Below are 115343 nucleotides of genomic sequence, written 5' to 3' on the forward strand. Positions count from 1 at the left end.
GGTAACACTTTGTGAAGCTTGTTGACGAACATCGTTTTGGGAGCGATTTGCCAATAATAAATCACGATTAAAAATACTTTGTGTCAAACTAAACTGGGCTGCTGAGGTATTATCTACGCCTAGTTTTACAGGATTTCCTCCAATAATATTTGTTTGAACAATAAAGTTGTGTTGTAAATTGTAGTTAAAATTAATCTGAGGATACCAATCTGCGAGTTTACTCTTGATGGTATTTTCAACAACGCGCTGGTCTATAACCGATTGTTGGATTAAGGGTTGATGTTTTAGTGCATATTGAATCACATTATCGAGTGTGGCTTTGTCCAAAGTTGGGGATTCTGCCGCAAGATTCTCTGCACTAGTACCCTGAATAGCAGTGGTATTCTGCGTGGTTTGGGAAAATGTTTTGCCTGACCAACCGAGTAAACTCAGTGCTGTAAGAAACAGCGTCGGCAACATTTTTCCTTTGTGAAGCCTAGTACTCATGAATTTAAGTTTTAGTAATTGATTATTTGTATTGCTGAGGTACAACGTATTTGAACAACGCCCATCGTTTGGCTTTCGTTCCGATTTTAAAATCGTTTTCGATAAAAAGGTCAATATTGTTGACTATTGTGCTAAAATACCCGATGAACAACCTGAAAGGGTATGATAAATAAATGATAGTTGAGTTTAATCATTGCCTAATACATTTTGTAATAAAAAAGGAAGAGTATCAAATACTCTTCCTACTAAAATCAGGCCAAATGTTATTATTCGAAGGTTTTGAAGGGTAAATCCAAGATTTCGAAATTTGTACTACTTTTATAATTAAAATGCCACCATTCCATAGGATCTACCACAAATCCATGCCTTTTCATAACATCTTTTAGTAGCTCTCTATTTTGTTTGGCTTCGTCCGAAACCAAAGGAAATTCAGGATGTGAGGCGTATACCAAGGCATCGAAAGGGGTTGGCATCTTGAGTTCTTTTCCCGTTTTTAAACTTACTAAAGTCAAATCTAGGGCAATACCTTTATTGTGCTTACTACCCGTCCAAGGCAAACCCATATATAAGGTATCGGGGAGCATTTCAAACATTTGAACGGTAACCGAATACGGACGATAAGCATCATAGATTTTGAGGGATAGGCCTTTCGATTTTAGTTCTTCCTGAACTTTTGCTAGCGCTTTGGCTACTGGCAGTCGAACATAAGCAACGGCTTTAGGATAAAGTTTTTGATAAAATATATTCTGTGAAGTAGCATATTTGATGTCCAGTTTGATACTTGGAACATATTTTTTTATCAATACTAAAGCCTTATCTCCATCTTCTTGTACTGTTTTGAGATAGGCTTCTTTGGTCGTAATTATGAGAAGTTTGTTGGTACTTTGGGCATTGATAGCACCGATAATATTGAGAAATAAGCTACTATAAATGATTGTTTTAATGAATTTTATCATGAAAATTGAGCGTAAAAGTAGGTCAAGATAAATATGTTTATCCTGACCTTTTCTTAAAATCTATACTGTTTGCAGATACAATTGTTCCAATTCGTTGGCCGATATAGAAGAAGCGTCAATGATAGACACTAAGTTCCCTTCTTTCATAATACCAATGCGGTGTGCCACTTCTTTCGCTCTAAAAATATCGTGTGTTGCCATTAAGATAGCGGTACCGTTTTTTGAGAGTTCTTTGAGTATTTCCGAAAATTCATTGGATGCCTTTGGGTCAAGTCCACTAGTAGGTTCGTCGAGCAAAAGTACTTTAGCTTTTTTGGCAATAGCAATAGCTATTCCCACTTTTTGTCGCATTCCTTTTGAGTAGCCTCCTACACGATTATGATGTGCAATGGCTTGTAAACCAGCTTTTTCTAACAAATTTTCTAATTCTTTTTCTGAATAGTTAAATCCTGCTAGTGAGGAGAAAAAGGCAAGGTTTTCGACACCCGAAAGGTTAGGATACAGCATAACTGTTTCGGGAATATAAGCAAGGTGCTTCTTGGTTTCTGTGGGGTTTTGTGCGACCACAGTGCCATCAATTATGGCATCGCCTGCGCTTGGTTGGATAAAGCCTAAAAAACAATTGATAGTAGTTGTTTTTCCTGCGCCATTTTGTCCAAGTAAGGCAAAAATTTCTCCTGCTTGAATCGTTAAATTGAGTTTATTGAGAGCGGTGTAATCACCGTATTGTTTCGTTAAATTATGAGCTGTAAGCATGATCAAAGGAGTTGAGTATTAGAAAATTAGATTTTTCATGGCTTTCCAGAAACAAAGCAATGAAATCAATAACATCGGAAAAATTGTTGTAAGCCAAGAAATAAGAACTGTGTCCTGAAAAGATACTAGCTTGAATTGTTGCCAGTTTTCTTGATTGACAGGCATTTCTGCAAATATTTTTGGGTAAAAATATAAGCGCTTTTGCTCATGAAATTTTTCTAAAGCTCCCCAAAAATTCAAATTGTTTTGAATGTCTGTGAGGCTTAATTGATTGAAAGACAGTTGAGTATTGATACTCGGAACTGCCCATCCAATGATTTGAACAAGGCGTTCTCTCTGCTGAAGTTTTTCTTTGAGTTGCTGAGATGATACTAATGATTCATCATCTGCCATTTGCTGGGCTGCATAATACCATAGCCAGCTGTAGTCATACCCCTGTGGATGTTTGTATTTTCGGAACTGAGGATAATGCTGGTAAAATTTTTCAATCGTAGGCTCTTTGGCTTTATCCCATTTTGAATGATAGGCCTCACGACTATCCAAGGTAGTTTTGAATGCTTCGGGTACAGGATAAATAGCTGCTACGGTAGCATTTACACTGGCAGGAATAATTATGGTCAACATTACCCAAGTGATTAACAAAATTAGAGCATTTTGACTTGAACCCTTTTGCCAAGAAACTACTAACCAAGCTATGCTAAACCAAAAAGTTATATACAGAATAGCTACCAAACAAAAGGCTATGAAAGTGATGTCGAAAGCAATTGAAAGATAAAATTTGGCAATGATTAACAGGGTAAAAAGTACTGTCAAAATACTGAAATAGCGGATAGCAAGTTTCCAGAGTAATACATTTTTAGGGTTTTGGGCTTGTGTTAAAAGCAAACTCCAAGTGCCTTCTTCTTTTTCCTCTGAGATAATATTGAAACAAAAAGCGATAATAATCAGTGGAAAGAAATAGAGTAATACAAAGCTAAAATCCAAGTTCCCCAGCAACTGATACATGGGGTTCATGAGGTCGGTTGTGTATTTTTGCTCCTCTAGATTTCGAATCGTAACGCTGATAATTGAGGGATTTATATCTCTTTGACCAATAGACAGTCCAGCCAAATTAGGCGTGTGGTTGACCATTCCGAAACGGAGATAGTACAACAGCAATCCCATTTCTTTATTGACATTTTGTACATATCTATCAATATTTTCTTGTTGATAATGCGCTGTTTTTTCTATTATTTGGGCGTTTTTTTCTAAAAATTGTTTGCCAATCTTGAGACTTATTAGCCCTGAAATAAATAATAGTAAAAGCCCCAACATTAAGCCTTTCGAACGCACAAAGTTCTTGAATAATAGAGTTTTCATAAGTTGCTTGCAGTTTTTGTGATACTTTTAGGCTTTAAATTTTCGCTCTTGATTTTTTATCAAAAATCCTAATCCTAAAAGCCATATTACCATTGACAAAAATGAATATAGTTCAGCGCTCAAGACTTTTTTAAGATCTAAAAAGCGATATTCAAAATCTGGAAAAGAAGCCCAGTATTTTTGACTAATGCTATAATTTTTTTCGGTTGGTTTGCGCTTTTGATTACTGATTAGCTTGATTTGAAGCTGATTCATGTGTTGTGCAAGCTTGTAGCGATAGGCTTCTGTTTGCTTCTGAAAATCTTGATAATTGGCATAATCGGTGCCAGACAAACCCATTGATATATTTTTGATAGCCATGAAAGGATTGATAATCGCCGTTTTTCTGACAATATCTTGTTGTTGTTCGTAGGACTGAACTAGTTGCTTTTGATGACGATTAAATACTTCAGCACTCAAGCGTTCGCCTTCTTGCATAACTACACCACCATAATTGAAAGGTAATTTGTGGGTAGAATCTACACCGTAAGCTTTGAGCAAGGAGTCTTTCAGAGCCGAAAAGTGGGGGTCGTTGGGATTATGGCTATCGCCAAGTTTAATTAAGTCGGCTTCGACGGCGGTATCGAATTCTATTTTTGAGGGAGAATGATACATGTTTTGTCCAACCACCTGTGATATTTTGGGTAAAACCAACGTAAAAACCAACCAGAAACCAATCAATTGGGTAAGGGCAGCTTTGGAGGATTGACTTTTTGCTGAAATAAAAATGGTTAATAGGCACACGATTCCGACAAAAATAAGATAGCTGAGTATCATTAAACCCCATCTTACGATTGGTTCTAATCCTGTGTGGCTATCTAACCCCATGACTAGAAGTATCGAGCTAATCAGAATGATGGGAAGTAAAATGGTGAGTGATAGGATAAATAATCCCAAGGTTTTGCCCCAAATAAGTTCTTGCCAACTAATGGCTTGCGTCAAAAGAATCTTGAGTGTTCCATTTTCTCGCTCTTTGGCAATCAAATCAAAACCCCAAAAAATGAGTAATAGGGGAATTAATAATTGGAGAATCAAGGCACAGGAAAGTTCTCCAAAACGTAATAATCCACCCGAAAAACTTGCTTCTGAAAAATTCACGGTATTTTGTCGGTGTGCTTCTAGAAATACAGCATTTCCCAAATAGCTGTCCATCCCAAAGTCAAAAAAACTTAAAGGGTAATTTTCTCGAAAAGCTACATACCCATAATGCGCCATTCGGTGTGGGTGTTTGTCTGGGCTTTTTTCCCAACCCTCACGAACTTTAGTGTGGTAATGCTCCGTGTTTTCATGATGGTTTTCCATGGTAAAATATCCCGTAAAAACTGAAAATAGGAGCAGAGCATTAAATAATACCATCAAAACTTTTGTACTTCGAGACTTGATGGTATGTTGCCAGACCTGTTTGGCTAGAATTTTTAAAATCCAAAATCTCATATCATTATGTGGTTTATAGAAAATAGAGACGTTGCCAGCAACGTCTCTGTGAAAATTAGAATTTATACGTCATCGTTAGCATCAAATTACGAGGAGCTCCTGGAAACAGGCGAGTGTAGTTTTGAGCGCCCAACCAATAAGTGGTATCAAAAAGATTATTGATATTGAGTGCCACTTGAACATTACTTTTGCTTGGTGTGTAATACAAAGCTGCATCAAAAGTGGTAAAAGCTGGTACCTCAAATCCACGGGTAAACCACGGAATTTTACTTCCTTGATACTGTACACCAAAGCCAATTCCTATATCAGTTAGACTCGATTGAGCATCAAAATTGTAGCGAGTCCATAAGTTTGCACTATTTTTGGGCGTGTTTTCCTTTCGTTGACCAATCAAATTAGCATCTCTGTCCATAACGATGACGGCATCGATATAACTGTAAGAAGCATTTACCTGCCAATTCGATAAAATGAAACCTGCGATATCTACTTCAAAACCTCTACTTCGGTCTGCACCACGTTGTACCAACAAATCTGGATTGCTGGGATCATTTGCATTCATCAGAATATTTTTCTGATTGATTTCGTAAATCGCAGAGTTTACTGTAAATCTTCCTCCTAAAATGGTAGCCTTTGCTCCAACTTCTTTCAAATCACTTTCCAATGGCTTAAACATCGCCGCTGATTGAGCTGTCCAAACATAGTTGCCTGTACTTGGCATCAACGTGACGGTATTGGATTGTGGCTGATAACCTTTCAGATATGTTCCATAAACATTAATAGCCTTGTTTACTTCGTAAGTCAAGCCAATACGAGGAATAAGTGCTGTGTTTTTGAAAGAAGCTTCATTAGGCGCTTTGTAATTGGTAATATCTTCAAACCATTCATTTCTAAGGCTCAACAAGGCTGACCATTTTCCCAATTTGATTTGTTCCTGAATATAAATCGCCTCTGTTGTCGTCATCGCCGAAGGAATGGCCGTGCGCACATTGAGGGTGTAATCATTAAGATTTCTGACAGTGTAGCTTGGGTTGTTGAGGTCAAAATAACTTACATTTGGGCGAGGTAAGGTTTTGCCATTGTAGGTAATCGTTTGATAATTAGCTGCATTAGCTGCTGAAAAACTACCCGCAACACTGCCATCTTTCAACAAAAATCCTCTTGCTGCATTTTGTCCGCTACCTTTAATTTTGTGCCAAAACTGCCCATCGTAGCCCACCAACAGTTTATGACTGGTTTTTCCTATATCAAAGTTGGCATTGAAATACAAATTGATATTATCGGTACTCCATGTTTGTTTACGTTGGATAAACTGCATTCCGACCAAGCTATTTACCTGTGCACCAGTAATATCTGTCGCAAAGGCATTGGTGGTGCGGTGTTCTTGCAAATCTTCCAACCAGTTTTGCTTCATATAGGACGCATTGAAAATCAAATTCTTCGTGAATTTATGCGAAAGATTTCCCATCAAAATCAGATCCTTTGACGAAAAGAAATCACCCGAAGCACTCAAACTTGTATTAATAGGAGTACTGTTCAAATTGGTTACGCCTGCTACTGCTCCAAAAATCGGTTGACCTCGGTCGAGCGTTCCGTTGAGGTTACTATAAATCAATTCGGCATTAATAGCAGTTTTGTCACTTGGCAAATATGTAAAAGAAGGAGAAATCAAAACAGCGTTGTTGTTGACCAAATCACGATAAGATTTGGCGTCTTGATAAGCACCATTTAGTCGATATAGAAGTGTTTTTGACTCATTGAGTGGTCCTGTAAAATCGAAAGTTCCGCGAACGGTACTAAAACTTCCTGCACTCAAACTGACCTCATGGCGTTCTTGTGCCAAGGGTTTTTTAGTCACCATATTGATACTTCCTCCTGGGTCAACACTAGAAAATGTAACCGAAGCAGGTCCTTTCAGTACTTCTACACGCTCGATGTTGGTGGTAAGAGGTTGCAAAAAATAATACTGACGAGTACGCATGCCATTGATGATTTGTCCTTCCTCGTTTTGACTAATTCCACGAATGCTATATTGATTGTAAAAACTTGAAGGAATTACGCCACTGGCAATTTTGACCGCATCTGCCAACTGAAATGCCTGACGATCAGCAATTAACTCTTTGGTAACGGTACTCATAGTTTGTGGCAATTCTTTGTTTTTAATCGCAATTTTGGTCGCCGAAAAACTATACTCACTGTTGTAATCTTTTTGTGTACGACCTACAATTTCAACCGCCTGAAGCTCTGTATTATCATTGAGCAACACAAATATTAGTGGTGTTGAAGAGGTGTTAAGTTCAATTTTTTGGCTTAAAGGTTTGTAACCAATTGAGCTGATGCTGATTTGTGCTGTACTAAAACCGAGTTGTTCGATTGTAAAAGTGCCATCATTGTTGGTAATAGTAGATTTAGTTTGTTTAGCTGATTTGAGCTTTATGCTCGCATGTGGAATAGCTTGTTGATTTTCGTCGATTACTTTTCCTTTTATCAAATTTTGGGTAAAAGCAGTCAAGCTCAATAGCAGTGCAACTGCCACCGAGAGTATTTTTTTAAGTACATGGAAAAAAGTATAAAGTTTAAGTTGAGAAAATGGAAAGTTTTACTCAAATGCAAAAATCGTATTTGCAATGTTGTTGCAAATATAGGACAAGAAATTATTTTCCTAAAACGATTTGGCTTGAAATCTGTAAAATACCCAATAGCTAGCCACTATTGCGGTAAATATTCCCCATATTCATTGCAAAATATGCAGTGAATATTGCTAATGCGGTAAATAATGGATATATTCACAGTATAAAATGCGGTGAATATGTATATCTATCAACTCTTAAAATGGCCAAATTTTACGTGGGATACTGAGGTAATCACGCCTTTATTGGCATCAGTGCGCTACAAACAGGGTAAACTAACAGGTAGAATGATGGGCTTAGGTTTTTCTTTGCAAGAAGAAGCCGAGCTTAAAACGCTCACCGAAGACGTACTCAAGACCAGTGAAATTGAAGGGGAGTTTTTGAATCCAGAACAAGTTCGCTCTTCGGTAGCTCGTAAATTAGGGATGGATATTGGAAGCTCAGTACCTTCCGATCGCCATGTGGATGGAGTGGTCGAAATGCTCTTGGATGCGACTAAACATTTTTCACAATCCCTGAGTGATGAACGATTATTTGGCTGGCATGCTGCTTTATTTCCAACAGGTAGAAGCGGGATGTTCAAAATCACCGTGGGCGATTGGCGTACCGCTCAAGAAGGTCCTATGCAGGTGGTGTCAGGCGCTATGGGAAGAGAAATCGTACATTTTGAAGCACCCATTGCCGAAAAAGTGGCTGACGAAATGCAAGCATTCTTGGCATGGTTCAATGAAAGTCAATCTTATGATTTAATCTTAAAGGCAGGAATAGCCCATCTTTGGTTTGTAACGATTCACCCTTTTGATGATGGCAACGGTCGAATCGCTCGTGCCTTGACAGATTTATTGTTAGCTCGCTCAGACGAGAGTTCACAGCGTTTTTATAGTATGTCTGCTCAAATTCAAAAAGAGCGAAAGACGTATTATACCATGCTTGAAAGAACTCAAAAGGGCGATTTAGATATTACAGATTGGCTATTTTGGTTTTTGTCTTGTTTAGAAAGGGCTCTTACCGAAGCCGAGCAAACCTTAGATTCTGTATTAAAAAAAGCCCGCTACTGGAGCTATTTTTCTACCAAAATACTCAATGAACGCCAGCATTTTATGTTAAACAAATTGATGGATGGTTTTGAAGGAAAACTAAATACGTCAAAATGGGCAAAAATGACCAAAGTTTCGAATGACACGGCGTTGAGGGATATTCAAAATCTGGAAAGTCAGCAGGTATTGGTGAGAGAAAACGCAGGCGGACGAAGTACGCATTATCAATTGATTGATTTGGGAAAAATAGATTTCTAGAAATAATTACTATTTTTTAACCAAACATAATTCATTTTAAATTGAGTGATTATGTTAAAATTAGCAATAGAGAGGCAATGTTTTACCTATCAAGTCGAGTCAGAGATAGTATGAAGAAATTTAGAAAGTGGTCAAAAATTGTTTTTTGACCACTTTCTAAACAGATTTCAACTGTTTAAAAAAGTAAGTTCAAGACTTAGTCTTGAACTAGGAACTTAAAACGCGTTCAATAAAAACACTAGCCCCAAATAGGTAAAATGAGATATTGGAAAAATTAGGTTTTGTTAAAAAAGACCTAACTCTTCATGCAAAACTCAGCATTCCTATCAATGGGCTAGCAGGTATTTATATGTGTGTTAGTAATTTACTAGTTTCCGATTAAGCTTTTTAGCTCTGATACGGCAAGTGTGTAGGCCAATTGGGCAGTGTACACATCCGCATTGGCTTTGGCTACTTGTGCTTTGGTACTGAGTATGTCCGTTTTAAGGTTTAACCCAGCTGCTTGTTTATCTTCCTGAATTTTCAATTCCTTGGTACGATAATCCAAAACACGTCGTGCCACCGCAATCAAAGACTTGCTTTGGTTGACCTTGCGATACGCTTTTTCAATATCGCTAGTTACTTGTTGTTGGAGATTCAAGATGTTTTCTTCAGCTTGCTTGACTTGCGCTTCACGCTGTTTGAGTAAGTGTTTGTTTGAAAACAAATCTTGAACATTCCATTTTAAGTTAAGTCCTACAAAAGGATTATGATTCGGTAAAATAGGATTACCAGACTGATACGTATATCCAGTAACGAACCCAAAATCAGGCAAGGTACTTTGTTGGGCAGCCTTGATACCAAGGTTGGCTTTTTCCTTGGTTAGACTCGCAATTTGAATATCAGGGTTTGAAGAACTAGCATTTTTGAAATTCTCAATACCAGTAACTTGTTCCATGACAAAAGGTGATTCTTGGAGGTTGAAATCTTCGTCTGAAATACCTGTCAGCTTGATTAAATCAGATTTATAATTTTGCGCCTGAATACTCAATTTCAATATATTTTGTTCTTCATCGGCGATATTGGCTAATAAACCTGCTTGGTTTACATCAATGGTTTTACCCGCTGTAATAGCTGTTTCGACATCCCCTAATTTGGCTTTAGCTACTGCTAATTTTGCTTCGGCTTCTTCTAATTGCTTTTGAGCAATGAGTGCTCCGTAATACAATTGCTCAACACCTTGACTGATTTGTAGCGCAATTTTTTGCTTTTCTTTTTCCGTAATAGCCACATCCATACGATTCACCTCCAAACCAGTCTTGATTTTAATCTGCTGACTGATAGGCTGATAGGCCGTTACACCAAGATTATACAAATTTTTGTTCCCAATCTGAATATTTTTATCTTCGTTGGGCAGTGGAACTTGTACGGTAGAGCTTACTGGCAAAACCCCAATAGACCCCGCAGGAATCGTGATATTGGCCAAATTGAAATTATATTGGTAATTCCCATTGACCGTAGCCGTAGGATAACGCTTGGTTTCGTCCTCTTTAATTTTGGCTTCACGTTCAACTATTTGCCACTGTTTTACTGATAAAATATGATTGCTTTTAAGAGCGGTTTCTTTCAGCTGTTGCAACGAATAGGTCGGTGTTTGAGCCGTGGCATATTGCTCTCCCAAAGAAAGAGCAATTGCCATAAGAGTGATATTTTTAATGAAAGACTTCATACCAATTCTATGCGTTTTGTTGTGTTAAAATGTCTTTTTTATCCTTCGGTTTTATCCAACCTATGTATAGCACTGGCACTGACAACAAGGCCATGAGCATACTCCAAACTACCCCAAAGGCCAATACACTTGCCAATGGCGCCCACATAGGCGAGTGCGACACAATCATAGGAACCACACCAATAGCAGCAGCCATAGCTGTTAGGAAAATCGGACGTAAACGGCGCTTACCACTTTCGATTGCGGCAGTACGAATATCCATACCATGTTTCATAAGTTCATTGGTATGATCAACAAGGATGATGGCATTTCTTACCACAATACCCGACAAGGAAATCAGACCAATGAAAGCCGTAAAACTAAAGTTATTGCCAGTAACATATAGTCCTAAAATAGCTCCAAACAAACTCAGAGGTATAGTTAGCATCACAATAGCCGATTCTTTGAGATTACGGAACTGGAACAATAGGATAAAGAAAATCAATACCAAACTCACCATCAATACGGTAACTAACTGAGAAAAAGTCTCTTTCTTATTAGCATCTTCGCCACCATATTCAATTCGATAGCCACTTGGTAGCTGTAACTTATTGATTTCTGGTTGAATAGCTTTGACTAATTCTGCAGGTAAAACACCTTCGGCCAATTCACTTTGCACGGTCAAGGTTCTTACGCCATTGCGGTGCATGATTTTACCCGCTTGCCATTCTGGAATAATATCTGCTATTTGGCGCAAAGGCACATTGGCGCCCGTTACAGGCGATTTCATGTAAGTATTTGCCAAATCGTCGGTATTTCTACGACTATTTTCATCTAATCTCAGTACAATATCAACAGCATTGTTGCCCTCATACATAGTCGAGATAGCGGCGCCACTAAAACCTGTATATACAGTTTGAGAAATACTAGTAGTAGTAAAACCTAGTCGATTGGCTTCTTCTTTGAGTTTTATCCCAAAACCATAATAGTCCTCTCCGAAATCACTTCTGACAAATTTGCTTCCTGAGGCGTTTTTGAGAATGGTTGACACTTGGGTTGATAATTCCTTTAAATGCTTAATGTCATCACCAATAATCCGAACCTCAACTGGCGCTTTTAATGGCGAACCTTGTTGCATGAGTTTTACAAACGTTGTTCCTTCAGGGATAGCCATTTCCACTTTATTGCTCAACTCTTCTGCTAACTCTTCTGCCGTTTTGTCGGTAGTGGTATTAATCAAAATCTGCGCATAGTTGGTTGTTGGGAACTCAGGCGAGAAGTTATAGTAAAATCTTGGTGCGGCTGTTCCTGTAAAGGTAGCATAAGAAAGCACTCTTTTATCGCCTTTAATTAATGCTTCTGCTTTGAGAATCGCCTGATTGGTTTTTTCTAGCTTGGTTCCCGTTGGCATCCACAATTCTACTACAAATTGGTTACGTTCGGCGGCTGGGAAAAATAGTTGTCTTACGCCTGCTTTGAACAATAAACCCGCCAAAAGAATCGGAATGATACTGCTTACAATCGTGGCAATAGGATGTTTTACACACCATTCCAACAGATTATTATAGCCGATTTGCATATAGTCGAGCAAGCTTTTTCTGCTTTTCTTCTCATTTTCACCATGTTGATGTAAACCTTTTTTGATAAACATAAAACATAACATTGGCGTAAGTAACATGGCTACGATGAACGATGACGCCAACGCAACAGCAACGGTAATTGGCAAAGCGAAGATAAACTCACCCACCGAGCCATTTAGTAAAATCATTGGCATAAAGGAGGCAATAATGGTAATAGTAGCTGCCAAAACAGGAATCACCAAGTCGCTTGCACTACGCCATGCAGCTGTCCAACGTTCTATGCCTTCGTCCAATAATTCTACGTAGTTGTCTGCAATCACAATGGCATCGTCTACCACCATACCAAGCACCAAAATCAAAGCTGCCAATGATACCTGATGCAGTTCAATTCCTAGGGCATGCATAATCGCAAACGTCACTGCCACCGTCATTGGAATTGCCGTAGCGGCTACCGCTGCAATACGCAAGGGCAATAGCAATACGACTACCACAATAACTGAAATAATAGCAAGAAAAAACTCATGAATAAAATGCGATACGTTTTCATCTACCAAATGAGGCTGGTTGACAATAGTCGTAATTTTTACTTCAGAAGGTAATACTTGTTTTACGGCTTCTATCTTTTTGTTGACTTCATCTCCAAACTGTACAATATTATTGCCTTCGTGCATTTGGATGGATAACAAAATTGCTTTGTTTCCATTTACCGTAATAATACTTTGTGGTTCGGCATAGTCACGTTTGAGACTTGCCACATCGCTTACTTTTACCGTCGAGCCACTTTGTGAAGCACCCACTATTTGATTTGCTAAATCATTTTCGGTATTATAAAAACCATTGGTATAAAGCGGGGTTTTACTTTGCTCAGTTTTGACAGACCCCGTTGCATTGATGCTGTTTTGGGATTGTAAAACCTTTACGATTTGTTGCAAACTAACACCATATTGTGAAAGCTTTTCAGAGCTTGATGATACGACTATTTGCTCTTTTTGTTCTCCAACACGCTTAATCTTTGACGCCGCAGGAATCGTTCTTAAATAATCTTCCAACTTTTGAGCATACGTTTTCAGTTCGGCATAGCTAGCTTTATTGCTTTCTAAGGCAATAACCATAGCCTCGGTATCTCCAAAATCTGAGTTGACGATTGGCCCTCTTACGCCTTCTGGTAAATCCAATTGCTTGGATACCAGTAATTGATGGCGAAGTTTACTCCAAAATACATCTGGTAATTTTACTTTTTCTGTTAATTCTACATTGACTACTACGATACCATCTTTGGTTGTAGAATAGGTTTTTGCTTTGTTAACTTCCTCATATTGAAATAAATACTGTTCGAGCTTTTTAGTTACTTGGTCTTCTACCTGCGCTGAGTTTGCCCCGGGAAAGTAAGCAATAACCAAGCCCTGACGAATTGTAATTTTGGGGTCTTCACGACGAGGCATATTCATCAAAGAATTGACCCCAATCGCAAATAGCAGTAACAATACCGATAAGGTTACGTGCTTATATTTGAGTGATGCTTGTATAATATTCATGACGCAACTATTTAATTGTGATTAGAGAACCATCCGAAAGTTTGTTTTGACCTGCTGATACCACAACCTCGCCAACATTCAGTCCCGAAACTACCTCTACTTGATTATCTGCTACTTTTCCGATACTGATTTTGCGTTTGAATGCTTTGTTTTGGGCTTGGTCAACCACATAAACAAACTCTTGATTATCCAAATCGTGATTGATGATCTCTAATGGCAATAATACTCTTTGTGCAGATACATTTGTCTTGATACGTGCTTCGGCAATCATTCCCGGACGAATCAAAAGACCTGGATTGTCTACTTCTATTTTGATGGTAAAAGCTCTGGAAGTAGCATCAGCCGCCGAACCTACCTCGGTTACTCGTCCTTTGAAAGTTTTGTCCAAAGCCGAAATCGTGACATCAGCAACTTGTCCTAATTTGATCAAATGAAGTTCACCTTCAGGTATATACGCAAGTACTTTAACCTTTCGAATATCTGAAATCACCAATAGCGGATTTCCAGTACCAATGATTTCTCCAACCTCTCCTAATTTTTTAATTAATACTCCGCTGATAGGTGAATACAATTTAGTGTCAGTTAGATTTTTCTGATGTAGTTGTTGCTGTAATTTGGCTTGTTGTAAAGTAAAATTTACTTTTGAAAAATCACTTTCAGAGATACTATTTCGGTCCCGCATTAGCTTAAGTCGATTGTACTCATCTGATACTTGGTTGACTTGTACATCTGATAAGTCCTTCGCTATCTTATAGTTGGTGGGCTCAATAGTTGCGACTAATTGACCTTTTCCAATATTTTGCCCTTCACGACTAGAGATGAAATTGATACGACCTGCCACCAAAAAACCTAATCTAACCGTAGTGCTACCGTCGACGTTCCCACTAACCGAAACCTCTTTGTTGGCTTGCGATGATTCAACTTTAGTAACATTTACAGCAATAGCCTGAGCTCTATTTTCTGTAGTTTTTGTTTCATTGTGTTTGCAACTTGCCAATAACAAAGTTGTAAGCACACCTAGATAAATATTAGCGTACTTCATGGTTTGGGGATGTTTAAATGAATAAAGATTTTTGTATGGTTATTTCTTGAATGTCTAAAAAGCGTAACAGCGCTGCTGATTTTTCACAAAACTCTTCGTTGCCACATATCATAAATTCCATCTGACTCATGGTATTGGCATTGATAATAGATTCTAATTCAGGGTGTTCTTGAAAAAAGTTATCAAAAACTTCCGTGGAAATCAAATAGGTAAATAGTACCGTTGGATAATGTCTAACCAAAATATCAAGCTCTCGGCGAAAATTAAAAATTTGGTTTGGTGAATAGTACACTACTGAAACATGATGCATTCCTGAGGTGGTAAGTTTTGCTTTTACCTGAGGAAAAATGGTTGCCATTCCCGACTCGTCGGTGATGAAAACCCAATGAATACTATTGTCAAAATCTGCCTCCATCGTTTTGGCGTTTAAATTTGATGTGACAAAGTTGGGGCTAAGAAAAATGGAAATTTTTAATCTATATTAAAAAATGAAGCCCTATCAATATTTTTTTAGGCACAAGGCAACAGGCACAAGGCAAAGAGTGTTAAAATGTTTTTAACGACCACAGATATGCATTTTTCCATAGCCCACCGCCAAAAGCCGTTACCTGAAAGCTTCAGGTGCAATCTTAAATCTAATTTTTCTGATTTAGGCACAAGGCAACAGGCACAAGGCAAGGACAATTCACAACTCACAACTCATAATTCAGCACTAATACTTAAGGCTGTCTAAAATCTTTAAGTTTAGAGAAAAATCTCTATTTCGTCTTCGAGCGAATTACACTCAAGGTCTGTTGCGTAATACCCAAATACGACGCAATATGCCCTAGCGGCGCACGCATCAGAATAGAAGGATGATCGTTAAGCAATGTCGTATATCGTTCTTGAGCGGTATGAAATTGCAGTGAGTAAAGCCTATCCGAAAATAATTTTACCATCTGTATAGAAGTCAAAAAAACATAATCTTTCAAGGCAGGGATTTCTTCAGCCAAAGTCATAAAGTCTCGGTACTGAATGGTTCTTAAGGTCACATCCTCCAAAGCTTCGGTACCATAAGGAGTGGGCTGATTAAAAAATACGCTATCGATATTCATAGAAACAAAGCCCTCTTCGAAGAAAAAGTGTGTAATATCTTTGTCATTGTGGCTGTAGTAATTTCGCAGTAATCCTTTTTCCACAAATGTTGCCTTTTGAGAGTTAGCCCCTGGCATAATCAAAATAGTATTTTTGGCATGACGCTCAGTCTTGAAGGCTTTATTAATCCGTTCTTGTTGGGCTTCTGTCAAAGATATTTTGCTGCTGATATGTTGTAAAAAATCCATAGGAGAAAGGATAAGTTTTGGCGGCGCTTAGGCCTATGGCATTGATTGAGATATAAAGATGAACAAAGCAACAAAATTCAACAGCAAATTCCAATAAGGAATGCAAGCTTCTACCAAATGCTTTTTTCCTAGAAAATAGTTTTATGTCATGTAGCCGACTTTTTATCAAGTAGGTAACACCGAAGTTTGTGAAGAAAATTTTTAATCACAAAACAATGAAAACCAACCTATTTGTATTGCTTTTATTTTTGGTGTCAACAAGCGTACAGCTTTTGGCGCAAGAAACCGACGTTTTCCAGAAAGATGGAATCGCTATTCGTGGATACGATCCTGTGGCTTATTTCAAACAAAGTAAGCCAGTGAAAGGACAAGAAACAATTTCCCATGACTGGAATGGCGTAAAATGGTTGTTTAGTTCAGAAGAAAACAAGGAAGATTTCAAGGCAAATCCTGAAAAGTTTGCACCTCAATTTGGAGGATACTGTGCTTATGGTTTGAGCGAAAACCACAAATCGCCAACAGAACCAGAGGCCTTCACGATTGTGGATGACAAATTGTATTTGAACTATAACCTAAAAGTGAAGGAATTATGGAAAAAAGATATTCCGGGGAGAATCAAGAAAGCAAATGATTTTTGGCCTGCTTTAATGTCAAAAACTGCCAAACAATAGCAGAACTATCTATTTAGGCAAAAACTGAATATCCATGTTGTTAATATCATGAAGGCGGAGAGGTAAAAAACTTCTCCGCTTTTTTGTTGCTAAATGATGAAAGTCAAAAAAGCTGACAGCCTTTTATTTATCCTCTTCAATTGCATGTGAATACAGTATTTTTAAAGAATTATATCCTTTAACAAGTAGCCGAATTTTTCAGTTATATTGTTATTCTTAGATATTTTTGATTATTTCGTACAGCTTTCTAATATAACCTCAATCATGCGTATCAAGGAAATACCATCTCCTCAAGAGCAAACTCTCTGGAATAACTTCAGAGCTGGTGATGAAGTGGCCTTTACGCAGTTGTCGACACGGTTGTTTGGCGCGATTTAAACAAAGATGGTTGGGTTGATTTGGTTGTAGCAGGCGAATTTATGCCTGTCACTGTTTTCGAAAACCATAAAGGACAATTGCAGAATGTTACAGCACAATATGGATTAGAGAACTCTCAAGGTATGTGGCAAAAAATTGTGCTGGATGATATCGATAATGATGGAGATATAGATATTCTGGCAGGAAATCTGGGGCTTAATACACAGTTGAGAGCTTCTCAAAAAGAGCCTATGACCTTAATCTATGGAGATTTTGACCAAAACGGAACGATTGACCCTGTTATCAACTATTTTATTCAAGGTAAAAGCTATCCTCTGGCGACTTTGGATGAATTTTCGTACCAGATGCCAAGTATCAAAAAGAAATTCTTGAAGTATAAAGATTATTCGGAGGCAACACTCAAGGAAATACTGACTGACGAACAACGAAAAAATAGCAAAGAGCTTAAGGTTCAAGAGTTAAAGACAACACTATTTGTCAATAATCAAGGAAAATTTACGGCGAATAGTCTTCCAATGGCTGCTCAAAACTCTTGGATATCAGGTATTATAGTGCAAGATTTTAATAAAGACGGAAAGAAAGATTTGCTTCTGGCAGGAAACTTTTATCCTTGGAAAATCCAACTAGGAAAGAGCGATGCCAATAAAGGCCTCATTTTAATAGGAAATGGAAAAGGGACTTTTATCACCCTACCTAATAGCCAATCAAAACTTTTGTTAGAGGGAGATATTCGTGGGATTTATCCGATTAAAGTTGGTGCATCTTCAGTTTTTGTATTGCCTAGAAATGCGGATAGATTAAGTGTTTTAAAGTATTGATAAATAAATTATTAGAGCTTTGCCTGTTTTTTGTAGCCTCATTAAAAAGCAGGTAAAGCAACTTTATGTTGATAGCATTTTGTGAAAATTAGAGGGAGAAAGATAAACTCAAATGTTATTTTCAAGCTTCTACGACGGGATACGAATTCCTGCACTCTTCTCGATTACACTCGCCATATAACGTAAGCGAATGCCCTGTGACGGTTGCACCAAAATGCTCTTCGACAGTAGTTTGAATATGATGAATACGTGGATCACAAAACTCAAAAATTTGATTACACCTAATACAAATCAAATGACAATGCTGTTTTCGACCTAAGGCTCTTTCATAACGAGCTGCTTGTCCTTTGCCAAACTGGTGTTTGAGTACCAAGCCAACTTCTTCAAAAAATACCAAGTTGTTATAAACGGTTGCCATACTCACTTGGAAATTGTTTTGAATGAGATGTAAATAAAATTCTTCTGCCATAAAATGGTCATGGAATTTGTATAACTCTTCCAATAACTTATATCGTTCGGTTGATTTCCGAAAATTTCTTCTTACAACTTCTGTGTCTAGATGCCTTTTTGCTTTTATAAATTCCTCTCTGGTCGTCGAATCCATCTTGTTTTAGTCAACAAAGTCTAAACGGTCTCAAAAAATACTAGAGCTATTAGAGCAATATCTATAGCTCTAGATTTCTGAATTCACCGATTAATTATACTCTCAGTGAGATACCTCTCTGCGTATCATCTGAGAGCCTATCCTGTAATGTTCATGAGTAATTACTGAACAAATATAAGCCCTTATTTTTAATTAATCTAAATAAAATTTACAAAAATATGAATTTTATTTATTGCAACAATGTTGCAATAGTAGAATTAATAATAAACAAATAGAAAAATGGTAAATCAATACGAGGTAATAATAATAGGAGGGAGTTATTCAGGATTATCGTCAGCAATGGCATTGGGACGTGCTTTACGAAAGGTTTTAGTATTAGATACAGGTAAACCTTGCAATAGATACACGCCTCATTCTCATAATTTTATCACGCAAGACGGCGAAACACCTTTTGAAATTTTCCAAAAAGCAAAATCACAAGTACTGGCATATCCAACTGTAGATTTTCGAGAAAATAAGGTATTGACAGTATTAAAAACAGAAGAAGGATTTGAAGTCAAAACGTCAGATGATTCTTTTTTTACGAAGAAAATCATTCTTGCTACAGGCATTAAAGACATTTTTCCTGACATCAAGGGTTTTGAAGATTGTTGGGGAAAAAGCATTTTGCATTGCCCATATTGTCACGGGTACGAAGTGAGGAACCAACAAATCGCAGTCGTTGGAAATGGCGAGATAGGATATGATTTTGCTAAATTGATTTATCAGTGGTCGACCAATATTGTTTTGTTGACTGATGGGAAAAGTACACTTTCTCAAGAGCAAACAAACAAGTTGATTTCTAAGGGTATTCGTGTAATTGAAAACACAATAGAAGAGTACTGTCATGCAGAAGGACAAGTAACGTATATTAAGTTGGGTGAGGACATGGAGTTGTCAGTTGATGCCGTGTTTGCTCGAATACCTTTCCAACAGTCCACTAGTTTTGCAGAGGATTTAGGTTGTACCATGCTTCCATCGGGTTATGTTCAAGTAGATGAAATGCAAAGAACCTCGGTTCGAGGTGTTTATGCTGTAGGAGACAGTACTAGTATGATGCGCTCAGTTTCGGTAGCTGTAGCAACAGGGACAAAAGCAGGAGCCATGATAAACAAAGAACTGATAGAAGAAGAATTCTAGAAATAGACTTCTTGATTTACTAGTTTGAAACCTATATAGTGATAAGCTAGGTATATGCAGGATATTAGGCATTTACCTAGCTTTTTCTATGATTTTTCCTTATTTTAGAAAAAACTAAATATATCTTAACTATGCGAAACTACATTCTATTTTCATTTCTTTTTTGTTGCTACTCATTCGCTTACGCACAGACATCAGTTATTATTGCCAAAAACAATTCTATCTATAGCTTCAATTACTTTGATGATTTGAATGAACTAACATCATCTGTTTTTTCGGGCTTGTTAGAAGATAAGCAAGGAAAAAAATATGACATCTATCATAATTACCCAACCTTGATTTATCCGAGGTATACATCTTTGGGTAGACCGATACTCATATTTCCAAATGATAGCATAGTACTGGATGTAAAAGATGATAAGGTCGTATGTATTTACCCTAATGATTCCTTAAGAAATGTGCTTGCAGTCTTGGACAGACAATATGGTAATGAAATTCAGGTTTCGGGATATTCTATCAAAGACATGCAAAAAAGCGAGCATATCATGATTATCAATGGTATTAAGAGTAAAATGCGTCGTCAAGTTGATACAGTTCGGAAATATCAATCATCTTTGGATACAGTACTTTATAAGAGTACTATTCAAGAAATCAAGAGTTTAGCGCTTTCCTCTATCCTTGTTCCTTTTGTCGATGGAGATACTGATTGGAAGAAGTTTCCTGAATGGTACATTGATTCTGTGAGACTTTTTAAAGAAGAAATTTATGGTACAGATACACTCATCAAAGGTGCTCAGTACAGGCAAGCGTTATATTCCTACAATCAGTTTCTCTGTAGGGATTCTCTCACAGATGCCAATAAGTTTTATGTGCAGTTTAATTCCGCGCTGAGCAATTTCAAAGGACAACACCGAGATTTTCTGATGGCATATTTACTCAGAAAATTCAAGATAGAAAATGTACCCAATTACTACGATTATGTTGGGATTTTTTATGCAGTATGTCAGGACGAAGTCTTTCTAAAATATGTAAAACAGAAATTGGATGATACTGATTTTAGCTTTCCCGAATATGTGCTAAATCAAAAGTTGAAGCATGAAAATGGTCAAAGTGTTACTTGGAGAGACTTATTAGAGCAACACAAAGGCAAGATGATTTATCTGGAGTTCTCGGCTAGCTGGTGCCCTCCATGTATTTACATGGTTCCTTTTGTCAAAGATCATGCAAAAGCTTTGAAAGATAAACCTATTGTTTTTATTACGATTAGTGTTGATAAATCGGAGAAGGCTTGGAAAAAGGCTGTTAATAAGTACCATATTTCTGGAGATGGTGTGACAACCTATTGGTTGGGCGAAAAACAAAAATTTACTAGTTTTCTCTTTACAAGAAGGGAAAAGGAGAAGAGTACCTTAGAAATTCCAAGATTTATGTATTTTGACCATAGAGGGCACTTTATTACTTCAAAAGCCATGCAACCACTTAATAAACCCTCGAGAAAACAGATAGAACTATTTTTGAAAGATGTGCCATTAAGTAATTAAAAGCTAGGACTTTACGAAGGATTTCAGACTATTGCAGATGTGGGATTGCTGAATTCGGAAATAAAGTAAAGCACTTTTATTTTTTACAAAATATAAAAGATTACGCTTCCGAAATCCAACATCCGATATCTGAAGTAAACAGTTGTTTAAAATCCTTCGTACAGTACTAATGCATCACCTCTTTTACTTACCAGAAGCCTTCAATTGCTTGTATCTCAAAAGTGCTTCCAAATAATAGTAATCTGCATATACCAATGGAACATCCACTTCCGAATTACCTGGTTTGTGACCAGTGCTATGCATCAAAATAAAGTGATTGTTTTCTCCAATTTTTGCTTTAAATGCTGGAGAAGATAAGGTTTCAAGCATTTTGATGGCATTGCTCAAATATTCTGCTTTTTGTTTTCCTTTAGAGTATTGCGCTAGCTCAAATAGGGCAGAAGAAGCAATAGCACCTGCTGAAGCATCACGTTCTTCACCCGGCTTGCTATAATCCCAATATGGAATTTTGTCGGCTGGTAAATTTGGATTATGAAGAATAAACGCCGCAATTTTATGCGCTTGCTCTAAATATTTGGGGTCTTTTGTTTCACGATACATTACGGTGTAGCCATACAAACCCCATGCTTGTCCACGCGCCCACGCTGATTCATCGGCGGCACCTTGGTGTGTTTTTTTGGCTTGTACTTCTCCGTTCGGACCGTAGCATATTACATGATAACTACTATTATCAGCTCTGAAATGGTTTTTCAACGTATTGTCAGCGTGGATGGTGCTGATGTTGTAAAAGGATTTATCGCCCGAAACCTTGGATGCCCAGAATAAAAACTCCAAGTTCATCATATTGTCGATGATAACTGGGTATTCATATTTTCCTTGAAATTTGTTCCAAGATTTGATTAAGCCAACTTTAGGGTCAAATCGTGTTGAAAGTGATTTTGCACCCGTAAGCATAATGTTTTTATATTCCTCATTTTTGGTAAGACGATATCCATTTCCAAAAGGACAATATAGCATAAAACCCAAGTCGTGCGTACCCGTATTGTATTGTTCTTTGGCTACTGCCATTGTCCATTTTTCGGCAGCATCTTTCCATTTTGGGTCATGGGTATATTCGTATAGATACCAGAGTGAGCCTCCAAAGAAACCGCTACACCACCATTCTGACTTCATATCACGAGGCGAACCGTCGGGATTAGTAGATTGAGGAAACTTCGTCAAATCGGGATGTGATGCCAACATTCCTTCATATTGTTTGGCAGCATAATCAAATTCTTTTTTGACATTGATTTGACTCATCGCTAAATGTGTACAAGTAAGAAGAATAAACGTTTTTACAAATTTCATAGTTTACAAAGATTTATTGATTCAGTTATAGGAATACGTAAGGTTGAGGTTTTTAAGTTAGTGCTATGTAAAAGGATGTTATTCGTTAACAGTATATTAGTTGTTGGAATAATCTCATAATCAGAAGGATACACTTTAGGCTTTCAGGTATCAGCTTTCAGCGGTGGGCTTTGGAAAAAAGCATGCCTGTGGGCAATAAAAAACATTTTAACACTCTGTGCCTTGTGCCTGTTGCCTTATCCCTAAAACACAAAACTTAAATTTAATTCTACACAATTACTTACTTTCCTTCAAATTTCAACTGATATTTTCCTTTAGTACTTGGTTTTTTGTGTGTTAGTATAATTCTTGTAACGAATTTCTTTCCCCATTTTGTTTTAAAACTATCATATTCCATCCCTTCGGTAGATGGCATATCGGTGCTAACGCTGAAGAGATTTGGGTCGTATGTTGCCACTAATTGTGTATCGTCGTTGGTAAAAATAATTTGTCCCGCTTTACTTGTATCTACCTGACAGATAGTCATCAAGACTTGTTGTAATGACTGAGGGTTTTGAGATAAGACAAAGTCGTCATTTATTTCAATTTGATGCTTTTGTTTTAAAAGTTTTACACCTCTTTTCCATGTTTGAATACCTGCTTCTTGTGGGTAAGCCCCAGCAATATTCATAGTCAAACCTACTTCTTTTTCATTACTCAAAAAGGCTACATCATGTGCCTCAAAACTTCGTCCATCTTTTTGTCCGATTCCATTAATCATCGGTAAATTATGGTGCTGAGACTGTGTAAACCAAAGTTCATAGCGTTGTTTAGAGAACGTTCTGGCGGTGTAATTCCCACGACCAGCATCAATAATCATAGGTTTTCCTTTGTAGTAAATAATGAAATCGCCTACGTCATTATGATTGTGGCTCTCGTCGTTGTGCCCACCGTGAGTTGCCAAAAACAAGCCTGTGTTATCTCTTGCTGTCATCACCTGAATATCACTAATCCAAGCCTCGTTGACAGGCTGATATGCGGTATCATTTGCTTTGATTGAACCAACTGTCAAAAGATTTTGGATTCTGCGCATGCGCTGGTATCCTTCGGTTTTGACTTGTGGATATTTTGCAAAAGCCCATTCTCCAAAATGTTGTAATTGAGGTTCTTGTATGGCTTTGCCGAAACGATACAACATCAAACCATCTGGTCGGAGAGTTGGATCAGCATCGGCAAAATTGACAAAATATTCACCACTAATATGTGTTTTGTACACATAGTTTGCCATTTTTTTAATAAGCTCATTTTGATAAATATTTACTCGATTATTGGTGGCATTTTGTAGAAGTTCTAGGCAGTCAAAAACACTGCCACCTGCTGCAAACCAGTAACTTGGTCCTTCGTCGCAACCACCATCTTCACCTAAGCTATTCAAATAGGAATCTAGCCCAATCATTGCGCCATACAACATTTTGGCACGGCGATTTTCATCTTTTTCCAAGAGCAAATTACTCATAATCCAGTTGGACATAATCCAAGGATTCCAGTTGTTGACAGGTTTAGTTTTGCTCATCCAACCAAATCTTTCTGGATTATTGAGCATAGGATTGAAAATGCGCACATTAGTTTCGTGGTAAATCCTTTTACGAATCAATGGATTAATCTTATCCAATTTTTTACCAACCCAATAATCAGCAATAGCAAGAACAGAAGCCGTTTCGGCAGAAAACAAATCAACTACAGGATTTGTCACATCGGGAAGCCCCGTATGGCCAATATGCGCAGGAACGCCCCAATAACTTTCTTCGCAAATTGACCAGATACCGTTGAGGATTGCCTCCATAAATCGACCCTTATCTTCGATACTTTCTGCTAGTAGCAATTGGAAAAGGTTATTTCTTTTTCCATAAGAAATATTTCCATGACGATTACGGTCGCCAGAGCGAACATAATCGAGTGAAATGGTTGCTGAGATAGGCTCAAATTTATAATTGAGAGCTTTTTCTCCGTCTTTAATAACTTTTTGTAATACCGAATCGGGCACTTGGGCTTTCCATTCGGTAGGATTTTGAGGATAGGGATGCCACTGATTTAGCGGAATCAGACTTTGTTGGACAGCCCCTAATGAATAGTCTTTTCCAAAAATATTTCGAGGCGTAATTTGTGCTTTGGTACTAACCACAAAACACAATAAAAAATAAGTATTCGAGGTATGGACATCATAGTGTGCGTTAAAATTTAATCGCCTTTAGCCAAGAGGTATGAGCTTTCAGCTTTTGATTATTTTAAAAAATTAAGTTAATCAAAAGGGCCGAAAGCTCATAGCCGATGACTGAAAGCTGTTGTACCTTACCAATTAGGATTTTGCTTAAGATTAGGATTGAGCGCTAATTCATTAATAGGAATAGGCCATAAATAATCTTTGGTAGGGTCAAAACGACGGAAAGTAGCATCTTGTACCAAAATATAATTATCAGCTGTGAGTTTTACTGCTGTTGCTGTGCCAAATTCACTTTTGAAAAAGAAATTTCCTATGATTGGTTTTACTAATTCAACTTCAGCCGTTTTCCAACGAATTAAATCCCAATAGCGGAAACCTTCCACTGCTAATTCTACATGGCGCTCACGACGAATTTCGTTTCGCATCGAAAGCCCATTGGCGGTTGCAAAGGCGTTGGATAATTTTGCGACTTTACCTCTAGCTCTTAATTTATTGATTGTCAGTTCCAAATCTGCATCAGAAATAGATTCGTTGAGTTCATAAGTAGCTTCTGCATAATTTAATAAAACTTCTGCATAACGAATCACAACTCCGTCGATGTTAGAGCGTTGTAAAGTCCAGTCTTCGGTATTAAAGTACTTTCTTGACAAAAATCCAGTCAATTGGAAGGCTAAAACTGAGACAGAGAAAATAGGATTTGTTCCAATATATGAGTCGCCAGACTTCATGATAGTAGCGCCTAAACGTTCGTCACGATTGCTAAATACTTCTGTTGAGACAGTGGGTTTTTTGTACAAAGGCGACTTTTCAATTGGCAATCCGTCGGTCATCAAGTACGAATCTACAAGGTTGCGCGTTGGACTAGCCGAGCCATTTTCTAAGTTACGAGCCGCAGTATGAGTAAGAACGATTTCGGAGGTACTTACACCGTACTGTTTAACCAAAATATTTTCACGATTTTGACGACCTTCTCCTGCCAATTGAAATAGGTTGTAATAGCTTGCAAACAAATCATGCTCTTTGCTATCAATAATGGCTTTTGAAGCCGCCAACGAAATCATTAAATGTGCCTTGTAATCGCCATATCCATGAAACTTAGCACGTGTTCCTTCAAATAATGCTGCCCGTGATTTGAGTGCTAATGCGGCAGTTTTGGTAATTCTACCATAATTGGCGGTACCTAACTGCGTTGGCGTTGGTAGTTTTTCGACAGCAAAATCTAAATCTTTATAAATATTCTGAATCACTTCTTCACGAGTGTTTGCTGGAGCGAACAGCTCTGGAGAGTTTTCTTTTAAAACTGATAAAATCAACGGAACACCACCATAACGCTGGAATAGGGTATAATATCCCCAAGCTCTAAAGAATCGTGCCTCGGCGATATAACGGTCTACAATTGCTGGCGCAACACCTGAGTTAAGTGCCAAAGGCGCTTTTTCGATGATGTTATTGGCTGCTCTAATAAGCTGATACGAACTGCTGTAAGTCCCATCCGTAGCGGGTGCTATACGTGTACCATCACTGATACCGTTGGGAGCACGTGCATAAGTATCGTCTGACCAATTGTCATTGGTATTGGGTAACCCAGGTAAGTAAGTGTATAAAAAATTGGCAGCACCTTGTAAGTCTCTTTCAGTTTTCCAGAAAGCAGGATCACTCAGTTGTGTTTCAGGAATGCGGTCGACATCGCAAGAACCTAAGCCCATTGTGAGCAATAAGGCTAAAGATATATGTTTGAATAAAGTCTTTTTCATAATCCAGAATGTTATATTGTATTTCGGGTTTTAGAATGACAAGTTCAAGCCACCAGTGATTGTACCAAAAAATGGATAATCGTTTTGTGAACCGTTTCTTTGTTCTGGGTTAAAATAATTGTTAAATACGCCCAATCTTGTCAATGAATACACGTCCTGACCCGACACAAATACTCTTGCGCGTGTGAGACCGATTTTCTTTAAAAGGCTTGGTGGAACAGTATAGCCAATTTGAATATTCTTCAAACGAGCGTATTGCCCATTCATAATCCACTTGTCGGAAGGTAGGTATCTGAATCCACCTTGTAGATAGGGTCTAGGAAAGGTTGCATTGGGATTTTCTGGCGTCCAATAATCACGGTGTACTGCTAAAGGTTGCTTCCAAGCTTGTGCCAATGGTTCAATCGCTTCGCTATTTGGCATAAATGAACGCTCGCCAACACCCTGAATAAAGGCAGTGAAATCAATAGATTTGTATTGGAAACCAAAATTTAAACCAAATACATATCTTGGCTGGTCGGTTCCTAACATCACCAAATCACCTGGGTCTTCTGGTGTGCCTTTTCCTACTGTGATTTTTCCATCGCCATTTTGGTCTATGTATTTTACATCTCCTGCACCTGTGCGGCTATCTTGGAAAGCATGAGTTTTTACTTCGTCGTCGCTTTGGAAATATCCTTCCGTTTTGTAACCCCAAATCGTATTGAGTGGATAACCTTCTAATAATGAAACCGTTCCAGCACCCAATACTCTGCGTCCTGCGTAACTCATGAGTTTGTTTTGGTTGTCAGAAAGATTAAATCCAACATTATAGCTAAAGTGCTCCCCGATTTTATCTCTAAATTTCACCTCAAGTTCCCAACCCCAAGACTTCAATTCACCGTTGTTGATTTTAGGAGTTCCTACGCCAAATGTACTTGGTAACTGCAAGGGCGTGAGCATATTACGATTGTATTTTACGTAATAGTCACCACTGATTTGTAGTTTGTTTTTCAATAAACCAATATCCAAACCTCCGTTGCTTGTTTCGATGGTTTCCCATGATAAATCTGAAGATGGTACTACACTTTGATAAAAATAGGAAGTACGTGATTCTGGGCTACCCATAACTAAGCTTGAGCCTCTGGTCAGCAAATTGAGATAGTCATAAAAACCTATGCCCAAGGCATTTCCTAGTTGTCCCCATGAGCCTCTAACTTTAAATTCAGAGAATAAACCGATGTTATTACTAAACCATTTTTCGTGGTGCATATTCCATCCGACAGAGGTTGAAGGGAAAAACTTAATGCGTTTGCCTGGCGCTAATCTTGAACTTTCGTCGGCACGAAATGTTGCTTCAAACAAAAATCTATCATCATAATTATAATTTAAGCGACCAAAATAAGATTGAAAAGCATAGGTGTTGATCGTCTCGCTATTGCTCTTGGTTTTGTCGTCACCAAGGTTGAGTGTAGGTTGGTCATTACTTACTAGGCTCAATGAGGTTGTACTGGTAGAGGTAAAACGACTGTCTTCCCATTGGTATCCACCCATGACATGTATCTTGTTTTTCTTAATACTAAAGTCATAATCTGCCAATAATTGAATATTGGTATTATTGGTAAATTCGTTGGTTACGGCATACGAGTTAGGATTATTTAGGTAAAAAACGGGAGCAAATCTTCCCCAAAGTTCTACCTGACGAGCAAATCTTCTTCTTTCACCAAAACGATATTGTTGTCCTAATACGGCACGAAGTTGTAAACCTTTAACCACATCTTTGGCTGCCAAGGTAAATACCCCATCGAAGAAGTTTCTGTCCATATTGTTGTAACCACCCTCTTTTAGCAAAGCATAAGCATTGTTGGCCGACGAACCTGCACCACCATTGAGCCTTCCTTCTGGTGTGAAAATAGGGAAACGTGTGCGTAAACGATATACCTGATATACTAATCCCTCGCCGTCAGTACTTGCCGATGAAGCTTGTTGGTCTTGCTTGGTATAGGCAATACGTGAATCCAAAGAAATATGCTTGGTCAGTTGAGAGCCTAAGTTAAAACGAACGTTGTAACGGTCAAGTCGGTCGGGACCAACTTTGAACAAACCTTGTTTACCGTAATAGCCTAACGATACCAAGTAATTGGTTTTTTCATTTCCGCCTCTTGCCGAGAAATTATGCGTTTGCATAGGTGTATATTTTCTAACCACTTGACCGATTTGGTCTTCTTGGTTATAGAATATATATCTTGTTGTATCAGAGGGGTTTACTATATAAGGTACGCCATCTCTGATTCTTTGTAAATCATCATCTGTATATTCTGGGCCAGTTTTGGCATTTTTTCTAGCCAAGTTGGCATAAAGCGCTTCTTCCAAAAGTGGTAATCTTTCGGGTACATTGAGTGCCCAGTCTACCCCGATTTGGTTGGAGTAATCGAAAACAGTTTTACCTGATTTTCCTTTCTTAGTAGTAATCAAAATTACTCCACCTGCTGCTTGAGCACCATAAATGGCTGCTGCTGCGGCGTCTTTCAACACACTGATATTTTCGATATCGTTGGGATTGAGAGTTTGTAAGGTAAAACTAGAAACCGTCACCCCATCGACCAATACCAAAGGGTCAACATTACCATTGGCAGAAGTAGCTCCACGAATCTGAATACCAATACCTTCGTTGCCGGGCTGACCTGTACCACGGGTAATAATCAAGCCAGAAGTAACACCCTGCAAGGCATTAGCCACGTTTGATACAGGACGGTTTTCGATAACTTTTGAATCAATGGTTGATACTGCTCCTGTTAGATTTGCTTTTTTCTGTGTACCGTAGCCTACTACCACCACTTCATCAAGTGATTTGTTGTCGGATTCTAATATTACATTGATAATACTCTGAGAACCAACGGCTATCTCTTTGCTCACAAAGCCTACAAAAGAGAAAACTAATACGGCACCGCTATTGGGAACATTGATTTTGAAACGACCAGTTCCGTCTGAATTGACTCCTCGTGTAGTGCCTTTCAAAGCAATATTTACCCCTGCCAGCGGTTCGCCTTTTTCATCGGTCACTTTTCCAGATACGCTTTGTTCCATCACCACTTGCAACTGGGCTGGTGAGAGCATTGGAGCATTGGTATTGAGTACGACAGGATGTTCTGATGAAATAACTTTGGGCAAAAATTCTTCTTTTGTTGAATTGTTTTTGGTATCAGATGATTGTGAAGGAAATTTCTCTACAATCAAGTATGCGCCAGATTTAGACCTTTTGTATTTTAATTTTGTGGATTCTAGGAGTTTGTCGAGGTTGTTTTCGATTTTTTGATTCCAGTCTACTACTTGTTGATTGACGGTTACTTTTTCGATTGTTCCTCCTTCAAACAAAATATCGACACGGTAATGGTTTTTTAATTGTCCGAGTACGTCTCTGAGTTTTTGAGTATTGTTTGTCAAATGTTGCTCAGTTTTTGTTCTGCTCAAGATATTTTTTTGTGCCATAGCAAATACTTGGGCATTACACGGCTGTCCTCCCAAAGCCATTGTGCTGAGTAACACACTGGCTTTGAGCATTGCAGGTAAAGCTAGATTCATAGAAAATTTATTTAGAAGGTAATGGAATATTTTATTTCTCCGAAAGCACGAAAGTATTTCCTGTTTTGGATAATTTGAGGTCTAATAATTCTACAACGGTATTCAATAATTCTTCTGCATTTTGGGCTTTGTATGAGCCTACAAGCGTTCTTTTTGCAAGTGAATCGTTTTGTAATTTGATTTTTACACCATAATTTTCTTCCATAATTTGAGTAAACTCAAACAGGTTGGTATCTTCAAAAATTAAGCGGTTTTGTTGCCAAGCAATGATTGGATCAAAAGTTTTGGCAGTATCTTTTTGTACATGGTTGCTTATATCCAACTTGACCAATTCGCCAGGACGCATGGTAATTTCCTTTTTGACTTGGTTTTCTTGGTATTCTAATCTAACTTTTCCTTTATTCAGAATTACTTTTGCGCCTCTATCTCTACTGAAAACACTAAATTCTGTACCCAGCACAACAACGTCAAAATTACGTTTTGTTTTTACGATAAATTTCTGATTATCAGGTGTATGTGTTACTGAGAAAACTGCTTCTCCCGATAGTTCAACTTCTCTATTTTTAGTGCCAAATCCAAATCTTGGGACTTTCAATGTTGAATTGGCATTCAGTGTAACCATCGTACCATCAGCCAATTGAATTTTATCAACTTGCCCGAAAGTAGTTTCATAAATTTGGTATTGAAAATGATCTTTAAAATACCAAGAACCTAAACTAATTATCAAACACGCTGCTGCTATTCGACTGACTTTGAGCCATATATTGCTTTTTTGTTCTGTTTCATCATCCACAAGTGTAATTACGTCTTGGTCGGTTTGTTCCATGATTTGTCTAAAATCTTGAAGACGTTTCTCTACAGAAGGATTATATTGAGGGTGTTGAGTTTCCCACTCCAACAACCATAAATAGAACAATTCTTGGTTTTTCGGTTTTTTGAGCCATTCTTCAATGGATTGTTTTTGCAGAGGCGAACTTTTCCCTGCAAAATGCTCAAAAAGTATTTGTCTATTCACTACAGATTCCATAATTTTTCAACGTGTTTGTTTATCAGGTTTTTTAAAATAAAAAGTATAGACTAATCCATAAAAATAGGTCTTTGAGGCCAAACTTCAGGGCTTGTATTGCCTTGTGAATATGTGTTTCGACGGTACGATGTGAAATATCTAGTTCGTCAGCAATTTCTTTTGCTTTTTTGCCTTCAAAGCGATTCATCAAAAATACTTTTTGGCACTGTTTAGGTAATGTGTTGATTATCAGTTCTATTTTTGGTGTAACTCTTCATATTGCATGATTTGCTCGGGTAGTTCGGCACCTTCAATATGGTAAACTTTCTCAAGCGAATCACTTTGTTTAAACTCATTAGCCAGATAATTCAGGGCTCTATTACGTACTGCTCTAAACAAATAAGCACGATATGAGGTGGTAACTGATTGATAAGACTGGGTTTTCCAAAAATGACAAAAGACATCACTGACAATATCTTCGGCTACCTCTTTGATATATACGTACCTGATGGCGTGTGAGCAAAGTGCTCGGTAGTACATCCCAAAAAGTATTTCACAACCTTTTTGTGGATGCGTCTGAAAAGCAAGCTTTGCTGCTAGTTCAGCTCCATCAATAATTTTCCCCTCAGTCTCTGGTTGTGGTTCTACAAAGCCCAAAGTTGGATGATTATTTTCAGTAGTTATAGATTTAGGTTCTTGACGAATCATAGTTAAGTCTTTCACACATTTTGATGCTGTTATACTGTAAAGACAAAAAAGGCGTAAAAACTACGTAGTGTAAAATGATAATTTTTTAAAAATTTTAAGAAAAAGTATTTTTAATCTAATTTTTTAGGATTCAAAAAGAGATATACACCATAAAAAAGGTGCTGAATAAGTCTCCAGCACCTGTGTAAAAAGTATTAATTGGGGATGTTGGATTTTTGATTTCGGAAGTATAGCATATTACTTAATCCTCAATCCCGAAATCAACAATCCCAAATCCGCTATCGAAAGATTTTTCCACTCTTTTCGAGTTCTTTATATTTGGCAATATACATTTTGTCAAGTTCTTCTGAATCTTTGTATTTGATACGCAATTGGGCTAGTTTTTTATGTAAATCTGCCTTGATTTTGGCATAGGCAGGGTCATTATAGACATTTTTCAACTCATTTTTATCTTTCCTACGGTCGTATAATTCCCATTCATCTACATCATAATAGAAATGAATCAGCTTAAATTGTTCGGTCACGATGCCATAATGGCGTTTGACCATGTGCACACTTGGGTATTCGTAATAATGGTAATAGGCGGCATCTCTAAAGTTTTTTCCTTGTCCTTTAAAGATAGGAATCAGACTTTCGCCCTGCATATCTGAAGGAGGTTTGATACCCGCCGCTTCAAGAAAAGTCTGCGCAAAATCCAGATTTTGAACCATCTGAGAATTTTTAGAACCAGCTTTAATAATACCAGGCCATTTTACGATTAGGGGTGTTTTGAAAGATTCATCAAAAATAAAGCGCTTATCAAACCAGCCGTGTTCGCCCAGATAAAATCCTTGATCAGAAGTATACACCACAATCGTGTTTTCGTCCAAACCGTTTTCCTTCAAAAAGTCTAATACTTTTCCAACACCCTCATCCACCGAAGCAATACAGCCTAGATAGTCTTGCATATATCGCTGATAACGCCATTGCATTTTTTCTTTTTCGGTCATGGTAGGGTACTTTTTGATAAACTCCTCATTCATAGGTCGGTAGGTGTCGTCCCAAACTTTTCTTTGTTCAGGATTCATACGACCAACCGTACCATTGTACAATGCTATATCATAAGAGTGAGATTCTTTGATACCCAGTTTTTTCATGTTTTCTGGGAAAATCTTTGAGTCACCTGCCCAATTCATGTGCTTGAGTAGGTTCATTTCGGCTTCTTTGGCGGCTGTTCCACGTCCTTCGTAATTATCAAAAAGGGTACTTGGTTCAGGGAAAGTTTTATGAATAAATTCTTTGTAATGGCGCTCCGCAGGAATCCATTCACGATGTGGAGCTTTGTGTAAATACGCCAAAAAGAAAGGTTTTTCTGGGTCTCTTTCATTTTTGAGCCAGTTGAGCGTAATATCCGTAATCAGATCGGTCACATACCCGATAAGCTTTTTGGGACCTTCTTTTTTAGTAATAATATCAGGGTTGTAATAGTTGCCTTGATCGGGCAATATCTGAAACTCATCAAAGCCTTTGGGGTTATTGCCAAAATGCAACTTTCCGAACATAGCTGTCTGATAACCATTGGCTTGTAATAATTGTGGAAAGGTAATGTTGGTCGTGTCGAATGGAAAATAGTTATCAATTTTACCATTGATATGGCTATGTTTTCCTGTTAAAATTACCGCTCGTGAAGGCGCACAAATTGAATTGGTAACGCAGGCATTGGTAAAAAGCATACCATCTTTGGCAATTCTGTCGATGTTGGGTGTGCTTGTCAAACGTTTATCATAAGCCGAAATAGCCTGATAGGCATGGTCATCTGACATGATGAATACAATGTTGGGACGTTTGGGCTTGTGTGGTTTTAGTGCCATAAATACACCAACGATACCTCCCAGTAACAGTAGGATGACGGAAATTTTTTTCATAGATAGTTAAATGGTTGAAATTGGGCTTAAAGCTAGAAAATTACCATAATGTTTCAAAGTGATGCAATCAAAACTGGAAATATGTTTGAGCTAAAAAGTCGTAAACGCTATTTCGAATTTTGTTGGTTCAAATATAATACCTAATTAAACAAAAAGAGTCTTGATTGCTCAAAACTCTTTTTGGAAACTAAATAGAAATATAAACTTCTCCTTTGCTTATCAGTCTTGCCGTTCGAATCACACCTGAAGATTTGATAATAACATCCTGATTATTAGTAGAATACTCTAGATTTACAGTAAATTCCCCAGATGGATGTTCGATGGAAAAGAAAGAGCTATTTTCTGTGAAATGGGTAATGTTTTTGGTAATACTTTCAGGTAAAATACAGGCTGTAGCTACCGAAACAGCTGCCAAAACGCCAATAGCTTCGTGAACCACATGTGGAATAAACATACGTGTATGTACCACTCCCCCTTGGATAGGAGGAGCAATTAGACACATTTTAGGAATGGTTTGTTGACTAACGTCACCGAGTTGCATTTTTTCGCCAGCTATTAGCCGAATAGTTTCAATTTTTTGTTTTAAAGACTCATTTTTTTCAAGTTCCGAGATACTTTCATAGCCATTCAACCCAAAGTCTGAGGCTCGCATGATTACTACAGGCATTCCATTGTCTATACAAGTTGTCTCAATATCAAGAATCGTATCTATGCTATTGCGTGTAGGCAAAAGTGCGCCGCAAGTAGCGCCAACCGTTTCTAAATAATTACAAATAATAGGTGATGAGGTTCCAAGCACACCATCAATTTTGGTATCGCCTTCATATTGAACCTGATAGCTAGGCGTTTGTACAATGACTTCGCAAATTCCTCCAGTATTCACCATATTTATCCTGGCGCTTGTGGTCGGAGAATTTGCTTTGATAATTCCAAGCTCAATCGCAAAAGGTAACACTCCCGCCAGCATATTACCACAAGTTTGGAGTGTCGAAACTTTCCCTTTCCCGATTTGAACTTGTACAAAAAATAATCTAAATCTGCCTCAGGACTTGTCGAAGGGCTTACGATGGCAATTTTACTACTCAACGAGGACCCACCCCCTAATCCATCAATCTGCCGACTATCACCTTGCGTTGTTCCTTCAATAGCCGCAATAAGATACTGATTACGAAGGTTTTCATCTTCTGGTAAATCTTTTTTCAAGAAAAACAGCCCCTTTGAACTTCCCCCTCGAAAGTGCATATATGGAATACTTACAGTCATAATTGTAGGAGTTTTTCGAGATTATTTCTTGTGCCACGAGTAACGATTGGCTCAACTCCTTTGTCTTCCAACATCTCAATCACAGCTTCCATTTCGTGCATTCTACGCAAAGCGTGCGTGCGACTTCCTTCCACGAATCGGTCGATAAGTTCGTCATTGCCACCAATCAGCGAACTAATTTGTCCTCGGATATAGTCTTCCATACCAAAGGCTTCACCAGCTTCCACAGCTTCGCAGATAACCGCCGCTATGCCTTTGTAGACAATGGAGCGAAGCAATTTTCGAGTTGCAGCATCTCCAATGATACTATTTTCAACTAAAGAAATATTTAGAGCCAAAGGCTTTACAAATTCCAAAAACTCCGAAGCATATTCTCCCGCAGCTAGAAAAGGCGTTAAAATGCCTTTGGGAGGAACAGGCGCCATAATTGCCAAATCGATAACTTTGATTTGAGTTGGTGCTAGAATTTTGGCAATAGCCATTTTTTTCTGTGGACCAGAAGTATTCATTTCACAAAAAAACTGATCTGGTTTTGCCACAGATGCTATTTCTTGAGCAATTTCTAAAGACGCAGATGATAAATTAACACTAAATATCACATCCGCATAGCTCACCGCTTCTGGATTACTCGAAACTAATTGAACATTTGGATGTAATTTATATGTTGGATTCGGGTCGTATCCCCAAATTTGATGTCCTTTTTCTGCTAAATCATTGGCAAAGCGAGAGCCAGCTTCGCCTAAACCTAATATGGCTATTTTCATGACATTCTTAATTTAAAACTTCAAAATATGCCTTTGTTGGAATTATTTCCAACAAACTTGGGTAAGCAACAAAGCACCTATCTTGTATTCTTCCAGCTTGGCTAGTTGCTGACACGTATCTCGTTGGAAACAACTCCAACGATGGCATCTAATATCCAAACTTCTCATCCCAACCATAAATCTGCAAAGATGTTTTGCCTTGTCGAAGTTGTTCACGCACTCTTTCTTCCTTGGCTTCTCTGGCGATAGCTTTTTCAATAGTTTCTTCAATTTTTTCTTGAGGAATAATCACAACGCCATCTCTATCTCCAACGACAATATCTCCTGAATTGATAAGAATATTGCCTATCATAATAGGCTCATTGAGCGTACCATCACCATAATTAGAAGTTCCATGAATACATAAGCCACGACTAAACACTGGAAAACCCATAGCCTCAATATCGTCGGCATCGCGTACACATCCATCGATTACCAAACCATTGACTCCTTTAGTTTTAGCTCCTAAACTCATGAGATCACCCCAATAACCAGCTTCATAAAATCCTGAACAATTGGCAATTAGCACATCGCCAGCTTTTGCATAGGCATAGGCACGATGCAAAAGCATATTGTCGCGAGGCATAGTTTGAACGGTGAACGCAGGTCCGCAGACTTTCATATTTTTCGCAATCGGCTTGATAGCAGAAGGTAAATTTCCTTTTTTGCCCAAGGCTTCATGCAAGGTAGCAGCCGAAAATTTGGCAAGTTCTTGTATTAAATCCATAACTTAAAAAATGGTGTTTGTGACTCTTGGTACTTGACTTTGATGCGCTTCGGCAAATTGAACATTCTTTTGTCCAGAAATTCTTCTTGCATGATTTCCACGACGTGATGCTAGTTCGGCGTAGTAATCTCTGAGGTATTTTTGAGCCCCCATGCAGTCCATTGCTGCCATTTTTTTACCCATCACCGATGTAATATCAATAAAAGTATCTGGCAAAAAGCCACAAAGTTCTGGCTGATGTGGCTCAAAAGAATACCAAGCTGGCGGGTCGATATTCTTAAATGCACTTGGTACACCTGCTCCGCAAGACAACAATCGAGCACGCTGCGTAGCTTGAAATGCTAAGGGATGATCTGGATTGAAAGGGTCTTTTTCTGAATGGGCTAGGATAACAGTCGGCTCAAAATCACCGATAATATGGGTTAATTGGGTAATTCTTTCATCTGAAATCAACATTGGATAATCGCCCCAATCTAAGAATTGAATGGGTGTTCCTAAAATATCCGCTGCTTTTTGAGCCTGTTCATGACGAATTTCTTTTACATTATCGACACTTCGTTTTGGGTTTTCTTTCCACAATTCACCCGATTCGCCTCTTTCGCCGTATGACATACAAACAACGAGGGTTTCGGCACCTTCTTCAATGGCTTTGGCGATAGTGCCTGCTGAGCGCCAAACGAAATCCGCCGAATGAGCTCCTATGACTAATAATTTCTTGTTCATGATAATAATTGGTGGTTTGAAGAGACTTTATTTTAATAAAAAACTCAGCACTCAAAATTCAACATTCAAAACTCCTACAGGTCTTCTGGCATGGGTGTACCTCTTGTATGAAAGCTATCGACGGTTTTGAGACCCCAAGCTTGCCCTTTCGAACGTTCCTCTCGATTCCAGACAACAGTCTCATAATCAGGGTCTAAAATGAGTCTTGCTGTAGGATTAGCTATTTCGATTCTATTACCTCCTGGTTCGTACACATATAAGAAAAATGTTTGCTGAATAGCGTGTTTATGTGGACCCGTTTCAATAAAAATACCATTTTCTAAAGCTATATCTGCTGCCAAAAGAACCTCTTCACGGCTGTTTACAGCGTAAGTCAAATGATGAAAACGGCCCGATAAGCCCGACTGATCCTCGGTAATGGCAAGGTCATAGGATTTGGAATTTACCGAAACCCAAACACCCTTAGGTTTTTCATCAAAAACAATGGTTTCGGTCATGCGACCGCCTAAAACCTTGAACTGGAAATCACTAAAAGCTACAATATCTTTGGCTAGTAAATTGAGGTGATCTATTCGCCTTACATTCATACCTCTTCCAGGGAATTTACTAGCAGTATTCTTAAGGGCTGATTTGTGTTGCTCGTCAGGTTGGTATTTACGGGTGTCAAAATAAATTTCTGCCATATGTCCATCGGGATAGCGGAACATAAAAGTATCGCCATAGCCACATTCGCCCTCGTGCCAGCGAATACCCAGATTTGCTTGCTGTATTGCTTTTACGCGTCTATCGAGAGCCGATTGACTGCGAGCACGCCAAGCAAAATGCCCAATACCTGCATGACGATGCGCTCGAAGCTTGAGGGTATAATGCTCATAATCGTCATACGCACGCAAATAGGCGCAATCTTCATGGGTTTCGACAAGCATCATTCCAAGGATTTCCGTGAAAAATCTGATACTCTCATCGAGCTTTGGTGTAAGTAATTCGACATGAGCCAAATGTGCCAATTCCCAAGTAATATCTTCCATAACGAGTAGTTTTGTGTTGTTTAAAACGTATTACAAAATTAGGCTCATGCGAAGGTTTTATTAGGAGACTTTTTGTACTTTTAAGGATAAAATTCGAACATATGTCAATGGATTTACTCAAAGAAATTACCAATTTTGATGGACTTTATGGGGATGAAAATGGCAAATATTCCTCTGAATATTTGTTTTTAGAACCTATCTCAACCAGAAGTAAAGAATTTGATTGGCAAATCAAACCACATATACATTTAAAACTTTTCCAAGTTTTTGTAGTAAAAAAGGGATCACTTCGCTTTACAGATGCTATTTCTGAATACGAATTAAATGCACCTTGTTTGATGGTGATTCCTGCCATGGCATTACATGGACTGGTGTATCATCCAGATATAGAAGGGAGTATTTTGACTTTGTCGGAAAAAATTATTGAAGATATTTTTGAAACATCACACCGTATTTGGCAGACCTTCGAAAAAGTAAGAATTATACAGTCATTTGATGAAAATGGTACTTTCGAAAAAATGCTTTATCAATTAGCATTGGCAGAGTACGAATTATTTAGTGAAAATCCAGAAAGAATGATGATGATTAAAGCTTGTTTGACCCAGTTTTTCTTGCATATTCATCGATTGGCTACACAAGACGCTGACCTTTCTGGAGATTCCTTACAAATGGCTTATTTTAGAAAGTTTTTACAAAATATCAAAAAGTCTTCGCACCAAAAAAGTATCCCTGATTTTGCGGAAGACTTAAACATTTCTGCCGTTCATTTGAATCGAATTTGTAAAGCTATCGCAGGCAAATCAGCCATAGAGTTGGTGCACCAACATTTGATTCAAGAAGCCCAAAAGTATTTGTTACATACGTCTTATTCTATTTCGGAAATTGCCTATTTACTGGAATTTGAGTACCCAAATTATTTTGCCAAACTCTTCAAAAAGCATATTGGTTTATCTCCCGCCGAATATCGACAAGTGGATAGGAGGTAGATGTTTTCATGAATTTTATGTATTTTAGGTGCAGTAACTTCCTGATATTCTATGTTTTATCAAGTATTTTCTCCCCAACCAGCTTTGCGAGAATTTGTGAATAATATCATGATTTTTCGGCTTGATATGCCTGCCATAGGTAAAAATCCTACGGTGGTACTGCCTCCATTGGGGGAGCAATGCCTCTACTTTTATCCGCTAGAATCCCCTATGAGTGAGTATCTGGACAAGGAGAAAATGATTAAACTATCACCGAGTATTTTGGTTGGGCCACAGGTGAATCGAGTTAAGTTGACGATGCCTTTTCATAGTTATACCGTCAAAGTCGGATTTCAACCTGGAGGGTTATACAGAATTTTAGGTATTCCGATGAATGAAATGGTGATGGACGAATCGTTGGATAGTGTTTATTTTCTAGATAAAGAAATCCAATTTATCAATGAGCAACTTTGTGAGTTATCGAACCCAACTGATATTTTACAACTGGTCGAAGGGTTTCTACTCAAAAAAGCCCAGCAACTTAGACCAGTTTTGCCTGTAGATAAGGTACTTTCGCTAGTTCATCAAAAAGGAGGTTTGATGAAAGTTGAAGATATTGCTGAAAATGCCTGTGTTAGTACTCGCCAGTTAGAGCGGTTATTCCAACAAAGAATTGGTTTGCAACCTCGTTTTTTACTCGAATTACTCGTTTTGCCAAAGCTTGGCGTATAAAAGAAAGCAATCCTCAAATCAAGTGGACTACTATTGCATACGATTGTGGTTATTTTGACCAAATGCACTTAATTCGGGATTTTAAGACATTTTGTGGTAGTTCTCCTTCGGTGATGGAAGATGAAATTAAAGCCTCTTCCTTTACTTTGGGAGGTCAGTTGTAGAGCTAAACATGTCGCATTGATACTATTTTAGCCGATTGCTCCTAGATAATTTTGTCACTATAAAACTTAAACATTATAGTTATGAAATATCTACTTTTTATCTTGGCAACATGGGGATTTTCAACATTTACTTGTCTGGCACAAAATCAAGAACAAGACAAAGCGGTTATTGAAGGACAGATAGATTTATTTTTTAAAGATTGGGAAAACCACAACTTCGAGAATATGGTCAATTATGCTACCGAAGATTCGGATTGGGTCAATGTAGTAGGTATGTGGTGGAAAAATCGGAAGGAGGTGATTTATGCGCATAATGTCTTTCACAAGGTTATGTTCAAAAATACTAAACTCACCAAAACATCTGTTCATACTAGATTCATTACCAAGGATGTAGCGGTAGTTCGATTGTATTGGCACATGGGAGAATATACAACGCCAAGTGGCAATCATCATGACGAAGCTGAAAATATTGCGATGATGGTATTTGTAAAAAAAGCAGAAAAATGGCTTTTGACGGCTACTGAAAATTTGGTCATAGAAGAAGCTGCACAGAAAAGTAATCCCGTCAATCGAATGTCCAAAGAATAATTGACTGATAAAAATCTACTAGCTAGCAAGTCTATTTGCTAGCTAGTAGAATACTAAAAATCTGATCTATTGAATGAAATGAGCAGCCATTTCATGTGCAAAACCAATAGAATTTTCTGGAGAAAATAACTCCTGAATATGTGCTTCTGAAAGAAATGACCTGATTTTGGCATTTTCTAAAGCTAATTCTTTCAAATGTTTTCCTTTAGCCGTCGCTTCCTGACAGAGTTCTTCTACCATTTCATGAGCTTCACTTTTACCTAAAGTTTCAGCCAAAGCAAAAGAGAGATTTTCGGCATAAATCAATCCTTGCGTTATTTCTAAATTTTCTAACATTTTGTCAGAATTGACTTCTAATCCATTGCTCAAGATGCTCATTTGTCGCACACTTCCAGCGGTCAATTGTACCACTTGTGCCAGTGTTTCCCATTCGGCATGCCATGTGCCAGTCGCTCGCTCGTGGTCTTGTATTTGAGCACTCAGCAGTGTTGAAATCAAATTAGGAACACGCTGTGCATTGGCTAAAATAGCAATAGAAGAAACAGGGTTGCGCTTATGTGGCATCGTCGACGAGCCGCCTTTTCCTTTGCCTGCTGGCTCAAATACTTCGGCTATTTCAGTTTGCATCAATAGACTAATATCTTTGGCGATTTTTCCTAAACTCCCCGAAAGCATACCAAGTGTTGTGGCTATTTCTACCACAAAATCCCGCTGCGTATGCCATGAAATGGGATGGTATTCGAGCCCCATATTGGTTGCCATACGCTGTGCAATGGCTAACCCTTTTTGAGGCATACTAGCTAAAGTTCCGACTGCACCACCCAATTGAAGATAGTATTTCAAAGACTCCAATCGCTGTTTTGCTCTTTGAAGACTATCTATCCAAATGGCTACTTTATAATCAAAACTAATAGGGCGAGCTTGTTGCATAAAAGAGCGACCTATCAAAAAAGTATCTTGATGTGCTAAGGCCAAAACCCTTAATTGCTCTATACTTTGGGTCAACAAAGGAAGCATCAAATGAATGGCGTCTTTGCACTGCAACATCATGGCAGTATCAATCACATCTTGACTGGTAGCACCAAAATGGACGAACTTTGATGCATCTGCGCTTTCTGCTTTGACGACTGATGTTAACTGTTTGACCAAAGGAATAGCGATATTTCCACCCAGACCTACCTGTGCCTTTAGTTGAGGAATATCTATTTTATCAACCTTACAACAATGCGCTATAACTTCAGCAAACTGACTAGGAATAAACGTACATTCTGCTTGAGATTTTGCTAAATGAGCCTCAAAATCAAGGAGATACTGAATGCTTTTTTCAGCAGTATATAGTTCACTTATTCTTTTGTCGTAAAATAAGGTTTGAAATAAATCATTCATGAGCGATTGATTTTAGCGACGATTATACTTTTTCAATAATGACAGCATATCCTTGACCAACACCCACACACATGGTACAAAGGGCGTAACGTTTGTTTTGCTTATGTAATTCAAGGCTAGCCGTTTGAATTAATCGAGTGCCAGACATGCCGAGTGGATGCCCCAAGGCAATTGCACCACCATTAGGATTGACTCTAGGGTCGTCGTCTGACAAACCTAATGCTCTGGTACAAGCCAAAGATTGAGCAGCAAATGCTTCGTTAAGCTCAATAATATCAATTTGGTCGATGCTTAATCCTGCTTTTTCTAAGGCTTTTTGGGTTGCTGGTACTGGACCAATCCCCATGATTCTGGGTTCAACGCCAACGACTGCCGAAGATACAACTTTTGCCAAAGGTTTTAAACCATATTTTGCTACTGCCTCTTCAGAAGCCAAATACATAGCAGCTGCACCATCGTTCAGACCAGAGGCATTGCCAGCCGTAACGCTACCACCTTCTTTTTTGAAGGCAGGTCGTAATTGTGCAAGTTTTTCCAAGGAAGTTTGAGGTTTGATAAACTCATCCTTTTCAAACGCAACAATTTCTCCCTTTTTAGGACTAATACTTACTGGAATAATCTCTTCCGCCAATCGACCATTTGATTGCGCTTTTGCTGCTTTTTGTTGTGAGCGAAAAGCAAATAAATCTTGGTCTTCACGACTGATACCATATAGCTCGACCAGATTTTCGGCGGTAATTCCCATGACATCAGTGCCATACATTTTGTGCATCTGTGGATTAACAAACCGCCAACCAAAGCTCGAATCAAACATTTGGGCGTCATTTCCAAAAGGTTTTGATGTTTTGGAAATAACCCAAGGACCACGAGTCATGTGTTCCATACCCCCCGCAATCATAATTTCAGCATCCCCTGTTTGAATCGCACGACTAGCATTAATGACCGCCGACATTCCCGAAGCACATAGTCTATTGACTGTTTCGCCAGCGATGGTATAGGGTAATCCTGCCAAAAGTAATGCCATACGAGCGACATTGCGATTGTCTTCTCCTGCTTGGTTGTGACACCCCAAAATCACATCGCCAATGCTTTCGACGGGGATTTGGGGGTTGCGAGCAACTAATTCTTTGATGACCAGCGCCGCTAGGTCGTCGGCACGAACACTTGAAAGACTTCCGCCAAAACTTCCGATGGGAGTGCGTACGGCGTCAATGATATAGGCTGTTTTCATGAGAGTTTTTCGATAAATTGTGCGGCAGTTTTAGCTCTTACTTCTTCGATAGTTACATTGGGCATAAGCTCAATAAGCGTAAGTTTTCCTTCTGGATAAGCAAAAACCGCTAAATCGGTGATAACTAAATCGACCACGCCTTCGGCTGTAAGTGGAAGGGTACAAGTTGGAACGACTTTTGAAGTTCCGTCTGGGTCGGCATGAGTGAGAGTAACAATTAATTTTTTGGCACCAGAAGCCAAATCCATTGCACCACCTACTCCCAAAAGTGGCTTCCCTGGCACTGCCCAATTGGCTAGATTGCCTTTTTCATCTACTTCCAAACCACCCATAATAGCCACATCAACATGTCCACCACGAATCATGGCAAAGGAATCTGCACTATCAAAATAGCTACTTCCTTTGAGTGCCGTAACAGGTATTTTTCCAGCGTTGACAGGGTAGTCCATCGCACCACCACCATCTTCTGGCGCTGGACCAACGCCTAGCATGCCATTTTCGGTATGAAGAATAATACCATCTTCAGGTTTGATTAAATCCGCCACAAGCGTAGGAATACCAATCCCTAGGTTGACAACATCGCCATTTTTCAGTTCGGCAAAAGCTCGCTTAGCCATTTGCATACGTGATTCGCTCACTTTCTTGCCTCTATTGACCGATGCCGATGAGCCTAGGTCTTCTAAACTAACCTTTGCTTCGACCAAATAATCTACGAAACATCCTGGCGTATGAATAAAATTGGGGTCTATTTCACCTACAGGAACGATTTCTTCAACTTCGGCAATCACCAAATCTGCTGCTGTCGCCATTGCACGATTGAAGTTTTGCTCTGTCATTCTGTAGGTTAAATTTCCTGCCGTATCGGCTTTCCATGCTCTGATAAAAGCTACATTTCCACGAATTCCTTCGATAAAAACTTGCTCTTGACCATTAATAATCTTGGTATCTCTTCCTTTTGCAATCAATGTTCCTGTCGAAGTTGGGGTATAAAAACCGCCTATTCCAGCACCACCAGCACGAATGGCTTCAGCTAAAGTGCCTTGAGGCAAAAGTTCATATTCTACCTCACCAGATTGTGCGGCTTTGACGGCATCGGGGTTACTAGTAAAAAATGAACCAATCATTTTACTGATTTGACCGTTTAGCAAAAGTTTGCCCCCTCCAAGATTAGGTTCTCCTACGTTATTGCCTATAAAAGTGAGATTTTTAGTTTGAGTTTTAGCGAGTGCATGAAGCAAATGAACAGGATTGCCTGTCATACCAAAGCCCCCACCCAACAAAACATCGCCATCTTTGACCAATGCTGCGGCTTCTTCTACCGTAATTTGTGGTACTTGTTTCATGATTTTTAAGTGATTTAGAAAGTAATCATGAAGTATTTCGACTTAAGTATTAGTGCTTAATTATGAGTTATGTGTTTTAGGCACAAGGCACAGAGTGTTAAAATGTTTTTTATTATCCATCGCCATGCTTTTTTCCAAAACCCACCGCTGAAAGCCGTTACCAGAAAGCCCAAAGCATAATCTTAAATTTTATTTTGCTCACTAACTTGAAACAAACATCTATATCAAAAGCTATGTCTGTTCGGGTCGATTTACAACAAATATTTACTTCATGAGAATTTTTTTATACGTCAAAAAATACTGTTTCCTGTTCGCCTTGCATGACAATATCCCATTGATAGACAATACCTTCTGGCGTTTCGTGCCGTTGGGCAATGAGTGTATTTCTTCTTTCTTCAGGAACTGTATTGAGAATGCTATCCTTTTGATTTTCGGTTATTTCGTCCGAAAAATATAGCCTTGTGTAAGCATGAGTCAACAAACCACGCATAAAAACCACTACCGTAATATGAGGTGCTTGACCCTCAACAGAGGCTGGTTTGATAGTTTGGAAAATAAACTTAGCCTCAGGGTCAGTACCTGTTCCAAATCGTCCGAAACCTTTAAAGTCTGAATCTGTTGGATTATATTGACCTTTGGCATCTGCCTGCCAAATTTCAATCATGGCATCAGGGATTGCCTGCCCTTCTCCGTCAAGCACTCGTCCTTGGAGCGTAATGGGTTCGCCTTGTGTATTTGGGGTACGCAAATTGCCCGAAGCAATACTGGTATGATTATATAAATATTGTTGCGGACTAAGTCCATAGGCAAAGTATGGGCCTACCGTCTGAGAGGGAGTTTGTGTCATTGATTTTCGAATGGAGTAGCGTTATGTCCTCTTAATACGATGTCAAAATTGTAACCTAGTGCAAAGTCTGGTTGCGTCAAGGATAGGTCAAATTGAGAAACCAAAAGGTGTCTAGCCTTTTCTGGAACTCCTTGATAAATAGGGTCATATTGCAACAAGGGGTCGCCAGGAAAATACATTTGAGTGACCAAGCGATTCGTAATATTTGACCCAAACAAAGAAAAATGAATATGATTAGGTCGCCACGCATTTGGGTGATTGCCCCAAGGATATGCCCCAGGTTTGATGGTCATAAAAGTGTAACGACCGTTCTCGTCGGTCACGCAGCGCCCGCCACCAAAAAAATTAGGGTCGAGGGGAGCATTGTGTTGGTCAACTTTATGAACATAACGGCCCGCTGCATTGGCTTGCCAAATTTCTACTAAAGTATTTTTGATAGGTCGCCCATCAATGTCTAAGATTCTTCCAGACACTACGATACGTTCGCCGAGCGGCTCACCGTTTCGAATGCCATTTTTGGTAAGATCATTATCGTATTTTCCAACACTATCTTGTCCATAAACTGGCCCTGTCGACTCCGAAAGCGTATGTTTCATTGGAATCAAGGGCTTTGAAGGAGCTCTAAAAATAGTTGATTTATAGTCGGGATATAAATAGGGAGGATGTACTTCCCAATCTCGTGGTTGCTGATTCATGAGCTAAATGATTAAGGGTATGGTTCAAAAGTCTTTTTTTCCTAATTCATGATAAATTTTTTTGGCAATTTTAAAGGCGCTATTAGAACAAGGTACACCTGCGTAGATTCCCAAATGCAGTAATACTTCTCTAATATCCGAAACGCTTGCTCCTGTGTTTTGGGTTGCTCTGATATGCATGGCCAGTTCTTCTTCGTGCCCTAATGAGGCTAAGATGGCAATCGTAATCATACTTCGTTCTCGTTTGCTGAGTTCGGGTCTGGACCAAACCAATCCCCAAGCGCTTTGAGTGATATATGACTGAAAATCAGTATCAAAATGGCTTTTGTTAGCATCTGCTTTGTCTACATGAGCGTTGCCCAAAACGGCACGACGGGTTTTCATCCCAAGCTCATAAAGTGATTGGGTACTTGGTGCAAAAGCAAATGTATAGATGAGTGATAGTAATTTTTCTGAAGCATCGACACAAGGAATGTGTCCCGAACCCTCAATTTCTTCTAGTGAGGCGTGTGGCATCAAGTCGACTAATGATTTCACTAATTCTGGGGTAGTCGAAAGGTCTTCGGAGCCAACTACGCACAAGGTTTCTGCTTGGATTTTTTGAACATTTTCTGTTAAATCTGCATCTCGAATGGCCTCACAACATTGGATATAGCCTTTTGGGCAACATCTCTCAAGCATTGTTCGATACCCAATAAGCTCGGATACTTGTGTATTGCGAAAGCTTTCGGGAAACCATTTTTCCATTACGGCATCCGAAATACCTGCCAGCCCCACGGTATTTACCTGTTCGATTCGCTGATTCCAGCTGGTGGAAGTTCCTATTTTATGAGCTGTATCACAAAGAATCAACTTTTGCACTCGTTCAGGGTGGCGTTCTGCAAAAAGCATTGCTACTCGACCGCCTACAGATAAACCAACTGGAATACATTGTTGTATTTTTAGCGCATCAAGCAAACCAACTAGGTCTTCGTAATAACTTTGCATACCATGCGTAATAGCTGCCGTTTGAGATAGTCCATGCCCACGCTTGTCATAACACAATACATTGGCAACATCGACCAAGCGCTCAACGACCTTATCCCAGATTCTGAAGTCTGTCCCTAAGGAGTTGATAAAAACAAAAGTGGTTTCTTTCTGATGATTAATCCATTTGTAATGGATATTTAGACCATTGATATTGAGGAAATTAGCCATTAAAATAAGGAAGGTTAATTCAAATTTCTTTCAGACCTACATAGTTTTCGGCAATGGTAGTTGCTTGTGCTTTGGAGATTCTGATATAATCAAATTTTGATTTTTGGAGTAAATTTTCAAACGAACCGTGAGGCGCTTGCTTATGAAATAGATAAGTCATAAAGTTCGAAAAATCCTGTGCACGCCAAATTCTTCTCAAACAGTCCTGCGAATAACTTTGAAGAAGGCTATCGTCCTGATTATCATACCAGTTTGTCAATGCAGAGGCAAGGAAGCGAATATCTGCTACTGCCAAATTCAAGCCTTTCCCACCTGTAGGGGGTACAATATGGGCGGCATCACCCGCCAAAAACAAGCGTCCATGTTGCATATTATCAATCATGAAGCTTCGCATCGGCGTAATGCTTTTCTCGAAGATAGGACCACTTTGTAAGCTCCAGCCTTCTGTACCCAAGCGGATAGATAGCTCTTCCCAGACTTTTTCATCAGGCCAATTATCGACTGTATCATCGTTTTCAACTTGAATATACAGTCGGCTAACTGTCTCAGAACGAAGACTATGTAAAGCAAATCCTCTTTCGTGGTAAGCATAAATGAGTTCGTCAGACGAAGGTGCAACATTGGCTAAAATACCTAGCCAACTAAAAGGATACTCGATTCTAAATTCGTTGTAAGTATCTTTGGGCAAATGCTGACGACCAATGCCATGATAGCCATCACAACCTGCTACAAAGTCGCAGGTCAATTCATGTTCTTCGCCATTATGTTGGTAAAAAATACTTGGATTGTCGGTTTTGGTACCTTCGATATGCTTAGCATGAGCCTCAAAAAGAATTTCAATTCCTCTATCTAAGTTGGCCTGAATCAAGTCTTTGACTACTTCTTGCTGTCCATAAATGGTGATGCATCTCCCGCCTGTTAACTCCTTAAATGGAACACGCTGACGGACTCCATTAAAGCTCAAATAAACTCCATGATGCTCAAGTCCCTCTTTATCAAGACGTTCTGAAGCACCTAGTTCACGAATTAAATCAACCGTGTTTTGCTCCAACAAACCTGCTCGAACGCGTGATTCTACATATAAGCGACTTCGGTTTTCAAGAATGATACAATCGATTCCTCTTTTTTGAAGTAATAAGGCAAGCGTAAGGCCAGCAGGGCCTGCTCCAATGATACCGACTTTGGTTGAGTGCTTCATCGTGAGTTTATGATAGATTTTCTGTTAAATATGATTTAAAGATTGGCCAGAATCTCATTGATGAAACAAAGATAGAGGGCATTTATAGGTTTATTTTTGGACGAAATACGGTATTATTTGGACAAAATAAACATTGTTACTACCTTGTGAGCTAAAAATATAAATAGTTTACCTTGAAAAGGTTATATCTCTACAGAACTATCGAATGAAAAATAAGATTATCAATTATTCGGGGCTTTATGGCGATGCACAACGACGTTGGTTACCTGACTTTGTGCATTGTGAACCTTTGGAAGCTCGCAGTCAACTACATAACTGGCAAATAGAATCGCATATCCATACCGATTTATGGCAAATATTTTGTCTAGAGGACGGCGAGGCTAAAATTATGAGTGCGCATCATACTTGGCAAACACAAGGTATGACTCTAGTGGTAATTCCGCCTAATACCCTACACGGATTCGAATTTGTAGCAGGTTTATCGGGAATCGTACTTACGGTATCGTCGTCTTATTGGGATAGATTGTTGCAAACGGCACCCACGATTAGCCTAACTTTTCAGGAAATGACTTGTCTTTCTCTTGAGAAAAAACAGAATAACTTTCAGAAAATCAAGAGATTAATAGAGGAAATTAGAGAAGAAGAAAACAATAATTATCCAGAAAAAAACTTTTCTATACAAACTACTTTGGGCATGATTTGCATCGAAATTTTCCGATTGGCCAGCGCTCAAAATGAACAAAAATTAGTGAGTAACCAACGTAGTTTATCAATTTACCGAAACTTTGTCAAAAGTATTAAAGAATCTTACAGTCCTCAAAAAAGTATTACGCAATATGCTGAAGAACAGAAAATTACGATAGTGCATCTTAATCGGATTTGTCGTAGTGTGACAGACAAATCTGCTATTCAGTGTGTGCATGATTTTTTTGTAGAAGAAGCCAAAAAATACCTTTTGTATACCAATTTGAGTATTGCAGAAGTGGCATATCAGGTCAATTTTGATGACCCAGCGTATTTTTCAAGGCTCTTTAAAAAAGTAGTTGGACTTTCTCCAAAAGATTTTAAGGAGAAAAGTAGAAATCTCTATTTTTGATGAATATAGTTTTACATTTGAGATGATACAGCAGAATGATTGATTTTACCTAAAAAATATTTTGATAAACTTCGTATTATGGCGCAAAAACAGGCTATTGCTAAGATTCCAGTATTAAATCCCTCCCAATTTGATGAATATTTGTTTGGGACTTGGAAGCCTGTAGTATCTAAAGTCTATAATCAATTCCACATTGAGCGAGTCGAACATTATAAGACTCACCTGCAATTGCCTCTACAGCCACATCGTCGATTGGTCTATTTTATGATTTTTTTGACGAAAGGGAAAGTGTTAAGAAGTAAAGGCTTGACCCAATACGAAATAGGACCGAATACATTGTTTGCCTTACCTTCTGACCAGATAACCTCTATTGAATTTGTCAGTGAGGATGCCGAAGGGTATTATCTTCATTTTCTACCCGAAATATTTCAACAAAAACGATTTAATCTTCCTGTTTTGAAAGAACTTCCCTTCTTTCAATTTACAGGAAATCCTGTGTTTGAATTAATTGAAAATAAGCAAGTTATTGAGCTATTTGAGTTGATTTTACAAGAATATAAAAAGAATCAACCCGAGCGATTTGAACTTTTACCTTTGTATTTAACCACCCTTCTGACAGAATTTAAGCTACAAGAAAAAAGTCAGCCAAGGGCTCTTCAAAATGCGGCAACCTACTTAACTCAGCGGTATAAAGATGCATTATCAAGCTTGATTTATGAGAAAAAATCAGTTCAGGAATTTGCGGATTATTTATCTGTTTCGCCTAATCATTTAAACAAATCTGTAAAAATAACTACAGGAAAATCAGCACATGAATTATTGGAGGAAATGAGAATTTTAGAAGCAAAAGTTTTACTGAGCCAAACAGAATTGAGTATTGGAGAAATCGCCTTTCGATTGGGGAAAGTAGACCCTAGCGATTTTAGTCGTTTTTTTAGAGCAAAAACACTTTTAACTCCAAAACAATATAGAAATAATTCTAATTGATTGTTTTTGCATAATATTGATTTGAAATAGCCTATTTATTCTCTTCCAAACGCTACAATTTTGTACCACCCTTGAGTACAACACTTTAAATAATCAAACGGCGATAACGTCATTTGAAAAAACACTAAAATACCCCTTCAATCCAATTTTAATACTCATTAACTATGAAACCTCCTTTTAGAGCTGACCATGTGGGAAGTTTGCTTCGCACAGCGTCTGTAAAAACAAATCGTCATGAGTGGAAATTAGGCAATCTTCCAGCCGAGGAGTTACGAGCTATCGAAGACGCCGCTATTCTCGAAACCGTCAAAAAGCTTGAATCTACAGGTATGAAAGCGATTACCGATGGCGAATTTCGCAGAGATTATTTCCATTTAGACTTTTTGAAAGAGCTTGCGGGGGTGACAGTAACAGGAGGTATGGACGCCAATCCAAATGCTAAAGTGGCGGAAGATGGCTTCAAACCTCCTGTTTTAAGTGTTACAGGAAAACTCCAACACCAAAAAGATATTCAAGTCGCAGATTTTAATTATCTAAAATCTATCGTTACCCAAACTCCCAAAGTAAGCATTCCATCGCCAACCATGATTCACTTTCGTGGCGGACGCAAATCGATAGATATTCAGGCTTATCCTGATATGGATGAGTTTTTTCATGATTTATCAACTGCTTACAAACAAGAAATAGATCATTTGTACGCTGCGGGTTTACGTTATTTACAATTAGACGATACCAATTTGGCGTATCTGTGCGACCCCAAAATGCGCGCTGCTGCAGCCGAAAGAGGCGAAGATCCTAATGAGTTGCCACGTACTTATGCGGCACTGATTAACTCGGTGATTGACAATCGTCCAAGTGATTTGACCGTTGGTATTCACCTTTGCCGTGGAAACTACCGAAGCACTTGGTTTGCTGAAGGTGGCTATGAACCTGTAGCTGAAATTCTCTTCAATGAAATCAATGTGGATGCCTATTTCTTGGAATACGATGATGAAAGAAGTGGCGATTTTGCTCCTTTGAGATTTGTCCCTAAAAACAAACATGTGGTTTTGGGAATCATTTCTTCAAAGGTAAAAGAGCTAGAAAATATCGATGATTTGTGTAAACGCATTGACGAAGCAGCGCAATATATGCCACTCGAAAACCTTTGTGTGAGTCCACAATGCGGTTTTTCTTCGACACACCACGGCAATGACCTAACTCATGACGACCAATGGCGCAAGATTGAATTGGTAGTAAATACAGCCATCAAGGTTTGGGGAGAAGCCTAAAACGTAGCGTAATTCAACAATTTCTGAATAGAAGAATCCCAAACGGTTATGTTTAAAAAAATGTTTCTTTTGCTATTGCTCGCACATAGTTTGGTGGCACAAGTGGCAAAGATTGATTCTGGACAAATCAATGGCGCTAGATACCGCATTCTTTTTCCTCCCAACTGGAAAGGAAAATTGGTGATGTATGCACATGGGTATGAATTTATGGGTACTAAACCACTACAAAGTCAGAATCCTGAGTTTATTGGTCGTATGAGCCCATTTTTGTCAAGGGGTTTTGCGGTGGCTGCTTCTGACTACCAATATCAAGGTTTTGCCCTTCCGCAAGGAGTAGATGATACCGAGAGTTTACGACAATATTTTGTGAAGCAATACGGAAAACCCGACTCGACCTTTATGGTTGGGCATTCGATGGGCGGTGGTATCACGGTGGCTACTATCGAAAATTTTGGTGAAAACTATCATGGGGGTTTGCCGCTGTGTCCGTTATCAAGTAGACCCTATTTGCAGTGTCGCAAAGAATTTGACATGTATGCGACCTTTAACGGACTGTTCCCTGGCATTGTACCTTCGCTCAAAGAAATTTTTGATTTAAACAAAAAGCCTAATCCAAGTGAGGGTGGTCGCGCGATGGTTGCCAAAGCAATGGCAATCCGAAAGGCAATGATGAGTAAAGACTCTGTCTTGGCAATGGCTTTTGCCAAGCGTTTTGATTTAAAACTAGATGACTTGCCATTTTCGTTATTTTTTAATGAAAATGTTCTCAGAGATTTAGCCCAAAAATCAGGTGGAAATCCTTTTGATAATATGAACACCGTGTACAGTGGATTTCCTGATAATGACTTGATTAATCACAAAGCTGAACGTTTGGAGGCAACTGTAAATCCGAATATTATTTTTGGAAAATATGATCGAACAGGCAATATCAATAGACCAGTTTTTTTGCTACACACTGTTTATGACCAATTGATTCCTCCGACTTATGGAGTGGTAAATTTTGAAAATATGGTGCATCATCAGCAAAAAGATCAGTTTTTCAAAGTACGATATACCACTGGACAAGGACATTGTGTATTTACGGCTCAACAAACGGGTAATGCGTTTGATGAACTAAGGAACTGGGTGAAATCAGGACAAAAACCTGCTGGAGATGTTTGGATGAAATAAACACTTGTAGAAAGATATGATTGATATTCAGAAAGTAGTTGCTATTGACGTACATACACATGCAGAGGTATCGTGCTGTCAACCGCATGACGATTATCGGAGTGAGTTTGATGAAGCTTTTGCTAAATATTTCAAATCCGATAGACGCCCCACGATTCAAGAAACGGCGGATTATTATCGTGAAAGAAATATGGCTTTTGTGATGTTTACGGTAGATTCTGAATTTAATGTTGGCAAGCGTCGAATTCCCAATATCGAAGTCGCTGAAGGTGCTCTAAAAAACGATGATGTCATGATTGCCTTTGCGAGTATCGACCCTCACAAAGGGCGTATGGGAGCAAGGGAAGCTAGAGATTTGATTGAAAATTATGGGGTGAAAGGCTTTAAGTTTCATCCGACAGTACAGGGATTTTATCCGCAAGATAAAATGGCGTATCATCTCTATGAAGTCATTGCTGAATATCAACTACCAATGCTTTTTCACTCAGGACATTCTGGATTTGGGAGTGGTGTTCGTGGTGGTGGCGGACTTCGGTTAGAATACTCAAATCCGATTCATTTAGATGATGTAGCCATTGATTTTCCAGATTGTCCGATAATTATTGCGCATCCGAGCTGGCCTTGGCAAGATGAAGCCCTATCTGTAGCCGTGCACAAACCCAATGTGTATATTGATTTAAGTGGTTGGTCGCCCAAGTATTTCCCGCCACAACTGGTTCAATATGCCAATACGTTATTGAAAGACAGGATGTTATTCGGAACGGACTTCCCACTGATTACGCCCGAAAGATGGATCAAAGACTTTGACGAAGCAGGTTTTAAGGAACAGGTAAAGCCTTTGATTCTGAAAGAAAATGCCATTAAGATGCTTAAGCTCCAAAAGAATTGAGAATTGCGAATGAGTGAATTGTGAATTTTTTAAAGTGGAATAATTCACAATTCACTCATTCGCAATTCTTAACTAAATCAATAATTTATGTCCCACGTAACGATGAATCGAACGGCAAAGATGACCACTTTGCAATACAGCTGCATATTGGTTTGTTTTCTGATGAATATGCTTGATGGTATGGATGTGATGGTGATTTCGTATGCTGCACCAGCCATTACCAAGGCCTGGAGTATCGGAGCCGAAGCTTTGGGGTTGGTATTCAGTTCAGGATTGGTCGGAATGTCGGTTGGGGCTTTGATTATTGCACCTTATGCGGATAAATTTGGGCGTAAAAAATGATGATTATCAGTGCTTTATTGATGGGGTTGACGATTTTTATCACCTCTTTTGCAGAATCTGTTAATCAATTAATATTTTTTCGTTTTATCAATGGTTTAGGTATTGGTTGTATGCTGGCAAGCACTGCTGCACTGACCTCTGAGTATGCCCCCGCTAAAACCAAAGATTTTTGGGTAAGTTTTGCCCTTTCAGGATATCCAATTGGTGCGGTTTTATCAGGAATGGTGGCTGCCAAAATTATTCCTACTTATGGTTGGGCTTCAATTTTTCAATTGGCGGGATGCTGCACATTAGCTTCAGTACCAGTGGTTTACTTCTTTTTAGCGGAGTCCTTAGATTTTTACCTAAAATCACAACCAGAGGGGGCTTTACTGAAAGCGAATAATTTATTGTCGAAAATGGGTAAAGATACCATCGCTACTTTACCAGAGAAACCAGCAATTTTTCAGAAAATTCCTATCAAATTATTATTGAGTCCAGCGTTTCGATTATCTACCATTCAGTTGTGGGTAGCATTATTTTTATCTTTTGCAACGCTTTATTTTCTCACTAGTTGGATACCTAAATTAGCCTCGACAGCAGGACTATCTATTGAACTTGCCATCTATGCAGGAACCGTATTCAACCTAGGAGCTTTTGTAGGAATTATTACGCAAGGATATTTTTCAAGTAAATATGGTTTAAAAAAGACCATCGGCACAATACTCGTATTGACTGCGATATTAATGGCGATTTTTAAAGTTTTTGTAGGAACAGATGGAATCATCATAGTCTTTGGTTTACTGGGATTTGGAATTCAAGGAGGATTTGTTGGATTGTATGCTGTATCTGCACGTATATACCCAACCGAATTTCGAACTACAGGTGTTGGTTGGTCAATTGGGATCGGTCGACTAGGAGGTATTATTGGCCCAGCCGTTGGTGGTGTTTTAATTGGATTAGGATTATCTATGAGCACCAACTTTCTAATTTTTGCGATTCCAACTGCCCTTGCAGGACTTATGACTTGGTATCTGTCTACTGAAAAGGTTAGTTGAAGCAGTATCAGTGCTGAATGATGAATTGTGAATTGCGAATGGAAATTTATAATTCACAACATCTTAAGACGTAACCCTGATTAAATACTATTTTGAACGATTACCTAACCCTTGAAAAGTATATCACATAAGGTAATTCTTGAGCCAAAAAAGCTTAACTATCACAGCAACAACAAGAGATTCTTATAATTGATGAAGGTAACAAAATCAGTCCCTGAAACCTTACAGATACGTGAGGAAGGTGATATTCTATTGGTAGGGCTTAATCGTCCAGATAAACGCAATGCGTTTAATGATGAACTTATTTTGGGCATTGAAACGGTTTTCGAAAATATTCCTTCTCATATTCGTTGTGCCATTATTTATGGAATTGGCAAGCATTTTTCGGCTGGCTTAGACTTATCTGAGCTTAAGGAGCGGGATGCGGTACAAGGTATTTTTCATTCAAGAATGTGGCATCGAGTACTCGAAAAAGTACAATATGGTGCTGTTCCTGTGGTGGCAGTATTGCACGGTGCTGTAGTTGGTGGTGGCTTAGAGTTGGCAGCAGCTTGTCATATTCGGGTGGCTGAGAAAAGCACTTTTTATGCCTTACCCGAAGGTCAACGAGGAATATTTGTGGGTGGTGGCGCTGCTGTTCGATTACCAAAATTAATCGGTATGGCACGTATGGCTGATATGATGCTGACAGGGCGTGTGTATCAAGCCGAAGAAGGCGAGCGAATAGGACTAGCACAATACTTAGTCGAGGACGGACAAGGTTTAGAAAAAGGGAAAGAATTAGCTCAGAAAATAGCCTCCAACGCAGGAATGACCAATTATGCTCTTACCCACGTGCTTCCAAGAATAGTAGATAGCGGTCAAACAGAAGGGCTTTTGTTGGAAAGTATGATGGCTGCCATTGCTCAAAGTGCCCCCGAAGCCAAACAGAGATTAAAAGACTTTTTGGAAGGACGAGCCAAAAAAGTGGGAGAATAAGTAATAGTCCTAATTATTGAATAGGCAATGCACCAAAATTCAGTAACTGTATTGAATTGAGCATTTTCGATTAAAATTTTTATCTCTTTCAAGTTATGGAGTTCAAGAATGTAGCTTTTGGCCCCACCCAAACCATCAAGACTTACAATCCTGATGAGAGTATTTTATTTCGGTTAAATAGCGAATTAAAACCTTTTCCTAAAACTATTACTGATAGACTTTTGGAGTGGTCGCTTCGACAGCCTGAAAAGACTTTTATTGCCCAACGTAACCAAGAGGGTATTTGGCAAGAACTAAGCTATGCAGACACCTATCAGCAAATGTGTTCAATAGCACAGCATCTGTTGAATATGGGTTTTGAGAAAAATGATACAGTAGTTATTCTCTCCGAAAACAGCCTTGAGCACGCACTTTTGGCATTGGCATCGGTGCATGTAGGCATTCCGTATTCACCAATTTCGCCTGCGTATTCTTTGGTATCGGAAGATTTTTCTAAACTTCGTCATTGTTTAGAAAAAATGACACCAAAACTGGTTTTTGTACAGTCTGAACAAGTTTTTGAAAGAGCTATTCGATTTATTGAAAATACCTTTCCTGAGATTGAGATATTGGTATCACAGGGTGAAAAATTTCCTAATATATCCTCTTGGCGACACTCAACTATTACTGAGGCAGTGGAGCAAGCTCACCAAAAGGTGACGGGTGATACTGTTGCGAAAATACTATTTACTTCTGGTTCGACGGGTTTACCCAAAGGTGTTACTAATACCCAACAAATGTGGTGTGCTAATCTCCAACAGATTACACAGAGTTTTCCTTTTATGCAGAAACAAGCCCCTGTTTTTATTGATTGGCTTCCGTGGAACCATACTTTTGGCGGTAATCACAATTTTGGCTTGGCGCTTCATAATGGCGGTACACTCTATATAGACGACGGAAAACCTAGCACTAAAGGCATTGAAGAAACGGTAAAGAATCTTCGAGAAATATCTCCTACGGCTTATTTTAATGTTCCAAAGGGATTTGAAATGTTAATTCCCTATCTGGAAAAGGAAGAGTCATTGAGAAATACTTTTTTCAAAAATCTTCAAATTATATTTTATGCTGGCGCTAGTTTGGCACAACCTATCTGGAATAAGTTGGAAGAACTCGCTATTCGGACTATCGGTGTAAAAGTGCCTATTATAACAGGTTTAGGTTGTACAGAATCAGGTCCTTCGGCTCTTTTTGCGAATTGGGGAGGTGCTTTTTCGGGCTTGTTAGGCGTGCCAGTAGCAGGGCTAGAGGTAAAATTAGTGCCTTTGGGAGATAAGTCTGAGGCTAGATATAGAGGTGCCAATGTGACAAAAGGATACTGGCGAAATCCAGAGGCAACGGTACAAGCTTTTGATGAAGAAGGTTTTTATAAAACAGGTGATGCTGTAAAGTTTTTGGACGAAAATAATCCTGATAAAGGATTGATTTTTGACGGCAGAATTGCCGAAGATTTTAAACTTTCAACGGGTACATGGGTCAACGTGGGCGTGATGAAAACCAAAATCATTTCCTCTGGATCACCTATTATTCAAGATGTGGTTATTGCAGGGCTCGACCAAGACTATATTGGTCTAATACTTTTTCTCAATACCGATGCCTGTTGTCAGTTGACTGGGCACACAACTGCTGTTTGTACATCCGAATTGTATGGACATTCATCGATAACAACATTTATAGAATCTTGGATGAAAGAATTTAACACTCACGCCACAGGTAGTTCGACTAGTATTGGCAAAGTGATTATTGCCCACGAACCTCCATCGATTGACAAAGGTGAGATAACAGACAAAGGTTCGCTCAACCAACGTGCTGTTTTGGCAAATCGGCAAGATTTGGTACATCAGTTATTTCATAGTTAGGTTTTGAGTATTAGGGCACAGGCAACAGGCACAAGGCAAAGAGTGGTAAAGTAACAGACATGCTTTTACCTAAAGCCCCCGCCGAAAGCTGATACCTGAAAGCCGAAAGCTACAACCAATATCCCTCAATCGTCAGTAGAAGTTTATTGCAACAAAATTATTATCCAAAAAACCATTCATACGAGCATTTTGCTCAAATTTATTTCCCTAAAAATCCCCTTGTATTGACGTATTGAGGGTTTTTCTTTTTTACGATGAATATAGAATCAAACATATTTCTCATTTCTGGTGGCGCCTCTGGGTTGGGGTTGGCCACGGCACAAAACATTGTTTCGCAAGGCGGAAAAGTTATTTTATTAGACATAAATGAACAAGCTGGGCAACTTGCACAAGTAAGTTTAGGCGATTCTGCGCTTTTTTGTAAAACTGATATTGTGGATGAAACGCAGGTGTCACAAGCGATTGAACAAGCCCTTTCTCATTTTGGAAAAATCAACGGCGTCATCAATTGTGCGGGAATTGGACCCGCCAAAAGAGTTGTGGGTAAAGATGGTCCACACGATTTAGGCTTTTTCCAGAAAGTCATTCAAGTCAATTTGGTTGGGGTATTCAATGTACTTCGTTTGGGGGCAAATGTCATGCAGCACAATACGCCCAACGGACAAGGCGAAAGAGGTATTGTGATTAATACCGCTTCGGTCGCGGCCTTTGATGGACAAATCGGACAGGCGGCATATTCAGCTTCTAAAGGTGGGGTGGTAGCGATGACGCTACCTATCGCTCGTGAATTTGCCCGTATGGGTATACGAGTGATGACGATTGCTCCAGGAATTTTTGAAACACCTCTACTGGCAAATTTGTCTAGCGAAGCACAAGCTTCTTTAGCGCAACAAATTCCTTTTCCTCCAAGACTTGGAAAACCTGAAGAATTTGCGAAATTGGTACAACAAATCATTGAAAATACCATGCTCAATGGCGAGGTAATCCGCTTGGATGGTGCTATTAGAATGGGAATAAAATAATACAAAACCTTTTACTATGAAAAAAATAGTTACCTGTATCTTAGGTCTAATACTCGGATATACAGCTCATGCACAAGAAGTTATCCGATTGTACGAAGGTAAAGCCCCAGGTTCAGAAAGCTGGACTTGGCAAGAATCAGTGTTAACCAATGCTAATTGGGGTGGTCGAACTGCCTATAATATTGTTGATCCAACGATTACAGCCTATTTACCAAATCCAAGCAAAGCAAATGGAACAGCCATAGTCGTTGCGCCGGGAGGAGCTTTTCATACTTTGTCGATGGATAATGAAGGAGTTGATGTAGCCAAATGGTTGAATGAAAGAGGTATTGCGGCATTCGTCTTGAAATACCGAGTAGCACGCTCTTTTACAGAAAATCCTATCACCGAGTTGATGGGTAAAATGAGTAATATGAAGGCGCTCGACCAAGAAAATGCGGCTGTAATTCCTTTGGCTACACAAGATGGACGTAAGGCAATTCAGTATATTCGTCAGAATGCAGAGAAATTTCATATCAATCCAAGCAAAGTTGGCATGATGGGATTCTCGGCAGGAGGAACATTAACCATGTCGGTAGTTTATACAGCCAATGATGCTGAAAGACCCAATTTTGTTGCCCCAATTTATGCCTACGAAAAAGCTATTTTAGGTAATAAAGTTCCAACTCAACCGACGCCAATTTTTGTGGCAGCCGCTTCGGATGACCAACTAGGTTTTACCTTGCATAGTTCTTCTATTTACAGCAAATGGACGAAAGCCAAACAACCAGCCGAGTTACATATTTACGAAAAAGGGGGACATGGATTCGGTATGAGTAAGAAAAATATTCCTACCGATACATGGATAGAACGCTTTGGAGATTGGCTACAATTACATGGCTTGACAACTCCCGAACCGCCAGCGCCAGGCTTAGCTTTTTTCTGTGAAATAAAAGTATTACTAAGCGAAGCCCTCACAGTAGGTCAGACACCACATGGACTACGACGCATTATCCCAATTGTAGGAGGTACTTTCGAAGGCCCAAGTATCAAAGGACAGGTATTGTCGGGTGGTGCCGATTGGCAAATTGTGAGAAGCGATGGCGTAGCAGAATTAGATGCAAATTACCAAATCAAAACAGATGATGGGGTTATTATTTATGTAAAAAATAATGGATTGAGAGTGGCCTCTCCTGAAATCGCAGCCAAAATTGCCAAAGGCGAGAATGTAGATCCTTCACAATATTATTTTAGAACGATTCCGACACTAGAAGCACCCAAAGGAAGATATGAATGGGTAAATAATAGTTTATTTTTATGTAAAGGAATCCGTAAACCCGATCATGTATTGATTCAAATTTGGGCGGTGAAATAGAATTAAAATCCACAGGCACAAAGTGATAAAAGTTGTAAAACAACAATTCACTTTGTGCCTTAGTGCCTTTTCACATTACCCTTTTTAAAACATATCTATCCAAAAAACACATTTTAAATTATGAAAAGAATTCTTTTACTCTTCTTTACTTGTCTGTGTTTCAGGCAGGCAAATGCACAAAGTATTCAGGGGAAAGTTGAAAGCTTTGTGATTAATGCTAAAACTTTACAAAATACAGGTGGAGAAAACCCTAATCGTAAAATCTCGGTATATCTTCCTCCGAATTACGAAAGCACACAAAAAAGATTTCCCGTGGTGTACTATTTACATGGCTTCATGGGTAATGATAGTATCACAACAGGCATGAAAGCGATTTTGGATAAGAGTATTGCTCAAGCCAAAATCCGCCCTTTTATTTTGGTTATTGCCAGTCAATATACCCTTTTTGATGGCAGTTTTTATAGTAATTCAGCCCTGACAGGAAACTGGTCTGAATTTGAAGCTAAAGAATTGGTTACCAATATCGACCGCAAATACAGAACCCTTGCCAACCGCAATAGCAGAGGTATTGGCGGACATTCGATGGGAGGTTACGGAGCTATCAAAATCGGAATGTTGTACCCAGAAGTATTTAGTTCTGTATACGCCATGAGTCCAGGGTTATTGATGATGGTCAAAGAATTTGGTGCTAATAGCGATTCATTTAAGGAACTCTCGAAAATAAAAACAGTCGAAGAATTACGAAAAACCTATTATCCTAAAGTATTGGTCGCTGTGGGACGAGCATGGTCTCCCAATTCAGCCAACCCACCTTTTTATTGTGATATGCCTTTTACCTATCAAGGCGACAGTCTGCAAGTAAATCAGGCAGTGGTAGACAAATGGAATGCTAATTTTCCTGTATTGATGGCAGATAAATACGCGGATAATCTTCGTAAACTCAAAGCTATCAAATTGGATTGGGGAAGAAACGACGCCCAGCGCTTTCCGATTCAGTGCGGAGCTTTTAGTCAAAAGTTGGAAAACCTTGGTGTTGAGCATTTTGCAGAAGAGTATATTGGAAATCATGTGAACAAAATTTGGACAAATGATGGTAGAGTTTTGAATGACTTGCTTCCATTTTTTAATGATTATCTGGTTTTTGAATAACATATACGCTCGATAAAATGCTCGCACTATTAGGATTTTCGACCATTGCTATTTTCTTATTTTTAATCATTACCAAACGTCTTTCTGTGATTACTGCTTTGGTAATCGTACCGCTTTTGGCAGGGATTATTGCAGGATTTTCTCCAAAGGAATTAGGAGAAATGATGCTTGCAGGCATGAAGCAAGTAGCACCAACAGGCATATTGTTAACCTTTGCGGTACTGTATTTTGCCACGATGCTCGATGCTGGACTTTTTGACCCAGTAGTCGCTTTTATCATCAAGTATGTAAAAGGCGATCCGCTCAAAGTTATTCTCGGAACAGCCATATTGACCATGATTGTGCATCTAGATGGCGATGGTACCGCCACTTTTATGATTGTGCTTTCGGCTTTTTTACCTATTTACAAACAGTTAAAAATCAATCGCTTAATATTGCCTTGTATTGTTGCGTTGAGTGTGGGGCCGATGCATCTTGTACCTTGGTCTGGCACTTCGGCACGAGCTATTTCTACACTCAAATCGGATGCAGTACATATTTTCAACCCTAATATTCCTGCAATATTAGCAGGGCTAGCATGGGTTTTATTTGTGGCATATTTTCTAGGAATGAAGGAAAGAAAACGATTAGGAGTAGTAGATTTTGCCTATAATCATCAGGAAAATTTAACTGAAAATGAAAGAAGTTTACGTCGCCCAAAACTCATTATCCTCAATGCTATCTTGACGATTAGTTTAATTGTGATACTCATCAAAGGGCTCATTCCTGCGCCTGTGTTGTTTCTACTGGCAAGTATGTTGGCGCTGTTAATCAACTACCCTAGACTGAACGACCAACAAAAAGTATTGCGTGGTCACGGTATGAATATTTTTCTGGTATCGAGTATGATATTTGTGGCGGGAATCTTTTCTGGAATTCTTACAGGTACAAAAATGATTGATGCTATGGCCAACGAATTGGTATCTTTGATTCCTCAGCATCATGCCAATCTTTTGCCTTTACTTACAGCGATTACAAGTTTGCCTGCAAGTATTCTCTTCACGCCAGATGCCTACTACTTTGGTGTAGTGCCTATTTTGAGTCAAACTGCAACACAATTTCACTTAGATTCATTAGAAATAGGGCGCGCTGCTTTGCTTGGACAAATGACGGTTGGTTTTCCGATAAGTCCATTGACAGCATCTACTTTTTTATTGATTGGTTTGACAGAAGTAGATTTGGGAGAACATCAAAAGTTTACCTTCAAATGGGCTTGGGGTACTACTCTTGTGATGACGATTATGGCTTTATTGACAGGTTCGATACATATTTAGCAAATGAAAAAAGATAAAATAAGAATAGGATGCGGAGCAGGTTTTTCTGGTGATCGGATTGAGCCAGCGCTTGTATTGGCCGAGCAAGGCGAATTGGATTATCTTGTGCTAGAATGTCTGGCCGAAAGAACGATAGCTTTAGCTCAAAAAAGAAAATTACAAGATGCTTCCAAAGGTTACGACCCGCATTTAGAGAAGCGAATCAAATCATTATTGCCATTATTAGTAAAAAATCAAATAAAGCTTATTACTAATATGGGAGCGGCAAACCCATTGGCAGCCGCCCACAAAGTCATTGAGATAGCCAAAGAATTGAATTTACCCATCAAAGTAGCAGCCGTGACAGGAGATGATGCAACACAATGGGTAAGAAATAGCTCAACCCATTTTACCATTTTGGAAAATGGTCAAGCATTAAACGACTATGAAGTGATTTCTATCAATGCCTATATGGGTGTTGAAGGAATTTTGGAGGCATTAACGGCTGATGCACAAGTTATTATTACAGGAAGAGTGTCTGATCCTTCATTGTTTTTAGCACCCATGATTCATGAATTTGACTGGCAAATGGATGATTATGATTTGTTGGGAAAAGGCACCGTGATTGGACACTTACTCGAATGTGCAGGACATATTACTGGAGGGTATTTTGCTGAACCCATCATGAAACCAATAGAAGGACTGGCAACTTTGGGACACCCTTTTGCCGATATTTATGCCGATGGTTCTGCTATTATTAGTAAAGTAAAGGGCACTGGAGGTAAAATTACGCTGCAAACTACCAAAGAACAGCTTTTGTACGAGGTCATCAACCCACATGAATATTATACTCCTGATGTAATCGCTGATTTTACAACCGTTAAATTGGAAGAAATTGGCGAAAATCAAGTTTGGGTAACAGGTGGTACGGGCAAAACTAAACCATCAACTTACAAAGCAAGTGTTGGCTATAAAGCATTTTATCTTGGCGAAGGTGAAATTTCTTATGCTGGATTCAACGCCGTCGGGCGAGCCAAACTAGCGGGTGAAGTTTTATCCCAAAGATTAAAGCCTCAATTCGAAGCATTTAGAATAGATTACATTGGCTTAAATGCTATTTTTCGAGAAGAATTTAGTGCTAAAATGAAAGTAGAGGAGTCCTATTTACCCGAAGTAAGATTGAGAGTATCGGGAAAAGCCTCAACTGCCGAGGAAGCCTTATTGATTGGAGAAGAAGTTGAAGCACTCTATACCAATGGTCCTGCGGCTGGTGGGGGTGTTCGAAAAAATGTGAACGAAGTGATAGGCATCGTCTCTATTTTGATTGACAGAAATGTATTGAAAGCAAACGTAGACACTCTAAGCGCATGAAACTTTACGAAATAGCCCACAGCAGAGCAGGTGACAAAGGCAATACTCTTACGCTATCACTGATTCCTTTCAAAGAGTCTGATTATGAACTACTTTGCACTCAAATTACAGTGCAAAAAGTACAAGAACATCTACAAGGCATTGTAGAAGGAGAGATTATTCGATACGAATTACCCAATATTTCATCATTGCTATTTGTTTGTCAACAAGCATTATTGGGTGGAGTTACCACCTCTTTGGCGATAGATACCCATGGTAAAACATTGAGCTATGCCCTTCTTGAAATGGAAGTCTAATTACATATACAGTAGTTTTCTAAATACCCCACTTAAATCCGAATCCATTCTTAAAACCATCAAATCTACTATTCTAGTAAGATTTGATGGTTTTTTTTGTAAAATGAAAAAATCTATTTTACATTTACATCGTACACGATATAATTGTAAAAAATCAAAATAATGGAGCAGAAATTTTATGACTTGTCAGCTAAGACACCTGCTGGCAAAGAAGTCTCAATGTCGGAGTTTGCAGGTAAGGCTGTACTAATAGTCAATACCGCCACTAAGTGTGGACTTACGCCACAATTTGAAGGATTAGAACATTTACATCAAAAATACAAAGACCAAGGTTTGGTAGTTTTGGGATTCCCATGCAATCAATTTGCGGGACAAGAGCCAGAAACTAATGATACCATCGAGCAAGTTTGCCAAATGAATCATGGTGTTACTTTTCAGTTAATGGCAAAATGCGATGTAAACGGAGACGGTACCCATCCTGTTTTTAAATATCTAAAAAGTAAAAAAGGAGGTTTGTTGGGAAGCAGTATCAAATGGAACTTTACAAAATTTTTAGTTGATAAAAAGGGAAGGGTAATAAAGCGTTATGCCCCAGTTACCAAACCTGAAGCGATTGAGGACGATATTCGTAAGGCTTTGTAATATGTCAGAAGAATCAGAAGTATTGAAGCTCGAAAGACAACTTTGCTTTCCATTATACACAGCTTCTCGACTTACGACCCAATGTTATCAACCAATTCTTCAAGAATTAAATCTTACTTACCCTCAATACTTGGTTATGTTGGTTCTGTGGGAAAAAAATAATTTGAGTCTTTCAGACATTGCTCAAAAATTATTTTTGCAGTCTAATACTTTAACTCCTTTACTGAAGCGGATGGAAGAATTAGGCTTGTTGACCAGAACACGATCTAAACAAGACGAGCGTAGTATCTGTATCTCCTTGACTGAAACGGGTGAAAAACTCAAGATACAAGCTGAACAAGTACCTTCTAGGTTAACGCAACAAATATCTTTAACCAGAGATGAAGCCATTCAACTACATACCTTATTATATAAGCTCATACAGGGTTAACAAAATACCTACAGCCGATTCTCTCAAGAATCGGCTGTTTTTGTACCATTAAGTTATTTATTTTACTTAAATGGTATTTTGAAAATCGGTATAGAAGAATGCATCTATATTTAAACCATATTTCTTCGGAAAATAATATTTGAAAACTGTACCCGAAATGGAGGGTTAAAATTCACGCTAATCTTATACCAAAATCGTAACAGTGATTAATAGAGTCTTTGTTGGATTATCTAAGATTTGAAAAACAAACAAGAAGTCCCTTCTTGAACTGATTAGAGTAGGATAAAACAAAGCACAGAAAAGTTAGAGCAAAAGGAATGATTTAATTTCAACTATACTGAAAAATAGAAAAATGATAAGGGTTCTTTCAAATCATTTTAATTTCACATCAAAACGACCATTTTTGATAGTCATTTTTTCTAACTTGTTTTTTGTATAGATATTTCCTTCAAAGGTTCCAGAAGCGATTTTACTTATTGTATCTAATTTTATGATTTTAACTAATGGTGGGTTCAGTGTGTCGATAAAGTCATACTTTTTGCTTTTCAAGAAATCTTCAAATGATGCGCTCGAAATAGGAAATGTTCCAGTTTTTAAGAGGTCTTTGTTATAGATATCAATACTCAGTTGTTGATCTGTATTTGAATAAGTCATTTGTCCATAAATTCTCAAAACTGCATTATCCTTTTTTTGATATAGGTAAAATAAAGAAAATACCTCATTCTTTATTGTCGATGAATACGGACCTTTCCGATTGCCATCATTTTGCCAAACCAAATCATTTGCCAAACACCCGAAAGTATTTGCGCCAACAGTAGTTATTTCGGGTAATGTTGCATTTTTAGGCTCAGGTAGAGCTTTGTAACAAGATTCGAGAGTGAAGTGTAAAAATAGGCATACTACCATGAACTTTTTCATTTTCGTAAATTTAAAGTGTTTATTTGAATGCGGTATGTGTAATACTTAATCAATTGAAAATATAAGATATTGATAATTAAAATTTTTCATTTGCAACTTATAATTCTGCACACATACATAGTTCAAATATATGAAATTAAAAATAGATTGTGCTACAAATAAATCATCACATTAACACCATCTGAATCCCTTCGACTAAATAGATTCTCAAAAATTTTCTCATGAATAAATTGTATTATTCAAATAGCACCAACTGATTTAGAGAGCTTGTTTGTACTTTTACATTATGATTGATAAAATGATTACATACGATAACCTTCTTACTCCACCTTGAGTCATTTCTTGACCCAATTTTCCTTCCTTGATTTGTTTCGTTATTAAGGTACATTTTTCTAGTACATTCATTAAAACATCATCGCCCTTTGGCTGATGATAGACTATTCTCTAGCAATGACTCAGTTATTCAATTTTAAACAAAAAGTAGACTATAAAACAGAAATTCTGGCAGGATTGACGGTAGCGATGACCATGATTCCAGAATCTCTTTCTTTTGCTATCTTGGCAAAGCTTCCACCTTTGGTTGGTTTATATGGTGCCTTCATTATGGGTCTCATAACTTCTATTTTTGGAGGTAGGCCAGGCCTTATTTCAGGAGGAGCAGGAGCAACCGTGGTTGTACTTATCGCTCTGATGAATTCTCATGGACTCGATTATGTATTCGCTGCTATTATCCTTGGCGGAATTTTTCAATTATTAGTAGGTGTGTTTCGTTTGGGGAAATTTATTAGACTGGTTCCACAACCCGTTATGTATGGATTTGTGAATGGCTTGGCTGTCATTATTTTTATGGCTCAGTTGGAACAATTCAAAACTGTGGTTGACGGGCATTTGGTATGGTTGTCAGGTTCAAATCTCTATACAATGTTAGGATTAGTAGCTCTTACTATAATCATTGTGCTGGGCTTTCCTCGAATTACCAAAGCTGTTCCATCTTCGCTAGTCGCAATTATAGTTGTTGGCTTTATTGTATTTTTCTTTAAAATAGATACTAAAACCGTAAAAGATATTGCATCGGTAAGTGGCGGTTTACCGCCTTTTCATATTCCTCAAGTGCCACTTACTTTTGAGACATTACAAATTATATTCCCCTATGGTTTGGTAATGGGTGGTGTAGGTCTAACAGAGGGACTTCTTACGCTCAACGTGGTCGATGAAATCACTGAAACAAGGGGAGACGGAAATCGAGAGTCTCTAGCTCAAGGCGCCGCTAATATCCTCAACGGCTTTTTCTTTGGCATGGGGGGCTGTCCGATGATTGCTCAGACTTTAGTAAATATTTCAGCTGGCGCACGTGCCAGACTTTCGGGTATCGTGGCGGCTTTTACGATTCTGTCAATAATTCTTTTTGCGTCTCCAATCATTGAAGCATTGCCTATGGCAGCCTTAACAGGTGTAATGATGATGGTGGCAATGGGTACGTTTGAATGGATGAGTTTGAAAATTATCAATAAAATGCCTAAAGCGGATATTGTTGTAGGAGTTTTAGTCGCATTGATTACTATTTGGCTTCACAATTTGGCATTAGCAGTCCTTATTGGTGTGATTATCTCTGCATTAGTATTTGCTTGGGAAAGCGCCAAACGCATCCGTGCACGAAAGTTTATGGATGATAATGGCGTAAAACACTATGAAATTTATGGCCCATTATTTTTTGGTTCTACCAGTGCTTTTATGGAAAAGTTTGATGTCCAAAATGACCCACAAGAAATCATCATTGATTTTAAAGAAAGTCGTATATCGGATATGAGCGCCATAGATGCCGTAAATAAATTGACAGAAAAATATTTAAAATTAAACAAAACGGTTCATTTACGTCATTTAAGTGCTGACTGTCGCCAACTACTCCACAATGCTGATAAAGTAATAGATGTCAACATCATCGATGATCCCACTTATCCTGTCATGGAATAAGTATAAATTATCAACGTAAACAGTCGCAGAAGTCCAAGAAGAAAGAATCTTCCTCTTCTTGGACTTCTGTATTTAATTGAAAAGCCTTCTTTGAAAATCGATAAAACTGGCAACGTTGCCGGTAACGATTGCACTAAAAAAGACAGTTTTTTATTTGTTAAGTTCAATATTGAAGTCCAATTTCGAAGTGAAAAGCATTGATTTTAGTTCAATTGCCTTTAAACCCCATTTCATTTAGGGACTTTCTTGGATAAATATTCTGTATACAACCAAGATTGAACTATGTCATTTAATCATTTAGACGGTTTATGAAAACTCATTTTCTTCGTTGGGCTGCAGCCTTGGTTGTAGCTACTCCTCTTGCCAGTTTAGCGCAAAAAACTCCATCTTATAGCTGGAATAATTTGCCGAAAATTACTCAACCAAGTTTCAAAAAAGATACCCTCAATATTCAGAAATTAGGTGCTAAACCAGACGGTGTTACACTCAATACCGAGACCATCAATAACGCTATTAATACGATAAGCAAAAAAGGTGGTGGCGTTGTATTGGTTCCCAAAGGCATCTGGCTAACAGGACCTATTGAGTTGAAAAGCAATGTTAATTTGCATATTCAAAAATCAGCTATCGTACTTTTTACAGGTGATAAAAGCCAATATGCGCTCGTAGAGGGTTCTTATGAAGGTAAAAAAGCTGCTCGTAACCAATCTCCAATTTCGGCAACAGGCGTTGAAAATATTGCTATTACAGGCAAAGGCATTATCGACGGAAACGGAGATGTGTGGCGTGCCGTTAATAAAGCTCAATTGACAGAAGGGCAATGGAAAGAGAAAGTAGCTTCGGGGGGTGTTGTTAGAGCCGACGGCAAGGCCTGGTATCCAAGCGAACAATTTTTGAAGGCTAGTGTTGAAGGCAAAAGTATGCTACTCACAGATGGTAAAAAACCTGCCGATTTTGCCGATATGAAAGATTTTCTTCGTCCTAATTTGTTGGTTTTGACACAATGTAAAAAGGTTTTAATAGATGGTGTTACTTTTCAAAACTCGCCAGCTTGGTGCTTACACCCCTTGATGACTGAAAATTTGACGATTAGAAATGTCGTAGTCAAAAATCCTGAATATGCTCAAAACGGAGATGGAATGGATATCGAATCTTGTAAAAATTTCCTAATTGAAGGTTGTACTTTGGACGTAGGTGATGACGCGATTTGTATTAAATCAGGAAAAGATGAAGAAGGTCGTAAACGTGGTATGCCTACCGAAAATGGGATTATCCGTAACAACGTTGTATATAATGGTCACGGAGGTTTTGTAATCGGAAGCGAAATGAGTGGTGGAGCTCGCAACCTATTTGTGTATGACTGTACGTTTATGGGTACCGATAAAGGGCTACGTTTCAAGTCTGTTCGCGGTCGTGGGGGAGTTGTTGAAAATATTTATGCTAAAAATATTTATATGAAAGATATTGCTCAGGAAGCTATTTTCTTTGATATGTACTATTTTGTAAAGTTCGCCACAGATTCTCCAAGAGATGAACGTCCGATTGTCAATGAAGGAACTCCTATTTTCAGAAATATGAAATTTGAAAATATTGTTTGTCATGGAGCTAAAAAGGGCATCTTTGTGCGTGGATTACCAGAAATGCCTATTCAAAATATTGCTATCGAAAACGCAACTTTGCAAGCAGAAGAGGGAGCTATACTAATAGATGCTAGCGGAATCACTTGTAAAAACGTAGCCTTACTTTCTGAAAAAACTGAACCAGTTATTTCAATAGAAAATAGTCAGAAAGTAACTTTCGAGAATATTGAGGTCAACAAAGGTGCCAAAAGATTCTTTACAATTAGTGGTGAGCGTACCAAAAACATTGCTGTTTCAAAAACAAAATTGGAGCAAGCTAACCAAAAAGTAGAATGGAAAGACGGTGCATTAGAGTCTGTTCTTTCGATAATGCCTTAATTCGGCAATTTTTATCCAAGATATTAGGAATGCTCAACAATTGTTCCGTTATTTGTCAAAAATTAAAACAAATGCAAACAGGAACAGTAAAATTTTTCAATGAGTCAAAAGGTTTTGGCTTCATTTCTCCAGAAAATGGTGGAGAAGACATTTTTGTCCACATTTCAGGATTAGTAGACTCAGTTCGTCAAGACGATAAAGTTCTTTTTGACGTAGCTCAAGGTAAAAGAGGATTAAATGCCGTTAATGTAAAGTTGGCTTAATATATAAGATATAACTGATCATTTCTTTTAAGCACGCCTTTCGAGGTGTGCTTTTTTTTGTCCTAATAAGATGACTATCAATTAATTTGTTTCGTAATATATTACTCTTACCTTTGGTTTAATGAGTAAGCAAAAATAATAGATGAATTTCTCTCTAAAGATATTTTACTTTTATTGTCTCCGACCGACTTCCCTTCTTATTATGCTCCTCTAAGATTTCGTCCATCATTTTAACAGCTCCGAATAGAGCCTTAGGCTATGATAAAAAAAGATAAGAAAGTAAAAGAGAAAAAAGATTTGAGTAGCTACATCACTTGTCTTATTCAAGACCCTGTGAAAGATTTTACGATTTCATTTGATCGTGCTCTTTTGGAAAAAAAGAGGGAGAAATATGGGGATAAATTGATTTTCAATCCTGCTTAGACTAACAAAGAAGAAGTGATTTAGAAAAATATATGGGCAGAAAAAAAGAGTGTTTGAAACAAACACTCTTCATGGAATTAATTAGTTGGCCAATTTGGCAATTTGAACAGCTTTAGGTCCTTTGCTTGAAGGTTCAACCAAAAACTCTACTTGGTCTTGTTCCTTAACTGGCTCTTTCAAATCATTTGCGTGAAAGAATATTTTTTTCTTAGATTTACTATCAATGATAAAACCAAATCTTTTTTGAGTATTAAAGAACTCAACTATTCCTTGATGCGCAGTTTTATCTGCTGGACCTCTTTCGTATCTATCTGATCTTTTTCCCGAAGCGGCATTATCCTCACTTCCCGCAGGTTTTGGAGGCGTAGTTGTTAGATTTCCATATTCATCAACGTAAGCTAACATCTCAGAAAAATCTTTCCCTTTGTTAGAGTTAGTTTTTCTGTCTTCTCTTTTGTCATCTTTCTCTTGACGTTTTTTACGTTTTTTGGATTCTCTGTCTTTTTTGTTTGCCGTTATTTGGGAACTGCTCATATTGGAGGGGTTAAAATGTGATGTCAATCAATATTGACTATACCTGAAGATAGAGAACCAGTGTTGCATAAGGGGGTCATATTAAAATATTTCATTCCAAAAGCTAGTGTGTTACGTCTATCTTACAAAGATAGAAGAATTATATGGGATTATGCTGTATTGAAAGCGAAACATACTGGCTATTGAAATAATAAATTCCCTAACATAAATATAACTACCTCTTTTCAGTGTTGTATGTATTTAACTGGAATATTAGCAAAATATTATTTTTTTGAGAAAAACAATAAATTAAAAAAGTTACCAAATCAGGATAAAAAGGCATATTAATTCGTTTATATTGGGGCACTTTTAACTATCCTCAATTTTACTATGTCAGAAAACTTACAAAATTCAAGGAGAGATTTTCTCAAAAAAGGCGCAGCTGCGGCAGTTGGGAGTTTCTTTATTGTTCCTCGCCATGTGTTAGGTAAGGGATTTATTGCTCCAAGTGACAAACTCAATATTGCAGCTATTGGTGCTGGCGGAAAAGGTCAATCAGATATTATTAATGCTTACAACAATGGTGCTTCTAATGTTGTAGCACTTTGTGATGTGGATTGGGCAAGAGCTAAAACTGCTATTGAAAAATTTCCGAACGCCAAAAAGTTTAGAGATTTTAGAGTAATGTTAGACCAAATGAAGTCTGACATTGATGCTGTAACTATCTCAACACCAGACCACTTCCATGCCTACGCGGCTATGGCATGTATGCAGATGGGCAAGCACGTATATGTACAAAAGCCTTTGACGCACAACATTGCCGAGGCTCGTATGCTTACCAAAGCGGCAAGAAAGTACAAAGTAGTAACTCAAATGGGTAACCAAGGTTCGTCAAACCCACTACAACAAGTAGCAAGTAAATGGTTTGATGATGGTAAAATTGGGACTGTTCATACGGTAAATATTTGGACGAACCGCCCAGTTTGGCCACAAGGTATTCCTGTTCCAACTGAAAAGCCTGCGCTAATCGACTCAATGTCACCTGCAGATTGGGATGTTTGGGTTGGACCAGCTCAGTGGGTTGATTATCATCCTCTTTATCATCCATTCAAATGGAGAGGTTGGTGGAACTTTGGTACAGGTGCTTTGGGAGATATTGGTTGCCATACCATTGATTCGGCATTCCGTATTTTGGGCTTGAGTTACCCAACAGAGGTAGAATGTAGCGTAGGAGCGGTATTTATCAAAGACTGGACTCCTGAGTATATTCCTGAAGGTTGTCCTCCGTCTTCGCACGTAGAAATCAAATTCCCAGCGACCAAGAAAAACAAATCTGCTGTGAAAATGATTTGGATGGATGGTGGTATTCGTCCTATGCACCCAGATTTGATTCCTGCAAATACTCCTATCAGTGACGACGGTGGTGCTAATGGTATTATTTTAACTGGTACAAAAGGTATCATGACCATTGGTATGTATGGTAACAATCCAAAAATCTACTTGAATAATGGTGAAGTTATCGATACGCCAAAATTGACTAACGATCTCAAGTTACCAGAATATGGTCACCAAGTAAGTTGGACAAATGCTTGTAAAGCTGGTTTTGCTAGTAAAGAGCACAAGGAACTTTCTTCATCATTTGACTATTCAGGCCCACTTACTGAAACGGTATTGATGGGTAATTTAGCGATTCGTAGCTATATGTTGCGTAAGAAAAATGAAAAAGGTGGATTTGACTTCTACGGTCGTAACAAGTTGCTGTGGAACGGTGAAGATATGAAGATTACTAACTTCGACGATGCTAACCAGTTTGTGGGTCGTACCTATCGTGAGGGTTGGAAAGTAGTTGATGCGTAGGTAAATAAGTGTCTCATGCTTTTAATAAACCGAGTACAATAATCGTAATCTTATAAAAAAACGGAGGTGCCATCACCTCCGTTTTGCTTTTTAGCCTTTTCATGAATTATGCGAATCAAAAAATTATTCAGCATTCAAAACTCGCAACTCAGCACTCATACCTAGTATCTGATTGACCAAAATGGATTGACCTCTTCTTTGAATTTATCTTTGACATGCTTTTCTATCATTTGCTGATACTTTGCTTCGTTGATTTTACTTCCTTTCAATTTTTTGGGCAAATCTAATTCTGTTGTAAGCTTTTTGAATTCGATCTTCGAGGCTGCAATCACACAAGCACCATCATTTATATCTAGCTCAAGTATGAGCCCAGGCAAACCCCAAAGTCTTTCTGGTCCTGCTTTAGCTTTTATATCTTGAGCAAACCACGCCACTATTACTTGGTTTTTGATGGGATCTTTGATTTGCGCCTTCATACAAATATGACCAGCTACTTCCTTAATATCATTCAGAATTTTCCATTGAGGGCGTTCTAGACTATCTTCAACCACGTAGGTTTTCCCAACAAAATCAATTACGTCTGTGAATATCTCATTTTCGAAGTCTCTATAAATCACAAACTGCTCTTTGCGCCAAGAATATCCATTGGTATTCTCTTCCTTTTCTTCATATTTTGACCCTTTTGGACTAAATAACAAAGTATAAGTTTGAGTACTCATGTCGATATTCCCGAACATGTAGGCATTTTTCTCTTTTTGTTGCTTACTCAAAAAGGTCATTTGATCATTCATCTTCGTCCATGAGGTCGTTCGCTTAAAGGTAACTTCACCTTCATTTTTTTGTGCCTTTGCCCAAATCCCAAAGGCGAGCAAAAGGATTATCAATGTCATTTTTTTCATATAATTTGTGTCTATAATATCTAAATAGATTGAGATATATTTTATCTAAAACATATTATTATTCTTTTTCAATTTAGCATCATGTCCTCTTACGTTATAGGTCAAACTCAACATAAAGTATCTTGCAAGAGTAAACGCTTGCTGATAAGTTACAAAGTTTTGAGAACCCGTTTGGGTGATGGCTTGGCGTCTGTTGAATACGTCAAATGCGGCCAAACGCGCTTCTAAACGGTTATCTTTCATCAATAAGCGACGTATCGAAATGTTTAGAATAGGGATGTCTTGAGAAAAGTTAAATCGATCGTTTTCATAACCTGTATAGTTGAAACTACTTTCTAAAAAGGTTTTCTTGATAAAGCTCCATTTGGCATCAATATTCAACCCTTTGCTAATAATATTCTGATTTTGACGGGTTTCAATTGAATATTTGATGTTATTAATAGAGTAATTTCCGCCTAAAGTCACAAATATTTTATCGCTTGGAGTAATACTAAAACCAATGTTAGCTGAGTAGGCATTACTGTTAGTAGTATTCAAAACTGAGTTTACCAACGTGGGTGTATTTGAGAGATTATAATTCACGCTTAGGTTGGTAGTCCATTTTGTTTTAATAATAGGGAAACTAGAATATAAGGTAGTTCTAAATGACTCGGCACCAGACATATTTTCGGGACGAGTACGTGTGACTAAATTAGCATCAACAGTTTGATTATAAACAATTTGGTTAAGATAGTAATTATAATTCATCCAAAGGTTGATGCTAGTAAAGTTACTTTGATTAAAACGAGACAAACTCAAGCTGACATCATGCGATTTGGTTGGGTTTAAGTTTTGATTTCCCTCTGTAATATAAAAAGGGTTGGTGTTTTGAATAACAGGCTGTAAGGCACTAATACTTGGTGCATTGACATTTATTCCATAACCAAATCGAATGTAGGTACTTTGTTGAGGATTGAAGGTTGCCGTAAAATTAGGGACAATAGCATCATATTGTTTAGAAATCTGAGTTGTCAAATTTCCACCTTCCGACGGATATACCTTTCCTGACAAGTCATATCTTAAAGCAGCCACGCCAAGCGATAGGTTAACACCTTTCTTATTAAAACGTAAACCTGTTCCAATACGATTATAGGTAATTCGGTTTTCGTAATAAGTACTCAAACTATCAAATCGTTGTGTTTCTATGAGGCCATTATAGGCATCGCGACCAACGTTTTGTTGGTTATTAGAAAAATTATAGAAGTTTTCCCAGAAAAAACGCTTTGAGAGTGGTTCCAAATAATTCAAACCTGCTTTTAAAGTCAGTGTACGGTTAGCATTTTGGTTAAGTTGAGCTATGGCACGAATTTGATCGTTGGGATTGCTAGCTTCAAAGAATTGTGTCAACGAACGAATGTTATCGGTTCCATCGGTAGTCGACCTTACAAATGAGCTACTAGCGGCAAATACTCGTCCCACCTTTTTGAATTTATGACGAAAAATAGCCGTACCATTTAGGTTATACGCATTCAGGTTTGAGCTATTGTTAAGATTGATACGGTTTTGTAATTCATTATTGTTATTGATGTATTCTTGACGAGTACCCACAGCACTATTCGAATTACTAAAACGTAAATTAGCTTTGGTAATCAAGGTATTTGTCGAATCAAGCATTTGTTCCCAGCGTCCACTTATGGAGTGGTTGGCTCTAAAACTTACCGTTGAACTGGTATCCAATGTACTAAATGAACCATTTTGAAGGAAGGTTCTTTTATTCTGATTTTGGTCCAAATTCAATTTTGTTTGATTATATACATAGCTGGTACTCAGCTTGGTTTTTTCATGTGTATAATTGTAGTTGACACCACCTCCCAAATTATTAGTAAATCCTCTTCCATTAAAACTACTCAACAAATCATCATCGCCACCAATAAAAAAGGCATCGCCACCACTTCCAAAACCAAAATCACCATTGTCGAAACTGCTGAAAGTATTATTTCCTTTAAACTCGCCATAGTCGCTCCAATTGACCCCCGTTTCGTTGATATTATTGGCATATCCAATGACTGAAAACTGTTCTTTTTTGTTAAAACGGTTGTAATTTCCTCTCAAAACTCCTCGGTCAGAAGTACCTACAGCGCCTGTGATTTTACCAAATTCTCCTTTTTTGAAGTTGTCCTTTAACTCCAAATTGATGGTTTTCTCCTTACTTCCATCGTCTACTCCAGTAATCGTAGCTTGGTCTGATTTGCGATTAAAAACTTGAATTTTTGAAATAGTTTCAGCTCCTAAGTTTTTAGTAGCTGCTTTGGGGTCATCGCCAAAAAATGTTTTACCATCAACGGTCACTTTTTTAACATCATTTCCTTGTGCTTTAATATTTCCACTGCCATCTACCTCAATGCCAGGCAGTTTACGTAATAAATCTTCGACGGTTGACCCTGGTGGAACCTTAAATGAAGCAGCATTATACTCGATAGTATCACCTTTGATACTCAAAGGCGCTTTAGCCGTTCTAACCACCACCTCTAATAATTCTTGTGAAATAGGCTTGATTTTGATAACACCCAAATCATTTACAGCCGTAGCGCTAGCAATGAGATGCTGTTGATACGGTAGAAAACCAACATAAGAGATTTTGAGGAGATAGGGGATGTTTTTAACATTTCTAAATTCAAAAACACCCTTATCGTTGGCGTTGCCAAAATTGACTAAAGATGAGTCTGAGGGAGAAAGTAACATTACCGTGGCATCCGCCAAAACTGTAGAGTTCGTATCTTGAACAATACCTTTGATATTTATACGAGCAGGGTTTTGTGCATATAGCTGTGTAATAGCGAGTAACAACAATACACTTAATAGGACTAGAATTCGATTCATAGGTCTGATTTTTAGATTTAATGGAGGTAAAGAAAGCATTTTGTTTTCTTGATAGAACAAAGATAAGTATATCTACGAACAATTCGTAGATATACTTAAATATTAACATAAAAAATTGAAATTGAAAAAATAATGAGCCAATAAAAGACTATTTAATACTCAACCAATAGTAGTTGAGGAACATGTACTAATATCTTATTACCCAAAACGGATTGATTTCTTCTTTGATTTTTTCCTTGATGAACTTATCAATCATATTTTGGTATTCAGTGTTTGTGATTTTTTTACCCTTTAGTTTTTTAGGTGGTTCGAGTTCTTTGTCGACTTTTTTGAATTCAATTTTAGTGGCAACAACAGTTACGGCACCGTCGTTGATGTCGAGTTCTAAAATCATGCCTGGGAGTCCCCAAAGTCTTTCAGGTCCTGCTTGCGATGGGAGGTCTTGTGCAAACCAAGCCGTAATTTTTTGATTTTTGATCGGATCTTCTACCTGAGCTTTCATACAAATATGTCCAGCTACTTCTTTTAAGTCATTCAAAATTTTCCATTCAGGCAGTTTTAGGCTATCTTCTACGATATAGGTTTTACCTAACATTTCAATGACATCAGTCATGGTATTTTTGGTAAAATTTCGGCCAATACTATACGCTTCTTTGCGCCAAGCATATCCTTCAGACTCTTCGTTTTTCTCTTCAGAATTGACATACTTTGATTCATTATCATTGAAATAGAGAAGGGTATAATTGGCCCAGTCGTCTTTTCCACCAAACATATAAGACATTCTTTCCTTCTCTTGCTTACTTAAATAAGTCAAGGTAGAGTTGAGTTTTGTCCAATAAGTAGTTCTAGTAAAATAAACAACCCCTTCGTTGTTTTGTCCGAATGAGGTAAAATAGGCAATATATAGTAATGCTAAAAGGAATATTTTTTTCATCGAAATAATAGTTTTCTGTTTGTAAGAATAGATTCTCAGTAAGTTGGCAAAAGGCAAAAGAGTATCAACCTCTTTTGCCTTTACGTTTCATTAAAAGAATCCTCCGTTTTTCTTGAGTTTGTCTGAGTGACCTTTAAGGTTATAAGTCAAGCTCAACATAAAGTAACGAGCTAGCGTAAGTGCTTGCTGGTTGCTCACGGTATTGAGGTATCCTGTTTGTACAATAGATTGACGTTTGTTGAAAATATCAAATGCTGCCAAACGTACTTCCATGCGATTTTCTTTCATAAATAATCTTCTAACCGAGGCATTAAGAATAGGTATTTCTTGGTCAAATCCAAAACGATCGTTGCGATAGCTGTTATAATCAAAGCTAGTTTCGAAGAAGGTCTTCTTAGCAAAATTCCATTTTACTGATGTCGATAAGCCCTTGGTACGGATATTTTGGTTTTGATTATTTTCAATCGTGTAAGAAATATTGTTGAATCCAAGATTTCCTTCGATATTCATGATTAGCTTCTCACTTGGTGTAATACTAAAGCCAGCGTTAATCGTGTAATTTTTATTATTGGTTTGATTCACGATGGTATTCACAATGGTTGGCGTGTTAGAAGTATTAATATTTCCCGACAAGTTCATCGTCCATTTGGTTTTGATGATTGGGAAACTAGAATACATACCAAGGTTAAAGCTTTTACCTCCTGACATATTTTCGGGACGAGTTCTTGTCACAAAGTTGGCATCTACTGTTTGGCTGTACACAATCTGGCTCAAGTAATAGCGATACGAAGACCAAATACCAATACTAGCAAAAGTAGCAGGGTCAAACTTAGAAATATCAAAACTCAACTCGTGGTTTTTGGCTGGTAATAAGTCCTGATTACCCGAAGTGATATAGAATGGATTGTTGTTCTGAACCACTGGTTGTAGGTCGGTAATACTTGGAGCTTCTACGTTGAGCGTATAGTTAAAGCCCATATACGCATTGTTTTTGAATTCGATATTAGCAGAAAAGTTTGGCGTCAGAGCTTGATATTGCTTACTGATATTTGCTGTAAGAGGTTTTCCTTTTTGAGGATATACCTTGCCATCCAAGTCATATTGTAATACTGCTAATCCGAATGATAAGTTGATTCCGTCATTTGAATATCTCAAACCTGAACCAACACGGTTGTAGGTAATTTGATTTTGATAATAGGTACTCAAACTATCATAACGTTGTGATTCCAAATTACCATTGAATGCGTCACGTCCTACATTTTGACCGCTGTTGTTGAAGTTATAGAAACTTTCCCAATAGACTTTTTTGGAAAGGGGCTCTAAGTAATTTACCCCAGCTTTAATCATCGTAGTGGTATTGGCATTTTGGTTGAGCTGAGAAATTGCACGAATTTGGTCGTTGACGTTAGTTGCGTTAAAGAAGCGTGTCAACGAGCGAATATTATCTGTTCCATCAGTCGATGAAGTACTTAAGGTGCTACTTGCTGCAAAAGTTCTTCCTTTTTTCTTAAACTTATGGCGATAAATAGCGGTGAAATTAAAGTTATAAGCATTCAGATTAGAGCCATTGTTCATGTTGATACGGTTCTGAACATCTTCTGAATTATTCAAATACTGCTGAACTTGATTCACATTGCTATTACTACCACTAAAACGTAAATTGGTTTTTGCAATGATAGTATTTGAGGAGTCCAACATTTGTTCCAAACGAGCGGCTACGCTATGAGAGTTTCTAAAACTAACTGTATTGTTGGTATCAAGCGTCGTAAAATTGGAGTTTTGGAGGAAAGTTTTCGTACTCTGATATTGGTCGAGGTTTAACTTAGTTTGGTTATAGAAATAACTTGAACTAAACTTTGTCTTTTGGTGAGTGTAGTTGTAGTTGACACCAGTACCGAAGTTGTTAGTAAAGCCTTTTCCGTCAAAATTGTTCAGATAATCACCTTCCATATAATAGAATCTACTGCCATTACCAAAACCAAAATCTCCATTATCGTTAGAATTAAAAGAGTTATTCCCTTTAAATTCACCATAATCACTCCAGTTTACACCTGTTTCGTTGATATTATTGGCATATCCTAACACAGAGAACTGTTCTTTTTTGTTGAAACGGTTGTAATTTCCTCTTAATACGCCACGGTCAGAAGTACCAACAGCAGCTGTAATTTTTCCGAAAGCACCTTTCTTAAATTCGTCTTTCAGTTCAAGATTAATGGTTTTTTCTTTTTTCCCATCGTCAGCGCCCGTCAAAAGCGCTTGGTCAGATTTGCCATTATAGACCTGAACTTTAGAAATAGTTTCGGCGCCTAAGTTTTTGGTGGCAGCTTTGGGATCGTCACCAAAAAATGTTTTTCCGTCAACTAATACTCTTTTTACATCCTTTCCTTGGGCTTTAATATTACCGCTTGCATCAACTTCGATACCAGGGAGACGACGAAGGAGGTCTTCAACCGACGAACCAGGGGGAACTTTGAACGAAGCCGCATTATATTCGACTGTATCACCTTTGATGCTCAATGGAGCTTTAGCAGTTTTTACTACTACTTCTAGAAGTTCTTTAGCAATTGGCTTGATTTTGATAGGACCGAGGTCATTGACCTCACTGGGAAACTCTTTGAGTTTTTGTTGGTAAGGCAAAAATCCCACATAGGAGATTTTAAGCAAATACGAAGCATTTTTTACATTTCTGAATTCGAAGGAACCTTTGTCATTTGCTCTAGCAAAGTTCACCAATGACGAGTCTTTGGGTTGAAGAAGCATGACTGTTGCACCCGTAAGCGTCATAGCACTTGTATCTTGCACAACACCACGAATGGTCACACGAGCAGGATTTTGGGCAAAGAGGTTGTTACATGTAAAAAATAAAGCAATTAATAGAACTAAAGATTTGTTCATAGAATTTTGAATTTTAGATTTTTGGGAGGCAATAAGAGTGCTGAATTGTGAGTGATGAGTTTTGAGTATAATTTATGGTTACTCATATTTTATCTCATTAATTTCTCTAACTTAATTCTGCACGACTACGTATATGGTTTATGGATCGGTGTATATATGGGGGTTTCGGCTCTGAGCTTTCGGCTTTCAGCAAAATGTATTTTGCAAACAACATATCACTACAAGAACATGAATCCGCTTTGTGCCTGTTGCCTTTGTGCCTATTTCAACATAAATTTATGTAACAAAACAAGACCATTTATGAATTTAAGAATTTTTAACTAAAAGCTTAGCCAAATAACTAAAAAAATAGTTAAAAGTCAACTAACAAAAGATTAGACTTATATGATGCATGCTTGCAAGATATAGGATATCAAAAAGAAGTAAGGAAGGAATGGGATGAAAGGCTTAAAATATGGGCTGGAATTCTTAGAAAGAATACTTTTTGGTAGAAAACTATATCAAAAAATAAACCGCAGAAAAAGCTTCTCTGCGGTTTAAACGAAATACCAAGTTAAAAATTATGGTCTTAAGCAGTTTTTGCTGCTTTGCGACGAAGAATTCTATTTTTCAACGATTCTATAATCATATACATACAAGGTACAAGTAAGAGCGTCAACAAGAGTGAACTTGTCAAACCACCAATAATAACCCATGCCATACCATTTTTTACTTCTGCACCTGCGCCACTTGCAATAGCAATCGGAAGCATACCTGCAATCATAGCGATTGTGGTCATCAAAATTGGACGTAAACGTTCTTTACCTGCCTCAATCAATGCTTCTTTTACGGAAAGTCCTGTTTCTTTTAGGTGATTGGTAAAGTCGACAATCAAAATACCATTTTTGGCAACTAGCCCCAACAACATAATCAAACCTACGATAGCAAAGATAGTCAACGATTCCATCGTCAAAGCAAGAGCCAATAGCGCACCAATTAAGGCCACAGGAATCGAAAATAATACCACAAAAGGATACACCACACTTTCGTACAAAGCCACCATAATGAGGTATACCAAAATGACACCCAGCAAGAAAGCAAATCCAAGACTACCGAAGGCGTCTTTCTGGCGCTGAATTTCGCCTAAATATTCAATTGTTAATCCTTGTGGCAATTTGAGTTTATCGATTTTCTTCTGGATATCTGCTACAATCGTACCTGTTGCACGACCCACAGCCGATGCCGTAACTTTAATCGAGTTCATTCTATCAGAACGTTCCAATACCGATTGTCCAACTACTTCTGTTACGTTAGCTACATCTTTAAGTTTGATGATAGCACCACGACTATTTCGTAAAGTCAAATCACGAACGTTTTCAATCGAACGTTTATCGGCTTTATCTAAAGTAATATTGATGGGATATTCCTCACCTGATTGTCTGAACTTAGACTGGTCATTACCTCTAAATGCTAGTTGAATAGCTCCACCTACTTCTGGGACACTCAAACCAAGGTTAGCAATTTTCTCACGGTCTAGTTGTACCGAAATTTCAGATTTTAAACTTTTGGTCGAAAATTCCACATAGTCTGTCCCAGGCGTTGTGCGAACAATTTCTTTCACCTGATTGGCAACCTGCTGAATCTCGTTCATGTTAACCCCCTTAATCGCGATTTGAATAGGAGCTTCACTGTTTCCTGTAATACCTGTCAAACGAATTACCACTTTTACCCCGGGGATTTTATTGATTTCATCACGCAATTGTGTACCAAAAATTTCTGAAGATACTTTACGATTCTCTTTTGGTACCAAGGTTACTGCAATTTCAGAGATATTACTGTTGCTACCACCTGAACCCATAGCACCCGTTTGAGTACCAATGTTGGCAAATACCTTTTCTACTTCTGGTTTTTGCAAAATCATTTGTTCGATTTGCTTAGTAACCAAGTTTGTTTGTGACAACGGCGTTTGTGGAGATAACTCTAATTGAATGGTTAGTTCACCACGGTCTCCATTTCCTGCAAAAGATGATCCAATAAAACCAGCAGGTAATAATGAAAATGCACCTACAAACAATATTAAGATGGCTATCAAAACCCAACGTTTGTGAGTTAATGACCAAGTTAAAATTTTGCCATATTCATCCTTAACGCCATCTAGGAAATTTTCAAATCCTAAATTGATACGCCCCCATAAGCTCGATTTGCTCAATATTTCGACTTTACCCCATCTTGAAGCCAATAAAGGAGTTAATGTAAATGATACAAACAAACTCATTAGGGTTGAGAATACTACTACTAATGAAAACTCTCTCAGGATATTACCAATCAAACCACCGCTCATTGACAGAGGTAAAAATACTACCACGTCCACCAAAGTAATCGCTACCGCTGTAAAACCAATTTCCTGACGACCTTCAAGAGCTGATTCTATTTTACCTTTACCCATTTCGAGGTGTCGGTAAATGTTTTCTAAAACCACAATACTATCATCGACCAAGATACCTACTACTAATGAGAGACCCATCAAAGTCATCAAGTTGAGTGAGAATCCGAAGACATACATCAAGATGAATGTCGGAATCATTGCCGAAGGAATTGCTACCAATACAAACAATGAGCTACGGAAACTATGTAGGAAAAATAGCATTACACCACCCACAATGATAATTGCCAAAAAGAGGTCATGTACCACCGCATCAGCAGACGCCAAGGTATAAACCGATTGGTCATTAGCAATTTCGTAGTCAAATTTCTGTGAAGTATATTGTTTCTTTATATCAATCAATTTCTCCTTGACAAACTTACTCACATTTACAGCATTGGCGTCTGCCTGTTTTACGATTTCGATACCAATACCCGCTTTCCCATTGTTTCGGTTGAGTGTTGTTGGCTCTGTTTGGGCATCGGTAATCGTTCCCAAATCTGACAATAATACTCTACTTCCATCAGCATTTTGGCGGATAATCAATCGACGAAGCTCCTCAACCTTAACCAATTTGGCATCCAAACGAATAGAAGTACGGTTATCGTTGTTTAATACGCTACCCGCCGGATAAGACATATTACTGTTAGCAATCATTTGGTTAACCTGTGCCGAAGAAATACTGTACGCCTGTAATTTGTCATTATCTAGGCTTACTTGAATCTCTCTCTCGCTACCACCAATCAAACGAACCGTACCTACACCAGCCACGTTGGCAATTTGCGGTTTGATTTTTTGCTCAATCAAATCATATAAAGCTGGCTCTGATAAGTTTGCCGATGCAGAGATACGCAACACAGGAATTTCGTCTGTATTATAACGGTTTACCACAGGATCGTCGGCATCGTCGGGAAGCGTAGATTTAATTTGGTTAATCTTTCTTTCGGCATCGCGCTGCGCATCGAGGGTATTTACACCAGATTTTAATTGAATCGTAATCAACGAAAGACCTTCCATTGACTGCGAAGACATTTTATCAATACCTTCGATAGCCGAGACAGCTTCTTCGATAGGTTTGGTTACAACATTTTGTATTTCATCAGACGATGCCCCACGGTACACCGTTTGAACCATAATCACATTTGCCTCAAATTTGGGCAAAAGGTTATAATTAAGCTGTTTATAGCTAACGAACCCAAATAGAATTAACGTTACAAAAATTACGGTAATCAACAAGGGTCGTTTTATAGATAGTTCGGTAACTGACATATTCTTATGATAGTTAGCTGTTATTAATTAGACGTTTTGGTAATTTTAGTCCCGTTAGTCAAGTTGATTTGACCACTTGTAACGACCTCTTGACCTTGTTGTAAACCTGAGATAATCTCGATATTTTCGCCAATTTCACGACCCAATGTTACTTTTTGAACAATAGCCTTTCCATCTTGAACAACATATACATAAGGATTTTTGATACCTTCTGCCAAAGCCAATTTTGGAATTTGCAACACGCTTCCTTTGCGTCCTAAATCAAAGTTGACCATCACATACGTACCTGCACGAAGGCTATTGCCCGTCAAAGTCAATTCTACACGATAGTTGTGGTTTTCGTCGCCTTTAGGAGAAATGAATTTTACTTTTCCTACAAAAGTTTTATTTGGAAAAACATCCGTTGTAATTTTTGCAGATTGACCAATTTTTAACTGGTAAACATCTTTTTCGTTGACATAAACCACCGCTTTCAAATTCACATCATCTACAATTGTCGCGATAATATTGCCAGGGTTTGCATATTCACCAGCCATTAATTTGCGAGAAGTAATCACACCACTGATTGGTGAAATAATATTACCATCAGCGATTTGTTGTTTGGTCAATTCGATTTGAATACGTGTGTTTTCAACATCATATTTGGAGTTGGTTACGCTCACTTCTGTACCTGCATTTCCTTTAAACAAATCGGTATTACGCTTCAAATCCTTTTCTAATTTGTCGAGTGTCAACTGATTAGCTTTCAAATTGATTTGTTTTACCTTAGAATCCAAAGTACCAATTACCTGTCCTTTGCGAACACGCGAACCAACTTCGATACCCAACGTTTCGATTTTACCTTGAATAGCACTTGTAATAGTAGCCTCGTTGGTCAATTCGATGTTGGCAGGAAGACTCACATCCCCAGCCAATTCTTGATAGCTTACTTGGTAAGTTGAAACAGCCACTGGCAATGCCGTGCGATCTACCACTACCTTGTTTGCTTCAATCTTCTTTTTGTTTTTATATAGCGTAAATCCAATTAATCCTACCAGAGCAATAATGGATAGTGTGATTACTGACTTTTTCATTGATATTTTTGATTAAAATTGATTGATATAGCTTTTTAAAGACCCTTTTGATTTTTCGTATTCCAATCTCGAACTCAGCACATTGATCAACGAAGTCATGTAATTACTTTGTGCTTCTTTGAACGAGTAATCAGAATTGAGTAAATCTGACAATGTTGCCACTCCTTTTTCGTATTCTACAGTGGTACTTTCTAAGACAGTTTTAGCAAAAGTGAGGTTCTCACGGTTGATGCTCAAATCTGATTGAGACTTTTGCAATTGTGCTGATGAGTTATGATAAACCATCGAAAGGTTATCACTCATCAGCTTATAATTGGCCTTGGCGTTCAGCAATGAGATTTCAGCTTGTTTGAGTTGACTACTTTTACGGTATCCGCTAAACATTGGGATGTTTATTTTTAAACCCACTGTCGAGAAATCAAACCATTTACCAAATGAAGGGCCAAATTCATTTCCAAAACTTTGTCCACCATAACGAGCATACATCGAAACCGTTGGTAAGAAAGCAGCTTCTTTACGTTTTACATCAAATGACAAAAGAGAGGCATTGGCATTCTGAATTTTGAGATCTAATAAGTTGCCTATTTCAAAACCATTTTCTTTTTCTACCAGCGCCATTCCTTCGTAATTCAAAGACTCAACATCCACTACATCTTCGGTAACGGGCATACCAATGGCATTTTTAAGACGATTTAATGCGATTTGCTTATTTACCTGTAGGATTGACTTCTGAGCAACAATATTGTTCAAACTCGCTTTGGTACGATCATACTCTGTTTTTTTGATGACGCCTTTCTCTAAACGAAGCGCCAAAATCTCTAACAAGTCCTTATATTTCTTTTCGTTTTCAAGCGTTAATTTTTCCTGCTCCTTGATGACTAATACTTGAAAATATGCACTGACTGTATTATAAATCAGTTGCTCTTGATTTTGTTCTTTCTTAAAAGCAGAAAGCTGGTTGTTGGGTTCTGCAGCTTTGATACCTACCAACATCGACTTGTCATAAATTACTTGGTCGAGTTGAGCGGTCCCCATAGTATTATATTGATTACCAAACTGTAACCTGATTTCAGTCGGAGAAAACGCCCCCGCAGGAATAACCGTAATTTGGCGTTTGAGGTTGTCATCAAATGTGATGGTACCATTTACTTGAGGCAAATAACCCGCTAATGCTTCTACCGATTTTTGTTTGGCTAGGGCTATTTCGTTCTCATAAATTGTATTACTCACATGATTTTTGAGCGCATAATCTACACTCGATTTTAAAGTCAAACGTTGCTGTGCCTTGGCACTCAGCGAAAGCCAACATCCTAACAGCGCTAGGTAATATGGTATTGTTTTCATAAAAGAGTAGTTGATTTTAATATTGTTGAAATTTCAATAGTTGATTTTGTCAACTATTTGGGCAAAAAAATTATTTTTCTGAATTTTGTTTTAATTTGATGAGCACCTTGGTAAATACTTCAAGCTCTTCTTCTGTAATACCTACCAAATTTCTTTCGGTCACCACATCGATAACCTCTTGGCACTGTTTCATAATATCTTTTCCTGCTTCGGTAATCACCAAATGTTTTTTGCGACGGTCGGTGGTGTCGTTTACACGAATCAAATAGCCCATTGACTCCAACTGATCTATATGACGCATTACAGCCGACTTATCTTTATGAATCATTTCGGCTAAATCTGACTGAATTGTTTCTTCTTTTGAAGCAATAAGATGTAATAAAAAATGCTGCTCTGGTAAAATTTGAATACCTGCATTTGCTAATTCACGAGCCGATTGTTTGAACAATGCCTTGACTGTATCAGCAAAAAGATATCTAAATGAATTGCGTTGTACTTCCATTATCGTTGACTTTAAAAAAGTTGATTTTTAAAATAGTTGACAAAATCAACGATTCAAAATTAGAATATCAAATCGAATTCTCCAAAGAAATTTGACAAAAAGTAAAAAAAGAGCATTAACTGGCAGATAATCAGACTCCAATGGACAAAATGTGTTTACAAGAACCTAAAAACCAAGTAGTATTATGGAAGAATCTAGAATGAAAGTTGGGTAGGACGCAAGAATAAAATATCTTCGTAATGATTAGGTATGAATAAAAAGGTATCAACCCCATAAATGGATAATAATGTTATTTTCATTCAGCTTTTATAGCTCATTTTTACTTGTTTTTTTTATCCACCTGTTGGTATACAGTTTCCTATTTTTGATAAAATATATCAAAACCCAACAGCTTTCGAGTTTTTGGATGAGCCTCTTTCTATTCTTAAGCACACTTTACTTCACGCCTTGGATGGTGGGATTTGCAGGGTGGTATGATACACAACCCTATAGAGATTTTCTATTTTATACTCCTTTCCAACATCTGTTGTTATTAGGGCCAGTGTTATTTTTTTACACACAAAGTCTACTGAACCCTGCGCTGAAACTAAACCGCAGCATGCTTTTGCATTTTATCCCTGCCATTTTGTATTTGATTTACAGTGCTGTCATAGTTATTTACGACAAATTTATCCTCCATGATTATGGTTTTCTTGCCAGCGGACAGGATCCCGACTTTGAAACTTGGTATCAGCTTTTAGGCTTTATCAGTATGTCCATCTATTTAGTGATGGGATTTAGATACCATCAATTGTATCTGAAAAGCATTAATCAAGTTTTGAGTAATACAACGGCCTATTTGTATCCATGGTTACCTAGATTCTTTTTTGCTTGTATTATGTTGCTGTTCATAAGAGGCGTCGTAGCAGTATTGGGACTTATTTGGGACATGAACTATATCAATACTTGGTGGTATTTTTTGTGTTACGCTATTTGCTGCTATTACATTGCGATTTTGAGTTATAGCAATGCCGTCGAAAGTAAGTTGTTGTTTCGAACCAATCTTTTAGCGACAGAAGAAACCTACTGGGCTGCCACTGATACCATCGATACTGAATATGTCTCTATTCCGATGATTGAAAATACCACAACTCAAGAACTAAGTGATGAGCTGCTGTTAATCAAAGATGCCCTTCTTTCTGAGCTAGAACAAGAACAGGTTTTTCTGAATCCTGAACTTACCTTGGTTGAACTTTCCAAACAACTCAATACCAATGCTTCCATTTTGAGTAAAGTAATTAATAAAGGTTTTGGTCAAAATTTTAATGATTTAATTAACCAGTATCGAATCAATTTTGTAATAAGTGAAATAGGAAAAGGACTTCATAAAAAGCAAACATTATTGAGTATCGCATTCGATTGTGGTTTTAATAGTAAGGCAACTTTTAACCGTGCTTTCAAAAAAGTTACCAATTTTACCCCTGTGGAGTACATCCAAGAGCATTTTCGCTAATAAAATAGGTTTCAAATCATAATTTGAAGCGATTGAGGTATCTATATAGAGCTACCTTTGAAGAAAAAACGCTTTATGAAAAATCTATTCGACCTCTTATTTCGCCCAATCACAATGCCTCGCTGGTGGCAAGATGTATTTATTAGTATCCCAAGAATCATTTGTGGATATTGGCTCACTTCAGATTTTGGTGCTTCCAAATTTGGTTTGCCTTGGACTCCTTCTGAGATCAATCTTGGTTTATTTGAGGTTGTATTTTGGTTTCCGAGCGATGTAGCTGCCTATGGTGGTATTTTCAAAACATTCTCTGTTTTTCTTGCATACATGGGAGCCTTTAGTGAAGGTATCGGTGGAATGGCTTTTATACTTGGTTTTCAAACTCGCCTATTTTCGTTTTTGATGGCATGTACTATGCTTGTGGCAGCAATCTGCCAGCAGTGGGACAATGGGCTGTGGTCAATGATGCCTGCTTTGGGGATTTTGTGGGTAAGTATGTTTCATCTTATTCTAGGCAGTGGACGCTTTGGTATAGATCATTTGATTTATCAAAAACAGAATTTCAAGATTGGAATGTCTAGCTTTTTACCAATCGTCTTGGTACTATTAATGGCTGGCGTTCAAGATACAAAAAGCCATACAGTAACTGTACAAGTAACTTTGCCACACAAAACAAGTGTTAAAACAATGGGAGTGCGAGGAAACAGTGATCCTTTAAATTGGAATAATGACTTAGTCATGAAAGAAGTAATTAAAGATTCTGTTTACACCGCTCAATTTAAAATCAATACTGGTTTTAACTTTACCAAAATAAAATTTGCCCTTAATGGTGAAATAGAACTAAGAGACCAAGAGAATAGATACATTTTACTAGATGACAAAACATTAAATACATCTTATAAAGCTATGTATGATGTGGCTCAGGAGAATAAGAAAAAATAAACACTAGTTGTTCAAAACTAGGTTTATTTTCCGATAGTGTGCGACTTAAGTCGCACACTATCGGAAAATATATCATCACTTGGCAGAAATCAATAATCCCAGACCAAGGATATAGCACAACAACATGATATTAAGCAAAGTATTGGTTCCTTGTGGAGCATTTTTGAATTCTTTCCAGATATAAATACCCCAAATAGCAGCGACAATGGTAGCTCCTTGTCCCAAGCCATACGAAATAGCTGGGCCTGCTGTACCTGAAGCAATGATATTGAATGACATTCCGATACACCAAATACTTCCACCAACAATACCCATAAGATGGTTCTGGCTTGTTCCCTTAAAATAATCTGAATAGCTTACAGGCGCTCCTAAAAAAGGTTTTTTCATTAAAAATGTATTGAAAATGAAATTACTCAAGAAGATACCTCCCGCAAAAAATACAACAGCGGTATAAGGACTCAGTTTACCATCTACAGGATGTGTAAAATCGGGAAACATGGAGTTGGCAACGTACTTATAAAATAGTCCCATCAACAAACCACTAATAACCGAAAGAACAAGCCCCTTGGTTGACACCGAAGCCGTATTGCCTGCAAGCATTTTTCGGTAAGCGCTGGCATTAAGCAAAATAGCAATTACAATAAGGGCTACTCCCACAAAAATAAAAGTTGAATTACCAATAGGTGCATCAATGTAATTAACAATCACGCCGACTACCAATGCCAAGCCTATTCCTACAGGGAAGGCGACCGACATACCTGCGATAGAGATAGCCGCTCCTAACAAAATATTTGCCAAATTGAATACAATACCTCCGATAATTGCCGAATAAATATTGACATTATCAGCTTGTTGTATATCAACTAAAAAACCTCTTCCTCCTTCGCCCATACTTCCAAGCGTAAAAGCAAATAATAAGGAAGTAATGAGAATACCAATGACATAATCCCAATAAAAAAGCTCAAAACGCCAATTGGACGAAGCTAACTTTTGGGTATTGGCCCATGAGCCCCAGCATAACATAGTTACGATACAAAAAACCACCGCTGTGGTATAGTTTTCGATGATAAACATAAGTTTGATTTTTTGTGGTTATTACTTTTTTGCCGTTGGTTTTCTCTGTCCAAAACGATAGATGGTCTGATTAGAATCACTATTTGGACTATCTCCATAAATCAAAACCTCCGTAATGCGACATTCATGCTCCTCTGATGGATTAAGCATTTTTAACTTAACGGTATGTTTGCCTTTAGGAAGCAAATATTTCCAAAATAGCTCATGGCGACGTTCTTTGAAACTTGTTGGCAAAGCTACCGTCTCGATTTTATTACCATCCAAATACAATTCTACCTGAAAGTTAAAAGTGCTTTCTGACATCCATTTAGCCGTTTCTCCCTTTACTACAAAACCTGTCCCTTCAAAATCAAAGGTATATTCATCTTTCAAATATTTATTAACAAACTGTTTATCAATTGGATAAGTCCCGTCAAAGCTTTTTTCCATTTTGACTGGCACAGGAGTCTGAATTGGAATAATTACTTTATCTTCTAAAACTTTCCCTCCATTACGTTCTATATTCAACAAAGCGTGTTTGGTACCAATTTCATACACATCTGCCAATGAAATGGTGGTGTATTTAAAATCAATATCTTCCGCCTCTTTCAAACCCATTTTCCAATAAGCTGGAATTTTGTCATAACCCAATACCGTTCCTAGTATTCCCCCTGCTGATGAAGGGTTACAGTCTGCATCTTGACCGCATCGGGTCGTAATTTCCATAGTTTGAGAAAAATCGCCATTACCGTAAAGTAATCCCAAGACTACATACGCCGAGTTGATAGTTGCATCGATATTGAAGGGCGCAAACACACCATCTGGGCAACCTATATCCTGAGTCCATTTGTCTTGGAGTAAATACCATGTTTTTTTCCAATCATTTGGATACATTTGATGCCATTTGATTACATCAGCTATACATTTATAGTAATTACTTTCTTTGGGAATAGTCTTGAGTGCTTCTGAAACAATATATTTAATATCAGTAGAAGTAAATGCCAAAGTATAACACGCACCTAAATACACGCCACCAAAATACCCATCGCCATAGTTCATGATATGTCCAATTTTATCAGAAATTTTTGAGGCTGCATTTGGCATAGCAGGCGACATAAGTCCCGCAAAATCGCATTCTATTTGATAATCAATACAATCAGCATGAGGATTATTTACCCAATGACCAGAAGCAGGAGGCATCATTCCATGCAAAATATTATATCTTCCCGCTTGATTTGCGTGCCAAAGCGCATAGCCAGCATTGGCATAAGCCTTGGCGTGTGACTCAACTGGCGCATCAAGTCCTTCTTTTTCAAATACATCCACGAACGTCAAGTCCATATATAAATCATCATACAAACCTGGGTTGTTGAGCATGGTGTTCTTCAAATAGCCATCATACCATTGTATAGGCTGATATTCATTGATGATGGTGCCGTTGTATTTAAACTCAACGGGTCCTCCAAAGGTTACCCCAATAGTTTGACCAGCCCAACCGCCTTTGATTTTATCCTTGAGCTGTGTTTTGCTTAAGGTAAGTGTTTTTTGTTGAGCCAATAATGTATGGGTCAAAAATAGAAGTAATAGAAATGTTTTTTTCATAAAGTTAAATAGTTGATTAATAAAAGGATAGCATTATGAATGAGTGCTGAGTTATGAGTTGTGAATTTTGAATAATCAATATTTTACTAAAAAAATGAAATAGTAAAACAGTTTTTCCGAGTATTCATAGCTCAATACTTAACGTTCTAAATTTTGATATAAAAAGCTTTTCATTATTCGGTTGATAAACTCATTAGAATCAATCGAAACACCTACTTCGGCATTAGGGACTTGATTTTCGTTTATTCGGGTAAAGCCTTCATTATCGACAGCGATATTGACTTTTTTGGTCTTGAAAAGCTCTGGATACAGCAACATACCGATCGCAACAGGGTCAAAAAGCGTAGGCGTTTCGTTACCCCAAAGCACATATAAACCCGACAAGGCATTTGTCAAAACAGACTGTCGCATCGATAATAAATCTCGCTTGGCTTTATCAAGTTTTACCATAGCAGTTACGTCCAGACCCGCATAAACTATATTAGCTCCCGAATTGACAAACTTCTTGGCGGCAGGAATATCCACTTTTACATTCCATTCAGCATCGATACTTGGATAGGTGTTGTAGCCAATATAGAATGAGCCAAACATCGCATAGATTTTCTTAGCCAACTTCAAGGCCTTGGGATCTTTGTCGATGACAGCTGCCATATTGGTCACTGGTCCAACCGAAATAATGATGACCTCGTTGGGGTATTTTTTGAGGTTTTCAATGATAAAATCTGTAGCAGATTGTTGAATAGGTTTCAATTTGTTAAAATCCTTTGCCCAGTAAAACTGTTCTGCATACCAGTTGGCACGATCGTCTATTTTGGAAGTATTACGTCCCAAGGCCACAGGAATTTTATCTTGACCAGTCTCATATAATAATTTGAGCGCCACTTTTGCACGGTCATCAGTACGACCATAACAAGTAGTAATACCCAAAATATCCAATTTATCTTGGTTAGTTAGAAGCATTGCCAAGGCAAAGGCATCGTCAATGTCATCGCCCAAATCACAATCAAAAATGACCTTCTGACGGTTTTGTCCAAACAGCATCAATGTCATGAGCGTCAGCACAATGGTGAGTTTTAGTTTCATAGAAAAAAGGATTTAAGTTATGTGCTTAGGCACTAGGCAACAGGCACTAGGTAAAGAGTTTTAACATGTTTTAGTAACAACGGATATGTTTTTGCCGAAAGTCCATTGCTGAAAGTCGAAAGCCAAATAGTTGAATTTTATTTTGCCTACCAACTTAGTTTAGCATCACTATTTTGATTATGAATTTGTTATGTTAACCGATATACTATTAACTAATAACTCCTACTACCTACATTTCGGCTCTTGATGGCATAGAGGCTTGCGCTCCCATGCGAGTCACAGTAATGGAGGCGGCTTTACAGGCGAACTTCGCAGCTTCTACAAGCGTCTTTTCCTCATGAATAGCTACCGCCAAAGCCCCACTAAAACAATCTCCAGCAGCAGTGGTATCTATGGCAACGACTTGAGGCGTTTCAACTATTCCCTCAAAATCTGCTGATTTTAGATATACGCCCTTCGCGCCTAAAGTAATCAGGATGTTTTGAACGCCTAGTTCAGTAAAAACTTGTCCCGCTTTTTGAGCACTTGCAAAATCTGTGACTTTGATCCTAGTGAGAAGTTCGGCTTCTGTTTCGTTTGGTGTAATTATATGTATGAAAGGAAATACAGAAGAGGAAAGTTGAGCTGCAGGTGCTGGATTCAAAATCACTTTTACTCCCGACTCATAGGCTTTTTGAATAGTGTATTCGACCGTTTTGATAGGAGTCTCTAACTGAATAAGCAAAATATCGTTTTGTTCAAAAATACTCCATGCGTTTTCAATATCTTCAATAGATAAATAAGCATTGGACCCTGGTGCTACCGTAATACAATTTTCACCCTTGGCGTCTACATTGATCAGCGCAACCCCTGAAGGATTTTCAGCATCGACTATCACATAATCAGTATTGATTCCTTCCAGCGCAAATTGTTGAAGAGCTTGACGACCAAAAATATCATCTCCAACTCTACAAACAAACACAGTTGGGCATCCGAGTCGCGCACTAGCAACAGCTTGATTCGCTCCTTTGCCACCAGCATTCATCAAAAATTTTCCTCCGATAATCGTTTCACCTGGTGCTGCCAGTCTTTCAGCTTTTATCACCATGTCAGTATTTGAGCTACCTACTACGATAATTTTTTTCATTAGGTTATTATTAATTTGAAACATTCAAAAATATCTAAAAATAATATCAAAACACAGCGCTATTTACAAATGATCGCTAGCAGTGTACATAAGAATGTAAAAACCATTCATTCGGATATTGCAGGTTGGATTTCGGAAGTATCCCGTTCTATATTTTGTAAAGAATAAAGCTATTTTACTTTATGACCGAAATCAGAAATCCTCAATCTGCTATAGTTGGAAAACCTTCACATAGTCTTTCATACTGATTAAGGAGTATGCTTCATTTTATGAGCATTTCAAAACACTTCTTATAAGTTAAGATAAACCTCATTTGTGTCTGTCATTGGTTGGGCTTTGTGTTTATCCTTCCTGACAAAAGTGTCATTGTGACACTTTCATCAGGAAGGATAAACATAAGGAATACATATTTGAAGATTTGTGCTAATATATTCTATCTACATGACCTTACTTTGCATTGTAATTTTATATTAATTATTAAATGAATCATATTTTATTCTAATGTATGAAACACTTTAACCTACCTATTTCAACTATTCGAAATAAACTTCACTTAGTAGCTTGGTTTGTCTCGCTTATGATTGGGGTTATGAGCTTCACCTCAAAAGCTCAAACAGTAAGAGGAACTGTAAAGTCTTCATCGGGTGAACCGATACCCGGAGCGACCATTGCCGTAAAGGGAACTTCCAAAGGGACCAATGCCAACAAGGATGGAGCTTTTAGTATCAACTGTTCCTCTAAAGAAACATTACTGATTAGTTCAATCGGCTTTAAACCACAGGAGATTTTAGTCGGGAAAAAACTACAATTGATGTCGTTTTAGAAGAATTTCAAACTGCCCTAGACGAAGTTGTTGTGGTTGGGTATGGTAAACAAAAGAAAGAAGGCGTAGTAGCTTCGGTAACCCAAACCACAGGAAAAGTCCTTGAGCGTGCGGGTGGGGTATCGAGTATTGGTGCAGCCCTTACAGGTAACGTGCCAGGTTTGATTACCAATGCCAGTACAGGTTTGCCAGGAGCCGAAGACCCACAAATTATCATTCGCGGACGAAGTACTTGGAACAACTCAGACCCATTGATTTTAGTGGATGGTGTGGAACGACCTATGAATAGCGTCGACATCAGTTCGGTAGAAACTGTGACTGTATTGAAAGATGCTTCTGCAACAGCTGTATTTGGTTCGAGAGGTGCCAATGGTGTAATCCTCATTACAACCAAAAGAGGTAAAACTGGTAAGGCTTCGATCCGTGCAACGGTGAATACTATTTTGAAGTCTCCGTCCAAACTTCCAGGAAAGTATGACTCCTTTGATGCACTACGTATAAGAAATGACGTTATCGAATATGAACTTGCTACGAAGCCTGATGGTTGGAGAGATTATTTGCCTTTCGATATTTTGAACAAATACCGAAACCCAGCTGACTTAGCCGAAGCAGAGCGATATCCGAATGTTAACTGGGAAGAAACTTTGTTCAAATCTCATGCTTGGTCAAACAACGCCAACTTAAACATTAGTGGTGGTACAAATACCGTAAAGTATTTTACGAGTGCTGACTTTTTGCATGAAGCCGATTTGTTTAAAACTTACAATAACAAAAGAGGATACGAACAAGGTTTTGGCTTTGACCGTTTGAATGTAAGAAGTAACCTCGACTTCCAGCTAACGCCAAGTACTTTGTTCAAGACAAACTTGTCGGGTTCGTATGGAGTTCGTAAAAGCCCTTGGGGCTTTTCTGGTTCTGAATATGGTTCATGGATTGATGCCTACAATGCAGCACCAGATTTGTTTTTGCCAGTATACTCAGATGGTTCGTGGGGATATTATGCACCAAACGAAGCTAGAGCAGAAAACTCAGCCAGAAGCTTGGCAATTGGTGGTGTTTCTTATCAAACAACAGCCAGAATAACGACAGACTTTACGCTCGACCAAGAGTTGGATATGATTACCAAAGGCTTGAGATTCACAGGTACTATCTCACTTGATAATACTTTTGTAGAAAGTGATAGAGGTATTAATGACCTTTACAACGATACACAGCGTAAATGGATTAATCCAGAAACTGGAGCTGTTACCTATCGCCAAGCCATTGACGGTATCACAGGATTTGATTTTCAAGAGGGTATCAAGTGGAATCCTGCGGCTGGTACAATTGGCGCTAGTCAAAGAAGATTGTTTTATCAATTACAGCTCAACTATGCCAAAAACATTGCTGGAAAGCATTATGTAACAGGAATGGGCTTGATGAACCGTAACGTGTTTGCCAATGGTAGTATGATTCCATCGTATCGTGAAGACTGGGTATTTAGAACAACTTATACCTACAACAACAAATACACGGTAGAATACAACGGTGCCTATAATGGTTCAGAACAATTTGCATCAGCCTATCGCTTTGCCTTCTTCCAATCAGGTGGCTTAAACTGGATTGTTTCGAATGAAAACTTTATGAAGTCTTTAAAGTTTGTAGACCAATTTAAAGTGAGAGCTTCTTATGGACAAACTGGTTTTGATAACCTCGGCGTTAGATGGCCATACTTAGAACAATGGAATTATAACGGAAGATCAAGATTAGGAATCAGTGGCGAAGGCGCCGAACAAAGTCCTTACACATGGTATAGTCAAACGGTAGTAGGTAACCCAAATGTACAATGGGAACAATCAGAAAAATACAATGTTGGGGTTGATTTCGAATTTTTGAAAGGCTTTATCAAAGGGAAAGCAGATTTCTTCACGGATAATAGAAGCAAAATTTTATTAGCAAACCGTTCAGATGTTCCAACTTATTTTGGCGCAACTCCTCCAGTAGCCAACTTAGGATCGGTAAAATCAAGTGGTTATGAGTTAGAGCTTCACCTCAATAAATCTGTAAGAAACTTTAGATTTTGGACTGACCTCAACATGACTCATACTCAAAATAAAATCATAGATGCAGCTAATCCCGAACTATTACCCGACTATCAAAAATCGGAGGGTATGCAAATTAATCAAGCTTATTCGTATGTGAGCCGTGGTATGTACAACACTTGGGATCAGCTTTACGGAAGCGCAGCACACAACGCTAATGATAACCAAAAACTTCCAAGTAATTACTATTTAGTTGATTACAATGGCGATGGAATTATCGACGCTCGTGATAACATCCCTTATGGATATACGGGTTGGCCAGCTAACACCTACAATGCCACTTTTGGTATTGACTGGAAAGGCTTTTCGGCTTTTGTTCAATTCTATGCTGTCAATAACGTAACTCGTCAGGTAGAGTTTAGAAGTTTGAGTTCACAAAGTCATACCGTGTATCAAGAAGGTGAGTATTGGTCTCCAACTAACACTGGTGCTAATCCAATGCCTCGCTGGCTAACCACCCCACAAGGGTATTACAGAGGCACTCAATACATGTATGATGGTTCGTATGTACGCTTAAAGAATGCTGAAATCGCCTACAACTTTACCCCAGAATTTAGTAGAAAATTGGGTGTTTCAGGACTCAGAATTTATCTCAACGGTAACAACCTCATTGCTTGGAGTAAAATGCCAGATGACCGCGAATCTAACTTTGCTGGTACAGGCTGGGCTTCACAAGGAGCATATCCTACCGTTAAACGATTCAATTTAGGTCTAAATCTTACCTTTTAATTAAAACAAAAGCATGATAAAGAAAATAAAACTCTTGTTTGTGGCGGTGGGTCTTTCTATGACTTTTGGAATTACCTCCTGCAAAGACTTTCTCGACCGTGACCCTCAATCGTTGGTTTCGGACAAAGATGCCTTTAAAAATTTTGTTAACTTTCAAGGCTTTACTGAAGAGCTATACCACTGTATTCCAGACTTTACTAATGCTTATTGGACCAACTCTTGGAACTGGGGAGAAGATGAAATACAATCTACAGCTCAAACTTTTCACTTTTGTGTAAAAATCGACAATGGTGATTTTTGGGGATGGCAACGCAACTTTGACGGCTGGCAGGCAGGTTGGATGGATCGTAATAATAACCAAACCAACGACGACCGCTTTGCTAAATCACTTTGGGGTTTAGGTTGGTATGCGATTCGTAAAGCTAATATGGGTCTGGCTAATATCGATAAATTGACCGATGCAACTCAGGAAGAGAAAAACCTTATCAAAGGACAACTCTTATTCTTCAGAGGATGGTACCACTTTATGTTTATGCAATACTTTGGTGGATTACCTTATATTGATAAAGTACTTCCGGGTGATCAAAAGCTTACCTTACCTCGACTTAAGTATAGCGAATGTGCTGACAAAGCGGCAGCGGATTTTAGAGAGGCGGCCAATCTTTTGCCTTCTAACTGGGATAATACCACAGCAGGAAAAAGAACCTTGGGTAAAAACCAGCTTCGTATCAATAAAATTATGGCCTTGGGATACTTAGGGAAAAACTACCTTTGGGCAGGAAGTCCATTGATGAACTCAGTGTCAGGTGGTAGCCGTACTTATAATGCCGAATACTGCAAAAAGCAGCAGACGCTTTTGCTGAATTATTATCCTTATGTGAAAGTGGTGAAGCACCGTATAGCTTAGCTCCTTTTGCTCAGTATTACACCAACTTTTATACAACTGGGCAGAACTGGAATATCCCCGGCAGTACTGAAGCTATTTTTAGAGGGCCATATTATGGTGCTAATGGCTCGAACTGGGGAACCAGTAAACAGTATTCGCCATTAATTATTAGCGAAGGTGATGTGAAGTTTTTACCAACCTCTAACTACGTTAATTATTATGGTATGGCCAATGGTTTGCCAATCAAAGATGTTACTCAAGCAGATAGCGAATCAGGCTATAATCCTGAGTATCCTTGGAAAGGTCGTGATCCACGTTTTTACAATGACATTGTATTTGATGGGGTAAAAATGGTTGCAGGAAGTATTCCAAACGCCAGTGAAGCCAATAACCGTTATGCCAATCTGCATACAGGAGGCTCGTATCGTGACATCGCAACAGGCAGTCGCACAGGGTATTTGTTATTTAAGTTTGTTCCAAGAACTGCCAATAAATACGACCAAGGATATAGCTACGATAAGAGTTTGAATATCCACCTACCTTATATGCGTTTGGCTGATGTTTATTTGATGTATGCTGAAGCTGCCGCTATGGGTTATGGCTCGCCAACGGGTAAATCGGCTAGTTATAGTAAAACCGCTGTAGATGCTATCAATGTCATTCGCGATAGAGCAAGTGTCGGACGAGTGGCAAGCAAATTCTTGGGGTCATTAGATTTATTTATGGAGGAAGTTCGTCGTGAGAGAGCCGTTGAGTTATCCTTTGAAGGACACCGATTCAATGACTTACGCCGTTGGTTGTTACTAACACAGAGTCCTTATACGTTGAAAAAATCGCTAGAGTTTGACCGTGCCAGCACACTAGATCCTAACAAAGATCCTAAGGAAAACAGAGTGTTGAACATTCGTGAGACTACCATCTTGGAACGTAAGTTTACCGACAAGCATTATTGGTTACCACTCAAAAACAACGATGCTAACCTCTATTTAGAATTTGCTCAAAACCCTGGTTGGTAATCAGAGCTAATACTATAATCATACCTTGAAAAGATTAATGTAAAGCAAATGAAGTTCATAAAAATACTCCTCTTCTTGTGCACGCTCATGATGTTACAGCCTGTAACATCGAGGGCACAAGACACCCCAACCATACAGATAAAGGCTACTGTATATGGGGTAAACAACCAACCTTTGAAAGGGGCGGTTGTAACAAGTGCGGCCGAAAATAGCAAAGCTGTTACAACAGATGCTTTTGGTTCTTTTGAATATGAAGTAGCTAAAAATGATGTTTTATCCATTTCGGCTAAAGGGTTTGAAACAAAGTATATTACCATTACAAAAGCGATTTCTCAAATCAGTCTTACGCCCGAAAAAACACGTGATTTGATTCACGCTGCTTTTCGTGAGGTAGAAAAACAAGACTTATTGGGAGGAGTTGCTTCGGTCAATGTAAAAGAGCTTTTAAACAAAAACTATTTTACAAATACCCTCGATGGTATGGAAGCATTTGCCTCTGGATTCAACGGAAATAGCAATTGGGGCATGGGTAACTATCTATTTATGATTGATGGTGTTCCTCGCGAAACGGGAAATGTGGCTCCTACAGAGATAGAAGAAATTGTTTTCTTGAAAGGTGCCAATGCCGTAGCACTTTATGGTAGTCGCGCTGCCAAAGGTGTTGTCAATGTGATTACCAAACGTGGAGAAGCAGGAAAACGTCGTTTTGATTTGAGAGTAAACAGTGGTATCAATATTCCTAAAAGCTATCCAAAATATTTGGGTTCGGCAGAATACATGACCATGTATAATGAAGCTCGTAGAAATGATGGTTTGACAGATTTATATTCAGAATTAGATATCTATAATTATGGTTCAGGACGAAATAAATATCGATTCCCGAATGTAGATTTTTATTCTTCTGATTATCTCAAAAATGTTTTTACTCGCTACGATGCCACCGCCGAAATTTCGGGAGGAAACGAGCGTGTAAGATATTATACCAACTTGGGATATTCAACAACTGGCTCTTTATTGAATTTTGGCGAAGCGAAAAATAACAATAATTCGGATCGTCTTAATTTCAGAGGAAATCTTGATATTCAACTCAATGAATATATCTCGATGAATGCTGATGCAACAGCGATTTTTTATACAGGAAGAGGGGTAAATACTGATTATTGGGGAAGTGCCGCTACCGTGCGTCCCAACCGTTTTGCGCCTTTAATTCCCATTGACTTGGTTGAAAAAGAAGATGCTGCATCACAAATTTGGATTCAAAATAGTAACAACCTAATCGATGGAAAATATTTACTAGGCGGTACTCAGCTTGACCAAACCAACCCTATCGCAACGATTTATGCAGGTGGAAATAACCAGTATTCTAACCGTCAATTTCAGTTTAATACTGGTCTAAAAGCAGATTTACGTAACGTTTTGACAGGATTGTCATTCCGTACAGGTTTTGCGGTAGATTATGCTACAGCTTACTCATTGTCTTACAATTACTCGTATGCTACCTACTCGCCAACGTGGAATAATTATAGCGGAACCGATTTGATTAGTAGTTTGACCGTTTATAACCAAGATGCTAAATCTGGAACACAAAATGTAAGCGGTAACTGGTATCGTCAAATGATTGCTTTCTCGGGTCAATTGAACTATGACAGAACTTTTGGTACGAACCACAACTTCTCAGCGATTTTATTGGCAAATGGTTTCCAACAATCCGAATCAGCGGTTTATCACCGAACTAGTAATGCAAACCTTGGCTTTTTAGCAAGTTACAATTACAATCACAAGTATTACTTGGATTTGAGTACGGCGTATATTCACTCAGCTAAGTTGCCACCAAGTAACCGTCAGGCATTCTCACCATCGGTTTCTTTGGGCTGGAGATTGAGTCGTGAAGACTTCTTGAAAAACTCATCTGTTGTTAATGACCTAAAACTTACTGCTTCGGCAAGCATCCTGCATACCGACTTGGATATCAATGATTATTATCTATACCAAGGATTTTATACTGGTGCTGGTTCATGGTATGGTTGGAAAGATGGAACGGGTATTCAGGCAACTGAATCGAGAAGAGGCGACAACCCTAATATGAAATTTCCAAGAAGAGAAGAAATCAATATTGGTTTAGAAGGTACCTTCTTTAATCGTCTATTGAATGTGAATGGTACTTTCTTTATGAACAAAATGACAGGAAATATCATTCAAGCTTCTGTACTGTTCCCTTCATATTTCACAACAGGCTGGCCAGTGTCTTCATTTATTCCTTATGTAAATTATAATGAAGATAAGCGTGTAGGATTTGATTTCTCTGCCAATTTGAACAAGAAAATTGGAGATGTAAACTGGAACTTGGGCATTAATGGTACTTATTACCAAACTACTGCCATAAAAAGAGCTGAGCTTTACGAAAATGCTTACCAAAACAGACAAGGTAAAGCACTGGATGGTATTTGGGGCTTACAAAATTTAGGCTTTTTCCAAGATGACAATGATATCAAAAACTCACCATCACAAACATTCGGTCAGGTAAAACCTGGCGATATTAAGTACAAAGATCAAAATGGTGATGGCATTATCGATTCACGTGATGAGGTGTTTTTAGGAAAAGGAGGTTGGTTTGGTGCGCCGTTTACAATGGGTGTTACGCTTTCGGCACAATGGAAAAAGTTGACATTCTTAGCTTTGGGTGTGGGTCGTTTCGGAGGAAATGCTATGCGTAACAACTCTTATTTCTGGGTATATGGTGAAAATAAATATTCGGAAGTGGTACGCAATCGCTGGACAGAAGCTACAAAGTTGACGGCTACTTATCCTCGCTTAACTACCCTCAGCAGCGACAACAACTTCCGTTCATCTGATTTCTGGATGTATAGCACTAGCCGTTTTGACTTGTCGAAAGTTCAAATTACTTATGACTTAACGGATTTACTAAAAATGAAATCTTTTGTGCGTGAATTGGGCGTGTATGTGAATGGATTTAACCTTTGGACTTTCTCCGAAAACAGAGAAACCCTTGAGTTGAATGTAGCTAGCTCACCACAAACACGATTCTTTAACCTAGGCGTAAAAGCGTTGTTTTAGGTTTTTTACTAATACTTAGAAACTTATACTATGATGAATATGAATAAGGGTATATTAAAATTTTTGGCCTGTATCCTCTTGCTCACAAGTTGCCAAGACTTGATAGAGCCTGCGCAGGAAAACAACAGGCAATTAGACCCAAATGCCTATTTACCAAGCGATTCTAGATTTCCATTTGGTATCTTATTAAATGGATACAACCGAATTCCAAGTAACTCATGGTCATTTAATGATGTAGCCACCGACGATGCCGTAACCAACGACCAAAATAATGGGTATTTGAAAATGGCAACTGGACAATGGACTGCCAATAACAATCCAGCCAACCAATGGACCAACTGTTACGCTGGGATTCAGTACATGAACATTATGCTTGGGGAGGTGGATAAAGTAAAATGGGTAGCCGATCCTGTTGCCAGCAAGTTGTTTGCTATGCGTATCAAAGGAGAAGCATTTGGTATTAGAGCATTGCTCATGTACAATTTGTTGCAAGCACACGCAGGTGTAGGTAAAGGAGGTAATATGTTAGGAGTTCCGATTTTGACAAAAACTCAAACAACCTCTGACAATTTCAATTTACCAAGAGCTAGTTTTGACGATTGTATCAAGCAAATCTATACAGACTTAGATAGTGCAGATGTTCGTTTGCCGCTTGATTATCTCAACTTGGTTTCGGGACAAGAGTCACAAATTCCAACCAAATATGGTAGCGTTACGATAGAACAATATAACCGTGCTTTCGGGGTAACATTTAGCGGTCTTTTGAGTGGTCGTATTGCAAAGGCTATTCGTGCAAAAGTGGCGCTATTGGCAGCAAGTCCAGCATTTAATCCAAACAATGCTAACAAATGGGTAGATGCAGCAAACTATTCGGCACAAGTATTAAATCTGAACGGTGGAATCAATGCTATTACAAGTAATGTAGCTAGCGGACTTACATGGTATTCCAACACTGCAGAAATTGCGGCATTGAAAGATGGTGCTAATCCTCCAGAAATACTTTGGCGTAACAACTGGGGCGAAAACCGTGATTTGGAACAAGCTAATTTTCCACCAACACTTTTTGGAAATGGCAGAATAAACCCAACACAAAACTTGGTAGATGCTTTTCCGACAGTCAATGGATACCCTATTAGCGACTCCAACAGCGGATTTAATCCCAATGACCCCTATTCAAATCGTGACCCTCGTTTGAAAATGTTCATTTTGGTCAATGGTGCTACGGCTGGTGTCAACAACACTGCTATCAATACCGCTGCCGACGGAACTACCAACGACGGACTCAACAAAGTAGCTACCTCGACTAGAACGGGCTATTATATGCGTAAGCTATTGCGTCAGGATGTGAACCTAAACCCAACCTCTTCGACAAATCAGCGTCATTACAAACCGCATATTCGTTATACCGAAATTGCCTTGAGTTATGCAGAAGCAGCCAACGAAGCTTGGGGACCTACTGGCACAGGAACAAATGCTTATTCGGCGTATGATATTCTTAGAGCCATTCGCCGTCGTGCAGGAATTGGCTTATCCAACAATGATGCCTATCTCGAAAGTATCAAAAACAATAAGGAACAAATGCGCCAATTGATTCGTAATGAGCGCCGTTTGGAACTATGTTTTGAAGGATTCAGATTTTGGGACTTACGCCGCTGGGATGCCAACCTCACCGAAGCAGCCAAAGGAGTTAGTATTCGTAGTGGTGCGTACACCGTTCTTCCAAGCGTTGAATCAAGGGTATTCCAAAACTATATGAAATATGGTCCAATTCCTTATTCGGAAGTGTTGAAATACTCAGCACTGGAGCAAAATCAAGGTTGGAATTAAGAAGCTCTTGAAATAGCAGAACAATTAAGTATATAATTTTTTTCAAAAGTCGAATTTCAGCCTAGCTGAATAGATATAAAGCTAGGCTGAAATTCTGACAAACAACATCTTTATTCTTATGAAGAATTCGATTTTCATATTAGTAATATTCGTAATGGGACTCGTTTCGTGTAATGCCGAAAAGGAGTTTCCAGACTACAAGTACCAAACTGTCTATTTTGCTTATCAATATCCTGTAAGAACCATCACTTTAGGAGAAGATTTGACAGTAAACAACGAACTCGATAATCAGTATAAATGTCAAATTTATGCAGCGTTGGGTGGTGCGTATTACAGCAAAAAAGATGTAGCAGTAACGGTGGCTGTAGATAACTCACTACTAGGAAGTGGGATGCGATTTGGCTCAGGCAAAGATGAAATTTTACCAATGCCAAGTAGTTATTTTAAGCTAGCCTCTGACAAAATCGTTATTCCCTCGGGGACTATTGCTGGAAGTGTAGATGTCCAACTCACAGACGCGTTTTTTGCTGATCCTAAAGCAATTAAGAATACTTATGTTATTCCATTGACCATGACGAAAGTTACCGACGCAGATTCGATTCTTTATGGAAAACATTTTGTGCTTTATGCGTTAAAATTTGTAAACTCTTGGCATGGTAACTATTTGAGAAGAGGAAAAGATGTCGTTTCAGGATCGGTCAATCAAACGATTGTGAGACATGCGCAATATGTAGAAAAAGATGAAGTGAATATGCTTTCTACTAAATCTTTGACCGAGCTTACTTTTCCAGTTGTTTTTAAAGATAAAGACGGAAAAAATATCAGTACATCTTTACTCTTGAAATTTGATAATAACGGAAAATGTACGATTTCATCGGCTACCTCAGGTATCACGGCTACGGGTACAGGTGCTTTTGTCAAGAAAGGTGAAAAAAATAGCTGGGGCAACAAAGACCGCGATGCGCTTTATCTCAACTATGAAGTCAACCTTACGGGTATGAAAGTAGTCACTTCGGATACTTTGGTTATGCGTGATCGTGCTGTAACTATGGAAACTTTTACTCCTGTAGCTAAGTAAACTCATCTTTAGAACTGTTTTACTATGAACAAATTATATCAAATAGCTTTAGGTTTCACGAGTATTGTATTGGCTTCGTGTACCAAATATGAGCCATTGGAGTTTGCCACAACCAAACCCGAAAGTGTTGCTTTGCAAGAAAATATTGACGCCTATCCCGCGCTCAAATCCTATATCAACCGCACCTCAAATCCTAATTTTAAGTTTGGCGTAGCGCTTTCTCTCAACGACTACGTCAACAAAGGGGTAATGTATCGTCTGGCCAATAAAAACTTCGATGAAATTGCCCTAGGATATGAAATGAAGCATGGTGCTGTAGTGCAGTCGAATGGCTCCTTGGCCTTAGATAATGTATCCAAACTTCTGGCAGCCGCCAAAGAAGCAGGTACTACCGTTTATGGACATACCCTTTGCTGGCATGCCAATCAAAATGCGAGCTATCTCAATAGCCTAATAGCACCTATGCTCGTAACAGCGCCATCTTTTCCTAACGACCTAAACACTAACCCATTAAACAACAACCTTTTTACTGGTTGGAACCAAGTCAATAGCGGTGCAGGTATTTCTATTGCCAATAACGCAGGTATGGGAGCAGGTACAAAAGCGATAAAACTGAGTGCATCGGCTACTTCGTCATCGGCGACCGCTTTACAGCTGACAAGTCCTTCAATTACTGTTGTACCTGGACATAAATACGAAGTCGTTTGCTATATCAAATCAGATGTTGCAGGTGAAGGACGTATCTCTTTTGAAGGACTTAGCAACAACACTCCTTCGATTGACTGGACCAAATCTGGAAAAGCTTCAACAACTTTTACGACAGGTATTTCATGGAAAGAAATCAGATTTCAAATCAGTGACTTTACAGGAAATAGCATTAAGCTCAATTTTGATTTGGGCTATAAACCGAATGTGAATTATTACATCGACATCAACAACCTCTACGTGTACGATACCCAAGGAACTCCAGTAGTAACCAACCTTGTAGCTAACGGCGATTTTGAGTCAGGCTCAGGTTGGGGAGGCTGGGGCGGTAGCTCGTCGAGAGGTGTAACAGCTGATGGTTTGGGTTATAGCAATAAGGGGAAAGCCTTTTTCGTAACAAACCCTGCAAAATCAGCTAACTACTGGGATGTCCAAACTCTTTATGATTTAGGAAAAAGCCTTAACAATGGCGAATCTTATGTGCTTTCGTTTTGGGTAAAAGGTACTGCCGAAGGAATCATTCGACCAGAATTACAAAGTCCTTCTTATACCTCAAATGGCTATGGTCAGGTTCCAGTTACAAAAGAATGGAAGCTAATAGAACTAACAACCACAGTTTCGGGTACAGATAAGTCACGATTGGTATTTAGTTACGGTGAATTTGGTGGAACAGTTTATATAGATAACGTAGTTCTGAAAAGTACTAAAGCTTCAGGTGGTGCAGTTACGTTGGCAGAAAAAACAGCAACCGAAAAGACTAGTTTGATAGGCACTGCTTTAGACACTTGGATGTCAGGCATTATGGGTGTAAGTAAATCTTATGTAAAAGCATGGGATGTCGTTAATGAGCCTATGGACGATGGAAAACCTTACGAGCTAAAAACTGCCGTAGGTCGCACTACGATTTCTTCAGATGAGTTTTTCTGGCAAGATTATCTTGGCAAAGATTACGCAGTAACAGCATTCCAATTGGCAAGAAAATACGGCAATCCTGATGACAAGCTATTTATCAATGACTATAATCTTGAATATAGTCTCGACAAATGTAAAGGAATTATTGCTTACACAAATTATATCGAGAGCAAAGGTGCAAAAGTAGATGGTATCGGTACACAAATGCATATCAGTATCACTTCTGATAAAAACAAAATTGCCGAAATGTTCAAGTTATTAGCAGCTAGTGGTAAGTTAATTAAAATCTCAGAATTGGATATAGGCTTGGGTGGTGTCAAAACCGCTAACGCTACCAAAGAACAATATCAAGCACAAGCCGAAATGTATAAGTATGTAATTGACAAATACTTTGAACTCATTCCAGCGGCTCAGCGATATGGTATTACTATTTGGAGTCCGCTTGATAGTCCTGCCAATTCAAGTTGGAGAGCTGATGAACCAATCGGCCTTTGGAATGGGCAATATGTTCGTAAACTAGCTTACTCGTATGTAGCTGATGCTATTAAAGCTAATACAAGCAAATAAATTTAGTAAGTAATCGTGCAGAATAAGATTTAAGTTATGTGTTTAGGGACAAGGCAACAGGCACAAGGCACAGAGTGTTAAAATGTGTTTTTTGCCGATAGCCCACAGCTGAAATCCGTAAGCCAAAAAATTAAATTTTATTTTGCACAATTGCTTAGCTGGGTAAGGAGTTCAGATTATTTCAGATTTGGGTTTTCTGACTTCGGATATGATTAAGGTATTTTATTTGCGATAATACTAAAGCAGTAGTATGACTTCCGAAATCCCATATCCGAAATTGTTTGAATGTTTTCGTCCACGCAAACCCATCACTTAACCTTACACCTAAAGCATTTGGACATTGGGTTACTTCGGGATTTTGTAATCCAATGTTTCAAAGCTTTTATTTACTAGATACTTTACCCCTAAAACAGTACTTATTCAAGGTATAATATTGGTATTTTTACTTTCAGAAATAACTATGGGTAGTCCCAATGCTGAATTTAGTACAAAATCCTGTGATGAAATTTTATGATTACTATGAGGAAAAGCATTATTTTTTTATTCTTACTTCTAACACATTTCTGTTGCTTTTCGCAACAGAAGGAATATAAGTTTATCAATTTTAGTAGTAAAAATGGACTTTCCTCCAATTCGATTAATGCTATAGTCAAAGATAATAATGGCTTTATGTGGTTTGGCACTGAGGATGGACTTAACAAGTTTGATGGCCAAAATTTTAAAGTATATCGCCACAAAGAAACCGATAGTACAAGCATTGGTAGAGGACCAGTGATAGATATTATCAAAGATAAAACGGGCAACATCTGGCTTGCCACAAATTTTACCTTATCTGTTTATAATCTAAATCTTGACTCATTTATTAATTATGATTTTACCAATTATGGTTGGATTACTTGTTTGTATGCCGACCATGATGACAAAATCTGGGTGGGAACTTACTCTGGCTTATTTCTTTTTGACCCCAAAACTCAAAAGACTGTCTCGTTCAAGTCCAACCCAAACGATTACACTAAACTAAATACAAACGTCATCAATTGCATTTATGAGGACCACCAACATCATATCTGGATTGGCACTGCAAACGGATTACATCTATATGACAGTAACTCTCGTGTGTTTAGACGCTTTTTACATGAAAATAATAATCCTGAAAGTTTAAGTAGAAATAATATTAGCTGTATTACTGAAAGCAAGCAAGGAGAACTTTGGATTGGGACTGACCAAGGAGGCATTAATGTTTTGGACAAAAAACGACATACTTTTAAACACTATGTTTCGAATCCCAACGACAACTCAACGCTTATCAATAACAGTATCCATAAATTGGTTTTTGATAAAAATGGGCAATTGTGGGTTGGCATGGAAGGGGGATTAAATATCCTAGAACAAAAAACAGGAAAAGTCATTAGAGTAAAAAGTTCACCCGTTGAACCAAATAGCTCTTTTATTAACAATGGAGGTCGCTCGGTAAGAGACATTTACATTGATGATGCAGGAATTTATTGGGTAGCTATCCATCAAGGTGGCGTCAATAAATATGACTCAAATTTAACATTCTTTAATCATAAACATTATAATATATTTGATCCAAATGGTCTAACAGGTAGCTCTGTGATGGCTTTTGCCGAAAGTCCAACGGGAGATATTTTTATTGGGACAGAAGGCACAGGACTCAATCTCTGGAATAGAAAAACAGGACAGATTCATCCGTATAAACTCAAAGAAGGAAAAGCTAATACAGCTTCCATTATTGCTTTGGGAGTTTCAGGAAAAACACTTTTGGTGGGCACCTACCAACGAGGTTTTTATAGTGTTGACATGACAACAGGCAATTCAAAATACTATTTATTGCCTTACAGTCCAACAGATACAAGAGATTTACCTGTAAACTGTATCAAGACGGATAGTCAGGGAAAAGTCTGGCTCGGAACCAATGGTAGTGGGGTCTATTTATTTGACCCAATACTGCAATCTATCGTTACCACAGAGAAAATTTTTGGACTAAAATCTTCTCAAAAAATTCCTTTAAACGGATTCATTACTGCGATTGAAGAAGATAAAAGCGGCAACCTTTGGTTTGCTTCAAATGGTACAGGTATTGCTATTTTCAACCAGCAACAAAAGAGATTTACCGTGTTAAATCATGCCAACAGCAAACTCCCAATCGATAAAGTTCAAAGTATTTATTGTGACCACGCAGGGCGAATTTGGGTAGGCGCACAAGGTGGGGGTCTTTGCCTGTATAAACCTCAATCTCAGACATTTGAAATATTTGACGAATCTTTCTCTTTGTCAAATGATGTGATTTATAAAATACTAGAGGATTCAAAAGGTAAAATTTGGGTTAGTACCAACAAAGGTATCAGTTCGTTTGACCCTGAGAAAAAAGTGTTTAGAAACTTTAGCTATTACAATGGCGTACTACAAAGCACTTTCAACATAGGCTCGGGATTAAAAACTGCCGATGGACAGTTATTTTTTGGTGGCTTGGATGGCTTCAACTATTTCAATCCTGCCGAAATATTGCAGAAAAAAAATATTCCTCCATTGGTTATTACTAGTCTGAAAATCAACAACAAACAAGTAAATCCAATAGAAAACTCAGAAATACAAGAGCACATATCAATCGCTAAAGAAATAGTTTTGAGTTATAAGCAGAACTTTTCGCTCGATTTTATGGCGCTCAATTATACCGTACCTCACGAAAGTAGGTATGCTTACAAACTCGAAGGATTTGATAAAGAATGGAATCAAGTAGGAACTTCTACCACGGCTGTTTATACCAATCTCGACCCTGGCAGTTATACTTTTCACCTAAAAGCATACAGTGAAGATGGCTCATGGGAAACACCCGAAAAAGTGATTGAAATTACCGTTGAACCACCTTTTTGGATGACTTTTTACGCCTATTTGTTTTATGCCATCGTTATTGCGCTCATTGTTTGGGGTATTCGTAGAAGTTCAATTCAAAAACTCAAACGTGAATTTGTGCTTGAGCAAGAGCGCCTTGAAATGAAGCATTTGATTGAAAAAGAACGCCACGATGCAGAGCAAAAACCGAACTCGAAAAGGTGAAAGTTAAGTTTTTGACCAATTTGAGTCATGAATTAAAAACACCTCTTACGCTGGTACTCAACCCAATTGAGAATTTGATGTTTCAAGAAAATAGTACCGAAAAACTCGAAATGCTCAACCTAATCAGTCGAAATGCCAAACGATTACTTAATCTCGTTAATCAATTATTAGACCTGAGAAAAATTGAAGCCAACGAATTAAATCTGAATGCCACCGAAGGCGATTTGGTATCTTTTTGTCAAGAAATCGTGGATTCGTTCAAGTATATAGCTGTTCGCAAAAGTATCCATTTACACTTTGTAAGTGTTTATAGCCATTATCATACGTCTTTTGACAAAGATAAAATGGAGAGGATTCTCATCAATTTACTCTCAAATGCGATAAAATTTACCAACGAAGGCGGCAATGTTAGCTTTCAAATAGCTCAAGAGGGCACATCTGGTATTCGATTGATAGTGCGAGATACAGGCATTGGTTTGTCGAAAGATAGTACCGATAAAATTTTTGAAAGGTTTTATCAGATCAACAATAACGTCGATATTCTTAATCAAGGTAGCGGAATTGGCTTGTCTATTGCGCAAGAATTTGTCAAACTTCATGGTGGAACCATCAAAGTGGAAAGCGAAGAAGGCGTTGGAAGTGCCTTTATCATTTCATTGCCTTTGTATAGCCTTGAGGCAGTCCAGTCGCCTCCAATAGACTTAGAGCCTGAAGTGACACCGATAACAGACTTTGCTAAATCAGAACCTCCTAAAATCGAACTTCCTATTATTTTGATTGTGGACGACGACGACGATTTGAGAGCTTATTTGGTAGAAAGCTTAAAATCAAAATACAAAGTTATCGAAGCTTCTGACGGTCGACAAGGTTGGCAAAAAGCTTTATCATATCATCCGCAATTGATTGTGAGTGATGTCAATATGCCTGTGGTTGACGGAGTCGAGATGGTTCGGAAAATTAAAAATGATACCCGCACCAAACATATTCCTGTGATCATGCTCACGGTGTTATCCGAAGAAGTAGACCAACTCAAAGGCTTAGAATCTGGTGCTAGCGATTATTTGAGTAAGCCTTTTAGTTTTCATTTACTTAGTATCAAAATTGAAAATTTGCTTAGCTTAAATAGCTTATTAAAAAGCACTTACAGTAAACATATTCAGCTCGAAACCCCTGAGATAGAGATAGAATCGGAGGATGAGAAGTTCTTGTTAAAACTATCCAAATATGTGGAAGAAAATATTGAAGATCCTGATTTGACAGTAGAAGAACTCAGTAAGGTAATGTTTGTAAGTCGTGGAACGCTTTATAATCGCGTACTGAGTCTGACGGGTGAAACCCCAGTAGAATATGTTCGCTCGGTGAAATTGAAAAAATCAATTGCACTTTTACAAAAGAATGACATGAAAATTTCGCAAATCGCCTATGCTGTTGGATTTTCTAATCCTAATTATTTTGCACGAGCATTCAAGGCAAAATACAATGTTTCACCAACTGAATATATTACTCAAACACGAAAAACAGCCGTTTAAATTCCACGCTAATTAGCACTCATGTAAGGTGCTAATTAGTGTATTCATAAACAAAATTCTATCAAAAGATGTGGCAAAGAATAATTCTTTGCTAGGTCTCCCCTTTTACCTATCCCTTACAAAAATGTACTTGTAGTACACAACAAACGCGTATGATGAACACAAAAATCAAAACACTTTTAACGCTTGGGACTACTGTAGCCTGTCTACAAAGCGTGCAAGCACAAACACAGGGTAACTCTCTAAAATCAGCTTATCAAGAAGATTTCCTCATAGGAACAGCCCTTGGGACAGAGCACATTTTGGAAAGAAACGAAAAGGCTAATCAATTGATAAAGAAGGAGTTTAATGCTATTACTCCAGAAAATATCATGAAGTCTCAGTTGATTCACCCAGAAGTCGATAGATACAACTTTAGTCTGTCGGATAAGTTTGTAGATTATGGACTCAAAAACCAAATGTACATTGTGGGACACACTTTGGTATGGCATTCACAATTACCAAGTTTTGTACATAAAATAAGTAGTGCAGATTCGCTACGTATATTTATGAAAGAGCACATCAAAACCGTAATGGGACGCTACGCAGGCAAGATTAATAGCTGGGATGTGGTGAACGAAGCACTCAACGAGGATGGCACCTATCGCAAATCTATTTTCTTTAATAAACTAGGAGATTCCTATATCAAAGAAGCTTTTGAATTGGCCGCTCAAGTTGACCCAAAAGCCGAGTTATACTACAATGATTATAATATCGAACAGCCAGCCAAACGAAAAGGAGCAATTGCATTGATTAAAAAATTGCAAGAAAATGGAGTGAAAATAAACGGTGTAGGTATTCAAGGGCATTGGAGTATCAATTCAAATAACCTCAAAGATATCGAAGATTCAATTCTAGAGTTTTCACAAATGGGATTGAAAGTCGCTTTTACTGAATTGGATTTGACTGTACTGCCCAATCCTTGGGATTTGCGAGGTGCCGATGTAAATCAACGTTTTAAGGAAGATCCAAAAATGAATCCTTACAAAGATTCTCTACCTGATTCTGTCCAAAATGCGTTGGCAAATCGCTATTCTGAGCTTTTCAAGTTATTCTTGAAACATAAAGACAAAATCAGTCGCATCACTTTTTGGGGAGTAGATGACCGCCACTCTTGGCTCAATGGTTTTCCAATTCCTAATCGTACTAATTATCCTCTCTTATTTGACAGAGCTTTAGAACCGAAAAAAGCTTATCAAAGTTTGATAAGTCTTAAGGAAAGTAAGTAATAAAAATGAATTAGTGCTGTACAAAAGATTGTAAGAGCTATCTATTTCGGATATAATCTTTCGTACAGCACTAATTATGAGAGGTAAATATCTCAAGAATAACTCATTTGCTGTTGCCCACTTTATATTTTACTAAAATGATAAAAGCTTTTTGCCTAATGCCTACGGCTTACAGCCTGGAGCGTAATAATGCAATTTTATTTTGCATTATTACCTAATTTTTTCGACACAGGTACTTTATATCCCAACACGTCGAGCATCATAAAAGCGTATCTCTTACCTAGCTCACGATAGCCCGCTGCGTCGAAATGTAAATTATCTGCGGCATCTGTACAGCCTTTCGACGAGATGATACGAGCCGTTGGTATCGTTTTAGGAAGCGTAGCAATAATCGTATTCATACTTGCACAAATCCCTCCTTGCTCCGCATGAACCGTTTCGCCAGCCAATAATGGAACAGAATCAGGAGGTAAATTCAAATCTTGTAGAAGGTTA

At 38.2% G+C, this 115343-nt stretch carries 87 protein-coding genes and 3 pseudogenes (1 of these 90 running past the window's edge); 43 read left to right on the forward strand and 47 right to left on the reverse strand.

Features of this window, described 5'->3' with window-relative positions; translation table 11 throughout:
- The 6 genes from BWI92_RS13380 to BWI92_RS13405 form a co-directional block, all read right to left on the reverse strand.
- Positions 1 to 486: TolC family protein (locus BWI92_RS13380; protein WP_229363046.1), on the reverse strand; the 486-nt coding region annotated here is incomplete at its 3' end.
- Positions 487 to 752: 266 nt separating this feature from the next.
- Complete coding sequence (locus BWI92_RS13385; protein WP_095163768.1) at positions 753 to 1442, reverse strand: M15 family metallopeptidase; 690 nt, start codon at positions 1440 to 1442, stop codon at positions 753 to 755.
- 60 nt (positions 1443 to 1502) lie between these two features.
- Entirely contained in the window at positions 1503 to 2198 is a 696-nt protein-coding gene (locus BWI92_RS13390; RefSeq protein ID WP_095163769.1) for an ABC transporter ATP-binding protein, read from the reverse strand.
- A gap of 18 nt (positions 2199 to 2216) precedes the next feature.
- Positions 2217 to 3557, reverse strand: coding sequence for a DUF3526 domain-containing protein (locus BWI92_RS13395; RefSeq protein ID WP_095163770.1), 1341 nt, complete (start codon positions 3555 to 3557; stop codon positions 2217 to 2219).
- 27 nt (positions 3558 to 3584) lie between these two features.
- Positions 3585 to 5030: a DUF3526 domain-containing protein gene (locus BWI92_RS13400; RefSeq protein WP_095163771.1), complete on the reverse strand. Its 1446-nt coding sequence runs from the start codon at positions 5028 to 5030 to the stop codon at positions 3585 to 3587.
- A gap of 55 nt (positions 5031 to 5085) precedes the next feature.
- On the reverse strand, positions 5086 to 7563 hold the full coding sequence (locus BWI92_RS13405; RefSeq protein WP_229363051.1) for a TonB-dependent siderophore receptor: 2478 nt from the start codon (positions 7561 to 7563) through the stop codon (positions 5086 to 5088).
- Between the two features lie 273 nt (positions 7564 to 7836).
- Here BWI92_RS13405 and BWI92_RS13410 point away from each other — a divergent pair, with 273 nt between their 5' ends.
- Complete coding sequence (locus BWI92_RS13410; protein ID WP_095163773.1) at positions 7837 to 8952, forward strand: Fic family protein; 1116 nt, start codon at positions 7837 to 7839, stop codon at positions 8950 to 8952.
- Between the two features lie 367 nt (positions 8953 to 9319).
- On the opposite strand, the gene BWI92_RS13415 is transcribed toward BWI92_RS13410, so the two are convergent.
- From BWI92_RS13415 to BWI92_RS13435, 5 genes are all read right to left on the reverse strand, one after another.
- Positions 9320 to 10660, reverse strand: a complete 1341-nt coding sequence (locus BWI92_RS13415) for a TolC family protein (RefSeq protein ID WP_095163774.1) — start codon at positions 10658 to 10660, stop codon at positions 9320 to 9322.
- A 7-nt stretch (positions 10661 to 10667) separates the two neighbouring features.
- Positions 10668 to 13754: an efflux RND transporter permease subunit gene (locus BWI92_RS13420; protein ID WP_095163775.1), complete on the reverse strand. Its 3087-nt coding sequence runs from the start codon at positions 13752 to 13754 to the stop codon at positions 10668 to 10670.
- Positions 13755 to 13761: 7 nt separating this feature from the next.
- Positions 13762 to 14796 (reverse strand): efflux RND transporter periplasmic adaptor subunit, encoded by a 1035-nt coding sequence (locus tag BWI92_RS13425; RefSeq protein ID WP_095163776.1) that lies wholly within the window; start codon positions 14794 to 14796, stop codon positions 13762 to 13764.
- Between the two features lie 13 nt (positions 14797 to 14809).
- Positions 14810 to 15211: a hypothetical protein gene (locus BWI92_RS13430; RefSeq protein WP_095163777.1), complete on the reverse strand. Its 402-nt coding sequence runs from the start codon at positions 15209 to 15211 to the stop codon at positions 14810 to 14812.
- Between the two features lie 343 nt (positions 15212 to 15554).
- Complete coding sequence (locus tag BWI92_RS13435; protein ID WP_095163778.1) at positions 15555 to 16118, reverse strand: Crp/Fnr family transcriptional regulator; 564 nt, start codon at positions 16116 to 16118, stop codon at positions 15555 to 15557.
- Positions 16119 to 16333: 215 nt separating this feature from the next.
- Here BWI92_RS13435 and BWI92_RS13440 point away from each other — a divergent pair, with 215 nt between their 5' ends.
- Together BWI92_RS13440 and BWI92_RS13445 are read left to right on the forward strand one after the other, a co-directional pair.
- The gene (locus BWI92_RS13440) at positions 16334 to 16789 is read left to right on the forward strand and encodes a YHS domain-containing (seleno)protein (protein ID WP_095163779.1); all 456 of its coding nucleotides are present in this window, start codon (positions 16334 to 16336) and stop codon (positions 16787 to 16789) included.
- Positions 16790 to 17172: 383 nt separating this feature from the next.
- Positions 17173 to 17985, forward strand: a pseudogene (locus BWI92_RS13445) (FG-GAP repeat domain-containing protein); the annotation flags it as partial.
- A gap of 121 nt (positions 17986 to 18106) precedes the next feature.
- Here BWI92_RS13445 and BWI92_RS13450 read toward each other — a convergent pair.
- Entirely contained in the window at positions 18107 to 18589 is a 483-nt protein-coding gene (locus BWI92_RS13450) for a transcriptional repressor (protein WP_095163781.1), read from the reverse strand.
- A 279-nt stretch (positions 18590 to 18868) separates the two neighbouring features.
- Between BWI92_RS13450 and BWI92_RS13455 the strand changes: the two genes are divergently transcribed.
- Positions 18869 to 19768 (forward strand): NAD(P)/FAD-dependent oxidoreductase, encoded by a 900-nt coding sequence (locus BWI92_RS13455; RefSeq protein ID WP_095163782.1) that lies wholly within the window; start codon positions 18869 to 18871, stop codon positions 19766 to 19768.
- A gap of 131 nt (positions 19769 to 19899) precedes the next feature.
- Positions 19900 to 21309 (forward strand): TlpA disulfide reductase family protein, encoded by a 1410-nt coding sequence (locus BWI92_RS13460; protein ID WP_095163783.1) that lies wholly within the window; start codon positions 19900 to 19902, stop codon positions 21307 to 21309.
- Between the two features lie 183 nt (positions 21310 to 21492).
- Here the strand turns inward: BWI92_RS13460 and BWI92_RS13465 are convergent, their stop codons facing one another.
- The 13 genes and pseudogenes from BWI92_RS13465 to BWI92_RS13525 all read right to left on the reverse strand — a co-directional run bounded on the left by BWI92_RS13465 (position 21493) and on the right by BWI92_RS13525 (position 38333).
- Positions 21493 to 22656, reverse strand: coding sequence for a glycoside hydrolase family 88 protein (locus BWI92_RS13465; RefSeq protein WP_095163784.1), 1164 nt, complete (start codon positions 22654 to 22656; stop codon positions 21493 to 21495).
- 280 nt (positions 22657 to 22936) lie between these two features.
- Positions 22937 to 24817 (reverse strand): heparinase II/III family protein, encoded by a 1881-nt coding sequence (locus tag BWI92_RS13470; protein ID WP_229363062.1) that lies wholly within the window; start codon positions 24815 to 24817, stop codon positions 22937 to 22939.
- Between the two features lie 167 nt (positions 24818 to 24984).
- Entirely contained in the window at positions 24985 to 26610 is a 1626-nt protein-coding gene (locus BWI92_RS13475) for a RagB/SusD family nutrient uptake outer membrane protein (protein WP_095163786.1), read from the reverse strand.
- Between the two features lie 30 nt (positions 26611 to 26640).
- Entirely contained in the window at positions 26641 to 30171 is a 3531-nt protein-coding gene (locus tag BWI92_RS13480) for a TonB-dependent receptor (RefSeq protein WP_229363064.1), read from the reverse strand.
- A 31-nt stretch (positions 30172 to 30202) separates the two neighbouring features.
- Positions 30203 to 31198, reverse strand: coding sequence for a FecR family protein (locus BWI92_RS13485; RefSeq protein ID WP_095163787.1), 996 nt, complete (start codon positions 31196 to 31198; stop codon positions 30203 to 30205).
- A 31-nt stretch (positions 31199 to 31229) separates the two neighbouring features.
- Complete coding sequence (locus tag BWI92_RS13490; RefSeq protein ID WP_229363066.1) at positions 31230 to 31385, reverse strand: sigma factor-like helix-turn-helix DNA-binding protein; 156 nt, start codon at positions 31383 to 31385, stop codon at positions 31230 to 31232.
- Between the two features lie 47 nt (positions 31386 to 31432).
- On the reverse strand, positions 31433 to 31900 hold the full coding sequence (locus BWI92_RS13495) for a sigma factor (protein ID WP_141234778.1): 468 nt from the start codon (positions 31898 to 31900) through the stop codon (positions 31433 to 31435).
- A 263-nt stretch (positions 31901 to 32163) separates the two neighbouring features.
- Positions 32164 to 33789 carry a sulfatase gene (locus BWI92_RS13500; RefSeq protein ID WP_095163790.1) on the reverse strand — a complete coding sequence of 542 codons (1626 nt, stop codon included), beginning with the start codon at positions 33787 to 33789 and terminating at the stop codon, positions 32164 to 32166.
- 187 nt (positions 33790 to 33976) lie between these two features.
- A pseudogene (locus BWI92_RS13505) lies at positions 33977 to 35052 on the reverse strand (4-oxalomesaconate tautomerase).
- The gene (locus tag BWI92_RS13510) at positions 35049 to 35816 is read right to left on the reverse strand and encodes an NAD(P)-dependent oxidoreductase (protein ID WP_095163791.1); all 768 of its coding nucleotides are present in this window, start codon (positions 35814 to 35816) and stop codon (positions 35049 to 35051) included. Before BWI92_RS13510 ends, BWI92_RS13505 begins: the two are co-directional and overlap by 4 nt.
- 148 nt (positions 35817 to 35964) lie before the next feature.
- The gene (locus BWI92_RS13515; RefSeq protein ID WP_095163792.1) at positions 35965 to 36582 is read right to left on the reverse strand and encodes a 4-carboxy-4-hydroxy-2-oxoadipate aldolase/oxaloacetate decarboxylase; all 618 of its coding nucleotides are present in this window, start codon (positions 36580 to 36582) and stop codon (positions 35965 to 35967) included.
- A 3-nt stretch (positions 36583 to 36585) separates the two neighbouring features.
- Positions 36586 to 37305, reverse strand: coding sequence for a PIG-L deacetylase family protein (locus BWI92_RS13520; protein ID WP_095163793.1), 720 nt, complete (start codon positions 37303 to 37305; stop codon positions 36586 to 36588).
- 74 nt (positions 37306 to 37379) lie between these two features.
- Positions 37380 to 38333 carry a VOC family protein gene (locus BWI92_RS13525; RefSeq protein ID WP_095163794.1) on the reverse strand — a complete coding sequence of 318 codons (954 nt, stop codon included), beginning with the start codon at positions 38331 to 38333 and terminating at the stop codon, positions 37380 to 37382.
- Between the two features lie 107 nt (positions 38334 to 38440).
- On the opposite strand from BWI92_RS13525, the gene BWI92_RS13530 reads away from it, so the two are divergent.
- The 4 genes from BWI92_RS13530 (at position 38441) to BWI92_RS13540 (ending at position 40782) form a co-directional block, all read left to right on the forward strand.
- Positions 38441 to 39319, forward strand: coding sequence for a helix-turn-helix domain-containing protein (locus tag BWI92_RS13530; protein ID WP_229363072.1), 879 nt, complete (start codon positions 38441 to 38443; stop codon positions 39317 to 39319).
- Between the two features lie 51 nt (positions 39320 to 39370).
- Complete coding sequence (locus BWI92_RS13535) at positions 39371 to 40030, forward strand: DUF6597 domain-containing transcriptional factor (RefSeq protein WP_095163796.1); 660 nt, start codon at positions 39371 to 39373, stop codon at positions 40028 to 40030.
- 17 nt (positions 40031 to 40047) lie between these two features.
- Positions 40048 to 40194, forward strand: coding sequence for an AraC family transcriptional regulator (locus BWI92_RS28860; protein WP_409024752.1), 147 nt, complete (start codon positions 40048 to 40050; stop codon positions 40192 to 40194).
- Between the two features lie 81 nt (positions 40195 to 40275).
- Positions 40276 to 40782, forward strand: coding sequence for an SgcJ/EcaC family oxidoreductase (locus BWI92_RS13540; RefSeq protein WP_095163797.1), 507 nt, complete (start codon positions 40276 to 40278; stop codon positions 40780 to 40782).
- Positions 40783 to 40848: 66 nt separating this feature from the next.
- Here BWI92_RS13540 and pcaB read toward each other — a convergent pair whose 3' ends face one another.
- The 7 genes from pcaB to BWI92_RS13575 all read right to left on the reverse strand — a co-directional run bounded on the left by pcaB (position 40849) and on the right by BWI92_RS13575 (position 48679).
- Positions 40849 to 42168: a 3-carboxy-cis,cis-muconate cycloisomerase gene (pcaB, locus tag BWI92_RS13545; protein WP_095163798.1), complete on the reverse strand. Its 1320-nt coding sequence runs from the start codon at positions 42166 to 42168 to the stop codon at positions 40849 to 40851.
- A 22-nt stretch (positions 42169 to 42190) separates the two neighbouring features.
- Complete coding sequence (gene pcaF, locus BWI92_RS13550) at positions 42191 to 43399, reverse strand: 3-oxoadipyl-CoA thiolase (RefSeq protein ID WP_095163799.1); 1209 nt, start codon at positions 43397 to 43399, stop codon at positions 42191 to 42193.
- Positions 43396 to 44742, reverse strand: a complete 1347-nt coding sequence (locus tag BWI92_RS13555) for a 3-oxoacid CoA-transferase (protein WP_095163800.1) — start codon at positions 44740 to 44742, stop codon at positions 43396 to 43398. The genes pcaF and BWI92_RS13555 overlap by 4 nt, the downstream gene beginning before the upstream one ends.
- A gap of 283 nt (positions 44743 to 45025) precedes the next feature.
- Complete coding sequence (gene pcaG / locus BWI92_RS13560; protein WP_095163801.1) at positions 45026 to 45589, reverse strand: protocatechuate 3,4-dioxygenase subunit alpha; 564 nt, start codon at positions 45587 to 45589, stop codon at positions 45026 to 45028.
- On the reverse strand, positions 45586 to 46284 hold the full coding sequence (pcaH, locus tag BWI92_RS13565; protein WP_095163802.1) for a protocatechuate 3,4-dioxygenase subunit beta: 699 nt from the start codon (positions 46282 to 46284) through the stop codon (positions 45586 to 45588). Before pcaH ends, pcaG begins: the two co-directional genes overlap by 4 nt.
- 24 nt (positions 46285 to 46308) lie before the next feature.
- Positions 46309 to 47481: a 3-oxoadipate enol-lactonase gene (gene pcaD, locus BWI92_RS28235; protein WP_095163803.1), complete on the reverse strand. Its 1173-nt coding sequence runs from the start codon at positions 47479 to 47481 to the stop codon at positions 46309 to 46311.
- Positions 47482 to 47500: 19 nt separating this feature from the next.
- A complete protein-coding gene (locus BWI92_RS13575; protein WP_095163804.1) occupies positions 47501 to 48679 on the reverse strand; it encodes a 4-hydroxybenzoate 3-monooxygenase in 1179 nt (392 codons plus the stop codon).
- A gap of 205 nt (positions 48680 to 48884) precedes the next feature.
- Between BWI92_RS13575 and BWI92_RS13580 the strand changes: the two genes are divergently transcribed.
- The 16 genes and pseudogenes from BWI92_RS13580 to BWI92_RS13655 all read left to right on the forward strand — a co-directional run bounded on the left by BWI92_RS13580 (position 48885) and on the right by BWI92_RS13655 (position 65900).
- Complete coding sequence (locus BWI92_RS13580) at positions 48885 to 49775, forward strand: helix-turn-helix domain-containing protein (protein WP_095163805.1); 891 nt, start codon at positions 48885 to 48887, stop codon at positions 49773 to 49775.
- 78 nt (positions 49776 to 49853) lie between these two features.
- Positions 49854 to 50762 carry an AraC family transcriptional regulator gene (locus BWI92_RS13585; RefSeq protein WP_095163806.1) on the forward strand — a complete coding sequence of 303 codons (909 nt, stop codon included), beginning with the start codon at positions 49854 to 49856 and terminating at the stop codon, positions 50760 to 50762.
- 164 nt (positions 50763 to 50926) lie between these two features.
- On the forward strand, positions 50927 to 52033 hold the full coding sequence (locus tag BWI92_RS13590) for a 5-methyltetrahydropteroyltriglutamate--homocysteine S-methyltransferase (RefSeq protein WP_095163807.1): 1107 nt from the start codon (positions 50927 to 50929) through the stop codon (positions 52031 to 52033).
- A 60-nt stretch (positions 52034 to 52093) separates the two neighbouring features.
- A complete protein-coding gene (locus tag BWI92_RS13595; RefSeq protein ID WP_217903413.1) occupies positions 52094 to 53203 on the forward strand; it encodes a S9 family peptidase in 1110 nt (369 codons plus the stop codon).
- A 16-nt stretch (positions 53204 to 53219) separates the two neighbouring features.
- A complete protein-coding gene (locus tag BWI92_RS13600) occupies positions 53220 to 54092 on the forward strand; it encodes an amidohydrolase family protein (RefSeq protein WP_176464419.1) in 873 nt (290 codons plus the stop codon).
- A gap of 189 nt (positions 54093 to 54281) precedes the next feature.
- A pseudogene (locus BWI92_RS13605) lies at positions 54282 to 55471 on the forward strand (MFS transporter).
- 192 nt (positions 55472 to 55663) lie between these two features.
- Positions 55664 to 56449 (forward strand): crotonase/enoyl-CoA hydratase family protein, encoded by a 786-nt coding sequence (locus BWI92_RS13610; RefSeq protein ID WP_095163809.1) that lies wholly within the window; start codon positions 55664 to 55666, stop codon positions 56447 to 56449.
- Between the two features lie 95 nt (positions 56450 to 56544).
- Entirely contained in the window at positions 56545 to 58344 is a 1800-nt protein-coding gene (locus BWI92_RS13615) for a feruloyl-CoA synthase (protein ID WP_095163810.1), read from the forward strand.
- A gap of 254 nt (positions 58345 to 58598) precedes the next feature.
- The gene (locus tag BWI92_RS13620) at positions 58599 to 59366 is read left to right on the forward strand and encodes a 3-hydroxyacyl-CoA dehydrogenase (protein WP_095163811.1); all 768 of its coding nucleotides are present in this window, start codon (positions 58599 to 58601) and stop codon (positions 59364 to 59366) included.
- A 16-nt stretch (positions 59367 to 59382) separates the two neighbouring features.
- The gene (locus BWI92_RS13625; protein ID WP_095163812.1) at positions 59383 to 60720 is read left to right on the forward strand and encodes a DUF3237 family protein; all 1338 of its coding nucleotides are present in this window, start codon (positions 59383 to 59385) and stop codon (positions 60718 to 60720) included.
- A 120-nt stretch (positions 60721 to 60840) separates the two neighbouring features.
- Positions 60841 to 61869 carry an alpha/beta hydrolase family protein gene (locus tag BWI92_RS13630; protein WP_095163813.1) on the forward strand — a complete coding sequence of 343 codons (1029 nt, stop codon included), beginning with the start codon at positions 60841 to 60843 and terminating at the stop codon, positions 61867 to 61869.
- Between the two features lie 17 nt (positions 61870 to 61886).
- Positions 61887 to 63182 (forward strand): CitMHS family transporter, encoded by a 1296-nt coding sequence (locus BWI92_RS13635; protein ID WP_095163814.1) that lies wholly within the window; start codon positions 61887 to 61889, stop codon positions 63180 to 63182.
- A gap of 3 nt (positions 63183 to 63185) precedes the next feature.
- Positions 63186 to 64532, forward strand: coding sequence for an acyclic terpene utilization AtuA family protein (locus tag BWI92_RS13640; protein WP_095163815.1), 1347 nt, complete (start codon positions 63186 to 63188; stop codon positions 64530 to 64532).
- Positions 64529 to 64828, forward strand: coding sequence for a hypothetical protein (locus tag BWI92_RS13645; protein WP_095163816.1), 300 nt, complete (start codon positions 64529 to 64531; stop codon positions 64826 to 64828). The genes BWI92_RS13640 and BWI92_RS13645 overlap by 4 nt, the downstream gene beginning before the upstream one ends.
- A gap of 162 nt (positions 64829 to 64990) precedes the next feature.
- Positions 64991 to 65470 carry a glutathione peroxidase gene (locus BWI92_RS13650; RefSeq protein WP_095163817.1) on the forward strand — a complete coding sequence of 160 codons (480 nt, stop codon included), beginning with the start codon at positions 64991 to 64993 and terminating at the stop codon, positions 65468 to 65470.
- A gap of 1 nt (position 65471) precedes the next feature.
- A complete protein-coding gene (locus BWI92_RS13655) occupies positions 65472 to 65900 on the forward strand; it encodes a MarR family winged helix-turn-helix transcriptional regulator (protein ID WP_095163818.1) in 429 nt (142 codons plus the stop codon).
- Between the two features lie 372 nt (positions 65901 to 66272).
- Here the strand turns inward: BWI92_RS13655 and BWI92_RS13660 are convergent, their stop codons facing one another.
- Complete coding sequence (locus tag BWI92_RS13660; RefSeq protein ID WP_141234779.1) at positions 66273 to 66818, reverse strand: hypothetical protein; 546 nt, start codon at positions 66816 to 66818, stop codon at positions 66273 to 66275.
- Between the two features lie 450 nt (positions 66819 to 67268).
- On the opposite strand from BWI92_RS13660, the gene BWI92_RS13665 reads away from it, so the two are divergent.
- From BWI92_RS13665 to BWI92_RS27320, 4 genes are all read left to right on the forward strand, one after another.
- Entirely contained in the window at positions 67269 to 68789 is a 1521-nt protein-coding gene (locus tag BWI92_RS13665) for a SulP family inorganic anion transporter (RefSeq protein WP_095163873.1), read from the forward strand.
- Between the two features lie 308 nt (positions 68790 to 69097).
- The gene (locus tag BWI92_RS13670) at positions 69098 to 70747 is read left to right on the forward strand and encodes a glycoside hydrolase family 28 protein (RefSeq protein WP_095163820.1); all 1650 of its coding nucleotides are present in this window, start codon (positions 69098 to 69100) and stop codon (positions 70745 to 70747) included.
- Positions 70748 to 70818: 71 nt separating this feature from the next.
- Positions 70819 to 71010: a cold-shock protein gene (locus BWI92_RS13675; protein ID WP_095163821.1), complete on the forward strand. Its 192-nt coding sequence runs from the start codon at positions 70819 to 70821 to the stop codon at positions 71008 to 71010.
- Positions 71011 to 71268: 258 nt separating this feature from the next.
- Positions 71269 to 71433, forward strand: coding sequence for a hypothetical protein (locus BWI92_RS27320; RefSeq protein WP_166577609.1), 165 nt, complete (start codon positions 71269 to 71271; stop codon positions 71431 to 71433).
- 81 nt (positions 71434 to 71514) lie between these two features.
- Here the strand turns inward: BWI92_RS27320 and BWI92_RS13680 are convergent, their stop codons facing one another.
- Positions 71515 to 71967 carry a cold shock domain-containing protein gene (locus BWI92_RS13680; RefSeq protein WP_095163822.1) on the reverse strand — a complete coding sequence of 151 codons (453 nt, stop codon included), beginning with the start codon at positions 71965 to 71967 and terminating at the stop codon, positions 71515 to 71517.
- A 369-nt stretch (positions 71968 to 72336) separates the two neighbouring features.
- On the opposite strand from BWI92_RS13680, the gene BWI92_RS13685 reads away from it, so the two are divergent.
- On the forward strand, positions 72337 to 73803 hold the full coding sequence (locus BWI92_RS13685) for a Gfo/Idh/MocA family protein (protein ID WP_095163823.1): 1467 nt from the start codon (positions 72337 to 72339) through the stop codon (positions 73801 to 73803).
- A gap of 161 nt (positions 73804 to 73964) precedes the next feature.
- Here the strand turns inward: BWI92_RS13685 and BWI92_RS13690 are convergent, their stop codons facing one another.
- The 8 genes from BWI92_RS13690 to BWI92_RS13725 form a co-directional block, all read right to left on the reverse strand.
- Positions 73965 to 74693: a GLPGLI family protein gene (locus tag BWI92_RS13690; RefSeq protein WP_229241951.1), complete on the reverse strand. Its 729-nt coding sequence runs from the start codon at positions 74691 to 74693 to the stop codon at positions 73965 to 73967.
- A 54-nt stretch (positions 74694 to 74747) separates the two neighbouring features.
- Positions 74748 to 77561, reverse strand: coding sequence for a TonB-dependent receptor (locus BWI92_RS13695; RefSeq protein WP_176464420.1), 2814 nt, complete (start codon positions 77559 to 77561; stop codon positions 74748 to 74750).
- A gap of 187 nt (positions 77562 to 77748) precedes the next feature.
- Positions 77749 to 78495, reverse strand: a complete 747-nt coding sequence (locus BWI92_RS13700; protein ID WP_095163874.1) for a GLPGLI family protein — start codon at positions 78493 to 78495, stop codon at positions 77749 to 77751.
- 90 nt (positions 78496 to 78585) lie between these two features.
- Entirely contained in the window at positions 78586 to 81390 is a 2805-nt protein-coding gene (locus BWI92_RS13705) for a TonB-dependent receptor (protein ID WP_095163826.1), read from the reverse strand.
- Positions 81391 to 81958: 568 nt separating this feature from the next.
- Positions 81959 to 85060, reverse strand: a complete 3102-nt coding sequence (locus BWI92_RS13710) for an efflux RND transporter permease subunit (RefSeq protein ID WP_095163827.1) — start codon at positions 85058 to 85060, stop codon at positions 81959 to 81961.
- Positions 85061 to 85083: 23 nt separating this feature from the next.
- Positions 85084 to 86133 (reverse strand): efflux RND transporter periplasmic adaptor subunit, encoded by a 1050-nt coding sequence (locus BWI92_RS13715; protein ID WP_095163828.1) that lies wholly within the window; start codon positions 86131 to 86133, stop codon positions 85084 to 85086.
- A 12-nt stretch (positions 86134 to 86145) separates the two neighbouring features.
- Positions 86146 to 87477, reverse strand: coding sequence for a TolC family protein (locus BWI92_RS13720; protein WP_095163829.1), 1332 nt, complete (start codon positions 87475 to 87477; stop codon positions 86146 to 86148).
- Positions 87478 to 87547: 70 nt separating this feature from the next.
- Positions 87548 to 87979, reverse strand: a complete 432-nt coding sequence (locus BWI92_RS13725) for a MarR family winged helix-turn-helix transcriptional regulator (RefSeq protein WP_095163830.1) — start codon at positions 87977 to 87979, stop codon at positions 87548 to 87550.
- 406 nt (positions 87980 to 88385) lie between these two features.
- On the opposite strand from BWI92_RS13725, the gene BWI92_RS13730 reads away from it, so the two are divergent.
- Positions 88386 to 89471 carry an AraC family transcriptional regulator gene (locus BWI92_RS13730; RefSeq protein WP_176464421.1) on the forward strand — a complete coding sequence of 362 codons (1086 nt, stop codon included), beginning with the start codon at positions 88386 to 88388 and terminating at the stop codon, positions 89469 to 89471.
- 75 nt (positions 89472 to 89546) lie between these two features.
- Positions 89547 to 90410: a DoxX family protein gene (locus BWI92_RS13735; RefSeq protein ID WP_095163832.1), complete on the forward strand. Its 864-nt coding sequence runs from the start codon at positions 89547 to 89549 to the stop codon at positions 90408 to 90410.
- A 75-nt stretch (positions 90411 to 90485) separates the two neighbouring features.
- Here BWI92_RS13735 and BWI92_RS13740 read toward each other — a convergent pair whose 3' ends face one another.
- From BWI92_RS13740 to rbsK, 4 genes are all read right to left on the reverse strand, one after another.
- A complete protein-coding gene (locus BWI92_RS13740) occupies positions 90486 to 91484 on the reverse strand; it encodes a GRP family sugar transporter (RefSeq protein WP_095163833.1) in 999 nt (332 codons plus the stop codon).
- Positions 91485 to 91505: 21 nt separating this feature from the next.
- Positions 91506 to 93065 (reverse strand): ADP-ribosylglycohydrolase family protein, encoded by a 1560-nt coding sequence (locus BWI92_RS13745; RefSeq protein WP_095163834.1) that lies wholly within the window; start codon positions 93063 to 93065, stop codon positions 91506 to 91508.
- A 138-nt stretch (positions 93066 to 93203) separates the two neighbouring features.
- Positions 93204 to 94148: a nucleoside hydrolase gene (locus BWI92_RS13750; protein WP_095163835.1), complete on the reverse strand. Its 945-nt coding sequence runs from the start codon at positions 94146 to 94148 to the stop codon at positions 93204 to 93206.
- A 229-nt stretch (positions 94149 to 94377) separates the two neighbouring features.
- Positions 94378 to 95274: a ribokinase gene (gene rbsK, locus BWI92_RS13755; protein ID WP_095163836.1), complete on the reverse strand. Its 897-nt coding sequence runs from the start codon at positions 95272 to 95274 to the stop codon at positions 94378 to 94380.
- Positions 95275 to 95779: 505 nt separating this feature from the next.
- Between rbsK and BWI92_RS27745 the strand changes: the two genes are divergently transcribed.
- The 11 genes from BWI92_RS27745 (at position 95780) to BWI92_RS13800 (ending at position 114848) form a co-directional block, all read left to right on the forward strand.
- Entirely contained in the window at positions 95780 to 96097 is a 318-nt protein-coding gene (locus BWI92_RS27745; protein WP_217903414.1) for a carboxypeptidase-like regulatory domain-containing protein, read from the forward strand.
- Between the two features lie 32 nt (positions 96098 to 96129).
- Positions 96130 to 98907: a SusC/RagA family TonB-linked outer membrane protein gene (locus BWI92_RS13760; protein ID WP_229363078.1), complete on the forward strand. Its 2778-nt coding sequence runs from the start codon at positions 96130 to 96132 to the stop codon at positions 98905 to 98907.
- Positions 98908 to 98920: 13 nt separating this feature from the next.
- Positions 98921 to 99814, forward strand: coding sequence for a RagB/SusD family nutrient uptake outer membrane protein (locus tag BWI92_RS28245; protein ID WP_229363080.1), 894 nt, complete (start codon positions 98921 to 98923; stop codon positions 99812 to 99814).
- A 74-nt stretch (positions 99815 to 99888) separates the two neighbouring features.
- Complete coding sequence (locus tag BWI92_RS28250) at positions 99889 to 100809, forward strand: RagB/SusD family nutrient uptake outer membrane protein (protein WP_229363101.1); 921 nt, start codon at positions 99889 to 99891, stop codon at positions 100807 to 100809.
- Between the two features lie 87 nt (positions 100810 to 100896).
- Positions 100897 to 103884 (forward strand): SusC/RagA family TonB-linked outer membrane protein, encoded by a 2988-nt coding sequence (locus BWI92_RS13770; RefSeq protein WP_229363089.1) that lies wholly within the window; start codon positions 100897 to 100899, stop codon positions 103882 to 103884.
- Positions 103885 to 103947: 63 nt separating this feature from the next.
- Positions 103948 to 105711: a RagB/SusD family nutrient uptake outer membrane protein gene (locus tag BWI92_RS13775; protein ID WP_229363091.1), complete on the forward strand. Its 1764-nt coding sequence runs from the start codon at positions 103948 to 103950 to the stop codon at positions 105709 to 105711.
- 118 nt (positions 105712 to 105829) lie between these two features.
- Positions 105830 to 106789, forward strand: coding sequence for a DUF5627 domain-containing protein (locus BWI92_RS13780; protein ID WP_095163838.1), 960 nt, complete (start codon positions 105830 to 105832; stop codon positions 106787 to 106789).
- A 24-nt stretch (positions 106790 to 106813) separates the two neighbouring features.
- Entirely contained in the window at positions 106814 to 108973 is a 2160-nt protein-coding gene (locus BWI92_RS13785) for an endo-1,4-beta-xylanase (protein ID WP_095163839.1), read from the forward strand.
- A 519-nt stretch (positions 108974 to 109492) separates the two neighbouring features.
- Entirely contained in the window at positions 109493 to 112051 is a 2559-nt protein-coding gene (locus BWI92_RS13790) for a two-component regulator propeller domain-containing protein (RefSeq protein WP_176464422.1), read from the forward strand.
- Complete coding sequence (locus tag BWI92_RS13795; protein ID WP_095163841.1) at positions 112048 to 113580, forward strand: ATP-binding protein; 1533 nt, start codon at positions 112048 to 112050, stop codon at positions 113578 to 113580. The genes BWI92_RS13790 and BWI92_RS13795 overlap by 4 nt, the downstream gene beginning before the upstream one ends.
- Before the next feature lie 152 nt (positions 113581 to 113732).
- Positions 113733 to 114848 (forward strand): endo-1,4-beta-xylanase, encoded by a 1116-nt coding sequence (locus BWI92_RS13800; RefSeq protein WP_229363093.1) that lies wholly within the window; start codon positions 113733 to 113735, stop codon positions 114846 to 114848.
- A 197-nt stretch (positions 114849 to 115045) separates the two neighbouring features.
- On the opposite strand, the gene BWI92_RS13805 is transcribed toward BWI92_RS13800, so the two are convergent.
- Positions 115046 to 115343, reverse strand: the 3' end of a protein-coding gene (locus BWI92_RS13805) for a sialate O-acetylesterase (protein ID WP_095163876.1). Its footprint extends 578 nt past the window's final position; 298 of the gene's 876 nt are visible here — the last part of the coding sequence; its start codon lies beyond the right edge, outside the window; the stop codon is at positions 115046 to 115048.

This window comes from Flectobacillus sp. BAB-3569 (assembly GCF_002270355.1).
Taxonomy (GTDB): Bacteria; Bacteroidota; Bacteroidia; order Cytophagales; family Spirosomataceae; genus Flectobacillus; species Flectobacillus roseus.

Excerpts from the sequence above, each read along its gene's own strand:
- BWI92_RS13670 (WP_095163820.1), top strand. The coding sequence starts at position 69,098 with ATGAAAACTCATTTTCTTCGTTGGGCTGCAGCCTTGGTTGTAGCTACT.
- BWI92_RS13610 (WP_095163809.1), top strand. The coding sequence starts at position 55,664 with ATGAAGGTAACAAAATCAGTCCCTGAAACCTTACAGATACGTGAGGAA.
- BWI92_RS13590 (WP_095163807.1), top strand. The coding sequence starts at position 50,927 with ATGAAACCTCCTTTTAGAGCTGACCATGTGGGAAGTTTGCTTCGCACA.
- BWI92_RS13555 (WP_095163800.1), bottom strand. The coding sequence starts at position 44,742 with ATGAAACAAGTACCACAAATTACGGTAGAAGAAGCCGCAGCATTGGTC.
- BWI92_RS13500 (WP_095163790.1), bottom strand. The coding sequence starts at position 33,789 with ATGAAAAAAATTTCCGTCATCCTACTGTTACTGGGAGGTATCGTTGGT.
- BWI92_RS13790 (WP_176464422.1), top strand. The coding sequence starts at position 109,493 with ATGAGGAAAAGCATTATTTTTTTATTCTTACTTCTAACACATTTCTGT.
- BWI92_RS13700 (WP_095163874.1), bottom strand. The coding sequence starts at position 78,495 with ATGAAAAAAATATTCCTTTTAGCATTACTATATATTGCCTATTTTACC.
- BWI92_RS13750 (WP_095163835.1), bottom strand. The coding sequence starts at position 94,148 with ATGAAACTAAAACTCACCATTGTGCTGACGCTCATGACATTGATGCTG.
- BWI92_RS13620 (WP_095163811.1), top strand. The coding sequence starts at position 58,599 with ATGAATATAGAATCAAACATATTTCTCATTTCTGGTGGCGCCTCTGGG.
- BWI92_RS13580 (WP_095163805.1), top strand. The coding sequence starts at position 48,885 with ATGAAAAATAAGATTATCAATTATTCGGGGCTTTATGGCGATGCACAA.
- pcaF (WP_095163799.1), bottom strand. The coding sequence starts at position 43,399 with ATGAAAACAGCCTATATCATTGACGCCGTACGCACTCCCATCGGAAGT.
- BWI92_RS13575 (WP_095163804.1), bottom strand. The coding sequence starts at position 48,679 with ATGAAGCACTCAACCAAAGTCGGTATCATTGGAGCAGGCCCTGCTGGC.
- BWI92_RS13510 (WP_095163791.1), bottom strand. The coding sequence starts at position 35,816 with ATGAAAATAGCCATATTAGGTTTAGGCGAAGCTGGCTCTCGCTTTGCC.
- BWI92_RS13475 (WP_095163786.1), bottom strand. The coding sequence starts at position 26,610 with ATGAAAAAGACTTTATTCAAACATATATCTTTAGCCTTATTGCTCACA.
- BWI92_RS13655 (WP_095163818.1), top strand. The coding sequence starts at position 65,472 with ATGTCAGAAGAATCAGAAGTATTGAAGCTCGAAAGACAACTTTGCTTT.
- pcaB (WP_095163798.1), bottom strand. The coding sequence starts at position 42,168 with ATGAATGATTTATTTCAAACCTTATTTTACGACAAAAGAATAAGTGAA.
- BWI92_RS13520 (WP_095163793.1), bottom strand. The coding sequence starts at position 37,305 with ATGAACAAGAAATTATTAGTCATAGGAGCTCATTCGGCGGATTTCGTT.
- BWI92_RS13450 (WP_095163781.1), bottom strand. The coding sequence starts at position 18,589 with ATGGATTCGACGACCAGAGAGGAATTTATAAAAGCAAAAAGGCATCTA.
- BWI92_RS13740 (WP_095163833.1), bottom strand. The coding sequence starts at position 91,484 with ATGTTTATCATCGAAAACTATACCACAGCGGTGGTTTTTTGTATCGTA.
- BWI92_RS13625 (WP_095163812.1), top strand. The coding sequence starts at position 59,383 with ATGAAAAAAATAGTTACCTGTATCTTAGGTCTAATACTCGGATATACA.
- BWI92_RS13390 (WP_095163769.1), bottom strand. The coding sequence starts at position 2,198 with ATGCTTACAGCTCATAATTTAACGAAACAATACGGTGATTACACCGCT.
- BWI92_RS13680 (WP_095163822.1), bottom strand. The coding sequence starts at position 71,967 with ATGAGCAGTTCCCAAATAACGGCAAACAAAAAAGACAGAGAATCCAAA.
- BWI92_RS13640 (WP_095163815.1), top strand. The coding sequence starts at position 63,186 with ATGAAAAAAGATAAAATAAGAATAGGATGCGGAGCAGGTTTTTCTGGT.
- BWI92_RS13730 (WP_176464421.1), top strand. The coding sequence starts at position 88,386 with ATGAGCCTCTTTCTATTCTTAAGCACACTTTACTTCACGCCTTGGATG.
- BWI92_RS13595 (WP_217903413.1), top strand. The coding sequence starts at position 52,094 with ATGTTTCTTTTGCTATTGCTCGCACATAGTTTGGTGGCACAAGTGGCA.
- pcaH (WP_095163802.1), bottom strand. The coding sequence starts at position 46,284 with ATGAATCAGCAACCACGAGATTGGGAAGTACATCCTCCCTATTTATAT.
- BWI92_RS13540 (WP_095163797.1), top strand. The coding sequence starts at position 40,276 with ATGAAATATCTACTTTTTATCTTGGCAACATGGGGATTTTCAACATTT.
- BWI92_RS13720 (WP_095163829.1), bottom strand. The coding sequence starts at position 87,477 with ATGAAAACAATACCATATTACCTAGCGCTGTTAGGATGTTGGCTTTCG.
- BWI92_RS13385 (WP_095163768.1), bottom strand. The coding sequence starts at position 1,442 with ATGATAAAATTCATTAAAACAATCATTTATAGTAGCTTATTTCTCAAT.
- BWI92_RS13645 (WP_095163816.1), top strand. The coding sequence starts at position 64,529 with ATGAAACTTTACGAAATAGCCCACAGCAGAGCAGGTGACAAAGGCAAT.
- BWI92_RS13635 (WP_095163814.1), top strand. The coding sequence starts at position 61,887 with ATGCTCGCACTATTAGGATTTTCGACCATTGCTATTTTCTTATTTTTA.
- BWI92_RS13435 (WP_095163778.1), bottom strand. The coding sequence starts at position 16,118 with ATGGATTTTTTACAACATATCAGCAGCAAAATATCTTTGACAGAAGCC.
- BWI92_RS13735 (WP_095163832.1), top strand. The coding sequence starts at position 89,547 with ATGAAAAATCTATTCGACCTCTTATTTCGCCCAATCACAATGCCTCGC.
- BWI92_RS13425 (WP_095163776.1), bottom strand. The coding sequence starts at position 14,796 with ATGAAGTACGCTAATATTTATCTAGGTGTGCTTACAACTTTGTTATTG.
- BWI92_RS13410 (WP_095163773.1), top strand. The coding sequence starts at position 7,837 with ATGTATATCTATCAACTCTTAAAATGGCCAAATTTTACGTGGGATACT.
- BWI92_RS13530 (WP_229363072.1), top strand. The coding sequence starts at position 38,441 with ATGGATTTACTCAAAGAAATTACCAATTTTGATGGACTTTATGGGGAT.
- BWI92_RS13745 (WP_095163834.1), bottom strand. The coding sequence starts at position 93,065 with ATGAAAAAAACATTTCTATTACTTCTATTTTTGACCCATACATTATTG.
- BWI92_RS13710 (WP_095163827.1), bottom strand. The coding sequence starts at position 85,060 with ATGTCAGTTACCGAACTATCTATAAAACGACCCTTGTTGATTACCGTA.
- BWI92_RS13480 (WP_229363064.1), bottom strand. The coding sequence starts at position 30,171 with ATGAATCTAGCTTTACCTGCAATGCTCAAAGCCAGTGTGTTACTCAGC.
- BWI92_RS13430 (WP_095163777.1), bottom strand. The coding sequence starts at position 15,211 with ATGGAGGCAGATTTTGACAATAGTATTCATTGGGTTTTCATCACCGAC.
- BWI92_RS13630 (WP_095163813.1), top strand. The coding sequence starts at position 60,841 with ATGAAAAGAATTCTTTTACTCTTCTTTACTTGTCTGTGTTTCAGGCAG.
- BWI92_RS27745 (WP_217903414.1), top strand. The coding sequence starts at position 95,780 with ATGAAACACTTTAACCTACCTATTTCAACTATTCGAAATAAACTTCAC.
- BWI92_RS13615 (WP_095163810.1), top strand. The coding sequence starts at position 56,545 with ATGGAGTTCAAGAATGTAGCTTTTGGCCCCACCCAAACCATCAAGACT.
- BWI92_RS13780 (WP_095163838.1), top strand. The coding sequence starts at position 105,830 with ATGAAGAATTCGATTTTCATATTAGTAATATTCGTAATGGGACTCGTT.
- BWI92_RS13665 (WP_095163873.1), top strand. The coding sequence starts at position 67,269 with ATGACTCAGTTATTCAATTTTAAACAAAAAGTAGACTATAAAACAGAA.
- BWI92_RS13460 (WP_095163783.1), top strand. The coding sequence starts at position 19,900 with ATGCGAAACTACATTCTATTTTCATTTCTTTTTTGTTGCTACTCATTC.
- rbsK (WP_095163836.1), bottom strand. The coding sequence starts at position 95,274 with ATGAAAAAAATTATCGTAGTAGGTAGCTCAAATACTGACATGGTGATA.
- pcaD (WP_095163803.1), bottom strand. The coding sequence starts at position 47,481 with ATGGCTAATTTCCTCAATATCAATGGTCTAAATATCCATTACAAATGG.
- BWI92_RS27320 (WP_166577609.1), top strand. The coding sequence starts at position 71,269 with ATGATAAAAAAAGATAAGAAAGTAAAAGAGAAAAAAGATTTGAGTAGC.
- BWI92_RS13490 (WP_229363066.1), bottom strand. The coding sequence starts at position 31,385 with ATGAATCGCTTTGAAGGCAAAAAAGCAAAAGAAATTGCTGACGAACTA.
- BWI92_RS13715 (WP_095163828.1), bottom strand. The coding sequence starts at position 86,133 with ATGAAAAAGTCAGTAATCACACTATCCATTATTGCTCTGGTAGGATTA.
- BWI92_RS13650 (WP_095163817.1), top strand. The coding sequence starts at position 64,991 with ATGGAGCAGAAATTTTATGACTTGTCAGCTAAGACACCTGCTGGCAAA.
- BWI92_RS13675 (WP_095163821.1), top strand. The coding sequence starts at position 70,819 with ATGCAAACAGGAACAGTAAAATTTTTCAATGAGTCAAAAGGTTTTGGC.
- BWI92_RS13690 (WP_229241951.1), bottom strand. The coding sequence starts at position 74,693 with ATGACATTGATAATCCTTTTGCTCGCCTTTGGGATTTGGGCAAAGGCA.
- BWI92_RS13685 (WP_095163823.1), top strand. The coding sequence starts at position 72,337 with ATGTCAGAAAACTTACAAAATTCAAGGAGAGATTTTCTCAAAAAAGGC.
- BWI92_RS13465 (WP_095163784.1), bottom strand. The coding sequence starts at position 22,656 with ATGAAATTTGTAAAAACGTTTATTCTTCTTACTTGTACACATTTAGCG.
- BWI92_RS28245 (WP_229363080.1), top strand. The coding sequence starts at position 98,921 with ATGATAAAGAAAATAAAACTCTTGTTTGTGGCGGTGGGTCTTTCTATG.
- BWI92_RS13585 (WP_095163806.1), top strand. The coding sequence starts at position 49,854 with ATGGCGCAAAAACAGGCTATTGCTAAGATTCCAGTATTAAATCCCTCC.
- BWI92_RS13660 (WP_141234779.1), bottom strand. The coding sequence starts at position 66,818 with ATGAAAAAGTTCATGGTAGTATGCCTATTTTTACACTTCACTCTCGAA.
- BWI92_RS13485 (WP_095163787.1), bottom strand. The coding sequence starts at position 31,198 with ATGGAATCTGTAGTGAATAGACAAATACTTTTTGAGCATTTTGCAGGG.
- BWI92_RS13395 (WP_095163770.1), bottom strand. The coding sequence starts at position 3,557 with ATGAAAACTCTATTATTCAAGAACTTTGTGCGTTCGAAAGGCTTAATG.
- BWI92_RS13695 (WP_176464420.1), bottom strand. The coding sequence starts at position 77,561 with ATGAATCGAATTCTAGTCCTATTAAGTGTATTGTTGTTACTCGCTATT.
- BWI92_RS13515 (WP_095163792.1), bottom strand. The coding sequence starts at position 36,582 with ATGGATTTAATACAAGAACTTGCCAAATTTTCGGCTGCTACCTTGCAT.
- BWI92_RS13525 (WP_095163794.1), bottom strand. The coding sequence starts at position 38,333 with ATGGAAGATATTACTTGGGAATTGGCACATTTGGCTCATGTCGAATTA.
- BWI92_RS13770 (WP_229363089.1), top strand. The coding sequence starts at position 100,897 with ATGATGTTACAGCCTGTAACATCGAGGGCACAAGACACCCCAACCATA.
- BWI92_RS13440 (WP_095163779.1), top strand. The coding sequence starts at position 16,334 with ATGAAAACCAACCTATTTGTATTGCTTTTATTTTTGGTGTCAACAAGC.
- BWI92_RS13535 (WP_095163796.1), top strand. The coding sequence starts at position 39,371 with ATGTTTTATCAAGTATTTTCTCCCCAACCAGCTTTGCGAGAATTTGTG.
- BWI92_RS13725 (WP_095163830.1), bottom strand. The coding sequence starts at position 87,979 with ATGGAAGTACAACGCAATTCATTTAGATATCTTTTTGCTGATACAGTC.
- BWI92_RS13600 (WP_176464419.1), top strand. The coding sequence starts at position 53,220 with ATGATTGATATTCAGAAAGTAGTTGCTATTGACGTACATACACATGCA.
- BWI92_RS13400 (WP_095163771.1), bottom strand. The coding sequence starts at position 5,030 with ATGAGATTTTGGATTTTAAAAATTCTAGCCAAACAGGTCTGGCAACAT.
- BWI92_RS13455 (WP_095163782.1), top strand. The coding sequence starts at position 18,869 with ATGGTAAATCAATACGAGGTAATAATAATAGGAGGGAGTTATTCAGGA.
- BWI92_RS13800 (WP_229363093.1), top strand. The coding sequence starts at position 113,733 with ATGATGAACACAAAAATCAAAACACTTTTAACGCTTGGGACTACTGTA.
- pcaG (WP_095163801.1), bottom strand. The coding sequence starts at position 45,589 with ATGACACAAACTCCCTCTCAGACGGTAGGCCCATACTTTGCCTATGGA.
- BWI92_RS13415 (WP_095163774.1), bottom strand. The coding sequence starts at position 10,660 with ATGAAGTCTTTCATTAAAAATATCACTCTTATGGCAATTGCTCTTTCT.
- BWI92_RS13785 (WP_095163839.1), top strand. The coding sequence starts at position 106,814 with ATGAACAAATTATATCAAATAGCTTTAGGTTTCACGAGTATTGTATTG.
- BWI92_RS13705 (WP_095163826.1), bottom strand. The coding sequence starts at position 81,390 with ATGAACAAATCTTTAGTTCTATTAATTGCTTTATTTTTTACATGTAAC.
- BWI92_RS13420 (WP_095163775.1), bottom strand. The coding sequence starts at position 13,754 with ATGAATATTATACAAGCATCACTCAAATATAAGCACGTAACCTTATCG.